Consider the following 113,407-nt stretch of genomic DNA (forward strand, 5'->3'; position numbering starts at 1 on the left):
GTTGCCTATATGGTTGAACCGGTAATGGAAGTACCAGAATTAGGCGGTGGTGATGACGCTGCTTCTGAAGAGGCAGCAACAGACGAGGGAGCTGCAGAAGAGACCGCCGCTGCTGAAGGTGATGCTGCGGCTGAAGAAGAAATGGCTGCTAACGACGACGCGGCGAGTGAAGAAGACGCTGCCGCATCCGAAGAAGCCAGTGGCGGTAGTGACTTAGACGGTGAAGCCCTCTACGCAAGCTCTGGCTGTGTGGCGTGCCACGATAATGGCGTTGCGGGTGCTCCCACCAAAGGCGACTCCGAAGCTTGGGCGGCGCGTTTAGAGAAAGGGGCTGATGAGCTTTATGCCAGCGCCATTAACGGCATTGGCGCTATGCCAGCCAAAGGCGGCAATCCCAACCTATCTGATGAAGAAGTGATGGCCGTTGTCGATTACTTAATGGCGGAAGCCCAGTAACGTTAAGCAGTAACGACAAACAGTAGCTTTATTCAGCTTGGTAAATTTATCCACAGGGCGTTTTAGTCACCGCCCTGTGGATTATTTTTATCTGCCTATCTTATCAATCACCCCAGTAGCGAGCGCAGCCCGGCAATGGCATCTTTACCCCGGGCCTGTTTTTTCTCTGGGTCTTCTTTATCTGCTCGGCCTTCCCACTCCAGGTCCTCGGCGGGCAGCTCTTCTAAAAAGCGGCTCGGCTGGCAGTCCATGAGTTCACCGTAGGCTTTACGCTGGCGGGCAAGCGTCAACGTTAGCGTACGTCGCGCCCGGGTAATACCCACATAGGCCAAGCGCCGCTCCTCTTCCACGGTGCCTACTTCAATGGCGTTGCGGTGGGGCAGCAGGTCTTCCTCTAACCCCATCAAATAAACATGCGGGAACTCCAGCCCTTTGGAGGCGTGCATGGTGAGCAACTGCACTCTATCCGAGTCATCCTCTTCTGCCTGCTGCTCCAGAATATCCCGCAGTACCAAGCGTGAAATAGCCGCTTGAACGCCGTCGGTTTCGGTATCGGTAGAGTCGGTATTCTCTTCCGGGTCCCGGTTAAGCGACTTCTCTAGCTGGTCGATCAAAATCCACACGTTGGCCATGCGTCGCTCGGCCACGGTGGGCGCGCTGGCGTTTTGATACAGCCACGCTTCGTAATCCATATCCCGCAGCATGTCTCGGATGGCGGCAATGGCGTCGCCTTGATCCATGCGCTTACGCACGCCATCAATAAAGTGGGTAAAGCGGCTTAAGCGCTCTGTCGCTCGGGTCGGCAGTACTTGCTCCAGCCCAAGCTCATGGCAGGCGGCAAACAACGATATCGAGCGTTCGGTGGCGTAGTTGGCGAGTTTCTCTACCGTTCCAGGGCCCACTTCACGGCGCGGTACGTTCACAATGCGCAAAAAGGCGTTGTCGTCCGCGGGGTTAATTAGCAGGCGCAGGTAAGCCATGGTGTCTTTGATCTCATTACGCGAGAAGAACGACGTACCACCGGAGAGCTTGTAAGGAATTTGGTAGTGCTGCAGCTTAAGCTCTAATAATCGTGCCTGGAAATTACCGCGATAAAGCACCGCAAAGTCCCGCCACTCGGCTTTTTCTTTAATGCGCCGGGTGAGCATTTCGCTGGCGACCCGCTCAGACTCCGCCTCCTCATGACGATTCACGATCACCCGAATGGGCGCGCCGTCGCCCATATCCGACCACAGCGTCTTCTCATAAACGTGGGGGTTATTGGCGATCAGCGTATTGGCGGCCCGCAATATCGTGGCGGTAGAGCGGTAGTTCTGCTCCAGCTTGATCACTTTCAGGCGCGGGAAATCCTCTCCTAGGGTAATCAGGTTTTCAGGCCGTGCACCGCGCCAGGCGTAAATCGACTGATCATCGTCACCCACCACGGTAAAGGTGGAGCGCTCCGCCATGAGCAGTTTCACCAGCAGATACTGGGAGACGTTGGTGTCCTGATATTCATCCACCAGCATGTAGTGGATTTTGCGCCGCCAGCGCTCCAGCGCTTCAGGGTCACGTTGCAGTAGTACCACCGGTAGCAGAATAAGGTCGTCAAAATCCACCGCGTTATAAGCTTTCAGGTGTCGCACATAGGCTTCATACACCCGGGCGGCAAAGTGCTCATCGTCGTCGGCGGCAAACGAGAGGGCATCGCTGGGCAGTACCAAGTCATTCTTCCAGGTGGAAATTTTGCTCTGCACGGCGTTGATCTGCTCGGCGTCCACCTGGGCATCTTTGTTCATCAAATCGCGTAGCAGTGCCTTGGCATCTTCCGGGTCAAACAGCGAAAAGCCCGGCTTATAGCCCAGGGTTTTCAGCTCGCCGCGGATAATATTCAGCCCCAGGGTGTGGAAGGTGGAGACCGTGAGCCCATGACCCTCTTTGCCATGAAGCATCTGGCCCACGCGCTCTTTCATCTCCCGAGCGGCTTTATTGGTGAAGGTCACCGCCGCGATTTTGCGTGCGCTCATCCCGCACTCTTGCACCAAATAGGCAATTTTAGTGGTGATCACACTGGTTTTGCCGGAACCTGCGCCCGCCAACACCAAGCAGGGGCCATCGATGTAGCGCACGGCTTCCTGCTGGCGCGGGTTGAGCCCTTTAATGCGACTTAGAATGCTCTTGGGCGTGGCAGGCGTCATGGCGTCGGTCATCCTCTACGAGAGTTGCTAAACGGTTTCAAGTACAATCAGCCGCTTGGCGAAGGCACAATAAACAGGCAGGTGGAGATGTTTGAAGTAGCGCTTTTTGAACCGCGTATGGCACCCAATACGGGCAATATCATGCGCTTGGTGGCCAACAATGGCTGCCGGTTACACTTGATTGAGCCACTTGGCTTCGACCTGGAAGAGAAAAAGCTGCGTCGCGCCGGGCTGGATTACCGTGATCTCGACAACGTCACTCGCCATGCGGATTTTAACGCCTTTCAGCAGGCCATGCAGGGGCGGCGTATCTGGGCGATCACCACCAAAGGCACGCGCACCTACAGCGATGCCGACTTTGCCCCGGGCGATGTGCTGCTATTTGGTTCTGAAACCGCAGGGCTCTCGGCCCAGGTACACGAAGCGCTAACCGCTGAGCACAAACTGCGCCTGCCTATGCAGCCCAACAACCGTAGCCTGAACCTCTCCAACGCCGTGGCTATTGTGAGCTACGAAGCGTGGCGCCAGCAAGGTTTCACTGGCGCGCTACCGGTTTAATCAGCTCGTAATCCCATAGCGGTCACGATAGGCCCTGATCGCTTCGGCGTAGGCGAGCATTTCGCCACCAGCGTGCTCTTCCAAGTAAGTGAGCACTTGCTCAAGGGTGACGATGCTGACCACCGGCATGGCGTACTGAGCCTGCACTTCCTGAATGGCGCTCTGTTCGCCCTGGCCGCGCTCCTGGCGATCAAGGGCGATAATCACGCCCGCCGCACGGGCGCCGCTCTGCTCAATCAGTGTCATGACTTCGCGAATCGCGGTGCCTGCGGTAATTACATCATCAATGATTAAAATATCGCCTGTTAAGGGCGCACCAACGATACTGCCGCCTTCGCCGTGGGTTTTGGCTTCTTTGCGATTGAAAGAGTAGGGCATATCCAGGTCGTGATGGTCGGCCAGGGCTGCCGCCGTGACTGCCGCCAGTGGGATGCCTTTATATGCTGGGCCAAACAGCACATCGGCATTCAAGTCGCTATCGACAATCGCCTGAGCGTAAAAACGCCCCAGCTTGGCCAGCGCGCGCCCGGTTTGAAACAGCCCGGCGTTGAAAAAATAGGGGCTAACGCGGCCAGATTTAAGCGTAAACTCGCCAAACTTAAGCACGCCTTGCTCAATGGCAAAGGCAATGAAATCGCGCTGGTAGGGTTGTAGAGTGGTGGCCACGGCATTCCTCACTAGGCGGTAGGTTTAAATCGGCACGATAGCAACAATAAAAGTGGGGTAAATGGCAAGTTTTAGTAGGTGCCTTTACCCAAACGTCTAAACGTCGGGTATCATACAGCAGCGACGCAAAAGGGACGATTTATGAAAATTGCCAGCATCAATGTCAATGGTATTCGTGATGCCGTCGATCGTGGCTTCCTGGACTGGCTGGCTCAGCAGGATGTCGACGTGGTCTGCGTGCAGAACATCAAGGCAAAAAGTTTTGAACTGGGTGACCACATTCTGTATCCGGAAGGCTATGAAGGCTACTTCCTGGATGCCGAAGAGGATGGCTTCTCCGGTGTGGCGCTCTATTGCCGCAAAATCCCCAAGGCGATTATGTATGGTCTTGGGTTTCCTCAGTGTGATCATGAAGGACGTTTTCTGCAGGCGGATTATGAACGCTTCAGTATCGTCTCTTTCCTGATGCCTGATGGAAGTGACCAAAAAGCCAAACAGGCGTTTATGGAGCAGTACCAGGAGTACCTGACGAAGATGTCGCGCAAACGGCGCGAATACATCCTCTGCGGTACCTGGCATGTTGCCCATAAAACCGTCGATTTGGCTAACTGGTCGGATAATCAACTGACCTCAGGTTTCCGCCCGGAAGAGCGCGCCTGGATGGATCAAGTGCTTGGCCCCACCGGATTTATCGACACCTTCCGCGAAATTAACCGCGATGCAGGTGAATATACCTGGTGGCCGAAGCTTGACCAAGACGTGCCCCGTGAGCGCCAGGAAGGCTGGCGGATCGACTATCAGTTAGTCGGCCCCAACTTCCGCCGCCACGTGGTCGACGCGTGGATTGATTACGATGCGACCTTCTCCGAGTTCGCACCGCTGATCATTGAGTACGATCTGGCGCTCTAAGCGCTAGGCAACGAACTTTTCCCGCGTCGCAGTCAGTAGGTAATAAGTGGTAATAAGCAACAAGCCGACCTTTGGGTCGGCTTGTTGCGTTGTGCTTAGGAAAGAAGATAAATAACCATTAGGTTACTGATCTTTAAAGTAATCGTTATAAATGTTGTCGAATGTTCCATCTTCTTTAATTTCTTGCATCGCCTTATCAAAAGCTACTATTAGTGCTTCATCTCGTGGGCGGAAAGCAGCACCAATACCGGGGCCATAAATCGACTCAGGGCCGGTAATTAAGTCCCCGGTTTGTATAAAACGCTCGTCCTGGAGCATCGTCTCTTGAGCAAGAGAATAGGCGGTGAAAACCAGATCAAGGCGCTCAGCATGCATGTCGGTAACTACAGAGCCTGAATCACCATATCGATGAATATCCGCATCAGGATAGTAGGTAGTAACATATTCATCTTGAATAGTGGCCTGCTGCACGCCGATTGCAACATCTGCCAAGTCACCTTCTAGATCGTATTCATTATTTATTTTTTTAACCCAAACGGATGGTACTTGGTAGTAGGGAGCCGAGAAGCTAACTTGCCGCGAACGCTCTTCAGTGATGTTCATTGCTGACGCTATAAGGTCGTATTTACGCGCCATTAACCCAGGAATAATTCCATCCCAGCCTTGTTCTACCCATTCGCAATCGCGCTGCATGCGTTCACAAGCAGCATTGACTAATTCAACTTCAAACCCTGTGATGGTGCCATCAGGCTCTTTATATTGATAAGGCGCATAGGGCACATCGACCCCAATACGTAGTGGCTTGCTATCGGCCTGGGCTATACCGCCGATTAATACTGTCGTGAAAAGTAAGCAGCAGGTAACTTGACGCATTTCGCATTCCTCTTGGTTTTATCAATGGTTTTTGTGAGGCGTCGTACTCTCGATATAAAGTTTTTGTTAGTTAATCTTGCTAAAACGGGCACTGGAAAATTCGCTAAATTCATGGCTCAGTCGGTCATTCAACAAGGCTTGAGCCAGCTCCTCAGCGTGGAAAGCAGCTAAACTAATTCCGCTATGACAATTTATGTTATAGGCACCTGGGTAGATTTTGGACGATTCATAAAGAGGGAACCCATCAGGTGTCATTACTCTTAACGCACCCCAAGCACGCACTATTTTGGCGTTATTCAGATGCGGATAAATACGCACCCCTCGGGCAGCTAATTGCGCCATGATGCTGGTAGTCGCATCCCGGTTTAGACCTGCATGCTCATGGGTGTCACCGATCAAGTAGCTACCGTTATCGGTTTGCCTTATCTGAGGTGTAGGAAGTTGCGGTATCAGAGGCATTTTTTCCGTTACGAGGATCTGCCCTCGCACTGGGAATACATCTCCGCTTAGACCCAGCATAGGGGAGAGGTGTTTCGCTCCTAGGCCTGCAGCTACGATAATACGCTCGGCTGAAAAGTTACCGCCTAGAGTATTGGCAGTGAAACCCACTCTATTTGATTCGAGGTGCTGAACCGAGCAACCTGGATGATAGCTAAGACCCATCTTAAGGCTAGCTGTTAATAGTGCGCGCAGAAGCAGCAGCGGATTACAATGACCATCATGGGGAGACCAAGTGCCCCCGTGAATGCTTTCACCTAAGCCAGGAAGATGGGTTAACAGAGCCTGCCTATCTAAGTATTCCCATTGAAAATAGCGCGCGAGATAGGGTGATGAAGCTTGAAGTGTACGATAGCTGTCCATACGTGCTTCGGCTTCCTGAACGTCAAAGCAAATATCAATGCCGCCCCGGCGAGAGTACTCAAGTGGTACACCACTGCGCTCGCCAAGCTCACTAGCAAAGAAAGGCCATGCATCGCTTGACTGTAGACTCAGCTCTGCATAGCGAGGCATTCCCACACCTTTTCCTTGCACCCACGTTAGTCCTGCATTACCTCGCGATGCGCGTAAAACATCATCTCCTTCGTCCAGCATGATAACTTTTTGACCTCTGCGCAGTAGGCCATAGGCAACAGCCATGCCTACTACGCCACCACCAATAATCAAGAAGTCAAATTGCATGCCGCTTGCTCAATCAAGTTTAAAGTAAGCTCGACTATAGGTAGGTATAGGCTATACGATCCAATACCAATAATTGTCCACCTTATGTGTAAAAGTTATGACTACTCCCTCTCTTCATCTGCGCGACCGTCAAGTCCTTGCATTTAAGCATGTCATGGAAATTGGCACTGTATCTGGTGCTGCACGACGTATGTTGATCGCCCAACCAGGTGTTACGCGTTTGTTAAAGCAGCTGGAGCATGATGTGGGTTTTACGTTATTCGAACGTGTACGGGGGCGCTTGGTGCCGACACCTGAAGCACGCTTATTTCACCGTGAGGTGCAGCGAATGTGGAGTGGAATGGAGCATCTCCGCGAGACTGCACGCCGTATTAGTGGAAGAGAAGTGGGTGGATTGCGTATTAGTGCTATGCCTTTGTTGGGGATTACTTTTTTACCTGATGTGTTGGCGGCTTTTGTCCCTTATCACCCTGATGCACGACTTGAACTGGCTACTTTTCGTTCGGAGCAAGTTATTGAGGATGTGATTACACAGCGTTGTGATATGGGCTTTGCTATTGTTGCTGAAGCCGATGATCGAGTGGATAGCGAGGTATTCAGCCTTGGTAGCCTATGCGCTTTACCTCGTTACCACCCTTTGGCAGCCCATGAAATAATAGAAGTAGATGATTTAGATAACCAGACGCTAATCAGTTTTGAACCTCAGGATCCTTTGCGACTTGATCTTGAAAAACTCATGGAAACTCGCGGCATTAAACCCAAAAATTACTTGGAGGTTTCTCTCGCTCTTCAAGCTGTTCGATTGGTTCGACAAGGTGTTGGAATTGCGATTATTGATCCAATCAGCGCAAAAGTTTTCGAAGGAGAAGAACTAATTTTACGTCCCTTCAAACCCCCACTTAGTGAAAATTTTGCGCTGTTAACAACACGAGACCAGCCAATATCTAAGCTTGCGAAGGATTTTATTATTCTGTTTAGAGAGCATTTTAAACAAGCCTCCGTATTTTCAAATTGGACTGATAACGCATGATTAATCTTAGGCAGATAGAAGCCTTTCGTGCGGTGATGATACATAAAACCGTTACTAGGGCGGCACAGACTCTGCATGTTTCACAACCTGCAGTAAGCCGTTTGATAAATGACTTGGAGTATTACGTAGGGTTTTCATTATTTCAGCGGAGCAAGGGGCGCTTAATTCCAACACCTGAAGCCTTAGCGCTATATGAGGATGTTGATAGAGCATTTGTAGGGCTTGATAAAATTACCGATACTGCTAAAGAAATTAGAGAATTTCGGACGGGTAGACTTTTCTTAAGTTGCATGCCAGCTCTCGCGCTTAGCACATTACCTCCTATTATTCACTCCTTCTCATCACGTCATCCGGGAATAACGGTCTCATTACAAGCACATAGCTCGCAACGAGTATTAGAGTGGGTGGCAACTCAGCAGTGTGATGCAGGCTTAATAGGCATGCATTTGGAGGATCCCTCTGTCACCGTACTCCCTATTGCTAGCGGTGAGTTGTGCTTAGTAATGTTGCCTGAGCATAGATTGGCCCAGCAGGCAGCTATTATTGCAGAAGATTTAGAAGGCGAGCCGTTTGTTTCACTAGGTCAGACACAGGATGTCAGACCTCTTATTGACCATGTTTTCCAGCAAGCCGGTGTTGCGCGGCGTATGCGCATCGAAACTCAATTATCGAGTGTTGCTTGTGAGCTCGTTTTGTCGGGTGCAGGCGTTTCATTAATAGATCCTATTACAGCAGGTAGCTATGCCGCGCGTGGTCTAGTTATACGTCCTTTTTCACCCAAAATACCTTTTCATTACAGTGCCGTTCTTCCTGCATTTCGACCTCCATCACGTCTAGTTTTGGAATTTCTGGATGAAGTAAAAGTTTATCTGGCTAATCAGCTTGATAATACTTTTTTGGCTAGCCCATAACATTAGCGAATAAGGTGTCTAACAAAAGGCATTAGTCCTGATGCCTGAAGCAGTGCTAGCTTCATTGAAGGTCGCACTGCCCACGCCTTCTGACCGTTTTCTAGCAATACCAGAAGCGGTGGCGGCCATTGATAACAACAAGCAAAACACCAACATCAATGACGACAGGACACTGCAAATATGAAAAGACTGAATAAGCAAACGACCGCAATGGCAGGACTCGTATTTCTTGGCATGAATACCGCTCTTGCTGAACCGCTATACGTAGGTTCCTATGGTGGTTCTACCGAACAAGCTATGCGTGATGAAATCATTCCAGCGTTCCTTGAGGAGCATGAGGCGGAAATCATCTATGTAGCAGGAAATTCCACCGATACCTTGGCTAAGCTGCAAGCCCAGCGTGGAAACCAAGAGCTTGATGTAGTGCTGATGGATGATGGCCCGATGTACCAAGCTATTAATCTAGGCTTCTGCTCACCGATGCAAAATACCGCTATGTTGGACGATGTCTACGACATCGCTCGCTTCCCTGACGACAAGGCTGTTGGTGTTGGTTTAGTCGCTTCTGGTTTTGCATACAATGCCGAAATGTTTGAGCGCAATGGATGGGAGCCACCTTCATCTTGGAATGATCTGGCCGATGAAAAATTTGCCGACAAGTTGGTCGTTCCTTCCATTAGCAATACGTATGGCGTACATGCCTTGGTGATGGCGGCACGACTCAACGGTGGGGGGGAAAGCGATATCGATCCTGGCTTCATCTTTATGCAAGAAGAGGCCGCGCCCAATATTCTCTCTTTTGAGCCTTCTGCAGGCAAAATGTCAGAACTTTTCCAAAATGAGGAAATTGCTTTATCAGTTTGGGGTAGCGGACGTTTACGGGCGCTTGCTAATACCGGTTTCCCTGGCGCCTTTGCATATCCTGAAGAAGGCGCCGTTGCTTTGATGGTTGCTGCCTGCGTAATAGAAGGTAGCGAAGAGCGCGAGTTAGCCGAAGCATTTGTTGAACATTTGCTGACCCCTGAGTCTCAAGAACTGTTGGCTGATACGCAAGGTTGGGGGCCTGCGCAGCGGAATGCAGAACTATCCGATGATTTAGCCGAAATCCTTCCTTATGGGGAAAAGGTCGACCAGCTAGTGACAGTGGATTGGGATGTTATTAATCCCAATCGTCTTGAGTGGACTAATCGATGGAACCGTCAGGTTGAGCGCTAATCCAGCGCTTAATCTCTTTCTTTATTGATAACACTTAAGACAACACACCCTTGCCTTCAACATGATAGGTAAGGGTGTGTGGGAGTCCTAAACCATGAGTTTTCTGCATTTAGAGTCATTGACTAAGCGTTATGGCAATAACGTAGCTGTGCAAGATATGTCGCTTGATATTGCCCAAGGTGAGTTTGTCTCCCTGCTTGGCCCATCGGGGTGTGGGAAGACAACTACATTGCAAATGATTGCTGGTTTTGTTGAGCCTTCTCGCGGGCGCATCTGGATGAACGGCGATGATATTACGTCCTGTAAACCCAATCAGCGGGGAATAGGAATTGTGTTTCAAAGCTACGCCCTTTTTCCCCATATGACCGTCGCAGAAAATGTTCGATTTGGTCTGGAAATGCGCAAAGTTCCGATCAGTGAAAGTCGCCAACAAGTACGGGAAGCGTTGGAACTGGTTCGTCTTGACCATCTGGAAGATCGGTATCCTCGCGAACTATCTGGCGGGCAACGCCAACGTGTAGCCCTGGCTCGTGCCCTCGTAATTCGTCCGCCGTTGTTGCTACTTGATGAGCCTCTTTCAAACCTTGATGCACAATTAAGAGAAAACATGCAGATTGAGCTGCGGAATATTCAGCAGCAGGTTGGCACTACAACCCTGATGGTTACACATGATCAATCGGAAGCACTTTCACTTAGTGATCGTGTTGTGGTTATGAATGAGGGCAAGGTGGTACAAGTTGATGAGCCATTTTCAGCCTATGAAAATCCTAAAAATAACTTTGTTTCCTCTTTTGTTGGAAAGACCAATTTATTTGCTTGCCAAATAGATCAGCAAGTCGGTAGCCAAGCTCAGGTCAAACTAGGTGATTATCAGCTTGAAATCTCTGTGCCTAGCGATATGCAAGGTAATCAGGTTCAACTATCAATCCGCCCAGAAAAATTAGAGCTAACACAAGAAGGTACTGGCCAACTAAACGGACGTGTTCGTACACGGCTATTTCTAGGGAATCACTGGTTATACCAAGTGGATAGTAGTGTCGGCGAGCTATTAATTACTCAACCTAATTTAGGCGTGCAGGGGGCCGCAGTTGGCGATGATGTAGGAATTAGCTGGCAGGAAGGAGCTGTACGTATTCTGGGGGAGCAAGCGCATGACTGAGCTCACCTCTAGCCTATCTCCTTCTGTGTCGCGTACTCGCTCAATTAATCCAGTGCCGTGGTTACTGAGTGCGCCAGGTGCTATTTTTTTCTTGCCCTATTGGGCATGCCACTAATAATGACGCTAATACTTAGTTTTAATAGCTTTGATTATTCGGTTGGTATTGTTTCTTCATTTGGCCTTGAAAACTATTATGAAGTTCTTCGAGATAGTTACTTCCACGAAATATTTCTGCGTACCTATGGTATTAGTATAGCAGTAGTAATTCTCTGTATTCTTATAGGCGTACCAGAAGCTTATATTCTTTCAAGAATGCGTAATCCATGGCGTTCGTTATTTCTAGTCGTTACTTTGGCACCATTATTAATCTCAGTAGTAGTGCGAACACTTGGTTGGGTATTGCTGATTGGTGGTAATGGCTTACTTGGTAAATTTTTGGAAGGAATTGGTATTGCTGAGTCTAGTGCAGGTAACTTGATGTACACCCACACCGGCGTAATTATTGCGCTGGTACATGTTTTAGTTCCGTTGATGGTGATCTCGGTTTGGGCCGCTCTTCAGAAGCTTGATCCTGCGGTAGAACATGCTGGTTTGTCGTTAGGTGCTAGCCACGGGACTGTTTTTCGACGCGTAGTAATTCCTCAAATATTGCCCGGTATCCTTTCCGGCAGCTTGATTGTATTTGCCTTGTCAGCCAGTGCTTTTGCCACTCCGGCCATTATTGGTGGGCGCCGTCTAAAGGTAGCGGCTACTGCTGCTTACGATGAGTATCTCAACACGATGAATTGGCCTATGGGGGCTGCAATAGCCATTGTGCTGCTGGTGGCCAATGTTGTCGTAGTGATGAGTTACAACCGCATGATGGAGCGGCGTTTTCGTCGCACCTTGGGCTAGGAGATTCCCGAATGCTACATAACAGTAAACTCGCCCTTACGTTTCACTCGTTATTTGTTGTTTTTCTACTTGCACCCTTAGTAGTGGTAATGCTGGTAGCTTTTACACCGAATGGCTATATCTCTTACCCGACGAATGGATTCTCTCTTCGCTGGTTCGCGGCAATATTTGAGCACCATGCTTTTATCCGTGCTTTCTGGAATAGCCTTTATCTTGGTGTTGCTGCTGCCAGTATTTCGGCACTGTTGGCGGTGCCGGCAGCACTAGCTATTGTCCGCTATAGTTTCCGTGGTCGTGATGCATTAGTGGGTTTATTTTTATCCCCATTAATGATCCCTCATGTTGTGCTCGGGGTAGCATTCCTTAGTTTCTTCTCCCAAATAGGCATTTACGGTAGCTTTTGGGCGCTCATTGCAGCTCATGTGATTATCGTTATGCCCTATACCATGCGTTTGGTGATGGCATCTGTATTTGGCATGGATCGTAGTGCGGAAAAGGCTGCTTTATCACTAGGCGCTTCCCAGTGGACGATGTTTCGGCGCATCACCATGCCGATGATTCTCCCAGGAGTCGCCGGTGGCTGGATCTTAGCGTTTACTACCAGCTTTGATGAGTTGTCGATGACCATTTTCGTGGCCTCACCCAGCACAACCACGCTGCCTGTTCAGATGTACAACCATATTGCTCATACCGTCGACCCATTAATTGCCTCTGTTTCTACGGTGTTAATCGTCCTGACGGTGCTATTTATGGTGCTGCTCGACCGGCTCTATGGAATTGACAAAGTTCTTATCGGTAAAGGTTAAGGAGCCAACTATGCAGCAGTGTGATTTCGCCGTCATTGGTGGGGGTTTAGTAGGTAGTGCAATTGCTTATGGACTGGCCAGCCAAGGTCACCAAGTTAGCGTGCTAGATGAAGGTGATGTGGCCTATCGTGCATCGCGAGGTAATTTTGGATTGGTTTGGGTTCAAGGAAAAGGGCAAGAAATACCGCGTTATTCCCAATGGAGTATGTGTTCTGCATCCAAGTGGTCGGCACTTTCTCAAGAGCTCTTTGAGTTGACTGGGGTCGCAACTCAGCACCACAACCCGGGGGGAGTTCATCTTTGCTATAGCGAAGCGGAATTGGCGAGTCGCGAAGTAGATCTTGATGCACTGTCTCAAGCAACGGATCGCCAGTTTTCGTTCAAAATGCTGAACCATAGCCAGTTACGTGACCTGATTCCTGAAATTGGCGAAAGCGTAACGGGCGCTTCATGGTCAAGCTGGGATGGGCACGCTAATCCTCTTTATCTGCTTCGAGCGCTACATGCTGGCATTCGTTGCCATGGAGGCCGCTTCCTTGCTGTTGGCAAGGTAAAGAGGATTCGGCGTAATGGGGAGAGTTATGTGATTGAGAGCAATCATCAAACCATTACGGCGGGCCGTGTCATTTTAGCTGCAGGGCTTGGCAACCGAGAACTAGCTCCGCAGGTAGGGCTAGATGCGCCGTTAAACCCTAATCGGGGTGAAATCCTGGTTACTGAACGAATGCGACCACTGCTTAACTTACCAACGACCTATCTACGTCAGACCGGAGAGGGCTCAATTCTAATGGGCGACTCTCATGAAGACGTCGGTTTCAATGATGGTACTGAAACCCCCGTGCTTGCTCAAATTGCTAAGCGCGCCGTAAGAGCGCTACCGGCACTTGCAAATACTCGAGTGGTTCGCAGTTGGGGGGCCTTGAGAGTTATGACACCTGATGGCTACCCGCTTTATCAAGCATCTGAAAGTCATCCTGGGGCTTTTATCGCTTGTTGCCATAGCGGTGTGACCTTAGCCGCAGCTCATGCAAAGTGTTTGGCGCCCTGGTTTGCGGGCGCTGAAGCACCTTCTGAAATTACCCCTTTTACTGCGGAGAGATTCCATGTTCAAACGTCTATCCCCGCCTGAAGCCACTAACGAAGCGGTAGTAACTTTCCGCTTTGATGAGCAGACCGTGACGGCTCGCCCTGGCGATACTGTCGCTGCGGCATTACTCACTTCGGGTATTAGTATCTGCCGGAGTACGCCGGTCAGTAATGCCCCTCGTGCCCCTTACTGCATGATGGGTGTGTGCTTTGAATGTTTGGTGGAAGTTGATGGCAATCCCAATGTTCAGGCTTGCCAAGTGGAGGTTCGCGATGGGATGCATGTCCATACACAGCAGGGTGCCAGGAGATTAATTTCATGATTACGCATGACCTAGTCATTCTCGGTACAGGCCCAGCAGGTATGGCCGCAGCAACTATGGCCCTCGAGCATGGCATTACGCCGGTGGTAATAGATGAGCAGCCTGCCGCGGGCGGTCAAATTTATCGTGCATTGGAACGTACCCCTGTGCGTGATCGGCAGATTCTTGGCGAGGATTACTGGTCTGGCGAGTCTCTAATCAAGGGGCTTAAAGACCCTCAAATTGACTATCGTCCTGCAACCACCGTGTGGCAATTGACCCGACAGCGCGAAATTGGGCTATTGCATGATGACAAGGCAGAAATGATTTGTGCGCGACATATTATCCTTGCCACAGGAGCTATGGAGCGGCCTATGCCAATACCTGGTTGGACGTTGCCAGGGGTCATGACAGCAGGAAGTGGTCAAATATTGCTCAAGAGTGCCGGGGCCGTGCCCCAGGCACCAGTCGTACTAGCCGGCTGTGGCCCCTTATTATTGCTGCTGGCGACTCAGTATCTTCGCGCAGGTGTCGAGATAGCGGCCATTCTTGATACTACGCCACGGGATCGCTATCGCGCCGCTCTCAAGCACGTTCCTGGGGCGTTACGTAATGCCAGTACCCTATTAAAGGGGGTGGGACTATTACGTGAACTACGTCGTGCAGGTGTTCGCCACATTAAAGGCGTAAGCGCTCTGCGCGCCGAAGGTAGTGGTCAGTTAGAGCGCGTCTTATGGAAGCAACAGGGCGATGATAATTGGCAGACTCTTGAAACGCCTACCTTGCTGCTTCATCAAGGCGTTATCCCCAATACCCAAATTACTCGGGCGGTGGATTGCCACCATGAGTGGGATGAGCAGCAATTAGCTTGGAAACCACGTCTGGATGAGTGGCTGGGCACCGATATCCCAGGTATTGCCGTAGCGGGTGATGGCGGCGGTATCGTAGGAGCCAAGGCCGCGGGCATGCAAGGTCAATTAGCGGGGCTGGGGGCTGCCCTGGCGCTAGGTAAATTAACCTTGGAGAACAGTACTCAACGCGCTCAACCAATTCGTAAAGCACTAGCGCGTGACACCGCGATTAGGCCTTTTCTCGATGTGTTGTATAGACCTGCAAAACAATGGCGTTTACCCGATGACGATACGCTAGCCTGCCGATGCGAAGAGGTAACCGGCGGAGAAGTCCGGCGTATGGCCGAAATGGGCTGCCGAGGGCCCAACCAAACTAAGTCGTTCACTCGTTGTGGCATGGGGCCGTGTCAAGGCCGTATGTGCGGTATTACCGTGAGCGAACTGCTGGCAGACGCCAATCAGCAAAGTGTTGAAGAGACCGGCTATTACAGGCTGCGACCACCTTTCAAACCGATCACCCTCGGACAGCTTGCAAAGGCGGCGGAGGAAGGCTGATGTCTCGTCGTGTAGTGGTTGTGGGTGCGGGATTTCATGGTTGTAGTGCTGCATTGCGATTAAGCAATCAAGGGTATGAGGTCACTGTCATTGATAAGGCCTATGCCGGTCGCCATGCCTCGGGCGTCAATGCCGGTGGTGTACGTCGGCTCGGCCGGCACCCGGCTGAGATACCGTTAGCGATAGCTGCTTGGGAACGCTGGCAGAACATGACGAGTATTGTCGGTGACGATTGTGGGTTTCGTCCTGTTGGGCAAATCAAGGTGGCTGAAAGCGATAATGATATGGCCATCCTCACCGAACGTGAGCGCCAAGTGCATAACCTGGGGTTCCACCATGAAAAGCTTATCAACCGTGATGAGCTACGCAAGCGGCTACCAGCGTTGGCTGGCCATTGTCCAGGTGGGCTTGCGTGTGATGGCGATGGCTTTGCCAACCCTTATCGCACTGTTACTGCCTGGCGTCGCGAAGCTGAACGCCAGGGCGCCTGCTTCCGTGAAGGTATCGAGATAACGGGGATAGAGCCTAAGGGAAATGGCTGGCGTCTGAGTGGAGGCGAAGAGCATTTTGATGCCGATTTGCTTGTCAATTGTGCTGGCGCTTGGGCAGGAGAGCTTTGTAAATGGCTTGGAGAACCTGTTCCCCTCACTGCTGAGGCTCCCATGTTAATGATCACTGAGCGACTATCGCCATTTTTAGGGACAGTAGTGGGCGCGACGTCACGGCCATTATCTTTTAAGCAGTTTGAGAACGGTACTGTTTTGATTGGAGGAGGGGTGCGAGGTGTCGTGGATACTGTTCGCCATGTGGCCGAAACCCGCTTAGATGGGTTGTCGGAGAATGCCGATACCGTCGTCAGCCTGTTTCCGTTCATGAAAGAGGCACGCATCATGCGAACCTGGGCAGGCGTCGAAGCAGTTATGCAGGATCACATTCCTGTAATAGGACTCAGCAGTCAACACGACAATGTTATTCACGCTTTTGGGTTCTCAGCTCACGGCTATCAGTTAGGCCCCATTACTGGAGAAATAGTCGCCGACCTTGCCATGGAGCGAGAGCCCAAGCTCCCCATCACTCCTTTTTCTATTCAAAGGTTTCAAACACCTTGTCCTGAATAGGACGAGTTAACGTACGCCAATTAAGGCAAACTGGAGATTATTATGATTAAACGACATATCCAAACACCTATTATGCACCGCGCTGTAGAAGCGAATGGCTTTGTTTTCTTTGGTGGAATAATTGCTGATGATCTTACGCTTGATATGGCAGGTCAAACCAAACAAGTGCTTGATAAGTTAGAGCAGTATTTAGCAGAGGCAGGCACAGACAATAAGCGAATTGTTACCGCAACTGCTTATGTTTCTGATTTAAAACTTAAGAAAGGGATGAACGAGGTGTGGACTAAATGGTTTGATGCTGACCATCTTCCAGCCCGAGCTACGTTAGGTGTTGCCGACCTTGGTGAGAATGTTCTTTTGGAATTAGTAGTGACTGCTGTTAAGTAAAGGCATATAGCTATTGCTGGCGAAAGAGTTCGCCAGCAATAGTGTTTGCTAAACTATCCTATCCACGAATGCCCAGGGCTTCGCGCTGCTTCTCACGCAGCTCACCACCGGCTGTTTCGGCTAAATCAAGCATTGCGTTCAGCTCGGCGCGAGTAAAGGCACCTGCTTCGGCGGTGCCCTGCACTTCGATTAACTCGCCGCTTTCGGTCATCACCACGTTCAGGTCGGTATCGGCTTTGCTGTCTTCCGGGTAATCCAGATCCAGCACCGGCACGCCTTTGTAAATGCCCACGGAAATAGCACTGACCAACTGCTTGAAAGGGTCGGCTTTGATCTTCTTCTCGCGCTGTAGGTAACGGATCGCATCGATCAGCGCCACACAGCCACCGGTAATCGCCGCGGTGCGGGTACCGCCATCCGCTTGGATCACATCGCAATCCACGGTAATGGTGAACTCACCCAGCTTCTTCAAATTCACTGCGGCGCGCAGGCTGCGGCCAATCAAGCGCTGGATTTCCAGCGTGCGGCCGCCTTGCTTGCCGCGGGTCGCTTCACGGCCACTACGGGTGTGAGTGGCGCGGGGCAGCATGCCGTATTCAGCGGTGACCCAACCCTGATTCTTACCGCGCAGCCAGCGCGGCACACCGGCTTCTACGCTGGCATTACACAGCACTTTGGTATCGCCAAACTCCACCAGCACGGAGCCTTCCGCATGGCGGGTGAAGTCGCGGGTCAGGCGAATCTCACGGAGCTGGTCGGCTTCGCGACCACTGGGGCGCACAACATCAGGACGCTTAGCACTGCTCACAAATAATACCTCTCAATAAACGCGTAACTGGGAAAAGCCCTCCATTGTACACGTCTGGGCTCGTGCTGATGGGCCTAACGTCCAGCTAGCGTTTTGAAAAAGGTGGTTTGTGTCAGTCGAGGCGCCCTTCGTACAGTTTCTTGAAAGCGGCATAACGCACAGTGTGCAGCGCTTGCATTGCCTGGTCGGGCTCTACTGTTTGTTCGCCTGGGGAGAGGCCATTGGCAACGCTGAGCACCTCACCATTGCCCTGGGCAGCCAGGGCCGCTACGGCTACCCCAAGCAGTACGGGTTCCGGGGCATCCGCCAGCACAACCCGACAACCGGTACCGTCGGCATAGAGCTTGCGTAATAGTGCTGAACGTCCATGCCCTCCGCTGAGGTGTAGGGTATCGATGGCATAACCATGGGCATTCATGCGCTCTATGATGGCGCGGGTGCCGTAAACCAGCGAGGTGGCTGCCGCCCAATAGACCTTGATGAAACTCTCGCGAGGCGTATCAAGGGTCAATCCGGTGATGGTGCCGCGAATTTCCGGATCGGCCAAGGGCGAGCGGTTGCCAATGAAATCAGGGCAAACATGGGTATCAGGGGCAGGGTCCCCGGCTGCCAAGCGTTCGAGTAGCAGGTCTGATAATGCGCCGTGAAGATCGTCGCCGAATTCACTGCTGGCGGAAAATAGCGCCGCCAAGTGATCTAGAAGGGCGCCGGTGATGCTTTGCCCCCCTTCGTTGGCCACAAAACCATCGCATAGTGCCCCCGGATAGGGGCCCCACACACCGGGTACCTCGCGCCGTTCGGGCTGGGCGCCAATATGGCAGGTTGAGGTGCCGCCAATCACCGCAAGCCGGCGCTCGGGAGCATCAGCGAGGCTTCTGCCTAGCGTGCCAAGGGCACCGGCATAGGCATCAATCATGCCCACTGCGAAGGTACACCGAGTCGTCAGTCCTAAGTCATTGGCGGCTTCTTCAGTTAACTGCCCAAGTGCTACGCCCACGGGAAGGGCTTGTTCGGGCAGGCGGGCGCACTCGAGTACATCCTGCATATCGATCTGGTTTAGAAAGTCGTGATCCCAGCCATGTCCAGGGCGCGGGTCAAACGTCCACTTGCAGGAGAGCATGCAGACCGAGCGTTCAAGCGAGCCGGTGCATTTAAAACCTAGCCAGTCGCCTAGATCACCTGCGTAGCCGATCTGGGCGTAAAGCTCGGGCCGGTGGTGCTTCAACCACATGAGCTTAGGCATCTGCATCTCGGGAGACATGACGCCCCCCAGGTTGCGCAGCGGCGCTGCCTGGGTAGCCGTGCACTCAGCGGCTTCTGCGGTTGCCCGGTGATCCATCCACACAATGATATTCCACGCCTCATCGCCCGGTGAGAGCGCTAGCGGCTTATCCTGCTTATCAAGGAGCACCAACGAGCAGGTGGCGCTCACCGACATACTGGTGATGGAATCTGCCGTTACACCGGCAGCCTCGCGGGCGCGCTGTGTCGCGCTGCATACCGCGCGCCAGATATCCGTTGAGCTCTGCTCCACGTGATGCTCGGCAGGGCGATGCATTGCAATGGGTGTTTTCGCTTCGGCCAGCATCACGCCGTCCGGCGTGAAAATGCCCGCCCGGGCGCTGCCAGTACCAATATCGATGCCTAGAACATGCACTTGACGACTCATGGAAAACCTTACTCAAGACTGTTTAATAAATGGCATACGCAGTGCCATGACAATAATTAGAAAAGCCCCCCATACCGCGGTGGCAAGATGCTGGCTGGCGCCCATCAGGTTCATGCCGGAAGCGATGACCTGCAGGCTCATCAAGCCCAGCACCAGTGGCAGTACGCGGCCAAAGCCACCAAAGGGGTTTGCCCCGGCCAGAAAACAGGCCAACACCGTAATCAGTAGGTAGCTCTCGCCATGGCCTACACGTACAGAGTTAAAGCGGGCGAGCATTACCATGCCCGCTAACCCTGCCAAAATGCCGGAAATCGTGTAGACGGTGATCAGCACGCGTTTGACGTTAACGCCCGAGTACTCCGTCGCGCGTGGGTTGGAGCCCAGCATATAAATCGAGAAGCCGGTGCGGGTGAAATGCATGATGTACATCAGCCCGGCGGCAGCGGCGAGAAAGATCAGCATGGGGATGGGGATGCCCAAAAAGCTGCCGCTACCGATGGTCTGAAATACCTCCGGCATGCCGGAAATACCACCGCCGCGGGTTAAAAACTCACCTACCCCTTGGAGAAAAATCATCGCGCCCAGCGATACTAAAATGGGGTGGGCGCCCACATAGGCAACGATAACGCCAATCAAAAAGCCTGCGGCAGCGCCAACGGCAAGCCCGGCGATAATCGCCATGGGAACACTTAGTATGCCCATGCCCGCCAGTAACCCCTGAACCAGCCAGGCGGTCATCAAGCCTGTGATATTGGCGGTAAAGGTCACTGAGAGGTTCAGGCCACCGGAAATAATGGGCAGCAGCATCGCTAGTGAAAGCAGCCCCAGTTCCGGCAACTGCATCGACATCGAGCCAAAATTAGTGGCGGTCAGAAAGCCCGGTGCCAGTAGCGAGAAGAGGCCAATGCTGCCGATGAGCAGAGCCGTCATGGCGATGACCTCAATGGTATCGCCACCCAGGCGGAGCCTGGCCGTGGAGGGCTGTTTATTCAGGCGCTTATTCATACGTTCCTCGCCTTGGAAGTGCGGGGCAACAGGTTGCCGAGGTTGCTGGTGGTGATCGCAATCAAGATGATCAGCCCGACAATCATGCGGAAGGCGTAAGGAGTGACGCCCAGCAGGTTCAGGCCGTTTTGGACAACGGCGAGAAGCAGTACACCCAGTACGGCGCCGAGCACTGAGCCGCGCCCGCCACCCAGGGTCGCGCCGCCTAGCACGACAGCTGCCAGAATCGGCAACTCCTGGCCTATCAGGGCGTTGGGCACGACCTCTTGCACGATATGCGCCTGCATCAGGCCCGCTACCCCTGCGCATAGCCCCAGCCAGCCGTAGGCAAAGGCATAGATCTTCCAGGCGCTAACGCCAGAGCGGCGAGCGGACTCGGGGCTTGATCCGAAACCGTAGATCGCGCGACCAAAACCGGTACGGGCCAGAATGAACCAGGTGAGTATGACCATCACCACCATGACGGCAGCGGGTAAGTAGAGCGTGGCTGATCCGCGTTCGGCGGGTAGGTCAAGCAGTGGAACGGAGTAGTAGAGCCAATCGGGAATATCGTAGATGGACACTCCGCTGGTGAAGTACATCAAGAGGCCGAAAAACAGGTTAAATGTGCCGATGGTGACGATGATCGAAACGATTCGGAAGCGATGGATCAGCAGCGCATTGAAGAGCCCCAGTAGCATGCCAACCAGCATCGAAAGCAGGATGCCAAGTAACCAACTGCCTCCGCCCAGGTAATTCATCAGCAGTGTCAGCACCACGTACTGCACCACGGATGCCGCCACTGCGAAGGAAATATCTATCCCTCCCGCAATCAGCACGACGACCAGGCCCACGGCAAAAATGATATTGACCGACTGATTGTTAAGCAGGTCGAACAGGTTCTGAAGGGTAAGAAAGCTATCGGTCGCTAGTGCCAACACCACGTACAGCAGCATGAGGATACCTAATAGAGTACCTTCAGTGCCGATCCTTCTGTTTAGCAGTCGCTTATGCATTGATGATCGCCTCCAGCGCTTCTTCCGTGGTCTCCGCAGGTGTGACCTCGGAGTAGATGCGCCCCTCGCGCAATACGAGCGCACGATCTGCATTCATCCAGATTTCCCCCGCCTCATCCGAAATCAGAATGATGGCCATGCCCTGGTCGGCAAGATTCCTGATGATGTCGAAAATACCGGCTTTGGCGCCTACATCGACGCCAATCGTCGGGCAGTCAAGAATGAGCACCTCGGGTTCGGTGGCCAGCCATTTAGCAAGTGCAATGCGTTGCTGGTTACCGCCGGATAACGAGGAGACGGCAAGCTCGGCATCACTCACCTTGGTTTTAAGCTGCTCAATCCAGTGGGCGGTCAGTGCCTTGATGCGCTGAGGGGAGAGAAAAAAGCGCGGTTTTTCCAGTTTTGGTAGGACGGTCACTGCGGTATTCATATTGATGGACTGGTTTTGCACCAGGCCAAGATTGAGTCGGTCTTCAGAGAGGTAGGCAATGCGATGGCGCACGGCATCGCGATTGGAGCGAAGCGTCAGCGGCTGCCCCTCTTTTAGCAGCTGCCCCGAAGTGGGCTGGGTCATCCCAAAAATCGTGTGGGCTATTTCGGTACGCCCTGCGCCCAGCAAACCCGTCAGGCCGAGAATTTCACCCCGATGCAGGGTGAAAGAGATGTTTTCAAATTCACCCTCGCGGCTTAAGTTTTTAAGCTCCAGTACCGGGGCGCCTTTGTGCGTTTCAGCACGGGGGGTAAACTCAAGTTCCAGCCCGGTCATCAGGGTTGAAAGTCGTGCCTGGGTCATTCCCTCGGTGGGGTAAGTGCCGACCAACTTGCCGTTGCGGAGCACGGTGACGCGTTGGCAGACCTCCAGCACTTCCACCAGCCGGTGGCTGACCAAGACAATGGAAATGCCTTTCGCCGCCAGTGAGCGGGTAATGCCCAGCAGCGTCTGCACCTCTTTATAGGTAAGCGAGGCGGTGGGTTCATCCATAAAAATGATACTGGCCCCTGCACGCAGCACCCGGCAAATCGCAACGAGTTGACGGTGAGCAATCGAGAGGTCTTCAACACGGGCCATCGGATCCAGGTCGAGGCCAAACTGCTGAATGATCTCGAGGGATTGCGTCAGCGCCTCTTTAGAGGAAATAGGCCGCCAAGGTTTGGCAACGTAGTCATCAAAGACGATATTTTCCGCGACGGTCAGGTGCGGGAACAGCGCGAGGTCTTGCCAGATAACGTGGATACCCCGGCTGCGCGCCTCTATCGGGCTAATGGCAGAGAGGGTTTCATCGCCAAACGAAAACTCTACCCCCGCTTCAGGCGTGTATACCCCGTTGATAATTTTAATCAGCGTGCTTTTGCCACAGCCATTTTCACCTGCAAGGCAAAGCACCTCACCCCGGCGAAGTTCGAATTCGACATCATCGAGCACCCGGCTTTGACCGAAAATCTTGCTAACGTGACGCGCTCGAATCGCGATATCGCCCATTGGAGGCTCCTCTCTTAACATCACTGCCGCGCTCTTCAGGAGCGCGGCAGCCTTTACACGATCAATAAGCGCAGTCTTACAGGCCGAGCTCTGCCAGCTCATCCACGGTATCTTTGCTCAGCTTGAGTGGCTGTGAGGCAAAGATCGTTTTGCCATCCAGGGTAATTTCACCCAGTACCGGCAAGTCGGCGCCATCGGCAATCTCTTCGCCGTTATAGAGCATCTCACCCAGGGCAACGAACGCTTTGCCTGCCTCCAGTGGGCTCCACTGGAAACCACCGGTAATCACACCTTCGTGCACCAGGCGTCGCCCCTGGCCCGGAGAGAACAGGCCCATAACGGCGACATCCCCTTCCAGCCCCCGCTCTTTCACGGCCCGAGCAGCGCCGATGGTTCCCTGGCTACCAAATGACATGATGCCGGCCAAATCTTCGTGGGCACGCAGCAAGTCCAGGGTGGTGTTGCGGCTGTCATCGACGCTTTCGGCCACGCCGAAACGATCAGCGGCTTGGGTCAAGCCCGAGCAGTTCTCATCGAGCCAGTTCACGGCTGCATCGGCCCAGGCGTTGTGAGCGGGCACGCTGAGGCCGCCAACGTAAACGGCATAGGAGCCTTCGCAGCCGGTGCTGTCAGCCAATAGCTTGGCGTGCTCTTCACCTAACTGCTGCGCGGAAATCATTTCAAAGTCGTAGTCGATGTTGACCGATTCGGGGCTTTCATGTGTCAGTACGATAATTCCCTGAGCACGTGCCCGTTCCAATACCGGCTCAAGAACCTCGCGATCATTCGGGACAACCCCAATGACATCAACGCCACGGCTTATCAGATCCTCTATCGCACGCACCTGCAGGGCGGGGTCAGCGCTGGTAGGGCCTACCATATAGGCCTCGACGCCCAGCTCTTCACCCATCTGCTCAATGCCCATCTCCATAGCATTGAACCAGGGGATGCCACCCACCTTGGCGACCACGGCGATAGTGGGGGATTCTTGAGCCATTGCGCCGGTGCTGCCGATAATGCCTGTTAGCGTAGCTGCGGTAAGAAATGCTTTGTATTTCAATGTGATTTCCTGCTTGCTGTTGGCTGACCCAGTCAGTGGAATAGCGTGCATTGAAGCGCTTTAATAGTGCTGCTGTACGTTGCGCCATGGTCAAATGAAATGGCGCAGACGCTTCCGAGCCTCACAATGCATAGGAATTTAATGCACAGAAACTTTACACAGTGCTGGATACGTTGAGTGGTACCTAAGCGATGCGTCATCGCTATCGTTATTGTTTTAAATCGAGCATGCACAATCGGTTGTGCATGGCATAGGATTGATCTAATGCATCATCACGTCAATGCTACTTTTATCTAATCGCAAGGAGCTGCCACGTGGTTAGCGACTCTTCATCCAAGCGGCTGACTATTTACGACCTGGCGAGGTTGGCAGAAACATCGCCCAGTACCGTCAGTGCCGTGCTCAACGGCACTTGGCAGCGCCGTCGTATTAGCAAGAAACTGGCCAGCAAAATTCTTTCGCTCGCCCAGTCGGAGGGCTACTCGGCCAACATGCAGGCCCGTGCCTTGCGGCGCGAGCGCTCAGGTATCATCGGCATGATCCTGCCGCTTTACGACAACCGCTACTTCAGTTCGATAGCCCAGCACTTCGAATCCGAAGCACGGCGTCGGGGGCTGTTTGCGATTGTTTCGTGTACGAATCGAGATCCCAAGCAAGAGTGTGAAGCCGCCCGAATGATGCTGGCTTACCGTGTCGAGTGCCTGGTATGCACCGGCGCAACGGATCCAGATACGATTGCGCAGATGTGTGCAGAGAGCGGCGTGCAAAGCCTTAATCTCGACCTTCCTGGCAGTAAGGCGCCGTCGGTGATTTCCAATAACCGTGAGGGCGCGCGACAGCTTACCCATGCCATTCTCAACCGCCTGGCTGAAGAGAAGCGCAGTGATGATCCGGTGCTATTTATTGGCGGCCGTGATGGAGATCACAATACTCGCGAGCGTATTGCCGGCTTCAAGCAAGCCAGAGAAGAGGTGGGATTGGCGACGGCGGAAGAGAATATTCTCCCCTGCGATTATGCTGCCGATAAGGCCCAGGCTGCGTTGGAAACATACATGTGTAAGCGGTCTACTCTGCCCAGCGCTATGTTCGTCAACTCCACGATTTCTCTTGAGGGCATCGTTCGCGGGTTACAGCTAAATGGCTATTATCTAGATGACATTATTTTTGGTTGTTTTGACTGGGATCCCCTGGCCGCTGCCTTTCATCCGCGTTTGATGATGGTGCGGCAAAATGTGATCGAGATGATCGACCGCGTCTTCGAACTGATTGATACGCCACCGCAGGATCCGCATCTGCTCATAGAGGTTCAGCCAGACATAATGGGTGTTTGATGCGCTCTTTCGCACAGCGCTTATTGAATCGAATGAATAGGCTAGCCATTTAGGCTTTGTACGAAAAGTCGGCGAGCGAAGGTCAGGCAAGGCAAAAAACGGCGAAAAAGCGGAGTTTACGGAGTGTAAATGAGCATTTTGATCGGACTCGCGCACGAGCCGTTTTTTAACACCGCATGGCCGAGCGCAGTCAGTTTTGGTACAAAGCCTAGGGCAATGCTTTATACACCGTTATTAACTACCAGGATAAACCATGGCCACTTCCAGCCGCGTACACAGCATGACCGCCTTTGCCCGTACTGAGCAGGCTGCCCCGTTTGGCACCCTGCAGGTGGAAATCCGCTCGGTGAACCAGCGCTATTTAGAGCCTCACTTCCGCCTGCACGAAAGTCTGCGTGACCTAGAACCAGTGCTCCGTGAAGCGCTGCGCACCGGCTTGGCACGTGGCAAAGTCGAGTGCAGCGTAAGGTTTGAGAGCGCCGAAACTGCCCAAGCCCCCGCCGTTAACAGCGTCCGCCTAGCCGCCATTGCGGATGCGCTAACCGCCATTCAGCAGCAGGTGCCCAGCGCCGTGCCGCCCACCACACTTGCGCTACTCAACCAGCCCGGCGTAATGGAAACCCAGCATCTGGATCAAGAGGCCATCAAAGCCGCCGCCAAAACCCTGTTTGATCAGGCACTGAATGAGCTGATTGACGCCCGTGCCCGTGAAGGCGAAAAGCTCGCCGAGATGATCACCACCCGCCTGACGGCGGTGAGCGAGCAAGTGACCACCGTGCGCAGCCTGCTACCGCAGATTCTAGAGCGCCAACGCGCCCAACTGCTGGAGCGCCTGGAAGTCGCCAAAACTGAACTCGACCCACAACGCCTGGAGGCCGAGCTGGTGCTGGTGGCCCAAAAAGCCGATGTGGATGAAGAGTTAGACCGCTTAACGGCGCATATCGAAGAAGTGAGTCACCAGCTCGCTCAGAAAGGCCCCAAAGGCCGCCGTTTGGACTTCCTGATGCAGGAACTCAACCGTGAAGCCAACACGCTCTCATCGAAATCCGTGGTGGCCGAAACCACCCGCTGTGCGGTGGAGCTGAAGGTATTGATCGAGCAGATGCGGGAGCAAATCCAAAATATTGAGTAATGATAGTTGATACTATAGTTTCTAAATATTTTATTTTTTTAAGTTATAGTTTCATATAATGGCGGATGCGATTAACTGCTGCTCTTGCCGGTGAATACCTATTTCATTGGCATATTGCTGCCACTGGCGCGTTATCTTTTGGAGCTGATCAATAATTAGCCGTGCCTCACTTGGTGACAGCTGAAAATAGGGTGAAACTTCCAGCGCTAACTCTAAATCCAGCGCATTGGAGTGCTCGTCGATATTTAAATGCAGCCCTACAGCCCCTAGCGAGATATTGATATCGTAGGCGGGCGATAGTCGCCAGCCGCTATTATTTTCCGCTAGCAAGAAGCCATGGTTGCGCAGATGATCATCAGCGTTTGAGACAAGTATGTTGAACACCATTCTGCGCCAAAGCTGGTGCAGATCCTGCTCAGTATTGGCTCCTTGCTCAATAAGAAACTGGGCTAGCTCAAGATAGCTCGCGCCTGCATCGCCATCGTAATAACCCAACTGGGTCATCGCTGAACTAAAGTGCTGACGTAAGCTGCCAACACGGTCAAAGCGCTGGGTTAGAAAGGTGTGGTGGGAACTATTGAACCGCTCAAGTCGGCAAGGCGCCATTTCGATGCCTGCATCCACCGCCATGCGATAAAGCAAATATTCCCATGCGCCTATATCGTAATCGTCATACCGGCTGGGGAATTTTGCTAGCCAGAGTTCATCGCCATCCATGACACAGGCTTTTGGCCTCGCCCCGCCCAACGACGAGCCGGGTGAAATCAGCATATTCAGCCACTTTAGGTAATCGGGGCTATCCAAATCAGGCTGTAGCTCTATTTGGCTGACTGCAAACTCCAATTCTCTCAGGCTGGATAATGGCGGCGCAGCCAACTGCTGATTGTTATCGAGAAAAGGGCCATCTTCTTGCAACTTAAAGCGCAACCCGCCCATGCGAAACGTATCGTGCACACCCAGGAGATAGTTGGATTCGTTGAGTTTTACTAAACGCCTACCCTCTTGCCTAGCCACAACGGCTTCACGCCGCTGCATGAGCAGGCGCCCCCATCTATCGGGGCAAGAATCAAGGAACACACGGAAGTTGCGCGCGTCATTATTGAACTGATCACCCGAAAACAGCTGCAACTCAGGGTCAATCTGCACAGCAAACGGAGAGTCGAGCCATGTCTTTGCGTACGCGAAGCGGTAGACTTCGCTGCCCCGAACCAGGTCGACTTCCAGCCTCCCAACTAGCTCAGTCGGTTGCATAGCAAGCCAATCAGCGTAGACCCATATCGATTTGCTCACGATCACCGCCTGCCTTCAGTGGAAGGGCGGTAAACCACAGTGCTAGCGTTTTTCGATTTGATAGAGGCTCTGTTGGTCGTTCTTAGTAGCTCGATATCTTGCAGTTTACGTCCAAACTCATCATCTAATGCTACCTTCGCTAAATCGCTAGCAAATCCAAGCGACGATAACACCACTAGGTAATGGCCCATTGAGACGCTGGGCTCACCACGCAAAATATTGCGCAGTGTGGGCATAGAAAGCCCCGTGCGCTCTGAGAGCTGGGTTTGGGTGATTTTACGGCGCTTCATGGCAAGCATGACGTTCTCGCCCAGCACTTTTAATACCTTGAGATCCTTGGGGAACACAACCGCTGAACGAGATGGCATAGAGCTATACCTTCATTAATACGTAAATTTTGAAAGTATAGTTTCAAAATTTTTGAGTGTCACGGTTATTTATGGCGCAATGGTGCAACGAACGTTGTTGTAACTGACAATGTTTTTCGGTTATGGCTCTACCCAATGCTTATGGTTACATGGATAACAGGAAAATATAGTCCTATAATCCGCTTTGCCGGATCGTTGTTCTGCCCAGGAGCCGCTCGTGAATCAAGCAGAACTGAACAAAGAAGAGCTGTGCCGCTTTATTTGTCAGGAGCTACCTAGCTATCGCTTACAGCAAATGCTCGAAAGCATAGAGGCGGCTTTTCAGAAGAGCGAAAGCCACCTCAAAGAGACTTATAGGCATGTGCCCCTAGCAGGACCCGGGCCGCAGTCCCATCATTTTACGGTGCAGGAGGCACTGCTGAGCCTGCCAAAAGATGAGAACTTTGAAGTAAGTAACCAAGTCACTAAACCTGCTGGTGGCCACTATGCACTGGTTTGTGCTGGGAGCATGCAAATCACCACGAGCGTTATCACCATGGGAAGGACGCCACCCATACGTGATGCCCGTTTTAGGCGGCTGCTTGGGCTCATCAATAAAAGGCTGGAGAAACAACATCCTGATCTTTTTAAGGCATCCGCCTCACCTTTGGGGCCCAGCCAAGAGGCACTTCATGCGTTATTGCTCCCCCACACAACGAAATGGACAGACAGCAGCGACCATAGCAGTCCAATCGGTGTGGCCATCGCGGTGCCTTACAGTGATCCTCGGGCAGGGTTTCATTTGTTTATTGATGTAGGCCAGTTGTGGCAGTACTACAGCGAAGCGGGCGATGAGGTGGAAGATATTGCCTATCCGACCCTGCGTGATAGGATGCGTCGCGCAGAGAACCGAGATCAAAGTGAAGGTGGAAACGAGTGACATGAGAACAGGGGTTGATGGCTTTCAAGGCCAGCGGTTGAACCAACTGCGCATGGCTCAAAATCTGACCCTCGCGGAGCTGGGAGAGCAAGTAGGGTGCTCTTCCAGTACGGTTTCGGCCTGGGAAAAAGGTACCCAGCTACCTGAGGCCGAGTCATTTGATCGCCTTTGCCACGTGTTTCACGTTTCGCGTATGTGGTTTTTAAAGCCAGTTCCTCCTGTTATTCAGGAAAGCCAGCGACCTTATTTTTTCCGTTCTCAAGCCTCTGTTCACAAGCAGGCACGTGAAAGATCACAGCTCTATTTAGCGTGGCTCCAAGAAATCTCTGACTTCTTTCAAGATGCGATGGATTGGCCAGAAGTAAATGTGCCGATGTTGGACGCGGACGATTGCCGATTGATCTGCGACGAGGAAATCGAAGACATCGCCAGAGAGTGCCGTGAGGCTTGGAAGCTGGGCTCTGCCCCTATCCCAAACGTTATCCAAGTAATGGAAAATGCGGGGATTATTTGCACTCGCGCCACACTGGGGCACGTCAAAATGGACGGTGTTTCCCATGTCTCCGTTTTAGATGGCCGACCCTATGTGCTGATCGCTGAGGACAAAGCAAATGCCATTCGTAACCGCTTTGATGCCGCGCATGAACTTGGGCATGTCGTGCTGCACTCCAAAATACCGGCTGCGCAATACGCTAAAAAAGAGCTGTATGATCTACTAGAAGGGCAAGCGCACCGCTTTGCCAGCGCATTCTTAATGCCGCCCGAGAGTTTTGCGCAAGAGGTGGTATGGCCAACGCTCGATAACCTGCTTTCGCTTAAGTCGCGCTGGAAAGTCTCGGTGGCATCAATGATCGTGCGCTGCCGTGATTTATTGCTGCTGACAGAACAGTTAGAGCTAAGGCTGTGGAAAGGGCGTTCGGCTCGTAAATGGACGAAAGGCGAGCCAGGCGATGATACCCTGGCTTTCGAGCAACCCAAGTTGATGATGCGCGGCGCCCACCTTTTGGTAGATAGCGGCATCTTTGAGCGCACTGAGTTAGTCCACCAGATTGGTTTACCGCCAGCAACTATCGAGATGCTATGTAATTTACGCCCAGGTTACCTAAGTGTTCAGTTTGATGCTGGGGATAACGTGGTGCCTATCAAGCTTAAGCGTAATACCAGGAGGGCTGGCCGGTCGAAGCAAGCGGATGTGTTGCCGTTTCAAAAATAGAGTGATTGCTTATACTTGGCGGCTCAAACTCGACGCTATAAGGCTCTCAAATATGCGGCAGTAAGCTTGCCCTTTTAAGCAGCTCTTGTACTGCTAATCATTGGCCGAGAACAAACCGAGCTTCTAATTCCCGCAGAAACCGGAAGGTGTTGAGGCAGGGTACTTCAAACTGTTGGCAGATATTAGGGACTTTGACTTTACGCGTATTAACGGCCGCGACAGCTTCATGCGTTACCACGCTTGCGCCAATGGCTTTAGCTTTGGCGATAATCCACGGATCGGCTTTTGCCAGGAAGTTATCGCGATTGCCGGGGTTATAGTCGCCTTCCATAACGAACTGAACGATATCTGCAAACAGTGTTTGGGTAAGCTCATCATCGTTGCTGATAAAGTGGTCTGGCCGCTCGTGAACCCAGTTTGCCAGCTCGTCGTTGCCTTCTTTTAGCTCTCGGCCAATCATATCGACACTGGCTATGGTACCTCGCGCAAACTGCTTATCCAGCCAGTCCCAGTAAGCGGGGCAAATATCCATTCCGTAGTACTGGTTTTTTGCTTCGATATAGGTATTTGCGTCTAGTAAATATCTCAAATGCCCAGCTCCTTAGCGAAGCGCTCTATTTTATTCGGTTTTACTCCGCCTAGCAGGGCACTAGCTTCGCGTAACATCAACTGACCGCTAAGCGCTTCACTGACAACCGCCCTAGAAAATGATTGGCTGATTTGGGCTTTTTTAGTCTGGTAGTAGGTTGGCCCACCACTGCTCTCATTTGCTTTGTGCTGCGCCTGCTGTTCAGCAATATAACGACCGTATTGCGCTTGAGAGATAAAATTGAGCGTTAGAGCTCGGCGCGCCAATGCCCAGGTGCTGACGTGAAAGTGGGCTTCCAACGCAGGTAAGTTATCTTGCCAGTGCGCTAAATCGTGTTGCCAAAGAGAGCTGAATTCTTGTTCTGGTACTAAAAACTCTGCCGCGACGGCATTACAAAGCACTTCTTGTTGGCGGTGCGTATTAGCGTTTCCATCGGAAATGCCAGACTGCCCAATCCAAATATGACAAAGCTCATGGATCAGAGTAAATAAGCGCGCACCTAGCGCATCGCCATGATTGACGAAAATGATAGGTGCATAGTCATCTACAATGGCAAACCCGCGGAACTCTTCGACTCGCAAAGGGCGTGTGTGATGTCCAAGATTGCCTTGGCGCATAACCAGAATTCCCAACGCTTCGATTCGCTGGGTCAAATCGCGATAATATTCATCCCATTTGCCGCGCTTAGGGTGATCCCCAACGCCTAACTGGGTGCGCATGTCGGCGACGATTTCATCGACAGAGTGATTGGCAGAAAAGCGGCCAACATTTGGGTTGGGCTCGGCAAAGTGCTGCTTTAAATAGTCCCGGTACCACTCCTGGCGCTGAAGCATTAGCTTGATCAGATCTAAAAGCTCAGCACTCGGGCGAGTGACACCTTGGCCTTCCAGCGTTCTAAGGTCAGGAATGGGCAACACTTCTTCGGGTGGCTCTGTAAGAAACAGGTATCCAAAAGGGACGTAAGCTTTTTCGGCAAACTGCATCGCCTGGTGGAAGGTGATGGGCTTTTTACCCGCTTCCCATGCCAGCAGTTTTTCTTCATTCACCCCACACTTATGTGCAAATTCAGGCACCGGGATGCCGGAGCGCTCGCGCGCCCAGGTCAGCATCTGGGCGTTGATATTTGCCTTGGTCATACGGGGGCTTTCCTGTGTCTCTATCTTCAACGTGGATAGTACAATTATTAAATTGAGTCTAGCAGTACCGTGCATCGAGCCCAATAGAGTAAAGAAGAGTATTTTTTCTATTTTGAATAAAGAGAGGCCAAATGAAACTACTAAGAATGACTAGCATATTCATGCGCTGGTTATGCCACTGATAAATTCAGGTTTGTCCTCTTACTTCGCTCAGTAAGTTTTCTGTTGGGTTGTGGAAATATTAACTGATTGAATTGTATCTTTTTGAAACAGTGGTAGAGCATTAAATATGCCTAGCTACTATTTGTATAGTTAATCAATTACACAAATAAACTCGCCGACCACCCGATACCGTACGGCTTCATCTTCGGTCAGTTCAAGTGGTTTGAAGCTATCGTCATAAGAGTTCGGTTTAAGCTGGATGTGGGTGTGTTGCCAGCCGTGCTCGTCTGCAACTTTGAAGCTTTTATACACTTTTACGGTGTAACGTGAATTGGTGTCAGCATCAATATTATCGATGCATTCAATGAGAACTGTCTTCCCATTTCGAGAACCACCATTATCTGGCCGGAACAGGCACAGGGTATCATTGGGAATAACTCGGTTCATTGATTCACCTATCACCCTGCAAGCAAACATCCCCTCTCGCGGTCTAACACCGTAGGGCAAAGCGACCCATTCATCGTGTTCGGCGGTCTGAGGTTCGCTGAAGTCGCCCGCAGCCACCTGTAGGTCGAATAAAGGCACAGCATTAACGTAGGGGACGAGTTCTTCCACTGTAGGTTCATGTGTTGCATTTGCTGAGGTATGAAGAGGAATATGCTGTTTCAAATATTCCCGCAAATCATTGTCACATGCATAAACGAAGGTGCCGCGGATGCCGCGAAGCATGATAGTTTTATAGATATTGATGATGTACTGCTTTAGCTCAGCCGGATCTTGGATACCTTGCCCACCAGTTCGGTCAAAATAGTTTTTCCTGTCTATCACGATTGACTGGTTCTTCTTGTCATATCGGATCTCTTTGCCAAAGATGATACCGGTATAGTTGAGATCGTAGCCCTGCGTAGTATGAATACAGCCAACCTCCTTGTGTGAGTGCTTTGTGTTGATCCAGTCTGTATTGGTGCTGTTCCAGCGGAGTCGTACATCACCGATGACGATGTCGTGAGCCTTTGGGTCTTTCTTGGAAATCCATGGCCAAGCGTAACCTGCAATCAGCCGAGATAGTCCAACCTGCCTTTCTTTTTCAGAAATGGTATTCACCATGTCGCTGAGTGAGTCGAACATCACGAATTCGTAGTTCCTCTCAGTAAGCATCGCTCTATTTTTCAAACGACCATTGAGCAAGTTATCGACAAACTCCACATAAGGTTGCCCTCCTTTTACACGGAACTGGGAAAGCAGTTTATGTGTTACTGAGTCCTGTGCAGACTTAAGGTTCTTAAAAACATCGGTATCCGCGTCGGACGGCTTGATGGACTGATCTTGGTCATAGAAAAATATTGCTTTGTCAGATTGCTTGCAGACCCAGTCCACTTCGCTACAGCTATACTTGTCCATACACAGAACGTTACAGGTCTTATCGAAGGCACCAAAGTAGGCACCGAGGTTTTTCCGTTTTCGTAAGCGATGGGACTCGTCCACTAAAACTATATCGTAGTGTTGACGAGACAGTTCAGACGGGCTGATTACCATACTTGGGCTCAGCCCTGATACGTGTTTGAAGGCTTTTTTTAACGTGGTTCTGAAGGAAGTCATCGGCACCACCAGCGCCATTTTAGGCTTTGGTAGGGCCTGCTTCAGCTTTGTTAAAAGAGCCTGGATCTCAGCTTCCTCGTCTGAGAACTCTCGTAAATCAAACCGGTGTTCTTCTGAGTTGAGCAGTTTGAACAGGAATATCGCCAGTACGGATTTACCCGTACCTGCCCCCCCTTCCAGCACGATATTTTTTATTCTGGGATTTAATATTTCGTGCATTATGGTGAGTAGACCCTGGCGCTGATCCAAGGACAGGGACTTATAGGGGGAGTACTTGAATACATCGGAGTTATCGAGGTGCTCGAGTGTGCGTGAAACGACGCCATGGGCAATCAATCGGTTCCATACTTCCCGAAAAACCTCATCGTAGAGTGCGTTCTGTTGGTAGTAGTTATGATTTGCCAGCCCAAGATTGCCATTGAGTAGAGAGTATTTGCCATCAGCAGCCATGTACTTGATCAGCATCGATTCGATATCCAGTGTGGCGGACTTGTTAAAATATTCACTGGTGATCAAATGAACAGCTGTAAGAAGCTGCTTCTCGTTGTGCTTGAGGTGCGTGCTCATACGGGCAAGGGTATTAGTGGTTTCTCCAATGTAGGCCCGCAGATGCTGCTCGTCACTAAGGATGTACACCAAAGGCCAATTGCCAGCTGCGAAAGCGTTAGCGCGCAAATCGATCAGGGCAACCTGGCTGAAGGGGTGGCGCTGGACGTCAACCAAAGGTTCGTAATTCATAGTTCGGTGTACTTCTTAGCTGAACCTTTTGCCTTGTTGACGGGATATTTAATTTCGTTCAGCTCGATCTTATCGAGCATGATTTTCCTAACATCTAGTCCATAGCTATCCGCCAAAAGAAAAGCGTAGGCGAATACATCTGCTAGCTCTTCTTTTACCTTATCAACATTGGCTTTTTCGGGGTTTTTCCAGAGAAATACCTCTAACAGTTCTGCTGCCTCTATGCTGAGGGCTAAGGATAAATCTTTTGGGTTATGAAATTGTTTCCAATCCCGGTCATCCCGAAACTGACGGAGCCTGGCAATTACATCATCCATCTAAGCACCTTTTCTATTTACTGGGGCGTGAGTGTTCTCTTTTTGCCTTGATCACCCGCAATAGGGTTTTTCCAACATTATGTCCGACTATCCACCAAGTACTTCATCAAACTGCTTAGCACCGCTTTGGAAAGCGGGAAGTGAGTTAACAGTGTCTCGATTGAGAATCAATTCTTTGGTGAACTGTTTGGCTAAGCGTGTTAGCTACTCGCGCTGGCTGGGGTTCATGTCGTGTTGAGTGTAGAGGCGTTGTCATTACATTTACACTCCACATCTATGTAATCTGGCTTTGTCGCTGCTTCGGCATAAAAGCTCATCTAATAAAATAGAGAGTGCGTGGTTAAGCCTAGGTGGGCTGCAAAGGCTTCCTGTACGTCGGTATCGTCTAGCAGTAGAAAACGGAGCTTAGGTTGTTATTCTTAGGCTGGATATTATTATGTCCATTATGGCTGTTTTAGGCTGATTTTAGATACTATAGTGTCTTTTTTCCGTTGCCGATCACTCATCGCCCAGCCCCTGCTGCTGAAGCTGTTCCACTGCCTGAGCCCGTTCGCGCTCTAGCTCGCGTTTGAGCTCATCCTCTGAGGGCAAATACGGTAAGTATTTCGCCGCAAACAGCTGTTTTTGCTCGGCTAGCACCGAATACTTCACCACTGCTTCGCTTTTTTCGCTGCACAGCACTAGGCCGATGGTGGGGTTATCATCGCTGTCTTTGCGCTGCTCATCGTATAGGCGCACGTAGGTATCCATTTGGCCGATATCCTGATGCTTGAGCTTGCCGAGCTTTAGATCCACGAGCAAAAAGCACTTCAGCTTGAAGTTGTAAAACACCAAATCGATGTAGAAGTCTTCATCATCAAAGCGGATGCGCTGCTGGCGCTCCACAAAAGCAAAACCTTTACCCAGTTCCAGTAAAAACTGCTGCAGGTTGCTGATAATGGCCTGTTCTAGCTGGCTTTCCTGATAGGTTTTATCCTGCAGATTAAGAAAATCCAGAATGTAAGGGTCACGCAGATAGTCTTTGGCGGTTTCTGCCAGTGGCTGAGTGTTATGTTGGGCTTCTGCTTCCACCAGGGATTTGTCTTGGCTGGCCAGCAAGCGCTCGTAATAGAGAGTGCTTATCTGGCGTTCTAGAGATCTGGCGCTCCAGCTTTGGTTGATAGCTTCGTGTAAATACCAGTCGCGGGCTTGGGTATTCTCCACCCGCAGTAAGGTGCGGTAGTGCGTCCAACTCAATTCGAGACGCACTGCGTCGCGAATTGGAAAGCTCTGGTAAAACTGGCGCATATTGCGCAAGTTGGTGACATCGAAGCCTTTGCCTAGTCGCTCGGTAAGCTGTTGTGAGAGCTGTTGTAGCTGCTGCTTACCATACTCGGCACGGCTATTGCCTTGCTGTTCGTGCTCGACAATTAAACGGCCTATTTCCCAGTAACTTTGTACCATGGCCGTATTCACGGCTTGGCGAACCTGCCCGCGTGCTTGCTCTATCTGTTGGGTAATCGCGCTAACAAGGCTGCTAAAAGCGATTGGGCTCTGCTCGGTCATAGGCTTAACCCTTTGCATCATAGACTAATGTCAGCTTGCTTAGGTTTAACAATATCAAACTTTGCCGATTTAAGGACGCCTCTTCATGGACACTCTACGCCACCTCACCTTAACCCTACTGCTCGCTGTGCTGAGCATACTGTCCATCAGCGCCGAGGCAAACGACGCCACCTGGCAAGCACTCCAAGAAGGCGGCTTGGTAATCCTAATGCGCCACTCCCTGGCCCCAGGCATTGGCGACCCGCCGGGCTTTGAGCTTTCCCAGTGCGATACCCAGCGCAATCTCTCAAAGGCTGGTCGCACTCAGGCGCAAGCCGCGGGTCGTGCGTCTCGCGAGCGAGATATCCCTATTGCTGCGGTGTATTCATCACGCTGGTGTCGGGCGCTGGATACCGCTGAGTTGATGGCGCTAGGCAGTGTAGAACCTACGCCTTGGCTAGACTCTTTCTTTCGCGGACGCGGTGATCGAGCGTCAATCACCCAAACCGCCCAAGAGCAGATTGCCGCATGGCAAGGGCCGGGGAATTTGCTGCTGATCACCCATCAGGTAAATATCACCGCGTTGACAGGTAGCGGCGTTGGCTCGGGTGAGATGATCGTGGTGCGCCCAGCGGATGAGTCGTTTCAGGTAGTGGGGCGATTAAGCGTTAGCGGCCAATAATTTGCTCCTTATCTGGGGGGGCGGTTATAAAGTAAAAAGCGATATAGTTTAGGGATTCTTTATGAAAGCCGTTGTTTTTGAGCAATTTTCCGCTCCTCCCCGCATCCAGCAATTACCTGATCCTACGCCGGAGGCGCATGGGGTCGTTGTGAAGGTGATGGCAAACGGGGTTTGCCGAAGCGATTGGCATGGCTGGATGGGTCATGATACCGATATCCAGCTTCCCCATGTGCCGGGGCATGAGCTTGCTGGCATTGTGGAAGCCGTGGGTAAAGACGTAAAAAAATGGCGTATTGGCGACCGGGTGACGGTGCCATTTGTGGGCGGCTGCGGTACTTGTGCTGAGTGTCACTCCGGCAACCATCAGGTGTGCGATAGCCAGTTCCAGCCCGGCTTTACGCACTGGGGGTCGTTTGCCGAGTATGTAGGCATTCACTACGCCGATGTGAATTTAGTCGCCTTGCCGGGAACACTCGATTTTGCCACCGCGGCTAGCTTGGGGTGTCGGTTCGTTACCTCATTTCGAGCAGTGGTGGATCAGGGTAAAACAGCGGCAGGCCAGTGGGTGGCGGTTCATGGCTGCGGTGGGGTTGGTTTATCCGCCGTGATGATTGCCAACGCTATCGGCGCGAATGTTGTCGCCATCGATATTTCGGAAGAGGCGCTTAATCTGGCCCGTCAATTGGGAGCCGCTGCTACCGTGAATGCCGCCAAGGTACCCAATGTGGTGGAAGCGGTTGCGGAGATAACCCGGGGAGGCGCCCACGTATCCCTGGATGCGTTAGGCCACCCGACGACCTGCTTTAACTCCATCAGCAACCTGCGTAAACGTGGCAAGCATATTCAGGTTGGTCTGATGCTGGCCGAGAACAGCACGCCGGCCATTCCCATGAGTAAGGTTATTGCCCACGAGCTTGAAATACTCGGCAGTCACGGTATGCAGGCCCACCGTTACGACGCCATGCTGGCGATGGTCCAGTCTGGCAAGCTGGCACCTGAAAAGCTTATCGTCAAACGAATTACCCTTGAGCAGTCGATTGATGCGTTGATGAACATGGATAAGTTTGAAGGGGCGGGGGTGACGGTGGTGACCGAGTTTTGAGGAAACCGCTGAGGCGTCTCAGAACAATTTCCTGCAATGAATCTAGGCAAATTATTCGCTCCTAATTCACCGCTGGAGGTTTTACGCTAGGCGTATTGATAAGGAGTAAGCTATGCCATCAGACACTATTCAATCAGCACGTCGCGTGATCGCCCAGCACCCGGCCAAGCGCGATGATATCGGCGATTTAACCACCCGGCGGCCGCTGCCGGGGCCAGGGCTGGATCAGCTCGATCCGTTTCTGTTTCTTAACCACCATGGCCCGCAGAGCTATCCGGCCAATAATCGTGGGTTGCCGTTTGGTCCGCATCCGCACCGGGGCTTTGAAACGGTCACCTTTATTCTGGAAGGCTCTCTTGCCCATGCGGACAGCGCCAAACATCAAAGCGTGATCAATGCGGGCGGCGTGCAGTGGATGACCGCGGGCAGCGGCATCGTGCATGCGGAAATTTCGCCAGAGGAGTTTCTGCGCGAGGGCGGCCCACTGGAAATTCTGCAGCTTTGGGTCAACCTGCCATCGCATTTGAAAATGAGCGAGCCACGCTATGTGGGGCTGCAACAGGCAGACATACCTGCCATTGCTTTACCCGGCGGCGGTGAGCTGAACCTGATTGCCGGTGAGTGGCAGGATCGTACTGGCCCTATCGAGACGCTCACCGGTGTGTTTATGTCGACGCTGAGGTTGCCTACCGGTAGCCGGGAACAGTTACCCGTAGCACCTGGGCGGCAGGTGTTTCTCTACGTGGTAGATGGAGACGTTGAGGTGGGCGGCGAGCCGGTTCAGCCGCATCATCTGATTGAAGTGGATCGCGACGGCGATCGCCTAGACATCGAAGCCAGCAGCGATGCGCGCTTGCTATTTGGCCACGGTGAGGTGATTGATGAGCCCATCTACTCCCACGGCCCCTTCGTCATGAATACCCGCGAAGAGATTGTTCAGGCGGTGGAGGACTATCAGAACGGCAAATTTGGTGGGCTAGACGCCTAAACTCATTTAACCAGGGTTGCTTAAAAAGTGCCCCTATACCGGCTCGCCGCGATAGTAGTGCCACAGAAACAGCGAACCCACGCTGCGCCAGGGTGCCCAGTGCTCCACCATTTGGCGGGCCTGCTTAGGCGTGGGTTTGTCTTCCATACCTTTTAAGCGACCCAGCGCTACCCGCAGGGCAAGATCATCGGCGGGGAAAATATCGGGCCGCTTGAGTGAGAACATCAGGTAGATCTCTGCGCTCCAACGGCCAAAGCCGCGTAGCTTGGTAATTGCAGCGATAGCTTCGTCATCGCTTAAATGCGCTAATCCATCGGCGCTAAAAGTGCCTGCTAACTCCGCTTCTGCTAGCCCCTTGGCGTATTCGATCTTGCGCCAGGAGAGCCCTGCATCACGCAGCGCTTGGCCTTCCATCTCCATGACCGCTTTGGCGTGTAGTTCGGGCAGCAGTGTATTCACACGGCCCATAATCGCACGGGCCGCTTCGGTGGAGATCTGCTGGCTAACGATAGTGGAGAAGAACGTCGCAAAGCCTTTATCGCGTTCGCGAGGTGACGGCGCACCTACTAGTGGCAGGGCGCGAGCGATATCTGGATCGGCCTTGGCTAACGCTTGCATAGCCTGTTCTATGGTCTCGGGCGTCATTGTTGACTAGCTCGTCTAAGTAAAAGCTCCACACTAGCAAAGCACGAGCTTGAAGGTGAAACCGAGGCGAATTATTTTCTTTGCCCGCTAACTTTTAAACGCAGCGTGTTTCTACTTTCGTCTAATCCTGCGATCATTTGCGCCATCGTGATACCAACAGGGCGGTATCCCAAGGAGATAAACATGCAGGATTCGACAGCATCGTCGTCTCAGGGGCTGGCGCGTAACCCGCGTCTGGCCGAATTTGTGTTGGCGCTGGGTGGCTTTGGTATCGGCACCAGCGAGTTTGTCATTATGGGCTTGATGAACCGCGTGGCGGGGGATTTAGCCGTCACGGTGCCGCAAGTGGGTTATTCAATCAGTAGCTACGCCCTGGGCGTGGTGGTCGGCGCGCCGCTGATTTCCGCGCTGGCCGCGCGGGCACCCAGGCGATTACTGTTGATTATACTGATGCTGGTGTTTGCGGTGGGCAATATTGCCAGCGCTATGGCACCGGGGTTCTGGTCGTTTGTGGGCCTGCGTTTTCTCGCGGGTTTACCCCATGGCGCTTATTTTGGTATCGCCGCGCTTGTGGCGGCGGGGGCAGTGCCGGTTGACCAACGAGCGCGAGCGATTTCTCGCGTCATGCTGGGCTTAACCGTGGCGATCTTGATCGGTGCGCCGCTGGGTACCTGGGCGGGCAACCAGTTTGGTTGGCAGATCGCGTTTGTGGGTGTTGGGGGCATTGCGCTTCTTACCGCGCTGTTGATACGCCTCTATGTGCCGATTCAACCCGTTGATACCTTTGCGAGCCCCGTGCGCGAGCTCTCAGCGCTGTTAAAGCAGCGGGTTTTAGTGGCGTTAGCACTCGCCTGTATTGGCTGCGGTGGCATGTTCGCTATTTTTAGCTATGTGATGCCGACATTGACCCAGCAGGCGGGCATGAGCGAAGCGTTGGGGCCGCTAGTGCTGGTCATTTTCGGCCTGGGCTCCATTGCCGGTAATTTAATCGGCGGGCGTATGGCAGATAAAAACCTGATGCGCGCCATTCCGGCCATTCTGCTCTGGTGTGGCGTGATTCAGGGGCTGTTTTACTTTGCCGCTAATAATGTCTGGACCGGGCTACTCTTCGTTGGCCTGGTAGGCACCAGTATGGCGCTGGCGCCTTCGCTACAAACCCGTTTAATGGATGTAGCAGAGGATGCCCAAACCATGGCTGCTTCCCTCAACCACGCGGCCTTCAATGGCGCTAACGCGTTAGGGGCGTGGCTGGCGGGGCTGGCGATCAGCGCAGGGTTTAGCTGGTCTAGCACGGGGTTGGTCGGTGCTAGTTTGGCCTTCTGTGGGTTGGTGATTTTTGCTGGTGGACGATGGTTGGAAAAGCGCACGTACGGCGCCTGTGTGCAACGCGCTTAGCGTTGCCTGTCTTTGCATAGTTATCGAACAGTGATAATTAAATGGCTATTACGTCGAAATTTTTCTAGTGTGTAAGGGTAGCAACCCATAAGGAGATGACCATCATGCACACTCAGGTATTGAAAACGACACGTATAATGACTTTAGGCGCTGTGGCTGCGTTAACCATTGGTTTAGCGGGCTGCGGTACTTCTACTGGCGAGCGTGCAACAAGTGGCGCAGGTATTGGCGCTGCGGTAGGTGCAGGCGCTGCAGCAGCGACAGGTGGCAGCGTTACTCAGGGCGCGGTTATTGGTGGTGGTGTGGGTGCTGCCACGGGCGCCGCGACTGATTCAGACGATATTAACCTCGACTAAGATTTGATCGATTCGTTAGCGACAGAATCTCTTAACGACATAGCCGAAACCCGCGCATGCCCATATGAAAGTGATCGGCATGCGCGGCGTTGTAGTCAGGCCCTAAAACGTTCCCAAAGGTGTCGCAGGCACCGTCCCGTGCGGCGCGTAAGAACTCTCCCACCTCGCCTTCATCATCCCAGTTATTGATCAGCGAAATTCGCTGTCCGTTCTCAAACTGAAACCCCACTACATCCAGCGCTTCGGCGGTGGCGTGCTCGCTGCGTCTGCCGGTTTCGCGACCATACACATTACGACAGGCAAAGCTGCCAACGTGATTAACCTGACTCACCCGGCTGCCCATTATCTCCTCGGCGGCGGGCTGCAGCGCGTGGCGTTCGTACATGACCCAGGCCAATGCCATAGGGCAGGACGCCACGAAGCTCTGATTAAACGCGACGTCGCTTGACTGCATGCGCACGATATTGGTGAGAGGGCAGCTCGCCGTAGGGGAGTAATCTGCCAGCGGTGTGTAACGCAGCTCACCCGCCGGAACGGTATCTAGCGCGGCTAAACAGCCCTCGCGGTCATCCGCCAAACGGCTTAGCTTGAGTTGCGTGATAGGCGTAATGGGGTCACCAACATGCAGCGGTGCCCAGGGCGCCCATTGGCGGGGTATCTCAATAATGCCTTTTTGCAGGGCTACGCCCAGGGCAATAAGACCTAAAATAAATAGCGTACTGCGCATGCCTACCTCCCTGTATGTCACCGCCAACGCTACAGTCGCAGCGATGGGTGTGCGATACTGCGCAGCCTTGCTGCTCTGCTGCAGTCGCTCTACTTATTTTCGCTAACTGAAACTGAAGGGAACGCGCTTCATGTCCCAAGGCACGCTTTTTATCGTTTCTGCCCCGTCAGGTGCTGGCAAGACTAGCTTGGTACGTGAGCTAATTGAAAGCCTGGATGGGATTCAAGTCTCTGTGTCGCACACCACGCGCGCCAAGCGCGAGGGAGAAGTGAATGGTGTGAACTATCATTTCACTGACGTGGCCGAGTTTGAAGCGATGATCGCGCGCGGTGAGTTTTTTGAGTATGCCAAAGTATTTGATAATTACTACGGTACGTCGCGCCGAGCGGTAGAGGTTCTAATCAAAGCCGGGCAGGACGTCATCCTTGAGATCGATTGGCAAGGCGCCCAGCAAGTGCGCAGCCAAATGCCTGAATCAGTGTCGATTTTTATTCTACCCCCTTCACGCAATGAGCTGGAGCGACGCCTGGCTAGCCGCGGCACCGACGAGCATGCTGTGATTGCCCGGCGCATGCGCGATGCGGTAAGCGAAATGTCTCATTACCACGAATATGATTATCTCGTCGTGAATGATGACTTCACCACCGCGCTGCAAGAGCTGCAGTCTTTGGTGATCAGCCGACGTCTAAGCCGCCCGGTAATGAGCGAGCGCCATGCACCGCTATTAGCTGCGCTCTTGTCACAGGCGCCTGCGGTCGAGTAATCTATCTGGTTCTACCGTTTTTTAAATACGGTTTTAAATGCGTTTTTTTGCTGGGTCGACCCCGTTTGCTACTTTTAAACGGCGTCGGCCCGGTTCCGTCATAACAGGAAGGCTCCCATGGCTCGCGTAACCGTTGAAGATTGTCTTGAAAATGTTGAAAACCGTTTCAAGCTGGTGATGATTTCTACCCAGCGCGCTCGTCAGCTAGCGCGCGGCTCCCGCGATGCGCTGCTGCCGTGGGAAAACGATAAGCCCACGGTGATGGCGCTGCGTGAAATTGCCGCAGGCTTGGTTGATCACACGGTTCTGGACGAGCCCGTTGAAGCCGCTGTCCGTCCGCGCCCCGCTATGGCGCCTACTCATATCGACGACTAACGTTTTTAACGAAACCGATAGAGGCGCGGTAGATGTTCACCATTGATGACCTGGCCGATCGACTCGGCGGCTATTTACCCCCGGATGAAATCCAGCAGGTCAAACGCGCCTTTTATTACGCTGAGCAGGCCCATGATGGCCAGCGCCGGCGTTCAGGTGAGCCTTACGTCACCCACCCCCTCGCGGTGGCGAACATTCTTGCCAATATGCACATGGACCATCAAAGCCTGATGGCTGCCATGCTGCACGACGTTATCGAAGATACCGGCGTTTCTAAAAAGGCCCTGGTGACCCAGTTTGGTAAACCGGTAGCAGAACTGGTCGATGGGGTATCCAAACTTACTCAGATTACCTTTGAAGACAAAGCCGTCGCCCAGGCGGAAAATTTCCAGAAGATGGTGCTGGCGATGTCGCGGGATATCCGCGTCATCATCGTTAAGCTGGCCGACCGGCTGCACAATATGCGTACCCTGGGCGCCCTACGCCCGGATAAGAAGCGCCGCATTGCCCGTGAAACGCTGGAAATTTATGCCCGCATTGCCGGGCGGCTGGGCATCAACACTATTCGTGTTGAGCTTGAGGATCTCTCTTTTCAAGCGATTCACCCGATGCGCGCCGAACGCATCAAGCGTGCGGTGGCCAAAGCGCGCGGGCATCGGCGCAGCGCGATGCGTGAAATCCAGTCCTCGCTGCAAAAAAGCCTGGATGAAGATGGCCTGAACGGCACAGTGATTGGGCGGCAAAAACATCTACTGTCGATCTACAAAAAGATGCGCGACCAGCGTAAGCCCTTTGCAGAGATCATGGATGTCTTCGGTTTTCGCATCATTACTGAAGACGTTGCCAGCTGTTACCGAATTTTAGGCGTGGTACATAATCTCTATAAGCCGGTGCCCGGGCGCTTTAAAGACTATATTGCGATTCCTAAGGCCAATGGCTACCAGAGTCTGCACACCACCCTGTTTGGTTCCCGCGGTATGCCCATTGAGGTGCAGATTCGTACCCGTGAAATGGAAGCCATGGCCAATAACGGTATTGCCGCTCACTGGCTTTATAAAGCGGGGCAGACGTCGCACCCGATTGCTGAAGGCAGCCACGCTCGCGCGCGCGCCTGGGTTAAAGGGTTGCTCGAGATGCAGCGCCACGCAGGTGACTCGCTAGAGTTTATCGAACACGTTAAAAACGACTTGTTCCCCGACGATATCTACGTGTTTACGCCTAAAGGCGACATCATGGAGTTGCCACAAGGCGCGACCGTGATCGACTTCGCTTACACCGTGCATACCGATATTGGTAATAACTGCATTGCTTGCCGCATCGATCGCCACTTAGCGCCGCTTTCCACGCGCTTAGAGAGCGGGCAGACGCTGGAAATAATCACCGCCCCCGGTGCGCGCCCCAACCTTGCCTGGCTCAATTTTGTCACCACCGCCAAGGCGCGCTCGGCGATCCGCCATGCGCTGAAATACCAGCAGCAGACCGAAGCGGTCATGCTGGGTCGGCGACTGCTCAATAAAGCCCTGGCGCCGTTCGATACTAGTCTCGAAGAGCTGGATGAGAGCACTCTTAAGCGCGCCTTTAAAGAGTTGGATGTCTCTTCTGAGGAGTCGCTGTTAGAGTCGCTTGGGCTAGGCAATCGGATGACTCAAGTGGTCGCGCGCCGATTAGTCGATGCCGCGCACGGTGATGATAGCTATAAGCATCCCGCAGGCGTTGAGGGTAGCAAAGCCGTCATGATCAGCGGCAGTGAAGGCATGGTGGTGAACTTTGCGCGCTGCTGCCATCCGTTGCCAGGCGACCCGGTGGTGGGCCATCTTTCTACTGGCAAAGGCTTAGTGGTGCATCGCGCTGAGTGTAAAAACGTTATTGATAAGAACTTTGCCGATAAAAACGACCCCGACAAGCTGTTTGCGCTTGAGTGGTCGGATACCATTGACGAAGACTTCCCGGTTGCACTGCGTATTGAGATTGAGAGCCGCCGGGGGCTGGTCGCAGAACTGGCCGGTTTAGTGACCGATGCCGATGCCAATATCGAGCGTATTGGTATTGAAGAGCGTGATGCCCGCCTTTCCACCGTCAATCTGACACTGTCGGTTAAAGGGCGCGTGCACTTGGCTCGCATCATTAAACGCATCCGTAACCTTCCCAACGTTGGCAAAATTACCCGACTCGCCAACTAACACCCCATAAAACGACATGCTGATGCACTATCGGTAGTGTCAGCTATTGGTTGAGTCGGCTTGGCGCTAATTCGAACGACTTATTACCCACTGAAGGAGCGAGACATCGCATGAGCAATAAGGCTGTTATTAACACCAGCAAAGCCCCCGCTGCTATTGGCCCCTACTCCCAGGCTATTAAAGCGGGTAATACGGTGTATCTGTCTGGCCAAATCCCGCTAGACCCCGCGACCATGGCGATTGTGTCTGAGGATTTTGAAGCCCAGGCACGCCAAGTCTTCACCAACCTGCAAGCGGTGTGTGAAGAAGCTGCGGGCTCGTTAAGCGATATCGTTAAGCTGAACCTATATTTGGTCGACTTGGATAACTTTGCGATTGTTAACCAAGTCATGGAAGAGTTCTTCACCGCTCCTTTCCCTGCCCGCGCCGCTGTTGGCGTGAAAGCGCTGCCCAAAGGCAGCCAAGTGGAAGCTGAAGCGGTTATGGTAATTGGCGATTAACCAAGACGGTTAAACGCTGTTGACCTCTAGAAAGCCTCCCTCTTTGAGCACCTGCGCATAGCCTTCACGGTAGCTGGGGAAGCGGAACTGATAGCCAGTGTCGATAATGCGCTGGTTATCGCAACGTTTGCTGGTCCGGCGGCGTAAAGGCGACTGCATGGTCTCAGAGGCTTCGACTTTTAACTGAGTAGCCAACCACATCATCACGTTATGCATGGTAACCGGCTCACAGTCGCTGCCCAGGTAGATATTGGCCAGCGTCTCGCCGCTCTCTTGATAGCGAATCAGGTGGGCGATAATGCCGGTGCAGTCATCACGGTGAATGCGATTTGAGTAGATCACTGGAGTGATCGCCGCTACGCGGCCTTCAGCCACCTGATGGATCAGCCGGTCACGACCTGGGCCGTAAATGCCTGAGAAGCGAATGACCGTGCCGGGCAGTGAATGATTGATCAGCGCCTGTTCGGCTTCGCACATCAGTGTGCCAGAGAAGCTGGTCGAGTCGGCGGGGCTCTCTTCGTTAACGACTTCGCCCTCCTGCTGACCATGCACACTGGTCGATGAGACGAAAAATACCCGACGCGGCGGCGTTTTGTGCTGCTCCATGACGCTTAGCACGCGTTTTAAACCTTCCGGGTAGGCGCTTTGATAAGCACTCTCTTCGAAACGGTCGGCGCTGACGGTATAGACCACGTAGTCGGCTTGAGGAAGACGTTTGGCATCGGCCTCTTCAAGATCGTTTAAATCCAGCTTAAGCGGTTTAATGCCCGTGCCTTTTAGGGCCTCGACATTGCGACGTACGCCAATGACCTGGTGTCCTTCCTCGAGTAACTCGCGCCCAAGGTTGATCCCTATATCGCCACAGCCGATAATCAGTACGGTTAGCTTCACCGTGCTCACTCCTCTTGATTAATATTCCCTATTAGATGCAAAGTCTCTACCAACGATTACATGGAACCGTGACACTGTCGGTTTAGAACACGTCAGTTGAGAAAAACATTGGCAGAGTTTGCTTGTCCTTTTCCATCCCGCTGACTGTCACTATGTTAGTCACACGCTGCTACGAGAGGATGCCACTGGCACCGCTATGACTTTAACAGAACTTCGCTACATCGTAACCCTCGCCCAGGAGCGCCACTTTGGTCGCGCGGCTGAACGCTGTCATGTTTCGCAGCCGACACTCTCGGTGGCGGTGAAAAAGCTGGAGGAGGAGCTTGAGACAGCGCTGTTTGAGCGCTCCAAGTCCACCGTACAGGTGACCCCGCTGGGTGAAAAAATCGTTGCTCAGGCTCAGCGAGTGCTGGAACAGAGCACACTGATTTTTGAGCTGGCCAGCACTGGTAAAGATCAGTTGGCCAACCCGCTGCGTATTGGCGCTATTTATACTATTGGACCGTACCTATTTCCCCATCTAGTGCCCGCGCTTGCTAACGCGGCCCCGCAAATGCCGCTGTATATTGAAGAGGGCATGACCGGCACGCTGCGCGCCAAGCTACGCAGCGGCGAGCTGGATGTGATTATTGTGGCGTTGCCGTTTACCGAAACCGATGTGGTCACCAAGGCGATCTACGACGAAGACTTTGAAGTATTAATGCCCGCCGATCACCGCTGGGTAGAGCGAGAGGCAATCAATAAAGAGGACTTGCTGGAAGAGCGCCTGCTGTTGCTGGGGGAAGGCCACTGCTTCCGCGACCAGATTCTGGAAGCCTGCCCGGCGATTACCCAAAAACTCAATAGCCCCAACAATACGCTGATTGCGGAAGGCGGCTCGCTGGAAACCATTCGTCATATGGTTGCGTCGCGGTTGGGCATTACCGTACTGCCCCAGTCGGCGCTAGGCACCAATCAGTATGAGAATGCCATGTTAGTGAGTCGGCCATTTGTGGAGCCCGCGCCTTCCCGCACCGTGGCGATTGCCTGGAGGGCGAGTTTTCCACGCCCTAAAGCCATTGAGGCACTGATTCAGGCGATCAGCCACTGTCAGCAGCCTGCTCAGGCCGTGAAAAGCGCCCCATGAGCGATCTCTCCGCGCCCATTACGGCGTTGAAAGGTGTCGGCGAAGCGCTGGCGCTAAAGCTTGGTCGGTTGGGCATTGAGCGGGTGAGCGACCTGCTGTTTCACCTGCCGTTGCGCTACCAGGACCGTACCCGGCTAACGCCCATCGGCCAACTGCGCGCCGGGCAAGAGGCGGTCATCGAGGGGGAAGTGACCGCCTGCGATGTCGTCAAGGGGCGCCGCCGTAGCCTGCTGGTGCGGCTCCGCGATGGCAGCGGTATTTTGAGCCTGCGCTTTTTTCACTTCTCTCCTGCTCAACAGCAACAGCTGCGCCCTGGCGCCACGGTGAGAGCTTTCGGTGAAGCGCGGGCTGGGGCAACCGGTTTAGAGATCTATCACCCTGAATATCGTCAGAGTGGCGGCAGTGAGACCCCCGTAGAGGAGTATTTCACGCCGATTTATCCCACCACCGAAGGCTTGAACCAACTGCGGCTGCGAGCCTTGGCTCAGCAGGCGCTCGGGCTGCTGGATAACGCTCCCGAAGCGCTGCCCGATGTCATTCCCGATACGTTGCTCCAACGCTTTCAGCTACCGGGCCTCCACGCCAGCCTGCACTTACTGCACCAGCCGCCGCCCGATGTGAATATTGAACAGTTGACCAGTGGCCAACACCCGGCCACGCGCCGCCTAGCGCTGGAAGAGCTGCTCGCCCATCAACTAAGCCTGCGCGAGGTACGCCTGCGTATTCAGGCCGACGGCGCGCCTTCGCTTCCCTCTGGGCGCAGCCTGCAGGCGCGTTTTTTGGCCCAGTTACCGTTTGCGCTAACCGGTGCCCAGCGCCGCGTACTCGAAGAGATTGGCCACGACCTAAGCCGCCCAGCGCCGATGCTGCGCTTGATTCAGGGTGATGTGGGATCGGGTAAAACCGTGGTGGCCGCCATGGCCGCTCTCTGTGCCCTGGCAGGCAACTGCCAAGCGGCGATCATGGCGCCAACGGAAATCCTCGCCGAGCAGCACTACCGCTCGTTTAAAGCCTGGTTTGAGCCGCTGGGTATCGAAGTGGCGTGGCTGGCGGGCAAGCTTAAAGGCAAAGCGCGGCTAGATGCCAAGGCGGCGATTGCCGATGGCCGTGCGCGCATGGTGGTGGGTACCCATGCGCTATTTCAGGACGATGTGCATTTTGAATGCTTGGGGCTGGCGATTATTGATGAACAGCACCGCTTTGGTGTGCACCAACGCCTGGCGCTGCGTGAGAAAGGCGAGGCGGGCGGGCTCACCCCACATCAGTTGATCATGACCGCCACGCCAATTCCCCGGACTCTGGCCATGAGCGCCTATGCAGACCTGGATGTCTCGGTGATCGACGAGCTTCCCCCCGGCAGAACGCCGGTGAAAACCGTGGTGGTGCCCGATGAGCGTCGCCCCGAAGTAGTCGAGCGCATTCGGCTAGCCTGTAGTGAAGGCCGCCAGGCTTACTGGGTATGCACGCTGATCGACGAGTCCGAGGTGCTGCAGTGCCAGGCCGCCGAAGTTACCCGGGATGAGCTCACCGTCGCCTTACCTGAGTTGGCAGTGGGGTTGGTTCATGGGCGGATGAAATCCAGCGAGAAAGCCGAAGTAATGACCGCCTTTAAAGAAGGAGAGCTGGATCTACTGGTCGCGACCACGGTAATCGAAGTGGGGGTGGATGTTCCCAACGCCAGCCTGATGATTATCGAAAACCCTGAGCGGCTGGGGCTTTCCCAGCTTCATCAGCTACGTGGCCGGGTTGGGCGTGGCAGCACTGAAAGCTTCTGTGTGCTGCTTTATCATCCGCCGCTGTCGAAAAGCTCCCGCCAGCGCTTGGCAGTGATGCGCGAAACCACCGACGGCTTCCGCATCGCCGAGAAAGACCTGGAAATCCGCGGCCCTGGCGAAGTGCTAGGTACCCGCCAAACCGGCTTGGCGCAGATGAAAATTGCCGACTTGGAGCGCGATGCCGACCTTCTGGAGCGAGTGAGCGCTATGGCTCAAACGCTGCAGGGCAATTCTGAGGTTACCGCCGTGCTGGTACGCCGATGGTTAGGCGAGGCCGCGGGGCGTTATGGTCAAGTATGAATGCTAGTGCTACTCGAGATGGGCGCTTCGCTTCCCACCAACCGATTCGCCGCCTCGCCCAGCGGGGCCAGTTGCTCGGTAATAAGGCGTAGCTGGCTCTGAATAGGGCGGTAGAGGTTGATCGCCTGTTCGTCCGCTACTGCTCCACTCTGCCCTTCTAACTGGGTTAGCAGTTCAGCGGCTTGATCCGTTAGTGCCTCAACCGGCTGGCGCTGGCGTAACCGTTCCGCAATCTGACCCAACAGCTCACCAATGCGCTTTGCTACCGGCACCAACGTGGCGTCGTCTTCATCATCTGCCAACTGATGGCGATGGGCGCCTAACGCTGAAAGGTGGCTCAGCAGAGTGTTGGAGAGCACTAGAAAGCGCAGGCCATTGTCTGCGTCCAGTTTCCGGTAGTGACCCGGCTCATGAAGCATATTGGTGAGTAGCGTGGAGAGCGCAGCATCCGCGTTATGGGCATTGCGCCGCGCTAGGCGATAGGCCAAGTCATCCTGTTTGCCTTCCTCGTACTGATGGATGATTTCTTCCAAGTAGCGGCGGTGGTTATTCAGCGCATTGGCGGCCTCGCGGTAAAGCCTGCGTCCCTGCCAATCGGGCAGAATGAAAAACACCGCTAAGCCTGCAATCAGCGAGCCGATCAAGGTATCGAAAAGGCGCGGTAATATCAGGTTAAAGCCATCGCCGACTTGGTTGAAGCTGCACAACACCAGCAAGGTGATAGAAGCGGTGGCGATCACATAGTGTTTCTCGCGGTTGGCGAAGAACGACACCCCCGCGGCCACGGCGATCATGCTTTGTACCAGCGGATGCGGGAAGAGGCTGATTGAGGCCCATCCCACCACCAAGCCGAGTACCGTGCCCAACATCCGCTGAGATAAGAAGCGTCGCGTGGTGGCGAAGTTGGGGCGGCAGACAAATAGGGTGGTAAGCAGAATCCAAAAACCCTGTTCGGGGTCGATCCATTGCAGAATCCCGTAGCCTGTCATTAACGCAATCGAGAGTCGCACCGCGTGGCGAAAGGTGGGGGAACCAAGGGTAAAATTCAGGCGCACCCGCTTCCAGGCTTCCTGCATGCTTGAGGGCGAGCGGTCATAAAGCGAGCTGTCGCGTCGCTCTTCGCTGGCATCAGGGTTGTGGGCACTGGCGAGCTGGTTTTCCAACGTGGCCAGGTTCTCTGCTAGGGCACTCAAGGGGTAAAGCAGCGGACGCCATTCGGGTTTTCCCCGGTCGCGCAGGTTCTCAATTGAGGCGTGTAGATCGGCCAGCGCTTCTTCGCTCTGCTGGTGGTCAAACGGTCGGTTGAGCAGCAGCGATTTGGCCAGTTGACGGCAGGAGCGCCCTTGCTGATCCAGCAGCCGCTGACAGCGAAACAGTACATCGTGGTGGAAAAATGCTTTGCTGAGCGCGCTGTACGGGTAGTGAGTGGAACTGGCGCGCTCGTGAATATCCTGGGCAATAAAGTAAATCCGCAGGTAGCGGTTGAGCTTGCGGTCACCGCGCTGACCTTCAAGCCGCCTAAAAATCATCTCTTTGGCTTGATTCAGGGCATCGACGACTTTACCGTTTTGCCGCGCTAGCGCCACCCGGCGCGCTTCTACATCGACACCACGTACCGGCTCAAACAGCGCCGATTTCAGAATCAAAAACTCACCCAGCGCCTTGTACACGCGCGCCATGCTCTGTTTCACCGGCTGGCGCGAAAATAGCGCGCACCACACGATTGAAATTAGCCCGTACCAGACGGCCCCCGCCAACAGCAGCAGTTGGCGTGCGGCCACGTCTTCATCTACCCCGCCGTGCTGCTCAATATTGATCATCGAGTAAATCGACAGGATTAGCGTGCCGGAGGCAATCGTGGCATAGCGCTGCCCAATGGCGCCGAGCATAATCAGGGTAAAGGTGGAAATACCTAGCCCAATAACAAACAGCCACGGCCAGGGAAACAGCCACTGGACAATAAAGGACGCCGAGGTAAAACATACCAGCGTTACCACCAGGGCTTGAAAGCGGCCTTGCCAGCTGTCGTCGGTTTCTGACAGGGCGCAGGCGATGATACCCAGGAAAAGCGGAATGACCAGCGCGACATCACCCATTAGACCGCTAAACAGCAATGCACCGCTAAACGCTATAAAAACACGCAGACTGTAGGCGAATTTATCCAGCGTCCAAAGGCGCCGTAGCGGCAATGAAATGGGCATAGACTCTCTTATAAGTGTTTATTAGACTTTAGTATAAACGTGTGAAGGCTAGATGTCGCTACCTCGGCTCTCAACGTTTGAGTGTACTAAAAAATAGCGCACTAAAGCCCTATGATTGGAACGCTAACTTTTTCGATACTCGGAGTGACACTAAAAAAAACAGGAACACTCCAATGGATCTCAAGCTACTGCTGGACTGGCGTCTGCACCTAATGGTGATCGTGACGTCAATGTTTGCCGAGTGGATAGGCATTGTGCGCATTCCTCTCGGACCGGGAACACTGCTGTTATTACCTCTACTCTACGCCTTTATCATTGGCGTACTCTTCAACCCCCACCTTTTCTCGGTAATGGGCAAGGTCATTCCCAAGCCGGTCAGCAATGCGGCTGGCCCAATCATTCTAATCGCTATTTTGCCCTTTATTGCCAAGTTCGGTTCTACCATTGGCCCCGCCATTGAGCAGATCATCGCCGCAGGCCCTGCGCTGATACTCCAAGAGCTGGGCAATCTCGGCACCATGCTGATCGCGCTGCCCTTTGCCGTATTGGTCCTCAAAATGGGCCGGGAAGCGATTGGCGCGACCTATTCCATTGCTCGCGAACCTAATATTGCCATTATCTCAGACCGTTACGGGCTCCGAAGCCCTGAAGGCATCGGCATTATGGGCGTCTACGTGGTAGGCACCATGTTCGGTACGCTCTATTTTGCCTTGATGGCGGGCTATATCGCTTCACTGGATATTCTCGACATTCGTGCTCTGGCCATGGCCTGCGGGGTGGGCAGTGGAAGCATGGTAGCGGCATGTTCGGCGGCGTTAGCAGAAGCAGTCCCGGGTTCCCGTGATGAACTGCTGGCCTTTGCAGGGGCAAGTAATCTGCTCACCTATGCCACAGGACTATATATCTCACTATTTATCGCGCTACCGGTTACCGAGTGGATGTACAAGCGCTTAAAAGGCTCGCGTCAGGAGGTTCGTCATGAAAACCCATGAAAGCGGCGTTGATCAGTTTGATGCTGAAGCCTTAAAAGAGCTGCGCCCAGAAAACCAACTCGGCAAAACGGCCTTGGTGCTGGCGGCGGTGTGCGTGTCGGCGTGGTTCAGTAACGTAGTCAACGGTTCGCCCTTGTTAGAGGCACTGCCCGGCATGCTGATTCTGTATGTCATGGTCATCATCGGTTTGGTGATTGGGCGGGTATGCCCGTTTTACCTGCCCAGCGTGGCCTGGGTGTCGCTGATTAGCATTATCGCGACGCTGCCGTTCTTCCCCGGTAACGGCTGGATAATCGCAAGGCTGGCTGAGGTAGATTTTCTGGCGGTGGTAACGCCGGTATTGGCCTATGCCGGGCTGGCACTTACAGGCCGTGAGTTTTCCATGTTCAAGCAAACCGGTTGGAAGCTGGTGATCGTGGCCTTGCTGGTATTCACCGGTACCTTTATCGGCTCTGCCGTTGTCGCTCACGTAATGCTTTAAGGATAGGACGATGACTGCTTCAGTTAAGTTACCGGACAACGCTGAGCTCGCCGCCTGGCGCCACGATTTCCACCAGCATCCTGAAACGGCCTTTGAGGAGCACCGCACCAGCGCGCGCATTGCAGCGTTACTGACAGAGTGGGGCTTTGAGGTGACCACGGGCATCGCGGGCACAGCGGTGGTTGCCGCCTTGGATGGCCAGCACGGTGAAGGCAAGACTATCGGCCTGCGGGCCGATATCGACGCTCTGGATATTCGCGAAGAGACGGCGCTTGCCTACGCTTCGCAAACGCCCGGAAAAATGCACGCCTGTGGCCATGATGGCCATACCACGATGTTGTTAGGCGCTGCCTGGGCGCTAAAGCAGCAGCCGGATTTCAAAGGCCGGGTGGTGTTTATCTTCCAGCCCGCCGAAGAGAATGCGGGCGGCGGCCGGGTGATGGTTGAAGAGGGGCTGTTTGAATACTTCCCGATGGATGCCGTGTACGGGTTGCATAACTGGCCTGGGCTGCCGGTGGGTGTCGCGGCGGTACACGATACCGACGTGATGGCCGCGTTTGATATTTTCAGCCTGACGTTAACCGGTAAAGGCTGCCACGCGGCGATGCCGCACTTAGGCATTGATACGGTGCTGGCAAGCTGCCAATTGATCAGCCAACTGCAAGGGTTAGTGAGCCGCGAAACGCCCCCCGATAAATCGGCGGTGCTGAGTTTCACCAGTATTAACGCAGGGGATACATTTAATGTGATTCCCGAGCAGGTAGCGCTGCGTGGCACGCTGCGCTGTTTTGATATGGCGCTTAAGGAGCATTTAGAGGCGCGCTTTAAACAGGCGATTGCCAGCTTAGCAGAGTTCCACGGTTTAACCGTTGAGCTGGATTACCAGCGCTGCTACCCCGCTACCATTAATACGCCGGAACACGCCCAGCACTGCGCCACGGTTCTGGAAAGTTTGTTAGGCCCAGGCAATGTGATCCGTAACTCACCACCGAGCATGGCTTCTGAGGATTTCTCGTTTTTACTCGCCGAGCGCCCCGGGGCTTATATCTGGATGGGCAACGGCGAGGACTCCGCCTCATTGCATAACCCGCACTATGACTTTAACGACGCGCTGTTACCGCTAGGGGCGCGCTACTGGGTAGAGCTGGTAAGAGCGCTACTCGTCTAACTTATTATCGTCATTTAACGATTCTTCTTAACTAACTGCGTTCTTCGCTCCCTGATGCCCAATGGGTAGGGGAGCGTCTACGCCCAATATCGACACCGAACATAGCGTTTCGCCATCAACAAACGCTTAGGGAGTTTTAAGATGTCTTTAACCATTACCGTTATCGGGCTGGGTCAGATGGGCGGCAATATGGCGCTTACCCTTAAAGCAGCAGGGTTTGCAGTCACGGGCAGCGATCTGTTTGAAGCTGCACGCTCAAAGCTCGAAGGCCTCGGCCTGGCCGTCGTTGCTCCTGATGCCCTGCCCGTAAGCGATGTTTATCTGCTGTCGCTGCCCACCTCAGCCCATGTGCGTGAAGTGATTGAGCAATCACCGGGCCTGCTCACGCTGGCGCCGAAAGGCAGCGTGATTGTCGATACGTCAACCAGCGACCCCGCCGTGAGTCGTGAATTAGCCGAAAAAGTCACCGCCGCAGGCCTTCTTTGGTTGGATGCCCCGGTAAGCGGTGGGCCCAAGGGTGCTGCCAGCGGCAAGCTGGGGATGCTGTTGGGCGGCGATGAAGCCACCATTGAGCGGGTAACGCCGATGCTGGAGGCGATGTCGGCCAAGCGTACCCATGTGGGCGGACCCGGCAGCGGTCATGTGGTGAAACTTGCCAATAATTACCTGTGTGCGGCGCACTTGATAACTACCGCTGAAGCCGTGGCAATGGCAGCCAAAGCGGGCGTCGGCCCCGCTGCCTGCTTGGCGGGCATTAATAGTGGCTCCGGGCGCAGCGCGATTAGCGAGGTGAACTTCCCCGAGTGGGTGCTGAGCGAGCGTTTTGACTCTGGCTTTACCACTGGCTTGATGCGCAAGGATCTGCGCTTGGCCCGGGACGCCGCTGAACAATTGGGCATTCCGCTACCTCTGCTACAAGCCGTTGTTGATGCTTGGCACGCCAACCCCGAACAGCCCACCGACAGCGATGACTTCAACCATATCACTACGTCGATTTTAGCCCGTGCCAGCCAAGCGGAGAGCAACCAATGAGCTCACTTAGCCAACACGCCTGCGACCATCTTGCAGCACTACTGAAAGGCTTCGGTTTAGCCGCGAGTACACCTTTAAGCAACTGGATTGATGGCCGTTTAGTCGCCGGAGAAGGTGAAGAGATCACCCTGATTAATCCTGCCACTGGCGAAGCGCTGGTGAGCTACCGCGACGCGGGCGCTGGGCTAATTGAACGCGCCACTCAGGCTGCTGTGCGGGGCCAGCGCGAGTGGGTGACGCTAACCGCCAGCGAGCGTGGGCGGCGTATGAATGCCGCTTTGCGCGGTTTGGAGGGCCATGAAGAGGCGCTGGCGCAGCTGGAAAGCGTCGTCGCAGGTAAGCCGATTCGTGACTGCCGGGCTGAAGTGGGCAAAGTGCGAGAGATGTTTGAGTACTATGCGGGCTGGTGCGATAAGCAGCACGGCGAAGTGATTCCGGTGCCTACCTCGCATCTTAACTACGTGCACCACGTGCCCTATGGCGTAGTGGGGCAGATTACACCGTGGAACGCGCCGATGTTTACCTGTGCCTGGCAGCTGGCGCCCGCCATTGCTGCAGGCAACGCTGCCGTATTGAAACCCTCTGAGTTAACGCCGTTCACCTCGGTGGTGATTGCCAAGCTGTTGGAAGAGGGGGGCAAAGGAGTGTCTCAAGGTCTGCCTAAAGGGCTGATCAATATCGTCAACGGGCTGGGAAAAACGACCGGCGCGGCACTGACTGACCACCCCACTATCAGCAAACTGGTATTTGTCGGCTCGCCCCAAAGTGGCCGGATGATTGCCGAAGCGGGCGCGCGGCGGTTGGTACCCAGCGTGCTAGAACTGGGCGGCAAATCGGCCAATATTGTATTTGCCGATGCCAAGCTGGATGAAGCGGTAGCGGGCGCCCAAGCCGCCATTTTTGCCGCCGCTGGCCAAAGCTGTGTGGCAGGCTCGCGCTTATTGATTGAGCGCTCAGTGTTTGAGCAGGTCACTACCCGCTTGGCGCGTGCTGCGGAGCAGATTGCGGTGGGTCTACCCAGCGATGAGGCAACCCGTATGGGGCCGCTACAGAATCGCCGCCAATTTGAGCAGGTCACTCGCATGATTGAGGCCGCTGAAGCGGCAGGCGCGAGAGTGTTAACGGGTGGCAAGCGTCCCGAAGGCTTGCCTGACGAAGCCCACGGCTATTTTATTGCCCCGACTGTGCTGGTCGATGTTACGCCGGAGATGGAGATCGCTCAGCAAGAAGTGTTTGGACCGGTATTGGTGGCCATGGCCTTTGATGATGAAGCCCAGGCCATTCAACTCGCCAACGAAACCCGCTTTGGTTTGGCCGGAGCCGTTTGGAGCCAGGACGTGGCGCGGGCGCATCGTGTCGCCGGGCAGTTACGGGCAGGAACGGTGTGGATCAATAGCTACAAAGCGATCAGCGTGATGTCACCGTTCGGTGGTTTTGGCGACAGCGGTTTTGGCCGTTCCAGTGGCTTGGACGGCCTACGTGAATACACCGTGCCGCAAAGCGTCTGGGTGGAAACCGCGCCAGAAGCAAGCGTTGCGTTTGGTTACGGCAGTGGTGTCGGTTGATTGTTCGGCGGCACCTGAAGGTATTGGGCTAACCTGCTGGGGCGATTCGCCCCAGCATCGTGAGGAGTTACTGCAATGAGCTTTGGCATTGATCACCCCTTAGTCGCGGTAGCCGATTTAGATGTGGCAGCCGAGCGCGCGGAAGCATTGGGTTTTACCCTCAATCCACGCCACAGCCACCCTTGGGGTACCGATAACCACCTGCTGTTTTTACACAATAATTTCATTGAGTTAATCGGCATTGCCCATCCAGAGCTGACGGATTACCGTGATAGTAACGGCTTTCAATTTGCCAAAGTGGTTGAGGCTCGCTTAGCCATTGGCGAGGGGATTGCCATGCTGGCCTTAGAAAGTGAAGCAATGTCGACGGATCATGCGCTGTTGACTGCGCGTGGTTTTGAAGGGCACTCGCCTATTGAATTTCGCCGACTGGCGCATCTCGCCAGTGGTGATGTGGAAGTGGGCGTCGCATTAAATATCCTCCATGACCCTCAGCAGCCTTTCCTTACCCAGTTTTTATGCCAGCAATTGCGTCCCGAGCTGTTTCGCACAGACCCTTCTCTTGAGCGGCACGCTAATACGGCGAAGTCTATTACCGATATTTGGTATGTGTCAGATAACCCTGCTCGAGATGCGGAGCATTTTCGTCGTATCCATGGCGATGCAGCGATTCAAGCGCAAGCGGGGGGCTTTAAAATCCACACCGATAAAGGGGTTTGCCATTTATTAAGTGATTGGGCAATAGGTGAGCACTTTGAGGTGTTGGAAGGGCTCTCGTCAGTGCCCGCCAGGGCGGTGGCGTTAACACTGGCCTGTGAGGATATTGCCGCGGCGATGAATCATTGGCAGCAGCGCTCACTACCTTTTGTACCAGTGAACGCCCATGAGGCCGACATACCGCCTGAGGTGTTAGGCGGAACAGTGATACGCTTTTGTCAAACCACTGGGTGAGAGCACCAATAATGACCGAGACCTCAGATTTAGGCGCCCACGTCTTTAATGACCATGGCGCGCTAATTCAAAGGTGAGCGCCTCCTCAAAATTCAGCAGAATGCTTTTTGGGGGCAAACGCCGTTGTACTCGGCAATATTGAAATTGGTGAGGGCGCGCGAATCGGTGCTGGCGCCATTGTCACAAAAAGCGTAACCGCTGGAGCGACTGTGGTGGGACTGCCTGCGACTGCGCGCTAATTAATATCGCGAAACGCCTGCATCCAGCGCTGCAAATGGCGCAGTAACAGAATACTGGCCTTGGGTTGCTGGCGGCCAACGCGTGTAACCATGTGGGCGTGGGAGCGCTGAAACAGCGGGTTGTCTACCGGGCGAGCTACTAGCGTTCCAGCTTCTAAATCATGGGCGACGGCAAAAGCAGGCAATAGGGTAATGCCCATGCCGCTGCGCACGTACTGAGCCAACACCACCATTGAATTAGTGTTCATGGCTAGGCGTGGAGCAATCCGCGCCTGCTGAAAGGCTTGATCAACCATTTGGCGAACCCCGTGGCTGGGATCCCACATGGCCATGGGCTGAGCACTAAGCTGGGTCAGCGTTAGCGGTGCTGGGTGATTGGCTAAAGGGTGATCGGGAGACAGAATTGCCATTAGCGGTTGGGGGCTGGATGCCCAAAAGCGTAGCTGAGGGTGGGTGCGTTCGTGGAACATTAAGCCGATATGGCTATGATCCTCTACGACGGCTTCAATGATGCCCGAGGTGCCAGCGATATGAATATCGAGCTGGATACCTGCATACAGCTGAGTAAATTCATGTAGCGGGGAAGCCACCAAGTCACTGACAAACCCTTCACCAACAGTCAGGGATATCTTGCCGGTTTCCATGCGCTGGTAGGATTCAAGTGACGCAATAAAGCCTTCGTCTAATGCACCGCGCCGCTCGCAGTACTCGAGCAGCATTTCACCTACCGGGGTAGGTGAAATGCCGTCGCGCTGACGCTCCATGAGCGTTGCTCCCAAGGCTTCTTCCAGCAATGCAATTTGCCGACTGACGGCCGAAGGAGCAATGTCTAAGCGCGCCGCTGCGCGGCGCACGGAGCCCGACTCCAGAGTAACGCGGAAGTACACTAAGCGTTGATGAGGTATATCCATCGTTAGCTGTTATACCTCTGCTCTTTCTTTGGCTAAATTTATTTAGCCTAGATAATTACCCTGTGCCAATCATGAAGTACTACAAATATTTGAGCAGTCTTTGCAGCTTATTCATATCGGCGGAGTCGCCTACTAAGCGCACGTTGCCGCTCATCATGCCGTCAAGAAAGGCTTGCTGAGTTGGCTTTTTAAGTACTTTTAACGCCGTGGCTTGATCTCGGAAACGCAGTTCAAGATCTAAGTCAACGGGAAGCCCTTTACCGGTGCTGATGCCTTTTGGCGTCATCCGGTAGTGGCGGGCAATGCTTAGATCTTCCGTGGCAATTCCCCAGTCCAAGCCGCGCATACGCTCTAGCTGTTCACGAAAGCGCGGCTTGCGGCGCAGGGCGCGTTTGAGCAGTACGCCCAGCAGCCACAGCGTCAGCTTGAGCTTCATTAGGAAACGGCGTCCTTAAGTGCTTTACCCGGCTTAAAGGCGACGTTTTTGCTGGCTGGAATTTGTAGCGGTGCACCGGTTTGCGGATTTTTACCGGTACGCGCTGCGCGCTCACGTACGGTGAAAGTGCCAAAACCAATCAAAGCAACATCTTCACCCTTGGCACAACTGTTGGTGATCTCATCCAGAATAACGTTGAGCACTTGGCCTGCCTTATCTTTGGACAGGTCAGCACTTTCAGCGATGGCAGCAGCGAGTTCAGGTTTGCGCATAAGGAATCTCCCTTTAGTAAACAATCGAACTTTGTTAAAGAATCGAGCGTAAAGCAAATGCATGTTGTTGGGTGCGTCACCAACACTAGGTGAGCTTCTCTAGCCTAGTCGTGAACGCGGCGAAAATCAGCCTAGCAGCGAAGGTGCTGCTCTGGAAAGCTCCACTTTCCTTCTCACGCAGCCACCTGTCAACGCAAAACCAATCAAACGTCCGTCTTTATTTTCGGCCAAGGCACTGATATCTCCGCCTTCACCTTCTATTCGCCAGCGTTCAGGCACGGTGGTTGGTGGGTAGGCGACCACTGGCAGTAGAGGTGTTTTAACCACTATCGGCCATGTGCCGAAACTGACTGGTGTTGGGGAACCCGTGAGGGTTGCTGCCAATGCCTTGGCGCTCGCTTGCAGCGGTTGTACGTACATGGCATTAACGCCATCGACGCAGGCCACATCGCCCAGGGCATAGATGTTCGGGTTCGATGTACGCAGTAGGCGGTCAACTTCGATACCACTAGGCGAGACGCTAAGACCCGCGGCTTCGGCAAGCACCGAACGGGGTGTAAGCCCGGTTGCCATCAGGATGAGGTCGGCGCTGACAGCATCTCCGTTATCCAACCGTAATTCGATGCCATCAATGCTGCTCGGGGCTAATGAATCAATTGAGCGGCCTAGACAGAGACGGATGCCAGCTTCATTGAAGGCATCGCCTAAGGCGTTGCCCAACGGTGCTGGTAGCAGGCGCGGAAGCAGTGTGGCTTCAGGAGCAATGACGCTGACTTGATGCCCGCCTGCGTGCAGGTCGTTGGCAAATTCACAGCCGACTAACCCTGCGCCAATAATGGCTACTCGTGTAGGGCCGTGACCTAATGCCTTATGAAAACGGCGGTAGTCGTCTAAATCATTGATGGTAAAGCAGCGTGGGGCCACATTAGGAGCGATGCTGAAGGGCACTCGTGGCGCAGCGCCGGTGGCTAATACTAGCGTGTCGTAGCTGAGCACTTGGTCTTGTTCAAGAAGGATTGATCGGTTATCCACATCCAGTGCGCGCACGGGGGTGTGGATAATTACCCGGGCCTGCAATTCATTACCAAGCTCAGCGGCACTCCGCTGGGCTAATTTATCGGGTATGAGACCTTTGGCAAACCCAGTCGATAACAGAGGCTTGCTGTAGTCTTCGCCGCTGTCTGCACTCACTAGGGTGATTGAGCGTTGGTCGCCCAGGCGGCGCAAGGCGCGGGCAAGGCCAACGCCTGCCATGCCAGTGCCAATAATTACCAGTGCAGCGTGAGATGGCGTATTTTGTGTTTGGGTTGCGGGCATGCAGACACCAAAAGAGTCGTTAAAAAGATTGCTGAAACAAAAGCCTACTAATACCCCATGTTACACTAGCCAGCCCGTTTATTGCCTTGGAGAACTTGGTGACGCCTGCTGCTTTTCGGCAAACTCCTCCCTTTTCGCGCTGGCGTCCCCTTGCTGCTGCGCGCCCTGCCATGAGTGCTTCCTGGTGGCAGTGGGTTGCTTCTACTGACTCGTTAACCGCCCGCTTAATAGCTGCCGGTGGTGACAAGCCATTTCGAGTGCGGCTGCTACGCCAGGGCGTAGGCTGGCCGCAGCAGGATGAGGCCCAGGCGATTGGCATCGGCGCCAAACGTTACGCATGGCTGCGTGAAGTAGCGCTGTGTTTAGATAACACGCCATGGGTCGTGGCGCGCTCGGTTGCCCCGCTTACGCAGTTAAAGGGTCAGCGTTTGAAAGGATTAGGCGAGCGTTCGCTGGGTAGCTGGCTATTTCGGCAGCCTGGTTTAGTGCGTGGGCCGCTGGAGGCCACCTCTCGCCCCCCTCAATTTGCTAGAGCGAATGGAATAGAGAGTTACTGTGCTTGGGGCAGGCGCTCGGTGTTTTATCACGGCTGTCAGGAAGGCGGGTTATCGTTACTGGTTCAAGAGTACTTTTTGCATGCGATGGCGGATGAACTTGATCTGCCTTCGCGCTAGGCTAGCAGCTGTGTTTTATTTTTCGTGAGGTAAGCATGGATCGTTCACTGTTGCGGCCGCAGGGATGGGCTCGCGTGGCAGATTTTTTTCAGCTGATGCGCTTGAATCGACCTATTGGCACGTGGCTGTTGATGTGGCCGACGCTTTGGGCGCTCTGGTTTGCCGCTGAAGGCGTACCCGGCCGAAACACCCTGCTGATTTTTATCGCGGGGGTTTACGTCATGCGTGCAGCTGGCTGTGTGGTGAATGATTATGCCGATCGTCATTTTGACGGCCATGTGAAACGTACTAAAACTCGTCCGCTCGCGACGGGTCGCATCAGCGAAACCGAAGCTCAACTGCTGTTTATTGGCTTGGTCACCGCGGCGTTTATTCTGGTGATACTGACCAATTGGTTTACGGTTCTGCTCTCGCTGGGCGGTGTGCTGCTGGCCATCATTTATCCGTTTATGAAGCGCTATACCCACTTTCCACAGGTGGTGTTGGGGGCGGCATTTTCATGGGCGATCCCGATGGCCTTTGGCGCCATGCTGGGCTATGTCCCGCTGGAAGCGTGGCTGCTTTTCTGCGCAAACGTACTATGGACAGTGGCTTACGATACCCAGTACGCCATGGTTGATCGCGACGATGATATAAAAATTGGTATTAAATCCACGGCCGTGCTGTTTGGTAGTGCGGATCGCTTAATGATTGGCTTGTTGCAGGCGGCCACGTTGTTGCTGTTGGCATGGGTGGGTTGGCGAGTCGATTTAGGTGGATTTTTCTGGTTGGGGCTGGTCGCTATGGCAGCGACTTTTCTGCACCAACAGCGCTTGATTCGCCACCGTGAGCGGGATGCGTGTTTTCAGGCATTTCTCAATAATCACTGGTCGGGCCTGCTGATATTTGCCGGTATCGCGCTAAGTTGGTGGCCTGTGGTGGGTCAATAGCTGCTATTGTCATGTAACTGTCATCAAGTCATGGTGTTATCGTCACTGACATGTCATTGAACTCGTTTCTTTGAACAATTTTCTTTGAGCTGTATTTCATTGAACACCGTGAGGCATTGGTATGACCGCCAAGACCGTTCTGATTGTCGATGACGAAGCGTCCATTCGCGAGATGATCGCAGTAGCGCTGGAAATGGCTGACTATCGCGTGCTTGAAGCGGATAACGCCCAGGATGCCCATGCTATATTGGTCGACCATCAGCCTGATTTAGTACTGCTCGACTGGATGATGCCTGGCACCAGCGGTATTGAGCTAGCCAGGCGTTTAAAGCGCGAGGAAGCCACCGCCGAGATTCCCATTATTATGCTTACCGCTAAGGGCGAAGAGGATAATAAGATTCAAGGGCTTGAAGCTGGCGCAGATGACTACATCACCAAACCTTTTTCGCCCCGCGAATTGGTGGCACGGCTGAAAGCGGTGCTGCGCCGTGCGACCCCGCGTGGTGTTGAGGATCCGATTGAAATCAATGGCCTGCTGCTTGATCCGGTAAGCCACCGGGTTAGCGCCCATGGTAAAGCGTTGGAAATGGGGCCAACAGAGTATCGTCTGCTGCAGTTTTTTATGACCCATCAAGAGCGCGCTTACACACGTAGCCAACTGCTTGACCAAGTGTGGGGAGGCAATGTGTATGTCGAAGAGCGTACCGTTGATGTGCATATTCGCCGCCTGCGCAAAGCGTTAGGCGACGTGCATCAAAACCTGATTCAAACGGTTCGGGGTACCGGATACCGTTTCTCTGCACGGGTGTAAATGTGCGCCTATGGAGCCGTGAACTGTGGCGAATAGCGTGGCTGGCCACGCTAGGAACTTGCTTAGGCTGGTTGCTGGGCTCAGCAGGACTAGGGCTTGCGGCAGGGCTTGCGGTTTGTCTGTTCTATCACTTGCGGCAGCTGCGCGAACTCTACTTATGGCTCACCCTTCATCCTCATGACGAACCGCCTGCCGCTCGTGGTATGTGGGGAGAGCTGTTCGATCGATTATACCGCTATCAGAAAAGCCAACGTATAACGCAAAGTAGGCTGCGCTCTACTTTAGCGCGTATTCAAGAGTCATCCGAAGCGATGCGCGATAGTGTTGTCATGCTGGATCGCCACGGTGATTTAGAGTGGTGGAACAGCGCTGCCACCGCCATGCTCGGGCTACAAACCGCCCATGATAGAGGGCAGCACATCACCAACCTGCTGCGCGAACCCAGTTTTATCAGTTACTTTAATGCCCGAGATTATAGTGAACCGCTAACGCTAACCTCGCCCATTGATGAGCGCCGCATTCTGCAGTATCAAATTACCTTATATGGAGACGATGAGAGGCTAGTGATGGCACGGGATATCACTCGCTTGCACCGCCTTGAGCAGATGCGGCGTGATTTTGTCGCCAACGTTTCCCACGAGCTGCGCACCCCTCTAACCGTTCTTTCCGGCTATCTCGAAACCTATAGCGATATCGCTGATCAGCTTCCTCCGCGACTCGGTAAGAGTATTCACCAAATGCAGGAACAGACGCAGCGAATGCAGAATTTGGTCAATGATCTACTACTGCTCTCGCGTTTGGAAATCGACCAGGGCGGTAAAGATCATCACCCACTGAATCTTGGGCCTTTACTGCAAAGTATTTGTGCTGATGCGCTGGCGTTGTCGAATCAGCGTCATACAATCACTGTTGCCCTTGAAAGCGATGCACGCCTGCTGTGTAGCGAGCAGGAGATTCGCAGCGCCATCTCTAACCTGGTCTTTAACGCGGTTCGTTACACCCCGGCAGGCAGCCAAATTACATTACGCTGGCAAGGTAATGCCGCTGGTGGTGGTTCAATTGACGTTGAAGACAACGGGGAAGGGATCGATCCGGTACATATCCCCCGATTAACCGAACGTTTCTACCGAGTTGATAAGGGCCGCAGCACTGCGACCGGTGGTACAGGTTTAGGATTAGCCATCGTTAAGCACGTATTGTTACGCCATGATGCGCAATTACAGATTGAATCCCACCCCGGTAAAGGCGCGTTATTCCGTTGTTCATTTCCCCCTTCTCGTCTTTTAGCGCCTAGTAAGTAGTCCCGCCGCACAATACTTGTAGAGGTGTGCAATATTGGCATGTAAGATTGGTAAAACTTTACTCATGTGCCATTTTTACACAGCATTCCCGCCTGTATTTCGCTTTTCAAACGCCTATTTTCTTTCATTTTATCCTTATTAAGATGCTGTTTTTATTGAATTTAATATTTTATTACGGTTTTTTGGCATATCCGATGCAATACATTAAGTAAGGAAGACGACAGCAGGAAATGCTGGCTTTTAGATAGGCCCTTCTTTCTTAACTAAGCGGTACCAAACAGCGATCGGAGGTGGAATATGATGTCCAAGGATTTTCTCAAGAAAGCTGGCATTTTAGGTGTTTCTTTTGGTCTGATGGCAAGCCCATTGGCCTTTGCACAAACAGATGAAAACTCTGCAATTGATGAGAATCAGGGTATCACGGCAGATGAACAGCCGATGGATAGCCATTCTCAAGACGCAGCATCTGGCGATTATGAAAAAGAAGATTTGACTACCGATCACGGTACTCAGGGACCAGATACAGTTGATGATCCAGAATCGACAGGTATGGGCAGTGACGAAGAGGCCACCCCAGAAGGTGTCGTTGAAGAAAATAGCGCAAGCTAATCATTTTTAATTTTAAGATATCTAGGAATGCTTCTTCAATGGATGAAGCGGCACTCAACAGGATGTTGTATAAGCAAGGATGCTTTTTGATTCAAGGATGAATCAGTAGGAAATCAAAACGTTAGTCAGGGTCAATTCCAAGGTTGGAGTCCCGCACATGGAGTGGAAGCTAACGTTAGCTATTACCTATAAGCCTATTCAGATATCGGGCCCCGCCATGGCGGGGCCTAATTTTTGCTGCCTGCTTTACGTAGATACCAATCACTTACTCTGCACCTACCTACCTACCTACCTACCTACCTACCTTGTTTATTAATGCAGCGTTTACATCTCTTCTTTTGCCTATCTTATTCATCGCTCAACTAAGCATTGGGTCCTCATGGTGCAGGTTTAGGTAGTTTTTCAATATCGCTCGCAAGCGACCTATTAGTTGAGTGTGTCAAAAAGGCACAGACAATATTGCGCATGTGTCATTTGTGTACATGCATTTAGCGTGATTTTATTTTTTGTGCATTAATATTGCGCGCAATAGTTAATACTTAAAATATTGATTTTATTGTATTAATTTAAATTATAGTCAGATTGGCATCGTATATGCTTTATCTGGACAGTGAAGCATCCGCGGTAAGAAACAGACCTGAAGGCTTTCCTTACTTCACTTCAGCGGAATTAATCAGTCATTTGGAGTAACTATTATGTTTAACGCATTCGTTAAAAAAACAGCCATCTTAGGTTTATCATTAGGTTTACTGGCTAGCCCATTGGCATTCGCCAACATTTCCATCGAAGCTAATCAAGATTTGACCGTAGACGATGAGCCGATTCAGGCCCAGTCACATCGCACAAATGATCAAGCTGACTTAAGCCCATCCGATCTTATGTACGACGAAGGTGACCGTCCTAATGTTATCAAGTCAGAATCTAGCCGTACTAGCGTTCAAGCGGAATACACCGCGAAAGATTTAACGCATGACGTAGGCGATGGAAACGTTTGGTAACAAAAGATTGCAATTATGTAGAAATACATTACGATTAGCGTGTGAGCTAAACATGCAAATGCATGTCACACCGATAGGGATGCAGATCGATTCAAGGAACGAATCAATCGACAATCAGAGCGCTGGTCAGGGTTAAATTCCAAGGTTGGAGTCCCGCAAACGGATAGGAAGCTAGCGTTAGTCATTGTCCCGATATTGTGTCCTTAGACCCTGCTGATGCGGGGTCTGATTTTTTTATCCTAGTGAAATTTATTTTCGGGTATCCTCTTCAAGATTCTATTGAGTGGCATAAGAGAATTTTCTCGTCGACCAAGTGCTGCTGACCTCCCTGCATGACCATTTCTTTACGCTAAGTTTCCTATGTATGTTTTAAAGTGCTGTAAAAAAATCAAAATGCTACATGTGTAATTATTGCACAATTATTTTTGACAAAAATATATTGTGTTGAATATAGTTGTGCGCATAGTTTTATTCATAAGTTTTTGATTTTTAATTATTTATTGTTTTTTTAGCCAGATTCGGCGCGATTAGTGCAAGAATATAAGTATGGTTATCCGTGCGATAGCATCACTTAAGATGCATAAGTATCACTAAAGACATAATTGCCGCTTAATGATCAGCTGGCGGTACATGATAATTAATCAGGAGAACGTCATGTTATTGAATGAAATGGGTAAAAAACTCGCTATTGTCGGTATTTCTTTTGGGTTGATCGCAAGTCCATTAGCAATGGCGCACTCTTCTATTGAGCTGAACAAAGATCGTTCGGCCGGTCAGGGCGTCATCGATAAACCACATTCGTCGTCCGAGCGTACGCAGCAGCCTGCTACTCGCGACTTAACGCGTGATGACGGCGATAGCCTCGATTTTTCTCCCTCTAGCAGTGCTTCCGATACAGGGGAAAGGACGAACCGTGGTGCCAATATCAGTCCCGAAGACTTAACCCGTGATGAAGGTGATAGCACCGACTGGTGATTAATCGCTTTACTGTCACTTGTTAATACGCAAAACCCCGCCTAAGCGGGGTTTTTGCGTTCTGTGTTAAGCAAAATAGCCGTCAGTGGTGGTGGTGCCCATCTGCGGCTTCGCTGCCTTCCTGGGCGCTTTGTACCCAGACTTCAATCTCCACATCACCTTTTTCAGCAAAGGTGAGCGTCATAGGAAACCGATCACCTTCTATTAACGGGTCGTTTAAGCCGATGAGCATTAAGTGAAAGCCGCCACCTGGCCGCATGGTGTAGGTATCTTCAGCTTCAATATGGATCTCGTTCACATGACGCATCTGCATCATATCGCCATCCATTTGCATATCGTGAAGCTCCACGTTGCTACTCGCGGGGCTGCTTGCGCTAATCAAAGTAACAGGCTCTGAAAAGGCGGTGATATCGAGGTAGGCGGCGCCATTGGTCGCACCAGGAGGGGTAGGTGTTGCGAAGGGGTGCGCGATGCGTAGAGCGTCGGTTTGAACGTCGTGGGCTAGCGCTACAGTGCTGACTAATAAAAAACCAAGCCAAACTATCGGTTTTAACATGCCGTAATTCCTTTGTTATTGATAGACGATAATGACAGAGCCGCTAAACGTAAAGGTAGCAAAGTAGCGTAGCCTGGGTAATAAACTCTCCGCGCGTTTACTGCGGCGTGATGCCGCGTGGATCAGCGTTTGTGTCGCGGTAGTGATCATCCCAAAGCAGCACGGCTCCCGCTACGGCGCCGGGAATCAGAAACAGATTGGCCAGCGGAATCCAGGTGATTAACGTGACTAGCCCGCCAAAGCTAAGGCTTTGCCACCAACGTTTAGCGAGCCGTTGGCGCATATCGGCAAACGTCACCTTGTTGTTATCCATTGGGTAGTCTAGATAAGTGATGGCCATGATCCAGGCCGAGAAGAGCGCCCACAGCAGTGGCGCAAATAAATTCAGTCCTGGAATCCAGCTAATCACAAACAGCCCAGCCGCGCGAGGCAGGATATAGGCGAGCTTAACAAACTCGCGACCAAGAGCATCAATGGCTGTTTTAGTAAGGTTGCGGTCATCAATCGGTTCATGGCCAGTCACTTGTGTTTCGACTTTAGCGGCCAAAAAGCCGTAAAACGGGGCAGCGATGAGGCTGGTCACCAGCGTGAAGGTAAAAAACACCACCACTAACAGGCTGATCACAAAAACCGGCCAGATAAGCCACGATAACCAATCAAGCCAGGTCGGCACCATGTTCATCCAGTGAGCCAACCAGCCATCGAAGCGGTTAATCACAAAGCTGAACATGCTGACGTAGACAATCAAGTTGACCAAAATGGGCAGAAATACATAGCGGCGCATACCCGGTCGATACACACAACGTGTACCTCGGCTAAGCGCAGTAACAGCATCCAGCATGTTGGGGGGACTCCTTGTGATTCAAACGTCCAGGCAGCTAGGCGGCCTGGACGTATTGCAGGAGGAAACCCCTATCAGGTCAAGACTTTTTTAGTACTTCCGGATCTAGGGTTTCAGTGTCGCTATGGCGAATATCCAGACCTTTGACGAGATAGACCACGTACTCAGCAAGGTTGTCGGCGTGGTCGCCAACCCTTTCCAGTGCGCGCAGTACCCACATGATACTGAGCACGGAGGTAATGCAGCGCGAGTCTTCCATCATAAACGTCATTAATGAGCGCATGGCACTGCTGTACTCGTCGTCTACCAGCGCATCTTCGCGCACCACCGCCATGGCAAGGTCGGTATCAAAGCGAGCAAAAGCCGTCAGCGCATCGCGAAGCATTTTACGCACATGCTCACTGATATGACGCACCTCAACTAAACCACGCACATTGCTGGAATTTTCGCTTAGTAGCAGAGCGTTACGGGCGATTTTGCTGGCCTCATCACCAATGCGCTCAAGATCTGAGGTGGCGCGAATGACGGCGAGCACTAAGCGTAGATCAGATGCGGCAGGCTGGCGTCGTGCCAGTACCCGGGTGCATTCGTCGTCAATTTGCAGCTGCAGATCGTTGACCTGACGGTCATTGTCACGCACTTGTTCGGCCAGGCGGGTGTCGCCTTCCAGAAGTGCAAAGACGGCATCCTGCACTTGCTTCTCTACCAGACCGCCCATGGCCATCAGGTGGGTTTTTAGCTCTTCCAGCTCCTGGTTGAACTGGCGAGAGATATGCTGGCTGTGAGAGTCGCTAGTAATATCCATGGAGCACTCCTGACGTTTCAGTCGATAAGGCCTAGGTAATGCGGCCGGTGATGTAGTTTTCGGTGTGTTGCAAACGGGGGTTGGTGAAGACCTGATCAGTAGGCCCGTACTCAACCAGCTCACCTTGATGCAAAAAGGCGGTGTAGTCCGATACGCGCGCCGCTTGTTGCATATTGTGAGTAACCAGTACCAGTGTCAGCTCCGACTTTAGATTGCGTATCAACTCCTCAATTTTGAGCGTTGATATGGGGTCTAGCGCTGATGCCGGTTCATCAAGCAGCAGTACGTCGGGCTGTACTGCTAAGGTGCGGGCGATGACTAGGCGCTGCTGCTGACCACCGGAAAGCTGCCAAGCGGAGCGGTGCAGGCGGTCTTTAACTTCATCCCATAGGGCGGCGGAAGTTAACGCCCACTCAATAATGTCGTCTCGTTTTCGTTTGGGAAGGCGCTGCTGCAGACGCAGACCGAAGGCAACGTTTTCATAGATCGACATTGGGAAGGGGTTGGGGGTTTGAAACACCATCCCGACTCGCCGCCGCAGTTCGGTCACGTTCGTTTGCGGGTCGTGAATATCTTGCCCTTCCAGCATGATGTTGCCGCTATGGGTGACTGACTCATTAAGGTCATGCAGTCGGTTAATCGCCCGTAACAGCGTCGACTTACCGCATCCCGACGGGCCAATGAAGGCCGTCACGCGGTGACGCGGGACACTAAGGGTTAAGTCGCGCAACGCCTCTTTCCCCGCATAGGCGAGGCTCAGGTGATCTATGCTCAGGCAGCTGTGCTCTGACGAGAAGTGCGTCACTGGTGCCTGAGAGGTATTGACTGAATGTGATGACGCTAGCATTCGTTTCCCCGTTGACGCCTTAGATAATGACGCAGAAATATGGCAGTTAGATTAAGCACCACCACAATTAACACTAAAAGTAGTGCCGTGGCGTAAACCAGCGGTATGGCAGCCTGCACATCTTCACCGTGAAAGGCGGTATCAAATAAATGATAGCCAAGGTGCATGAACTTGCGCTCTAAATGTAGGTAAGGGAACTCACCATCGATGGGCATTTGGGGCGCCAGTTTGGCAACGCCTACGAGCATCAAAGGCGCCACTTCGCCGGCCGCGCGAGCGACTGCTAAAATAACCCCTGTCAGCATGGCAGGGGCCGCCATGGGCAGTACGATGCGGGTGAGCATCTCCAAGCGGGTAGCACCCAGCGCCACGGCACCTTCGCGCTGCGCCTCAGGAATGCGTGCCAAGCCCTCTTCGGTGGCGACAATGACTACCGGCAAGGTGAGCAGCGCGAGGGTGAGTGATGCCCATAAAAGCCCGCCGGTGCCAAAGGTAGGCGAGGGCAGTGTGTCGCTAAAGAACCACTCATCCAGCGAGCCGCCGACACCATAAACAAACACCCCCAAACCAAATACGCCATACACAATAGATGGCACGCCCGCCAGGTTGCGCACGCCAATGCGTACTAGCCGTGTTAACCGCCCCTGGTGAGCGATCTCATTGAGGTAAATGGCGGCCAGAACGCCAAAAGGGGTCACGATCACCGACATTAGAATCACCATCAGCACCGTGCCAAAAATCGCTGGCCAAACGCCACCGTGCGTATTAGCGGCGCGTGGCCCTTCGCTGAGAAACCGCCAAACCGAATCCCCCCAGGCGTGGGTTTTCTGCCACCATGCCATGGCATTGGGCGTTTGAGCGCTAGCCACATTGGCAAGCGGTTGGCGCAAGGCTTGACCATTCGCGGTAGTGAGCAGCAGTTGGCTCTCTTGGCGTTGGCTGGCGGGCAGCGCCAGGAGGGTAGTGAGCCGTTGCCAAGCTGCTTCTCCTTCCCAACGCTGGCCGGCCTGCTCAACGGCCACCAAGCGGCCAATAAAGTCACCCCAGGGGCTGCGCTCTAAGCGAATCAAATCGTTGGGTTGGGAGCGTTCGACAATGTCGTCAATGGCTACCCAGCGCCAGCGCACGCCATCAATATCTTGGTTGCCGGTAAAGTAGAGACGTTCATCCCCCTCTTGCTGGGGCAGTGCAACCTCCCGTATGGCTTCGCCTGCAAAGGTTTCGCCCGAGCTAAGCGTGACCTCCTCTAGCGTGGCGGGCCAGAAGTGTCCTAGGCCGCGCACTAGCAGTAACACCAGCAGAGCACTCAGCATCAGCAGAGAAAGCGCTACGCTAGCCGCGCATAGCCATGGCCATAAGTTGTTCAGCCAGTGAAAACGAGGGCTACGAGAGACGGTATTGGCTGCGCCTGAGTTCATGACGTGCCCCCCATCTGGCGGTAACGGCGGCGCAAGCGATGGCGAACCACCTCCGCGAGGGTGTTGACCAGGAAGGTGAAAATAAACAGTACTAGCGCGGCTAAAATCAGCAGATGGTAAGTCTGCCCACCGGGCGACGCTTCAGGCAGCTCAATGGCGATAGCCGCAGCCATGGAGCGCATGCCCTCAAAGGGGCTGGCGCTAAACAGAGCAGTGTTACCACTGGCCATCAGCACAATCATGGTTTCGCCCACCGCCCGGCCAGCCCCAATCATGACCGCTGAGAAAATACCTGGGCCCGCTGCCGTTAGGGCGACTTTCCACAGCGCCTGCCAGCGGCTGGCGCCCAGCGCTTGAGCGCCCTCAATTAAGGTGGAAGGCACGTCGGCCAGCGCATCTTCTGCCAGCGAGTAAATGCTAGGGATAACGGCAAATCCCATGGCAATACCAACAATCAACGCGTTACGGGTGGCATAATCCATACCAAAGCGCTGGTCGAGCAATTGGCGTAGATCGCCGCCAAACCACTGTTGCTCGATCCACGGGGCTAGCCAAAGCACTAACGCCACCATTAAAGCGAGCCAGGGCACTAACCAGAGACCGGCCCACGAGAGCGGTAAGCGACGGCGCAGCCGTGATTGAGCCAACTGCCAGAGTAAACCTGCCAGCCCAGCGCTGAGCGGTAGCCAGAGGATCACGGCCAGCGCGCTGGCTAGGTGGTGCTCTATCCATGGCGCCAGAATGAGCCCGGCGATAAAACCCACTACAACGCCAGGGATGGCTTCCATCATTTCTAATGCGGGTTTGATGCGCGTGCGTAGGTTTGCTGACATGAACAGAGCGGAGTAGATGGCCGCCCCTAAGGCAACGGGAATCGCGAAAAGTAGTGCGGCCAGAGCGGCTTTAAGGGTGCCCCAGGCCAGTGGAGAGAGCTTGGCCAGCGCTAAGGTATCGCCAATTGCCAGCAGTGGGAGAGTTTCCCACACCAAAAAAATGCCGATAGCCAGAATCGCCAACAGCACGCCAATGCCCCCCGCGGTGATTAACCCGGTGGCCACGCGATCTTGCAACAGCCGTAGCGGCTGTCGAGAAGAGGTTAACCGAGTTGGGGTCATGTCGCTATCATGGCAAAACCGGCGTGATCACAGTACTGACCAGTATGTATTGAAAAGGTGTGTAGTGAAGTAATTCGATATTGAAAAAAGTGCATAGAATGACTCCTTACCCTAAGGCACTAATGTGACATTTAGATGACAATGATTTACCACCTTTGCTGTGCGGTAAGGTCACTGGTGGTTAAAGGCACAAAGCCAGACGCGCGAGCAATTTGTTGCCCTTCCTCGGACACAATCAGCGTGAGCAGCGCTTGTTCAGCGGGCGGTAACGATTCATCTGGGGGTAGGTTTACATAGAGGTAAAGGTAGCGCGACAGCGGATAATCGCCGCTCTGTATCGCCGCTTCATTCGGCGGTATGGCAACGCCGTCATCGTTGTATAGGCTCAGCGCGTGCACTGCGGGGTTAAGATGGTTAAACCCCGCGTAACCCATCGCATTGGCAGACTCCCCGACAGCGGCGACCACCGCCGATGAGCCAGGGTGTTCGCTGATATCGTTACGAAAATATCCGTCGCATAACGCCCGCTCTTGAAATAGCCCGTGGGTACCCGAGGCAAGGTTACGCCCATGCAGCGCAATACTGCCAAATGACCAGTCACGCGTCGCAGGGAGTTGCTCCCAGCGTCGAATCGGGGTTTCTGCCCCGCAAGCCAGCGAGGTGGAGAAGATGGCATCGACCTGCTGACGGCTAAGTGCGCGCAAGGGGTTATGTCGATGCACGACAACGATAAGCGCATCACGGGCGACCTTTAATTCCAACGGCGGGTAGCCGTAGCGCTCAATAAAGTTATCGCGCTCGTCAATGGTCATCGGGCGAGACATAGGACCAAGCCGGGTAGTGCCTGCCATTAGCGCCGTGGGAGCGCTGGCGGAGCCACCTGCTTGAAACTGCAGCTTTACGTCAGGGTAGCGGGTGGTCAATGTTTCACCCCAGCGCAACATCAAGCCTGCCATGGTGTCAGACCCCACGGCGCCCAGGGTGCCACTTATCGGCGGCGTTTGTCCCCAGGCAAGCGGCGTTACCAGCAGTAGGGCCATCAACAGCCAGTGCATTAACGTGTGCCTTAACGGTATAGGCGCGCCCCGTTGCGTTGAAAGAGTATGCACAGGAGTATTCAAACAAGCGTCCTCTTATGGTTAACTAAATCCATTCTATTGTGTTGCGATGCAGCAACGCGCATTGATAACGTTCCTCTCTGCAACGTTTACAACAATAAACTGACTAAGCGACTAACTCATGACTCTTCTGGAAACCGATTTGGATGACGTACCCGCCCCTCAAGGGCAACTGACGTTAAAATTACTGGCTTCCCGTCAAGATACCAATCTTTACGGCGATATTCCTGGTGGCTGGTTGGTCAACCAAATGGATCAAGCGGCAGAACTAGCAGCAGGACGCGAAGCGGGTGGGCGAACGGCCACCGTGGCGATTGAAGCCATGGACTTTCTAAGCCCGGTGCGTGTTGGCTCAATGGTCAGTGTTTACACCCAGGTACAAGAGATTGGCCATAGCTCAATCAAAATTGATGTGGAAGTTTGGGTGCGGCCGCCCCACGGGCAGCGAATAGAAGAGCGTCAAAAAGTGACAGAGGCGCGTTTCGTGATGGTGGCGCTAGACGAGAACGGGCGTATTCGGGCGGTACATAGCGAGTAGCTCACTACTCGAGATGAATGCTGCCAATAGCAAAAGGGCGCCGAGTGCGCCCTTTTGCTGTATTTGCCGCTTACCGGGTTGGCGAGCGATTAACCACCCACGTTATCTCGGCTCTTCAAGTAGGCATATTCGCCCACATCGCTGAACGGACGCAGCAGTTTCTGGAACGCAGAGTAAGATTCGTACACACGACGAGACTCTTCGTCGTTGTCTACCTGGCGCTGGATGGCTTCCTGTGAAGAGGTGTAAAGCGCCGCCATAACGTCTTCAGGGAAGGTGCGCAGTTGAACGCCGTGCTCATCGACCAATGATTCCAGTGCCTGGGCATTGCGGAAGGCAAATTCACTGATCATCGCCATGTTAGAGGCGCGAGCAGCTTCACGAATCACGTCTTGCAGATCTTCCGGAAGCGCATTCCAGGCATCAAGGTTAACCGTGCCCTCCAGCACCGCCGTGGGCTCGTTCCACACCGAGGTATAGTAGTAGTCAGCCACTTGGTGCAGACCAAAGGCCAGGTCGTTATACGGGCCTACCCAGTCGGCGGCATCCAACACGCCTGTTTGCAGCGAGGTAAATATCTCTGAACCGGCCATGTTCACGGTGCTGACGCCGATGCCGTTCATCGCTTCACCCGCTAAGCCGGGTAGACGCAGCTTCAGCCCCTGCATATCGTCCAGCGAGTTGATCTCTTTCTTGAACCAGCCCGCCATCTGCGTGCCGGTATTACCGACAGCGAAGGGCTTCAGGTTGTGGTTGGCGTAGATCTCATCCCACAGCTCCTGACCGCCACCATGATACAGCCAGGCGTTCATTTCGGTGGTGTTCATGCCGAACGGTACAGCGGTAAAGAACTGCGAGGCAGCGACCTTGCCGCGCCAGTAGTACGATGCCGAGTGCCCCATTTCAGCGGTTCCCGCCGCCACGGCGTCGAATACTTCAAGCGCAGGTACAAGTTCGCCCGCACCGTGTACACGAATCTGCATACGGCCGTTGGAAAGCTGCTCTACGCGGCGGGCAAAATCATTCGCACCCGTGCCCAGGGCTGGAAAGTTTTTGGGCCACGAGGTGACCATGTCCCAGGTATAAGTCTCTTGAGCGCGTGCGCTTGAGGTGGTTACAAAAGGGGCAGCAGCGACACCGGCGGCACCTAGGCCAACGGTTTTGAGAAAGTTACGGCGTTGCATGTGAGCAAAACTCCAAAAGTAATCATGCTGTTGTTATAGGGCGCTGAGTGCGCCGTGTCCGCTTGTTAGTATGCTTTATAGCGAATTTAGCTCGCAAGCCTTCTGATCAATCATCCGCCGCGTCTTTCATACTGTTGCCATGACGTACCAGCCAATAGCAGCCGCCTAATGCCAAGACCGCGGCCGACAGTGCACCAATTTGCCAAGGATCGATAACTTCCATATCCAGCACCATAAACTTGCGTACCAGCGCCATAATGGCAATCAACACCACTATTTCGACGTGGATAAAACCTTTGCCACTGGTCATCGTGCGAACGATAGAGTTATTAAACTCCATGGCAATCAAGACGGTAAGAATCATATCGAAGAGAGCTTGAAATACGCGGTAGTCGAAGGGATCGCGGCTTTGAATAAATAACAATTGGATCACATGTATGACCAGATAATACATGGCGACCAACACGGCGCCGCCGATGGCGAGGGTCAGTACCAGTGATACTAAGCGTTCAAAGCGCTGGTAGCCGCTCAGCGCATCCCACCCGTTGCACACTTCTGGAAATAGGCGTTTTAAGCGTTGCTTCATGATGATCTACCTGCGGGGTTAAGGTGTGGGCTTATAGAGGCGTCAGCTTGGCAAAGCCAAGCACTAGCCATTTGACCCCTTCGCCTTCAAAGCTGACTTGCACCCGTGCGCGGGCGCCTTCGCCCTCTGCGTTAAGAATAATCCCTTCGCCGAATACCGGGTGCTCAACGCCTTGCCCTACATGGAGGCTGGGTAGGTCGCCGCTGCTCTCGACGCTTTGCTGGGCAAAGGAAGTGCGCGAGGCGGTGACCGGGCGTGAAATATGCCCCCGCAGGCGGACTTCTTCCAGCAGGTGCGGGGGCAGCTCGCGAAGAAAGCGCGAGGGGCGTGGAAACACCTCTTTACCGTGCAGGCGGCGGGTTTCGGCGTGTGTGAGGTAGAGCTTCTGCATGGCGCGTGTGACACCCACGTAACAGAGTCTGCGCTCCTCTTCGAGCCTGCCCGGTTCCTCAATGGACATCTTATGGGGAAACAGCCCCTCTTCAACACCGGCAATAAACACCACGGGGAACTCCAGGCCTTTGGCGGAGTGCAATGTCATCAGCTGCACGCTATCCTCAAACTCTTCGGCCTCGTGGTCGCCAGCGTTAAGGGCGGCTTCTGAGAGAAACGCTTCCAGTGCCGCCATGCCTTCGCCCGCCTCAGGTGCTTCAAACACATCGCCTTGAGTAAAGGCGCGGGCGGCGGTGACCAGCTCTTCCAGGTTTTCGACCCGTGCCTGACCTTTCTCGCCGCGCTCGCTTTTGTGGTGCTCTATCAAGCCGGTATGTACGGTAACGTGATCGATAATCTCGTGCAGCGCCATGCCGGAAGCATCGTTATCGAGCTGCTCGATCAGGTTGGCGAAGGTTTGCACCGCATTGGCCGCGCGGCCCTTCAATGTGCCGTCGTTAATCGCATCGTGGAGCGCCTGCCACAAGGGAACGCCTTGTTCACGGGCGCGCAGGCGGACAATCTCTACCGTGCGTGTGCCGATACCGCGGGTGGGCACATTGATCACCCGCTCCAGCGAAGCGTCGTCATCGCGGTTGAGCATCAGCCGCAGGTAGGCCAGGGCATTTTTGATTTCCAGGCGCTCGTAGAAGCGGTGGCCTCCATAAATACGGTAGGGCATGCCTTGGCGAATCAGCGTCTCTTCCAACAACCGCGACTGGGCGTTGGAGCGGTAGAGAATCGCGATATCGCGGCGGTTAAACCCTTCGTCGACCTTCTCCTTGATGGTATCGACGATATAGCGGGCTTCCTCCAGGTCGTTAAACCCGGCGTAAATCGAGATCGGCTCGCCTTCGATGCCGTCGGTCCACAGGTTTTTACCCATCCGCTCGCTGTTGTGGCTGATCAGCGTATTGGCGGCTTCAAGAATCGCGCTGGTGGAGCGATAGTTCTGCTCTAGACGCACGGTATGGGTTTGCGGAAACTCCTGCTCAAAGCGGCTGATATTCTCCACCTTGGCACCGCGCCAGCCGTAGATCGACTGGTCGTCATCACCGACGGCGGTCATTGGCGTTTTCATGCCGGTGAGCAGCTTTAGCCAGGCGTATTGCAGGGTATTGGTATCCTGAAACTCATCCACCAGGACGTGACCAAAGCGCTCTTGATAGTGTTTCAGCAGCGCGGGGTTATCGCGCAGTAGCTCCAGGCTGCGTAGCAGCAGTTCACCGAAATCGACTAGGCCGCCGCGCTCACAGGTGAGCTGGTAGCGCTCGTAGAGCTCGACCATCTGACCCATGTAGGCATCGCCATCCACATTGACTTGATGCGGGCGCAGACCCTCCTCTTTGCAACCGGAAATAAAATGCTGCACTTGGCGGGGCGGGTAGCGTTCGTCGTCGATGGAGTAATCTTTCAGCAGCCGTTTGACCAGACGTAGCTGGTCATCAGAGTCGATGATTTGGAAGTGTTGCGGCAGCTTGGCATCCTGCCAGTGGGTGCGCAGCAGGCGGTGGGCTATGGAGTGAAAGGTGCCGACCCAAACATGCCGCATCGAGAGGCTGAGTAGCGCCTCGAGGCGTGTACGCATCTCTTTGGAGGCTTTGTTGGTAAAGGTAACCGCTAGCAGCGCGTAGGGAGACAGCCCTTCCGCCTGCATTAGCCAGGCGATGCGATGAACCAGCACGCGGGTCTTGCCGGAACCTGCGCCTGCAAGCACCAACAGGTTACCTTGGGGGGCGCTCACTGCTTCGCGCTGGGCGGAGTTGAGCTGATCGAGAATCGCCGTGACGTCGTCCATAGTAGCCGCTGCCGGATCAAAAAAATAGGCGGCTAGTCTAGCACAGCCAGCGAACTGGCTGTGTATACAGGTTTAGTGATTGCAGTTATTCGCAACTGCTACCTTTAAAAAACTTTCTAACAGGGGACGAGGGCAGGCTGAAGCGAGGGTCTTTTGCCATGGATGGCAAAAGTAGCGCCCAAGGACGGGTTTACAGCGCCCTCGCGTAAGCCTGTCCTCGGAACCGAGGCTTATAGCTATGGCAGCGCTAAGACGCTAATTATTCTTCTGGGAAGCGTAGCGTATTAAGGCTCTTTTTAACCGCTTTAAGCTGTTCGGCGAGTTTCGGGCCGCGGGTTTTGGCGACACCCACGGCAAGTACGTCAATCAGCACCAAATGGGCAATCCGCGAGCTAAGCGGGGTGTAAATCTCGGTGTCTTCATGGACATCGATATACAGCGGCAGGCTGACTTCCTCGGCGAGTGGCGAGCCGCTGGGGCAGAGGCCAATCACCGTTGCACCCGCTTCACGGGCCAAGCGCACGCTGGCGACCAACGCTTTGGTGCGGCCGGTTTGGGAAATCGCGACGACGACGTCGCCCTCTTTTAAAGTCACTGCCGACATGTTCTGCATATGCGGGTCGGCGTAGGCAGATGTGGAAATTTGCAGGCGGAAAAACTTGTGCTGGGCATCAAATGCCACCGCACCAGACGCACCGAAGCCGTAGAACTCAACCCGGTTGGCCATTGCCAGCGCGTTCACTGCACGACCCAGTGATTCGTTATCCAGCCGGTCACGAACAGATAGCAGAGTGCCCACGGTGGAATCGAAAATGCTATGGGAAAACTCAGCAACCGAGTCGCTGTCGTTCATTGAGAATTGTGCGAACTGACTGCCGCTGGCCAGCATTTGTGCCAGCTGTAGCTTGAAGTCTTGAAAGCCATTGCACCCCAGCGCACGGCAAAAGCGCACCACGGTAGGTTCGCTAACGGTGGCTTCGGTGGCCAGATCCACAATGCGCATGTGGATGACCTCTTCGGGGTTGCGCAGTACAAACCGCGCCACTTTTTGCTCGGAGCGTCGAAAGTGCTCCATGCGGCGTCTCATTTCATCGAACAGGGCGCGACTCACGTTCAGCTCCTTGGGTGCTCAACCAACAGGTATTCAACAGTACGCCAATATACGGCCGTTTGAAACGATCGTTTCTGTTTGTCTGCTCATGGTCATGCTTTGTATGCAATCAATGCTGATAATCACAGTATGCCTTAATGAGTGGGGAGGGCCACTAACTATCGGGCGGTGTTTTGTCAGCGTTTAAAGGTCGTTAGTCAGTTTTTTTAAGATTGGTCATCATTTTGTCAAGTAGGTTATAGTAATAATTGAAGTGCCGCACTGCATCATAACAGTCGTCACAGATGCAGGTGGACGAAGGCATATTCACCTGGAGGAACGTCGATTATGAGAAACGTCGAACGAATCACCTCGGTTAAAAGCGAATTACTCGACATCTTTATGAGTTTGCAAGTGGATGAGCATGCTCAACGCCAACGTAGCGCTGCCCAGCGTAGCTTAAGAGCGAGACGTGGTATTGAACTGCACCGAGAGTTTCAGAAGTTATCGCGGGATATCGCCCCCTTGCCCGATGAAGAACGGCAAGAGAGCGAATTGCACTGATTTAAAAGTGCTAAGAGTTTAAGCGAGAAATCACATTGCCCTGCCGATGAGCAGGGCAGAAACGGCTTCGCTCAAAGAGAGCCAAGCATACAAGTGAGTTAGGCTTAAATTAGGCCTGTAATAAACACAGCAATAACCCCAGCGGGCGCTAAATAGCGCGCGATGATGTTCCATATGCTCTTGCCGGTCGCGGAAAGGCCTAGTTCGGCTTCGACACTGTCTCGCTCTAAACACCAAGCGGTGAAGAGAATCGCGCCTAGCCCGGTTAGCGGCAGCATTATTTTGCTGGTCAACGTATCAAGCAGATCAAACACCCCCAGCCCAAACATGAGCGGCTCGCTCCACACGTTGAACGATAGCAGGGCCGCCACCCCAAGTAACCAAGCCCCTACGCCTGCCACAATGGTGGCCATGACACGACTGAGCGGCGAGCGCTCTTCAATGAATTCCACCACGGGTTCAAGCAGTGAAATGGCCGAAGTCAGCGCTGCAAATGTTAATAGTAAAAAGAACATCAAGCCCAGGATCATGCCACCATCCATATTGCCAAACGCTAGCGGCAGAGTGACGAAGATCAACCCAGGGCCCGAAGCAACATCCAGGTTGTTGGCAAACACAATCGGGAAAATGGCTAACCCAGCGCCTAGGGCGATGACGGTATCCATAATGATGACCGTGCGGGCGGTTTGCAGGAGGTTGATCTCTTTGCCCAGGTAAGAGCCGTAAGCCATCATGATGCCCATGCCCAGTGAAAGGGTAAAGAAGGCGTGGCCGAGCGCGGCTAGCACGGTTTCTGCGGTGAGCTTGCTCCAGTCCGGGTTGAACATATACGTCAGTGCTTCGCCAAAGTGGCCGGTCGACATGCCGTAACCGATCAGTACAACGAGTAGCAGGGCAAGAACCGGCATCAAGATGCGCACTGCTCCTTCAAGCCCCTTCGTAACACCGCGGGCGACAATGCCAATCACCAGCAGCATAAAGACTGAGTGGCCTAGCAGCAGTAAACCTGGGTTGCTTAGCATGCCATTAAACAGTGCGCCAATGCCGTCGGCATCTTGGCCGCTAAACGTCCCGCTCACCGAGTTTAAGGTGTAATAAAGCGACCAGCCGCCAATCACGCTATAAAACGACAAAATCAAAAACGCCCCGATAATGCCGCTAATCCCCACAATAGCCCATGCTTTAGGCTTATTCGCCGTGCGGGCCAGCTCAGACATCGTGCTGGCAGGGTTCTTTTGACCACGCCGCCCAAGTAGCCACTCAGAGACGAGAATAGGCAAGCCAATCAGCGCGATACAAAGTAAATAAACAAACACGAAAGCAGCGCCGCCGCTTTCACCCACCATGTAGGGAAATTTCCAGATATTACCTAGACCCACCGCTGAACCAGCGGCGGCCAGCACAAAGGTCATTCGCGATGACCACTGCGCATGCGCAAGCTTCGCCATATATCACCCATTAAGTCGTTTATTGTGTAAGTCACTGCGTGCTGGGCACGTGAGTTTTCGAAAAATAGCGTTATTGCCAGCGTCTTTTCCGAAAGTAAGCGCAATTTATCTGATCAACTCCAAGCATGCCAGTTAGCTGACCTAAATTAATGGGCTAAAACAGCTGGCTTTGCTTTTCACCCGCAAAAGGCGCCAGCGGGGGTAACGGGGTAATTTTTCCAAGTGCATTGTAGAGTAAGCGGGCCATATGGGGAGACTCACGATTATCTGCAGTATGCACAAATAAGAAAGGGGTTTTCCCCTGATTTATCCACAGCTTTAGTTGAGCCTTCCAGGCGGTGAAGTAGTCACTGTTTATTGTTTTGTCAATATGGCCAATGAAACGAATCACCGGATAATTTGCCGTGGAAAGCACGTGTAGTGGGAGTTTCGGCTTTTCTTGCTGTGCATGTGCCAGCCCGATATGGTCATTTGCGGGCGTTGAGAAGACAGGGCGCACATCAAGCATCACTCGGTTGGCCGAATAAGTTATCAACAGGCGGTTGAGGGCGATTTCAGCAGTCCCTTTGTGGAAAAACTCAGGGTGGCGTACTTCCACTGCGCAAGGAAGATGTGAAGGCCAAGCCGCGAGCAACGCTTCAAGCTGCGGCAGCTCCTGGGGGCCAAAATCGCGCGGTAACTGAACCATGGTCGGTCCAAGCTGAGAGTGCAGCGGTTCAAGCGCCGCTAAAAACGCCCAGGCATCTTCCAGCCGCGTAAGCCGTTGATCGTGGGTCACGCTGGCCGGTAGTTTAAAGCAGAAACGAAAGTGCGGCGGCGCTTGGCGCGCCCAGGCGGCAACCGTTTCGGGCTTTGGAATGCCACTATAAAACGTGGTATTTCCCTCTACGCTGGAAAATACCGCTGCATAATCGCTCAATAGTTCTGATTTGGCATGGCGCGGATAAAGGCTGCCGAGCCAGTCTTGATTGGCCCACATGGGCAAGCCTAAATAAAGCGGAAGCGTCATGGGTGCCATACCTGAGTCAACAAGATAAAGCGCTAATATAACAGGTTAGAGTGTTTGCCCGTTAAGCAGTGTGAGCGGCTTTTATAGGGTTCATGTATGGCTTTTATGTATAGCAAGGCGCGGAAAATGTGAAATTGTTAAGACGCTGATAGCGCTACTATGCAGGTATGGCCCCTTTATCAACAGGACAGCCCCATGAACGCAGCTTTCGTAAGCAGTGATAAGATCCGCGACCAGTTTTCCAGCGCGATGTCAGCGATGTATCAGCAGGAGGTACCACAATACGGCACCTTGCTATCGCTGGTCGAGGCCGTTAATCAAGAGGTGTTAACCGCTAACCCTGCGCTTAACAGTGCCCTGCAGGGTAGTGATGAGTTAGCGCGTATCAACGTTGAACGCCATGGTGCGATTCGGGTGGGCAGCGCGGATGAGCTCGCCATGTTGCGACGCATGTTCGCGGTCATGGGAATGCAGCCGGTGGGTTATTACGACCTGGCGGCGGCAGGCGTGCCGGTGCACTCCACGGCGTTTCGGCCAGTTTCGGACAGTTCGCTCAAGCGTAACCCCTTTCGCGTCTTTACCTCGCTACTGCGCCTTGAGCTGATCGAAAAAACCGAACTAAGGGAGCAGGCGAGTGACGTTTTACGCAACCGAGACATCTTTACGGCAGAAGTAAAAACGCTCATTGAGCGCTTTGAGCAGCAGGGTGGGCTCAACACCACCGATGCCGAGCAGTTCGTACAAGAGGCGCTGGAAACGTTCCGCTGGCATGACGAAGCAACCGTCGACTTAGCCACCTACGAACGTTTGCATAATGAGCATCGCCTGATTGCCGACGTGGTTTGCTTCCGCGGCCCGCATATTAATCACCTAACGCCACGAACGTTAGATATTGATGAAGTACAGCGGCGTATGTCCGGCGTGGGCATTGACCCCAAAGCGACGATTGAAGGGCCCCCGCGTCGCGACTGCCCGATCCTGTTACGCCAAACCAGCTTTAAAGCGCTGGAGGAGACCATCGCCTTCGCGGATGCAGCCGAAGGCAAACACACCGCCCGCTTCGGTGAAATCGAGCAGCGTGGTATCGCTTTAACGCATAAGGGGCGAGCGCTCTATGATCGCCTGCTGGCGGCTGCCCGGGAAAATGCTCCCGCCGCGGCGAATAACGATGCCCATCAGGCGCATTTATCCGAGGTGTTTAAGGATTTCCCGGATGATGACACAACGCTACGGCGTGAAGGGTTAGCGTTTTTCCATTATCAGGCGGTTCAGGGCGCCTCTGTGCAAGGATCCGTTTCGATAGAGCAGGTGGATAGCCTAGTCGAACAGGGGGTTCTCATGATAACGCCCATGATTTATGAGGACTTCTTACCCGTTAGCGCGGCCGGTATTTTTCAGTCCAACCTGGGTGGAAACAGCCATGAAAATTACACCAGCAGCGCAAGCCAGCAGCAGTTTGAGCAGGCCTTGGGGGTTGAAGTGATCAATGAGATTGAGCTGTATGCCCAGCGCCAGCAAGCATCGCTTGAACAGGCGCTGGCGCAATTGGCAGGTTAGCAGCTTATGGTGGTGCGAATGAGGCGAGCTTTTGACTGAAGCAGCGGTAAATACTCTTTAAGTAGCGTATCTAAATCGATACGTGCAGCGTTGGTGCTAATGTTAATAGCACCTAATAGTTTGCCATTTGCATCAAATGCAGGGACCGCCAGCGAGCGTAAGCCAGAGTCGAGCTCTTGATCAGCAATGGCATAACCTTGCTGGCGCGCTTTATCGATACACTTTTTAAGCTCGCCTTTTGTTGCAAAGGTTTTATCGGTATAGCGCTGCAGCGTTATCCGCGCTAAATAGGCATCCAGTTCAGCTTCCGGCAGTTGAGCAAGAAGGACCCGCCCCATGGAGGTATAAGCGGCCGGTAACCGAGTGCCGATAGACAACGTGATAGCCATTAAGCGGTGACGCGCCGCTGAGCGCGCGACATAAATGACTTCATCGCCATCGAGTACGCCTAAAGAGGAAGACTCTCCACACTCGTTAGTGATCTCCTCTAAATACTGTTGAATAGCGCTGCGATAATTATTGGCAGACAAAAACGAGTAACCCAACTGCAGCACCCGCGGCGCTAACTCAAAGTAGCGCTGCTGTTTGCGCACATAGCCGAGCGCATGCAGGGTAAGTAGGAAGCGCCGCGCTTTCGCTCGGTTCATACCAGTGCGCGTGGCCACTTCGCTAAGGGTCATCCTGGGGTGGCTTTCATCAAACGCTAAAATAACTTCCAGGCCACTCGCCAACGCAGTCACGAAGTCACGGTCTTCGGGGGTTAACATTTCATCCTGGAGCTGTTCTTCCATCGGTGTCCACTCATCGAAAGAGACGTAAATTTAGGAGGCCAATATAGCATATTGTTCGAATAGCGAACATATATGCGCTAATGCGCTTGATAAGTACATCAGCAGCTTAGGCTGTCATAAAAGAGTGAGTGCGTGCGTTAATGCGTGTAAATCTTTAATCGTAATGACATCGTTGGGAAAAGGAGATTCGGCGGGGTTTGCGGTCACGCCCACGAACAGAGTTCCGTTAGAACGAGCGGCGCGATAATCGTTGTACGAATCGCCAATCATAACGGTGGCTTTCGGAGCCAATTGGTGGCGGGTTAGCAAGTTGCGTAAGCCTGTGGCTTTATCGGGAGGTGCACCTACTACCTCTTTAAAATAGGGCGTCAATTGACGCTGTTCTACAATAGCCGTTAGTTCTTGTTCGGGTGTGGCAGACAAAAGGTATAGCAATCGTTGATGTTGCCAATCGCTTAGGAATTCCAGTGCTCCAGGGATATGGGGTGCGTCCAGTAAGCGTTCTTCCACGCTGGCCTTAAATTGACGACAAAGTTCTTGAATGCGTGCCTCATTGGTCTGCTTGCCCAATATATGCTCTTCGATATGACGAAACTTAACTTCTCTGGGCTGGCCCCCGCGTCGGCTAAGATAGGCAACAACGGCGCGGTACTGGCTTTCAGGCGTTTGACGATAAACATCGGCAAATGCCTGACGCTTTAGTGTTGCAGAGTCGAGAACTACACCATCGAAGTCAAAGACCAGTGCATAAAAAGGGATCGTTTCGTCATCACTCACCGAACTACTCCGCTGGCTAAGTTGACATGACCAAGCAAAAATAACGGCACCTTCTTAATCAAAGTGTGCCGTTGTACGAGCGTTAGCGACGTTTAAAGCGTGAATATAACCACCCTTTTAGTGGGGTGTTGCCTAGAAGAACCAGTACAATGACGGAAGTTAGTACTAACGAAAGCGGATTGACCACCAACCCAAGTAGAAAATCTACACTGCTATCGCCTACCGATGACATCGCTTGACGATAAGATTCGTCCAATAGGGGGCCCAAAATGACACCTAGAATAATTGGGCCCATCTGAAAGCCAAACATTTTCAGCCAGTAGCCTAAAATGCCAAAGCCCAGCATCCAATAGACTTCCGTCATGCTGCTATTGAGCGAGTAAGTACCTACCACACAGAGCACTAAAATTAGCGGAATCATGATGGCTTTAGGCACTTCAACAATTTTGGTAAAGAGCTTGATGCCGGTAAGCCCAAAGAACAGCAGAAAAATGTTTGCTAATGCTAAGTTGCCAACGGTAAACCAAAACATATACGGCGTTTCAATCATCAGCATAGGGCCTGGATTCAAGCCATGAATGACCAGTGCACCAATCATCACCGCAGTGACCGCATCCCCTGGCATGCCCAGTGTTAGCATGGGTACGTAAGCACCCCCTACGGCCGCATTATTCGCTGACTCTGGCGCGACAAGCCCTTCATATGCACCTTCACCAAACGGGACTTCGGGGTTTTTTACCGAGCGTTTAGCATGGTCGTAGGCAAATAACGAAGCAATATCCCCACCCGTACCAGGCAACGCGCCCACTACGACACCGATAATTGAAGTACGTATTGAGAGCGGTAAAAACTTAAGCACCATGTTGAGAGGAGGAACGATCTTATCGACATTCTGCTTCACCGGCACTTTGGCCATGTTGTGCAGTTGATAAAATGCTTCTGCTACACCAAATAGGCCGATCATGACCACCACATAGTGAATCCCGCCCAGCAGCTCCATGCTACCCATCGTCAGGCGTGGCTGAGCAGTCACCATGTCCATGCCCACCAGCCCGATGGTGGCACCCAAGGCAACTGAGAAAATGCCACGTGCAAGTGACTTGCCTGACAGCGAACTGACCAATAACAAACCCATGACAGCAATTAAAAAGTAGTCGCGGGGTGCAAACTGTAGTGCTAAATCAGCAAGGTGTGGCGCAGTGAGAGCCAGCACAAGAACACCAATTAAGCCGCCGATCACGGACATGACGGTGCTTAGTCCAATCGCCTTGCCTGCTTCACCTTTTAGGGCCAGCGGATAGCCGTCGAACGCGGTGGTAACTGCTGAGGGAGCACCAGGAATGTTGAGCAAAATGGCAGTGCGCGAACCGCCGTAAACGCCGCCAACATAGATACCTACCATTAGCGCTAGTGCGTTATTGATCTCCCAAGAAAAAGTAAAGGAGATCAAAATAGAGACGGCCATCGTGACGGATAAGCCGGGAATCGCACCGACATAAATACCGGCGAGTACACCTAGGGCGGTTAAGCCTAGAAGGCCTGGATCAAGCCAAGCCATGAGCAGGTAAGAGAAGGTATCACTCATTGGATGCCTCGGGGGTCATAATCAAGGAAGGTAAACACGAAAGACGATCGTGAAAAGAACGTAAATTACCGCAATAGCCAGCGTGGCAATCATTAAAGAACTAATGATTTTTCCTTGACGATAATAAATGAACATAGCGGCTAAAAAGATAAACGTACTGACGTAAAAGCTTGTCCACATAATTGCCGCTAAATAAAGCATCGACACTATCGAGAACACTACAATATGTGGTTTAAAGTGCTCATGTAGAAACACTTTGAACTCTTGCGTGGCCGTGAGAATGTGCGGGTCCCGTTGCTTGCGGCGGTGGCTGAAAAGAATGGCCAGCGAGGAGCCAAGCATGATGAGTGCTAACCCGATGGGAAACGAGCCAGCTGAATTCAAACGTATGCCGTCATCAATGCGATAAGCTTCATACAATACGACGATACTAAAAAGCAGTAATAGCCAATCGAATACTTTCTCTCCGGCTTGAACACGCTCTATTTTTTTAGTCATAAATAGACTCCAAGGGGACAGGTTGTTTCCCTGCCCCCTAAGTCATAGGAAGAGAAGGCGTTAAGGGCGTGGAATGCCTAGCTCTTCAGGGGATTTTTCGACTGCATCCGCCTCAAACATGGACCATGCGGTTACGGACTGCCAGTTATCCAAGTACTGCTGTGCTTCTTCACCATTAAGGTTGAGTGATTCGCCGCCAAAGTTGGTTAAGAACTCCTGGAATCCATCACTGGCAACGGCCTGCTCATAGGCATCTTCCAAGGTAGCTTTCACATCATCGGGCGTATCTTCATGGACAAACACACCCCAAAATGGACCCCAGGGTAAGAACGACTCCAGTTCTGGAATAGCATCAGTGATTGGTGGAACGCCTGGCAGGTCTGCAAGCTCTTCGCTACCCAGCACGGCCAGACCCTTTAGACGGCCAGCACGAATCTGCTCAGCGACAGCAGAAAGGCTAAGGGGCATAAAATCGATATGTTCACCCAGCAGCGCGGTTACGCCTGGGCCATCGCCACCGAAGGTCACGGTTCGCACATCAAGATCATCGACTGAGTTAATCATGGCGTGGATAGTGCTTGGTAGGCCACCCGCGCCGGTGCCACCCATTTTGAGTTCACCTGGGTTTTCGTGGGCGTATTCAAGCAACTCAGCGAAAGTATCAAACTCGCTTTCAGGATGAGTGGCGATGACGACTAGCCCTTGCCCGATAATATTGATGGGATGCATATCATCGTAAGTGAATTCTGCTAAACCCATTAGCGGATATAGCTGCGGGTTTTCGGCACCAAAAAGCAGATTGTAGCCGTCAGGGCGCTGACGCATGACATGGTTCATGCCGATAACGCCAGTACCACCTGCCCGGTTGGTAAGCACAATGGTGGTATCCAGTACTTCTTCTACATGAGGTGTCAGGCTGCGTACGACGTTGTCGGTTGCCCCACCGGCACCCCACTGTATGGTGCCTTGAATGTTACGCTCGGGATAATCGGCGAAAGCGCCGCCCGCAACTGCTATAGAGCCGATAGCGATGGCCAACTGGGTGAAAAGTGGCTTAGTCATGCTTTATCCTCCAACGAGTTATTATATTAGGTACTGCCAATGGCGTTATTAGTTCGCTTTACGAACTTAAGTACTTAAAGCGAACACTAGTGGTCGCTTTGATTGCTGTCAATCAACAATCGTTCTTATAAGACCAAGGTGTAATGCATCATCAAGGCCTATTCGACGCTATTGTAAGCTGCGCTTAATAAGAAGAAGTAATTGAGCAAAGCATGCATTAGTTCCTCTTTCTACTCATTATAAAGGGCGTAGTATCGCCATGTCCTTAGACGTAGTGCTAGCGGCGAGATGAATTGGTTGCCATTACCCCCACTTCATCATGCATAATGCGAACTAAAGAACGCTATGCGAACAATGGTTGTCTATACTGCAATCTATTGGCTCAGCTATAACTAAACATAATAGTCGTGGTGCCCAAGCAACCCAGCTAGGAAGCACTACCTTGGAGGACGCTATGCGCGCAATTGCAACTGTTTGCCTTAGTGGTGATCTACGAACCAAGCTAGAAGCCATTGCCCGCGCGGGCTTTGATGGCGTCGAAATATTTGAGAATGATCTACTCTCCTTTGATGGTTCCCCGGAAGAAGTTCGCAAGCTGTGCGAAAGCCTGGGGCTTACTATCGTTGCTTTCCAACCGTTTCGCGACTTTGAGGCGATGCCGGAGCCACAGCGCAGTCGCAATCTTAAGCGTGCAGAGCGAAAGTTCGAGCTGATGGAGCAGTTAGGGACAGATTTTCTGCTCGTTTGTAGCAACGTATCCCCCCAAGCCGTAGACGATATGGATCGTGTAGTGGCGGATTTGCGTGAGCTTGCTGAAATGGCCGCTAAGCGTAATATCCGAGTGGGGTTTGAAGCGTTGGCCTGGGGGCGCCATATCTCCGACTACCGGGATACATGGGAAGCGGTGCGCCGCGTCGATCATCCTAATTTAGGTATCGTGCTGGATAGCTTTCATATTCTTTCCCGTGGTCACGACCTTTCTACTATCGGTAAAATTCCTAAAGAAAAAATATTCTTTGTCCAAGTGGCAGATGCGCCGCTCATGGATATGGACGTACTTCAGTGGAGCCGACACTTCCGGTGTTTCCCGGGCCAAGGTCGTCTGCCGCTGAAAGCCTTTATGACTGAGCTCGCCAAAACCGGTTATGACGGTCCGCTGTCGCTTGAAATCTTTAGTGATGCCTTCCGTGCGGCGCCAACAGAAATCACAGCGTTGGATGGCCTTCGCTCGCTCATTCTGCTGGAAAATCTGGTCGAAGAGGGGCCTTGGGCAAGCCCTATTCCCCCAGCGCCGCGCTACAACGGCATTCACTTTATTGAGTTCACCCTTGATGAAGAGAGCGCAGCCCCGTTGGGTGAGTTTATCGATGCCCTAGGCTTTCGACATGTGGGCCGCCACCGCTCCAAAAATGTTGAGCTTTGGAAGCAGGGTGATATTCATTTAGTGCTCAACTTTGAAACCGACAGTTTTGCTCACACTTTCCGTCTCCTACACGGTACCTCAGTATGCGCAGTCGGTTTTCGTGTAGATGATGTTGAGCGTGGGCTTGTTCGCGCTAAAGCTTTCAAAGCTCAGGCTTTCCGTGGCCAAGTGGGCGAAGGCGAGATGGAGATATCAGCGCTGCGAGGTATAGAAGGTAGCCTAGTTTATCTGGTGGATGATAAAGCGGCAGATGACTTGCAGTGGCGTACCGATTTTGAACTGTTTGATCAAGAGAGCCGCAATGAAGCTGGGCTGACTCGCGTTGATCATCTCTCTTATGTGCTGCCTGCCACCCAGCTACTTAGCTGGCAGCTCTTCCACCGTACGGTCTTTGGATTTGACGCCGCAGCGGAGAACGAGATCATCGACCCGAGGGGAATGATGATCAGCCAAGCCGTCATCAGCCCAGAGCAGAGTATTCGCATTCCGTTGACCGTTTCACAAGCGCAGGATACCCAGCCAGGGCGGTTCCTGAGTGAATTTCGCGGCGGTGTACAGCAGATTGCCTTCGAGAGTCATGACATCTTCGCCACAGTGGATGAGCTTCAAGCCCGCGGCTTGCCGCTGCTTAGAATCCCTCAGAATTATTACGACGACCTAGATGCGCGTTATGGGCTCGAGGAAGAGCTGCTGGAAGCAATGCGTCAGCGCAACATTCTGTTTGATCGCAATGACGAAGGCGATTTTTTACATGCCTATACCGAAACGTTTTCAGGCCGTTTTTTCTTCGAAATTGTAGAACGCCGTGGTGCTTATCAACAGTTTGGTGCCGCTAATGCGGGCATTCGCTTAGCCGCGCAGGCGGCACAGCGCTAATTATACAAAACGATAAATACGCTTCAGTGTGAAACAGCACTGCGCGGGAGGATACTCATGAAACTCGGCCTGATCGGTAAAGCGATTATGAATTCCAGCTCGCCGGATCTCCATACTCGGCTAGGGGAACTCACCGGCATCCCAACGACTTACGACCTGTTTGATGCCAATGAGCAGCCGATTGAGTCGTTGGAAAGCCAGGTTAAAAAGGTTATTGCTGCGGGCTATCGCGGGGTCAATGTGACGTTTCCCTGGAAAGAAACCGCCGTTAAGTTGGCAACCCGCCCCTCCATTGGGGCCAAAATGGTCGGGGCTGCCAATACACTGGTGTTTGAAAAAGGTGAAATTATTGCCGAGAACACCGATTTTACCGGTTTTATGAGTGGCTTTCGCGCCACGCTAGGTGAGCGAAAACCAGGACGAGTACTGTTAATGGGCACCGGGGGTGTCGGCAAAGCCGTCGCCTTTGGCCTGGGGCAACTTGGGGCAAGTGAAGTGATCCTGATGGATTTGGATAGCGCCAAGTCACATCAGTTGGCCAATGAGCTACAACAGCAAGGCTTCGTCGCCTCAACGATTACCGCCGAACAGTTAGCGGAAACCGTGCCGCACTGCGATGGACTCGTAAACTGTACCCCGATTGGTCACGAAAAAAGCCCTGGCTGCCCAATCCCTGCAAAGCTGGTTCAGGCGCACCACTGGATTTTTGATGCGGTGTACGTACCGGCGGTCACCGAATTTATTACCGCGGCAAAGCAAGCGGGCGCAGCGGTGGTTAGCGGCGTCAGCCTCTTTGTGTTTCAAGGCGTCGACGCCTTTAAGCTGTTCTGTGAAGATGAAGCTAAGCGCGAGGCGGCTGAACAGCAGTCAGCCACGCTGTTTGCCCACTATCGTCGCGAGCTGATTAAGGAGAATGACGCATGAGCCAAGGTAAAGTGCTGGTAATGCACGGCCCCAATCTAAATTTACTCGGTACTCGTCAGCCGGAAATATACGGCTATGAGACGCTGGAAGACGTTAATAACGCGCTACGAGAAAAAGCCGTGATGGCGGACTGGGAAGTGAATTGCTTGCAGAGCAACCATGAGGGAGCGCTGATTGACGCCATTCATGCCGCTAGGCTGGATGGCACACAGGCAATTATTATCAACCCCGCTGCCTATACCCACACGTCGGTTGCCATTCTGGATGCGCTCAATGCGTTTGAGGGCAAGGTGATCGAAGTGCACATCTCTAACGTGCACAAGCGCGAAAGCTTCCGCCACCACTCCTACGTCTCCCTACGCGCTGACGGCGTTATTGCAGGGCTAGGAACGCAAGGTTATCAAGCGGCGCTGGATGCCATTATGAAGGCTGCCAGTGCATGAGTGCTATGTTCGCCGCGTGGCAAGATAAATACCCGCAGCGATAATGAGTACCGCGCCCAAATACGTTTCAAGCAGCGGGATATCGCCAAATACTAGGTATCCCGAAGCGGATGCCCACACAATCTGCACATAAAGAAATGGTGAGACCAGTGAGGCGGGGGCACAGCGCATGGCCATAATCATGGTCAGTTGGCTACCCGCACCAAGTATACCCACCAGCAAAAAAAGCGGCATATCGACAAGCGCGATGGGCGTCCAGAAGAACGGCACGACCAAGCTGCTTATCACTGCGCCCGCTAGCCCTGCATAGAACAGCGAGGTTAGCGGGTGATCACGACGTCCAAAGCGACGGGTCGTGAGTTGATAGAGCGCAAAGCACAACGCCATGCCAAACGGGAGTAGTGCTGCAGGTTGCCCACGCCAATCGACCGGCCCAATGGCAATGAGAACCCCTATAAAGCCCACCAGTACGGCCAGCCCTCGGCCTAGCGTCACACGCTCTTTAAGTAGCGGAATAGCCAGTAAGGTGACCAGTAGCGGTGCGCTAAAGTTGATCACGTAGACCTGTAACATAGGGAGTTCGCGCAGCGCTAGATAGGCGAACGTGCTGGCGCCGAGTAGCAGTAGACCGCGCAACAGTTGTCCCATGAGCGATTCGGTTTTAAGTAACGCTTGCCCGCGAGTGAAGCCCAGCCACAGCAAATAGCCGATAAGCACCAGCATATGCCCTGCATAGCGTGCCCACACGATTTGTACCGGTGAATAGCCTTGCCCTAGCCACTTAACGCCGGTATCGAGCATCACAAACAGCAGCCCCGCCAGCAGCATAAAGCCAATACCGAGCAGAGGACGGTCGGCGGGTAAGGCCTTCACAAAGCAGCCAACAGCTCACGCGCCTTGGTTAATGCTCGTTGTGCACGCTCCAGCGCTGAAATGCCCTGTCGGCGAAGCCCGTCAGTTGGAATTTCTAAACTCATTGATCGTCCTTTTGGCAAAGCGCTTAGCAATCCTGTGAGATCGATATCGCCGTCGCCTGGGAAGCAGCGCTCTTGACGTGCCTGACGCAAAATCTCATCCATATCATCAGGAATGGGGCCCGCCACATCGCATAGTTGCATGTAGCGCAGCCATTCAGGCGGCACACTAGCGAGCGTCTCAAGGCGGCTTGCTGAACGATTGAAATGAAACGCATCGACGAGTAAGCAGGCGTTATCGAACCCATGACCACGCGCAGCACCCACTACGCTGGCGGCTTGCTCCAGGTTTTTCACGCCTGTCCAGGGCATAAACTCAAGATGCGGATAGAGGCCGCGAGACTTAGCTAACTCGCAAAGCTGAGCAAAGTTGTCCTGGGTGCGTATAAGGTCTTCGTCATTGCCCGCCACTAATACTTCGCTGGCGCCCAGCTCAGCACCAATATCCAGGATATGGGCAAACTCCTCAACGATCCGCGTTTCAGGCTTAAGGCGAAAAATCTCGATATCCAGCACTTGAATGCCGCTATCACGCAGCGCTTGCTGAGTGCGGCGCAGTAAGTTCCTATCGTTAGCGAGTGGAAAGTGATGCTCTTCCGGAGTGGCGGGAATCAGCCTAAGCCCCACAGCGTCGTACCCTGCTTCGGCGGCCACCTCAATCATGTCCGGTGGGGACAGCTCAAGCACTGTCAACGCGGCAAGCGAAAAGCGGGGAGAGGGGGTGGCATCAGGCATCGGGTAACTCCTGGGTTGCGGCATGAAGGCCTGCAATATAGCCAAAGGTCATCGCAGGCCCCAGGTTTATACCACCCGCAGGGTAGAAGCCGCCCATGATGCTGGCCATATCACTACCTGCCGCATAAAGGCCATCAATAGGCTGGTTGGCGGTGTTAAGCACTTGTGCATACTCATTGGTTTTAAGCCCGGCAAAGGTGCCAAAACTGCCAGGCTGCACTTTTACGGCGTAAAAAGGCCCCTGATCAAGCGGTGCGACACAGGGGTTTGGCCTGTTCGCCGGGTCGCCGTTTTTACGATTGTAGGGCGTGCTGCCGCGGCCAAAGGCAGGATCTTCGCCTAACTGAGCGTGGTGGTTATACTCATCAACCGTCTGTTTAAGCCCTTGTGGGTCAATCCCGCACTCTACTGCCAACGCTTCCATCGTTTTAGCGCTTTTAAGGTAGCCTTTTTTGATCCAATGCTTAAAAGGTAGTGGTGCCGGGCGGCTAATGCCCAAACCATATCGACGTTGGAAGCGGTGACAACACACAAGCCAGGAGCAGACCTCTTCGCCCTCAGGCACCGCCTTTACCATTGCATCGACGTAATCGTAGTAGCCGCTTGCTTCGTTGACGAAGCGACGGCCATTTTTCAGCACACCAATCACGCCTGGTTTTGCGCGATCAATGATATGGGGAAAGTGGCCCACATGGCCGTCTGGGTAGGGAACCAGCGAAACCGGTGCCCAGGCAACGGGGGAGTAAAGCGAGGTGTCTACCACGCCGCCCACGGTTTCACCTAGGTGTAAACCGTCGCCACTGGCGGACGAGGGTGGCAGTGGCCAATGCTCCTCGCCCGTGGGCGTTTTGGGAAACAGCGCCTTACGCCGTGTGATGTCCCAGGGAAAACCGCCCGCTGCCAAGACCACGCCTTTCGCCGCCCGAATGGAGACGTCGCCTTCGGGCGTTCCAATTACTACACCCGTTACCCGTTCGCCCTCCTTCACGAGTTGCTTAGCGGGGGAAGAGACCCACATCTCTACCCCCAGAGCCGTCGCTGATTTAGCTAACCGCCCGGTGAGCGCCACGCCATTGACCAACTGCATGGCGCGACCATGGCGTGCCAAGTCAAAGAGATGGCGAGAGACGCGTTTTGCAACGTGCAGAAACGCCCTCGGTGAACGCGTAACGTTGAGAAACGCTGCCAAATCGGGCCCGGCTTGAATGGGCATGCCGAGAAACGCTGTTTCGGGCATGGTGGTACGCAGTTTTTTCAGTGTTTGGATGTCTAGCTCGCGGCCATCAAACGGCGCAGCGATCACCGAGCGGCCGCCCGTGCCTGCGCCGGGTGTATCCCCATGGATATCCGCGATAGCGTTGCCAGCGTTAAATTGGAGGGCTGTCTTGTCGTGGAAGAACTCGACCATAGCGGGTGATGCCGCCAGGAAGGCGTCGATTTTACGCGCATCAAATCGCTCACCTAGTTCGTGGCGCAGGTAGGTTCTTACTGTTTCTGTATCTTCAGTAATGCCGGCGGCGCGAGCCAATGGGTTGCAGGGCGCCCACATCCATCCACCCGACCAGGCGGTTGCACCACCGAGGCAGTCGGCTTTTTCGACCACCACGACTTTCAAACCTTGATGTGCCGCCGTAACAGCAGCGGATAACCCTGCCGCCCCTGAACCAACGACTACGAGGTCAACGCTAATGGCGCGAGTGGGCATGAACTCTTCTTCCCAGAGCAGATTATTAAAAACGACATTCAAATAATTTAAGGGAGAGAGCGTGTGTTTGCAATACGTACAAAAGTTCGCGGTTAACTGATGTCTTTCGCGGTCAGTGAATGCTTAATAGAGCGGTAGCGCTTGCTTGGTAAGCCTCATCATACTTTGTTGGATATAGATGCTAATTATTGTGTGAAATCAGTGCTTGCTAATTTTCTTGACGAGTTAAATCCTCTTTAGCTTTTCACTTTTGATACTAAAGTCGTGTTTTTTATAGCTCAGGTAAAAGAGTAACCTCGCTGTATGTAATGCGAATAGATGTGCGAAATGCGAACAAAAATACAATGCAATATAGGAAGTTAAAATGAAAAATATCTTCACCGCAACGTGTATAGCCGCCTGCAGCAGCGCTCTGGCGCTTGGAGTTACGGTTTCCTCAGCCAGTGCCGATGAGTGGCCATCCAACGATGTTCGCTTGGTAGTGCCATATGCACCCGGCGGCACTACCGATGTGCTATCGCGTCGCGTTGCCGATCTCCTCCAACAAGAACTCGACGCCAATGTGATTGTAGAAAATCGTCCGGGCGCGGGTTCCACGGTGGGCACAGGTCGTCTCGCACGAGGCGGACGTGATGCCGATCACACTATTCTAATGGCATCTCCGGGCCATACCATTGGTGCCGCGATCTACCCAGATCTAACCTATGATCCAGTCGATGATTTTGTCTTTCTGCAAAACATGATCGATATTCCTAACGTCATGGTAGTTCCCGCAGACAGCCCTTATGAAAATGTCATCGATTTCGTGGAAGCCGCGAAAGAAGACAACATGACCTTTAGTCATAGCGGCGTGGGTAGCTCTATTCACATGTCGGGCGAGTTATTTAAAACGTTGACTGAAACCAACCTAACCGCAGTGCCTTTTGCCGGTAGCGGCGCGGCGCTTCCTGCGTTACTGGGCGGCGATGTGGATGTGGCGTTCGAGAACATGCCGACGGTGCTTTCGCATATCCGCTCAGGGGATCTGCGTGCTCTTGCCGTTACCTCCGCCGAGCGCTCCGAGTACCTTCCTGATGTTCCGACACTGTCAGAAATCGGTGAATACAACCTTGATCAGTTCATCACGACTGCCTGGTTCGGCCTGATAGCTCACAGCTCCTTCCCTGAAGAAGCGCAGAGCACGATGCGTGAGGCGCTAGCCAACGTTATGGAGCGTGAAGAGTTTCTGGATTTCGCTGAGCAGTTAGGTGCTGAGCCGGGCCAGGTTGCCGGTGAAGAGTTCAAGCAGTTCATCGCCGATGACCTGCAGCGCTGGGAAGAAGTTGCCCAGCAAGCTGGCATCAGTCAATAAGCTCAGTAGTCACCTTTAAGTAAAGGCGAGGACGTAGATCCTCGCCTGTCTTGTTTCTTTGGAGAAGGCAGCGATGACAACATCGGATCCCAAGCGCAGGGTGAAGATAAAGGACATGGGAGATGTGATTACAGGGGTTGTCCTTTTTGGCTTTGCTCTTGTGCTGCTCTTTTACCTTGTACCCAACTACATCAATGAGCCACCGATCCTGCAAAACCCGATGATGTCGCCCCAGTGGCTGCCGCGTATCGTGGGCTGGTTGATATTGCTGTTTTCCATACTGCTCATCTTTCAGGGGTTACTGGTTTCAGGCCCTAGTGAAGAGGATGAGCGGATGATTGAAAAAGGCTCGCCGCGGCGTTTTTTCATGATGGTCGTCGCATTAGTGATCTATGTCGCTCTGTTTGAATCGATGGGGGCGGTGTTCTGCGGCATTCTGGCAACACTGGTTCTGTTCGTGGCTCACCCTGTTCGAACGTGGTGGGTATATAGCATGGCATTTCTATTTCCGATTGTTGTTGCCTTCTTATTTGTGGAAGTCATGAACGTACCGCTTCCGATGATGCCGTTTTGGCTCTGAGTTACTCATTATTGTTTTAGGTGAGCTATGGAAATTTTTTCGGAAGTCATACAGCTATTTTTTAGCGTCGAAAACTTTTTGGCGATCGCCGTGGGGGTCGTCATCGGCGTGGTTGTTGGGTCTATCCCTGGGCTAACGGCTACAATGGCAGTGGCATTAGCGCTGCCCTTTACCTTCTCAATGCAGCCAATTGCAGCGATTCTGTTACTGGTGGGGATCTATAAAGGGGGTATGTACGGCGGGTCGATTACGGCAATCTTAATCCGTACGCCTGGCTCTCCTGCGTCGGCCTGTACGCTGTTGGATGGCTATCCCATGGCCCAGCAAGGGCATGCCAAAAAGGCGCTTAAAGCAGCGCTTTACTCATCTGTTATCGCCGATTTCATTTCCAATATTGCCCTGATCTTCTTTGCTGCTTACTTGGCTAAGATTGCACTTAATTTTGGGGCGCCGGAGTTTTTCTGGCTGATCTGTTTCTCTCTAACCATCATTATTTCCCTTGCCAGTGGCTCCATGATCAAGGGCTTGATGGCCGCATTGCTGGGCATTCTGCTTTCAATGGTAGGGCTGGACGATGTTTTTGGATCCCAGCGGCTTACCTTTGGCAGTTACAATTTAATGGATAGCATCTCCTTTATTCCTTTGCTGATCGGTCTGTTCGCTATACCAGAGATTATCGAGTTTTATCGTAAGAAAGCGGTGCCCCACATCAAAGCTAAGGCAAGTGGTGCTGGCTTGGCATTTTCTGAACTGAAACGCTGTATGAAAAGCATCGTACGTGGCAGCTTAATTGGCGTCGTCATTGGCGCTATTCCCGGAACCGGGGCCACCGCCGCTGCGTTTATTTCTTATAGCGATGCCCGCAGGCGCTCTCCTAATAAGGCTAACTTCGGCAAGGGTGAGGTAGAGGGTGTTGCTGCAGCAGAGGCGGGTAATAACGGCGTGGCGGGCGCGACGATGATTCCGTTGCTCTCTTTAGGTATTCCTGGGGATGTCATCACTGCCATTATCCTCGGTGCCTTTATGGTGCATGGTTTAACGCCCGGTCCGTTAATGTTTCAAGAGAACCTGTCGCTGATCTATGCGCTGTTTATGGGCATTATGCTCAGCTCGGTAATATTACTGGTAGTGGGCAATGTCGCCATTAAGTACTTCTCCTTAATTGCTGATATTCCAAAGCCTGTCCTTTTCCCCATCGTCTTGATGTTTTGTGTTTACGGGGCCTACGCCGTTAATAACGATACGTTCGATGTGGGGTTGATGCTGGCCTTTGGCGTGCTGGGCTATATATTCAACCGGGCGGCCATACCCGCAGCCCCGTTTCTAATCGGTTTCATCCTGGGCCCGATGTTCGAAGATAACCTACGCCGTTCTCTTTTAATCGGTTCCAACGACCTGTCTATCTTTGTGCGTGGCCCGATTACCTGGTTCTTTATCGCGCTGACAGTGGGCTCTATTGCCTTAGCGTTCTATCGCTTTTTGGAAGAGCGCCGAAAGACCCAGGATAAAGCGTCAAAAACATCTTAACCGTAGCCGGTTTACAACAATTCGAATGCCCGACGAGAACGAGTCAATGAGTGACTACTTTTATAGCGCTGATCGAATCCGTGACCGCTTTTCTCAAGCGATGTCCGATATGTATCAGCAAGAAGTGCCCCAGTACGGCACGCTGCTTTCCCTGGTAGCTGAAGTTAACCAAGAGGTGATTGAGCGTGATACCTCGCTAGCAACAGCCCTCTCCTCAACCGGTGAGATGACGCGTTTGCACGTTGAGCGGCATGGCGCCATTCGAGTGGGTAGCCCCGCTGAATTGTCGCTTTTACGCCGCATGTTTGCCGTGATGGGGATGTTCCCTGTTGGTTACTATGACCTTTCAGTGGCTGGCGTGCCTGTTCATGCAACGGCGTTTCGTCCTATCGACGATGAGGCGCTGACATTAAACCCTTTCCGGTTATTTACCTCGTTACTGCGACTTGAACTTATAGCCAACGATGAGCTACGCGAGCAGGCGGCTGCCATTATCGCCTCGCGAGAGATTGTCACCCCTCAGGCGGTCACTCTGATTGAACGCTTTGAGGTGCAGGGCGGGCTAAACGAAGCGGAGGCTAAAGCATTCGTCATAGAAGCACTGGAAACCTTCCGTTGGCACCGTGATGCCACCGTCGATTTAGCGACCTATCAAGCGCTTCATCATGAGCATCGTTTGATTGCAGACGTGGTCTGCTTCCGTGGGCCGCATATCAATCATTTGACCCCGCGTACTCTAGATATCGATGAAGTGCAGCGGCGCATGCCCGCCAGTGGTATTACACCCAAAGCCATCATCGAAGGGCCGCCACGTCGGCACTGCCCGATCTTATTGCGTCAGACCAGTTTTAAAGCGTTAGAAGAATCCATCTATTTTGCGGATGAGGCAGAGGGCCAGCATACGGCTCGCTTCGGCGAAATCGAGCAGCGCGGGGTAGCCCTAACCCGCAAAGGACGAACGCTTTACGACCAACTGCTAGCCGCTTCACGGCAGGGCGAGCCATCAACTTCCAATGCCAACCATCAGGCTCATTTAGCGCAAGCATTTGTTGAATTTCCTGATGATCAAGAAGTGTTGCGCCGTGAGGGGCTGGCATTTTTCCATTACCGCGTAGCGCCGGGGGCTAAAGCAGATATCGGCAGTACCGATAACATTGAGCAACTTTTGGCGGCAGGTGTGTTGGTGGCAATCCCCATGATATATGAGGACTTTCTGCCGGTCAGTGCGGCGGGGATATTCCAATCTAACTTGGGCGATGGAACACAAGACGAGTACAGCAGCCAATCAAGCCAGCAGGCGTTCGAGTTAGCTCTGGGGGCCCCCGTTACGGATGAGATCGCCCTGTATGAGCATCGCCAGGAAAACTCACTGAAGCAGGCGTTGGCAGAACTACGCGGTGTATAAAGCCCATTCTTGCGTTAGTGATGAAGTTCAGTATCGATGTAGGCAGTGCCAATCATAATCCAGGGAGGCAACGTAATGGCAGGACCATTGGCAGGCTTACGTGTACTTGATCTTAGTCGAGTAATGGCGGGCCCCTGGTGTACCCAGATATTGGCTGATATGGGTGCCGAGGTGATCAAAGTTGAACACCCGACCCTCGGTGACGATACTCGGCACTGGGGGCCTCCCTGGCTAAAGGACAACGAGGGCCAGGATACTCGCGAGTCGGCCTACTATCTTTCGGCCAATCGCGGCAAGCATTCAGTCACTGTCGATATAAGCCAGCCAGAAGGGCAGGCGCTGGTGCGTGAATTAGCCGCTGAAAGTGACATTCTGGTCGAGAACTTCAAAAGCGGAGGGCTTGCGCGCAAGGGGCTCGACTACGCCACTCTAGAGGCGATCAATCCTGGTTTGATTTACTGCTCGATTACCGGCTTTGGACAGACGGGCCCCATGGCCGCAATGGCTGGCTATGACTACCTGATTCAAGCCCAGGCAGGCTTAATGAGTATTACCGGTGCAGCAGATGGGGAGCCGGGTGCGGGGCCTCAACGGGTAGGTATGGCGGTTTCCGACCTGACCACCGGTATGAATGCCACCATCGCGATTCTTGGTGCGTTGCATCACCGGCACAGCAGCGGGAAGGGCCAGTATATCGATATGGCGCTGCTGGATGTTCAGGTTAGTTGGCTGGCTAATCAGGCGCTTAATTACTTCTGCAGCGGCACACCGCCAACCCGTACCGGTGAGTATCACCCTAACTTGGTTCCTTATCAGCCGTTCCCTGCCGCCGACGGCGAAAAAGTGATTATCGCCATTGGCAACGACGGTCAGTTCACGCGGTTCTGTGAAGCCGTGGGGCGGCCCGAGCTAGCCGTTGACCCCCGTTTCAGCACCAATCCCGAGCGGGTTAAGCACCGCCTTGAACTGATTCCATTGATGGTAGAAATTACTCTCAGCCGCGCAAGTTACGAATGGATCGAGATGCTGAGCGCTATTAGCGTGCCCTGCGGCCCGATTCAAAATATTGCCCAGGTCTTCGACGACCCGCAGGTTCGGGCGCGCGGCATGAAGGTAGAGCTTACGTCTGAAACAGGTTCGGTGCCTGGCGTGGCTAACCCTATCAAGTACTCCAAGACGCCGCTTGAGTACCGCAAGCCGCCCCCTCGCCTGGGTGAAGATACCGACAGCGTTTTGGAACGCTTACTGCACAAAGGCGCAGCGGAAATTAGCGCCTTGCGTCAAAAAGGCGTAGTGAAATAAACCTTCGGGTTGGCTAACCGACCGTCACACCGCCGCAAACATAGAGCGTCTGACCGGTAATAAAGCCGCTGCGCTCGTCGCAGAAGAAGCTAACTGCCTGGGCGACGTCTTCTGGCTGGCCCATGCGCTGTAGCGGAATATTGTCGATGATCCGGCGAGCACGCTCAGAGTCCGGTGGGTTGTTCTGCCAGAAAGCAGTGGTGGCGATAGGGCCGGGGGCGACGCAGTTGACCGTAATGCCATGCTCAGCAAGCTCCAGCGCCCAGGTGCGGGCCATGGATTGCAGCGCTCCCTTCGTTGCGCTGTAAATAGTGCGAGCTTCCTTGCCGAGTACCACGCGGCTGGCGTTCATGACGATGCGCCCCATCCCCTGTGCCTTCATGGCTGGCAGCAGTGCCTGGGTGCAGATCAGCGCCGAGCGCACGTTCAGGTGCATCAATGTGTCGAAGTCCTCAAGCCTCGCCTCCTCAAGTAGCGCAGGCGCAACAATACCGACGTTGTTGATCAGCCGGCTCACCGTATAACGCTCGGCGATTTCCGTCATTACCCGACGAGTAGCGTCGGCGTCAGCAAGGTCGATCTGGTAGGCGTCGGCTTGTAAAGACGCCACTTCCGGGGCAACGATATCCACCACGATAACGCGATAGCCATCCTGTTGGAGACGCAAAGCAATGGCCTGGCCGATGTTTCTCGCCCCGCCGGTGACAACGGCGCAGTGTTGTTGATCAGAGTGTTGGTTCATTGTTGTTGTCCTTGGCTGCGATAAACCTTGGTTATTTAAAACGCGAGCTATTGAAAACACGAGTTATTTAAAACGCCATTAGCTCCGTTAGTGTCAACAGCCAGATAATCAGGCTAAGCGTGAAGAACGAAGCGATCGTTGCGACCAGCATGGCCGCAGCGCTGACACCGCCCAGACCGTAGCGTTGGCCCAGCAGGGGGTAAATGCTAATCATCGGCGCCGCGGAGAAGAGCACGGCACCCACAATGTAGAGAGGGTCAATGCCTGGAATAAGCAAAAATGCGATTAAGATGGCCAGCGGATGAATGAGCAGTTTGCCAATCACAATTTGCCCAACGTCCCTGGCCATGCCTTTGACCTGCAGACCAAACAGCGCACCGCCGATCACAAAGAGCGCCGCAGGGCCAGCGGCATTGGCCAGCATATCAATGGCTTTAAACAGAGGAACAGGAATCTGTAACCCTGTAACGGCTAAAAAAATACCCACCAGTAAGCCCACCAGAACAGGGTTTTTGGCCAAGCTTAGGGCGGTCTGCTTAACTGTTTTCCAGACGCTGGCCCCTTGCTGGGAGGACATCTCAGCCAAAATCAGTGCGGCAGGGATAATAATCAGCGTTTCGATCACCATATTGAGGGCCAGCAACACAGCCGCTGGTGAGCCGATGACCATCACGGCGACTGGGTAGCCTACAAAGCCACTGTTGGCCGCTGCCATCCCCAATGCCTGCATAGCACTAACGTTGAGAGGCTGGCGCTGGTACCTCATGCTGAGCAGCAGCCCGCCCCCAAAAACCACCAAGGAGCCCAGCCCGTAGGCCACCATATAGTTGAGTTGCAGTATTTCTTCTAACGGGTGCTGGGTTAAAGCCCTGATGACCAGTGCGGGCAGCGCGAAGAACATGACAAAAACGCCCACACCCTGCATCTGTTCACGCTGGATGAGCCCGCTCCACCTAGCAACATAACCTGCGCTGATCAACAAAAAGATAGGGGTGGTAATGGCAAGAATAGCGAGCATAAAGTCTCTGTCTTGTCGGTGATGAGAAAGTAGATATAGCCCCGCTGATCAGACCAATTTAGCATGGCGTTCGAATCACGAACAATTGTACGTTTGTTTAGTGTGGTAAAACCATTGTGCCAATCAATGAGGAGTATCTATGCCCGCCGCGTTTTTAAAACACCCGTTTATGAGTCAACAAGCCTTGGGCGAGTGCGACGATGACGCCATGGTGCAGGCCATGCTGGCCTTTGAATTGGCCCTGGCAGAAGTGCAAGAAGCCAGCGGTGCGGTGCCTAACGGTGTTAGCAAGCGAATGCGTGAGCAATTTAAGCACGCCAGCTTTAATGTCGCCGAGATTGCCGAGGGTATTGCCAGCGGTGGCAATGTGGCGATTCCTTTCGTCAAACAGAGTCGCGCGCTCCTCGACAATGAGATCAAGCGCTATTGGCACCAGGGAGCGACAAGTCAGGACGTGGTCGACTCCGCGCTGATGCTGCTGCTTAAGCCACGCTTAGCAGCACTAGACGATCTTCTATCGCGCTGCCGCTCGGCTGCGACGGCGCTGATGGATACTTATATCGATACGCCCATGGTGGGGCGCACCCTAATGCAGCAGGCGCTGCCGATCACCTTTGGGGTGAAGGTGGCTCACTGGGCGGTTGGGTTAGAGCAGAGTCGTCGCCGATTAAGCGCTGTTGAACTTCCCGTTCAGTTTGGTGGCGCGGTAGGCGTGCACTCGGGTTGGGACTCTCTCGGGCTTGAATGGATGGACGCCTTGGCCACGCGGCTAGGCTTGGCGGTGCCGGTGCTGCCCTGGCATACCGACCGCTATCCCATTCATGCCCTTGGCACGGCGTTAGATGCCGTCGCCGGGGCCGCTGAAAAAATCGCCCTGGATGTATCACTGCTGACACAAACCGAAGTCGGCGAAGTGGCGGAGCCTTCGGCACCCGGGATGGGAGAGTCCTCCTCCATGCCCCATAAGCGTAACCCAGTACGCAGTGCGCTGATTCGCGGTGCAGCGCGGCAGGTGCATGGCCACACCAGCGTGTTGATCAACGCAGCCGCCCAGCCCCTTGAACGCGGCTTGGGGGAGTGGCACGCGGAGTGGGCGCCGCTGATGGAGAGCGCTCTGCTGGTAGAGGGCGCGCTGGAGCAAGTGGCTGTGCTGCTGGAAGGGCTTGAGGTATACCCCGAAAAAATGCAGCGCAACTTAGCCGCTACCGGCGGCGGCATTATGGCCGAGCCGGTCGCGCGATTGCTGGCACCTACGCTAGGGTCGGACAAAGCCAAAGCGGTTAGCGCGCAAGCGGCAGAAATTTCAAGGCGCGAAACGCGTTCCTATTCAGACGTTCTGGCTGACATGCTTTCCGAGCATCTTGGTTTGGAAAGTGGCGTCGATGCCCATGCGCTGCAAAATGCTTGCGATCCAGCTTTATACCTTGGTAGCAGCACAGCTCAGGTGTTACGTGCTAAAAACTGGCTAAAAAATTATTAACCATTTGAAAAGTATAGTTTTTAAATTGGTTTTTAAAGATGATACTAAGTATAAGCAGTTAGTTGGTAGGCGTCATAGAGTTTGACCCTAATAGCGTTCGGCAGTAACTTGTTCGTATAGAGAATCTATGTTCGTTTGACGAACAAGTCCTAATAAATACGCCAACGACCTGCTTAAGAGGCACCCATCATGGCCGAGTTTCTCAGCTTGCATGACGCGGTAGCGCGCTACGTCCAAGACGGCGCCACCGTGGCCATGGAAGGTTTTACCCACCTGATTCCGTTTGCCGCTGGTCACGAAGTGATCCGCCAGAAAAAGCGCGACCTGACGCTGATCCGCATGACCCCCGATATCATCTACGATCAGATGATCGGGGCTGGCTGCGCTAAAAAGGTGATCTTCTCCTGGGGGGGTAATCCCGGCGTTGGCTCGCTGCACCGCCTGCGTGATGCAGTTGAGAAGGGCTGGCCGCGCAAGATCGAGATTCTTGAGCATAGCCACGCCGCCATGGCCTGCGCGTTTGAAGCGGGTGCCGCGGGGTTACCGCTGGCGGTTTTTCGCGGCTACATCGGCAGCGAGCTGCCCAGCGTCAACGACCAAATCAAATTCATCGAGTGCCCCTTTACCGGCGAGCGCTTAGCCGCAGTGCCCTCAGTGCGCCCTGATGTTTCGATCATTCACGCCCAGCGAGCGGATCGCCAAGGCAATGTACTGGTAGAAGGCATTGTTGGCGTACAGAAGGAAGCCGTACTCGCCGCCAAGCACAGCATCGTCACGGTGGAGGAGATCGTCGATGACCTGGGGGCTACCCCCAATGCCTGCGTGATCCCAAGTTGGGCCATCAGCGCCGTTGCGGTAGCGGAGAAAGGCGCGCTGCCTTCCTATACCCACGGCTACTACGGCCGCAGCAACCGCTTCTATAAAGAGTGGGATGCGATTGCTCGCGATCGCGACACCTTCACCCAGTGGCTCGACGAGAACGTTTACAGCAAAGGGGAGAAACGCTAATGAGCCTCGAATATACCTCTTCTGAGATGATGTCGGTCACCGCGGCGCGGGCACTGGAAAACGGTATGACCTGCTTTGTAGGTATCGGTTTACCTTCAGAGGCCGCCAACCTGGCGCGATTGACTCACGCCCCTGACGTCGTGCTGATTTATGAATCCGGCACGCTGCAAACCAAGCCCGATACGCTGCCGCTCTCCATCGGTGATGGCGAACTGTGTGAATCAGCGTTGACCACCGTGGCGGTTCCCGAGATGTTCCGCTACTGGCTGCAAGGCGGCAAAGTGAGCGTGGGCTTTTTAGGCACCGCACAAATCGACCGCTTTGCTAACCTTAACACCACCCTGATCGGCGATTACAAAGCGCCTAAGGTACGCCTACCGGGCGGCGGCGGCGCGCCGGAAATCGCCACCAACGCGGGTGAAGTGTTTATCACCTTGAAGCACTCCAAGCGGGCCTTTGTGAAAGACGTCGATTTCGTCACCACGCTAGGCTTTGGCCGCGACGGCAAAGGCCGCGACAACGTGCCCAATATCGGCAAAGGCCCCACCCGGGTGATTACCGACCTGTGCGTGATGAAGCCTGATCCAGAGACCAAAGAGCTAGTGGTGGTATCGCTGCACCCTGGCGTTACCCGCGAGGACGTGATTGACGCCACCGGCTGGGAAATCCGCTTTGCCGAGCAGCTTGAGAGCACCCCAGAGCCCAACGAAAACGAGCTAACGATTTTGCGTGAGCTGAAAGCCCGCACCGAGCGGGCCCACGCGGGCGAATAAGGAGTTTGCTATGAGTGACGTTTATTTATGCCATCCCCGCCGCACCGCAGTAGGCCGCTTTGGCGGCACCCTGGCCAGCGTGCGCCCGGATGATTTCGCCGCGACAATCTTTAAAGCCGTATTAGCAGAAGCGCCGGAACTTGACCCTGCTGCCATTGAAGAAGTCTTTATGGGCTGCGCCAACCAGGCCGGTGAAGATAACCGCAACGTGGCGCGGATGTCGTCGCTGCTGGCGGGCATTCCTACCTCAGTGCCCGGCACCACCATGAACCGCCTGTGCGGCTCGGGTATGGACGCGGTGGGTACCGCGTTTCGCGCCATTAAAGCCGGTGAAATGGAGCTGGCGCTGGCAGGCGGCGTGGAGTCCATGTCCCGCGCGCCCTATGTGATGGGTAAGGCCGACAGTGCCTTCGCCCGCAATCAAAAGCTCGAAGACACCACCATTGGCTGGCGCTTAATCAACCCGCTGATGAAGAAAGCGTTTGGGGTGGACTCCATGCCGGAAACGGCAGAAAACGTCGCCGAGCAATTCAATATCTCCCGGGAAGACCAGGACGCCTTTGCCCTGCGCTCCCAGCAGAAAGCCGCTGCCGCTCAAAAAGCCGGCCGCTTTGCTCAAGAGATCACTGCCATTGAGATTCCCCGCCGTAAGCAGGAACCGCTGATCTTTGATCAGGATGAGCATCTGCGGGAAACCACGCTGGAGAAGCTCGCTGCTCTGCCCACGCCCTTCCGTGAAGGCGGCAGTGTGACCGCAGGCAACGCCTCGGGTGTTAACGACGGCGCGGCGGCGATGCTGGTGGCCAGCGACGCAGCGGTCAAACAGCATGGTCTTAAACCCATGGCGAAAATTATCGGCATGGCCACCGCAGGCGTAGAGCCGCGCATAATGGGTTACGGCCCGGTGCCTGCGGTGCAGAAACTACTTAAACGCACGGGTATCTCGATGGATGAGATTGATGTGTTTGAGTTTAACGAAGCGTTCGCCGCTCAAGCGCTGGCCTGTACGCGCGACCTCGGCCTTAAAGACGACGACCCTCGCGTGAACCCCAACGGCGGCGCAATAGCCCTTGGCCACCCGCTGGGCATGTCCGGTGCGCGTCTGTTAATGACCGCCGCCCATGAGCTGCAAAACAGCGGCAAGCGCTACGCGCTGTGCACCATGTGTGTAGGTGTTGGCCAAGGTATCGCAACGCTGATTGAGCGGGTTTAACGGAGGCAGTCATGGCTTTTCATACCATCAACGGTCGCAGCGTGGCTTACCGGCTGCTCGGCGCAGAAGTAAATCCGCTGGTCGTGCTGGCCCACCCTTTGGGCATGAGTCAAGCGGTATGGGATGACGTGATCCCTGCGCTGCTTCCCCGCTATCGGGTGCTGACCTGGGATCTGCCCGGTCACGGCGCTAGCCAAGCGGTCAGCGGTGCGAAGATCACCCCCGCTGATCTGGCCGCTGAAGCCTTAGCGCTGGTCGAACTTGCGGGCGTGCAGCGTTTCCACTTTGCCGGGACTTCCATTGGTGGCGTTGTCGGCCAGCAGTTGATAGCCGAGCATAGCGACCGCCTGCTCTCCGCTACGCTGACCAATACCGGTGCGGTGATCGGCAACCCTGATTTATGGAATACCCGCGCAGGACGCGTACGCCAGGAAGGCTTGGCGGCGATGTCTCAAGAGATCGTGCCGCGCTGGTTTGCCCCGGCAGCCTTTGAGGCAAGCCCGGCGCTGAAGGCGGGCTGGTGCACCCAGATGGGACGTGGCGACGATGAGTCCTACGCCCAGCTGTGTGAAATGCTTGGTCGCGATACCTTTACCGGCAAGCTCTCAAATAAGAACGCTAAAGTGCAGCTGTTTGGCGGCAGTGAAGATATGGCCACGCCGCCCGCAACGTTGGAAGCCCTGTCTGCGGAACTCGACGGCGCACCGTTGGAGATATTTGACGGTGTGGGTCATGTGCCTGCGGTAGAAGCCCCAGGGCTATTTGCTGAAAAACTACTCGCCGTATTGGCGGCTGATTTAGGCGATGTGGCGAACCACGGCGTGGCTTACGCCACCGGTCTTGAGACCCGCAAACAAGTATTGGGCGAGGAGCACGTGGCGCGCTCCACCGCTAACGCCAACAGCTTGGATGCGCCCTTCCAGCAGATGATTACCCGCTTAGCCTGGGGCGAGCTGTGGAGTAATGATGATCTCACTCGGCGTGAGCGCAGCATGATCACCACCGGGATTCTCGCCGCGCTTGGCCGTGAAGAGCTAACGCTGCACTTAAAAACCGCCAAGCGTATTGGCCTAACGGAAGCCGAGCTGCGCCAAGTGCTGATGCATGTGGCGATTTACAGCGGCGTTCCGGCTGCCAATCACGCCTTTGCCCTCGCCAAAGAGCTGGGCTGGGGCGAGTAGCGAATCAACATAATTGATAAGAGGTAAGGGCGATGACCCACGATAACAAACGCTTTGTGGCCCGCGACCGCAACTCGCATCCGCCCGCCTATGCGCCGGGCTATAAAACCTCGGTAGCGCGTTCACCCCAGCAGGCGCTGGTAAGTATGCAGCAACCGACAGTGTCTGAACTGACCGGCCCGGATTTTAGCCACATGCGCATGGGCCCCCACGATAATGACCTGCTGCTAAACTTCCGCCAGGATGCGAGCCAGGGCGGGTTACCCCAGGGCGAGAGGATTATGATGTTTGGCCGAGTCGTCGACCAGTTTGGCAAGCCAATACCGCACACCCTGGTAGAAATGTGGCAAGCCAATGCGGGCGGGCGCTACCGGCATAAAAATGACAAATACCTAGCGCCGTTGGATCCTAACTTCGGCGGTGTAGGTCGCTGCTTGACTGATGAGCAGGGCGTTTATCGTTTCCGTACCATCAAGCCCGGCCCCTACCCGTGGCCTAACGACATGAATAGCTGGCGGCCTGCGCATATTCACGTCTCAGTGACTGGTCCTTCGATCTCTACCCGTCTGATCACCCAGATGTATTTTGAGGGCGACCCGCTGATCCCCCTCTGCCCCATCGTGCATACGCTGAAAGACCCTCTAGCGGTTGAGACGATGATTGGGCGGCTGGATATGGCCCACAGCAAGCCGATGGACTGTCTGGCCTATCGCTTTGATGTGGTCGTACGCGGCGAGCTGCAGACCTATTTTGAGAATCAATAAGGGGACACCTCATGAAGCAGCCGAATAGCCAGCCGACCAGCGACCTGATGCTGCGGGAAACCGCCTCGCAAACGGCTGGCCCCTACGTGCATATTGGTCTTGCCCTCGCCGCTGCCGGTAACCCCGTGCGGGATGAAGAGATCTGGAATGAGATGGCTAAACCCGACGCCGAGGGTGAGCATATCGAAGTGGTCGGCATTGTCATCGACGGCAACGGCGACCTGGTGCGCGACGCCTTTATTGAGGCATGGCAGGCCGATGCAAACGGTGACTACCAAGCCGATTACGATCTAAGCAAGCCGTTCAATAGCTTTGGCCGCACCGCCACCACCTTTGATCGCGGCAGCGAGTGGTCGCTGGCGACCATCAAGCCAGGCGCGGTGAAGCATCCCAGCGGCCAGCTAATGGCACCGCATATTAACCTTACGCTGTTCGCCCGCGGGGTGAATATCCAACTGCAAACGCGGCTCTACTTCGATGATGAATCGGAAGCCAACGCCCAGTGCCCGGTGCTTTCGCGTATAGAATCACCGGCGCGCCGCCAAACGCTGATTGCCAAGCGCGAAGAGGTCGATGGCAAAGTGCGTTACCGGCTGGATATCCGCCTACAGGGCGAAGGTGAAACGGTATTTTTTGATTTCTAACCGTTTTAATAAGGTGAATGCAGAATAAAAAAAGCGTTGCTCATTATTGGGTAGCGCTTTTTATATTGAGCCAAGACTATGGTCGGGGGTGGATGTTGGAAAAGTCCAATTTTATGCTGCCAATGTGCCTTACCGAATACACTGAGGAGTCGTAACACTGGGTGCTCAGCGTTGATGTAAGGTATACGTGATCAGAAGGCGTTTCACCATAGACGAATGTCGATTAGCTCTGGGCGCTAGAGTGGACTAATCTGGCCTCTTAGGGCGAACTAGTATTCGCTATGCGAACTTATAATAATCTAACAAAAGTCCTGGAGTACCCCATGAAAATAACCTTATCCCGGTGTTTGTTGGCGACCGCAATTGCAGGTCTTGGCATCAGCTCGGTTCAGGCGGAAACAACCCTACGTATGGCGCACTTTTGGCCTGGCCCTTCAGGCGTTAACCAAGATGTTTTGCAGGCGTGGGCCGATATCATTGAAGAAGAATCCAATGGTGATCTGACTATTCAAATGTTCCCCGCCGGTACCTTAGCCAAACCGGACTCCATCTATGAGGCCGCCGCCAACGGTATTGCCGATATCGGCGCCACCGCCCAGGGTTACACCGCTGGCCGCTTCCCGCTGTCACAAATTGTTGAGCTGCCAGGGGTGGCTTCAACGGCAACGCAAGGCGCGTGTGTGCTGCAAACGCTCTACGACGACGGCCATTTGGATAGCGAATACGAAGATACCCGCCCGCTGTTTATGTTTACCACTGGGCCTGGCGGCATTCATACCATCGATACCGATGTGCAAACGCCTGCTGATCTGGAAGGGCTGCGTATTCGTCGCCCCACTGCGGTGGCAGGTGAAATGCTAGAAAATATGGGCGCAAGCCCGGTGGGCATGCCAGCGCCGGACATTTATACCTCTATGCAGCGCGGCGTTATTGATGGCCTGAGCTTCCCCTGGGAAGGTCTGAAAGGTTTCCGCGTTAATGAGCTAGTCAGTTATCACACCGAAGTGCCGTTCTATACGCTGATCTTTGTCGCCACCATGAACCAGCGTGCCTATGACGGCCTGACCCCAGAGCAGCAAGCGGTGATTGATAATAACTCAGGCATGAAATGGGCTGAAAACGCCGGTGCAGTGTTTGATCGCTTAGATGTTGAAGGCAAGCAAGAAGCGGTTGATGCGGGCCATACCATTCGTGAAATTGAAAACCCGCTTCAACACCCTGACTGGCAAGAGCCGCTCGAAACCGGTATCGAAAACTACCTAACACAGTTGGAAGAGCGTGGTTTGAGCCAAGCCCGCGAGGTGTATGAGGCTGCACTGGCCGCTAGCGAGTCTTGTGGTACCCAAGAGGGGTAAGTTTTCATGCAGTCTACTCTCTCTTTTCAACAACTCCTCTATCGGGCCAGCCATTGGCTGGCCCTTGTTTGTCGCCTGGTGGCGGGTGTCGCACTGATTGGGCTATTGGCGGTGACCATTGCCGATGTCAGTACTCGCTATCTTTCCCGGCTAACGGAAGGCGCCATTGCATTGCGTGTTTCCGGCAGCGTTGAGTTGGTTAGCTATTTGATGCTGTTCGCGCTATTGGCG

The 113,407-nt window shown here is 53.6% G+C and carries 113 protein-coding genes (2 of these 113 only partly in view); 65 read left to right on the forward strand and 48 right to left on the reverse strand.

Features of this window, described 5'->3' with window-relative positions:
- On the forward strand, window positions 1-456 hold the 3' portion of the coding sequence (locus MLE19_RS08215) for a c-type cytochrome (protein ID WP_101145479.1). Its footprint begins 408 nt before the window's first position; 456 of the gene's 864 nt are visible here — the last part of the coding sequence; its start codon lies off the left edge, out of view; its stop codon occupies window positions 454-456.
- 107 nt (window positions 457-563) lie between these two features.
- Here MLE19_RS08215 and rep read toward each other — a convergent pair whose 3' ends face one another.
- On the reverse strand, window positions 564-2,633 hold the full coding sequence (rep, locus tag MLE19_RS08220) for a DNA helicase Rep (protein ID WP_101145478.1): 2,070 nt from the start codon (window positions 2,631-2,633) through the stop codon (window positions 564-566).
- Window positions 2,634-2,720: 87 nt separating this feature from the next.
- On the opposite strand from rep, the gene MLE19_RS08225 reads away from it, so the two are divergent.
- Window positions 2,721-3,191: a tRNA (cytidine(34)-2'-O)-methyltransferase gene (locus tag MLE19_RS08225; protein ID WP_008959051.1), complete on the forward strand. Its 471-nt coding sequence runs from the start codon at window positions 2,721-2,723 to the stop codon at window positions 3,189-3,191.
- Here MLE19_RS08225 and pyrE read toward each other — a convergent pair whose 3' ends face one another.
- A complete protein-coding gene (gene pyrE / locus MLE19_RS08230) occupies window positions 3,192-3,857 on the reverse strand; it encodes an orotate phosphoribosyltransferase (RefSeq protein WP_240717697.1) in 666 nt (221 codons plus the stop codon).
- Between the two features lie 141 nt (window positions 3,858-3,998).
- On the opposite strand from pyrE, the gene MLE19_RS08235 reads away from it, so the two are divergent.
- Complete coding sequence (locus MLE19_RS08235; protein WP_008959049.1) at window positions 3,999-4,766, forward strand: exodeoxyribonuclease III; 768 nt, start codon at window positions 3,999-4,001, stop codon at window positions 4,764-4,766.
- Between the two features lie 123 nt (window positions 4,767-4,889).
- Here MLE19_RS08235 and MLE19_RS08240 read toward each other — a convergent pair whose 3' ends face one another.
- Both MLE19_RS08240 and MLE19_RS08245 read right to left on the reverse strand, forming a co-directional pair.
- Window positions 4,890-5,639 carry a transporter substrate-binding domain-containing protein gene (locus MLE19_RS08240; protein WP_240717698.1) on the reverse strand — a complete coding sequence of 250 codons (750 nt, stop codon included), beginning with the start codon at window positions 5,637-5,639 and terminating at the stop codon, window positions 4,890-4,892.
- Between the two features lie 66 nt (window positions 5,640-5,705).
- Window positions 5,706-6,818: an NAD(P)/FAD-dependent oxidoreductase gene (locus tag MLE19_RS08245; protein WP_240717699.1), complete on the reverse strand. Its 1,113-nt coding sequence runs from the start codon at window positions 6,816-6,818 to the stop codon at window positions 5,706-5,708.
- A 97-nt stretch (window positions 6,819-6,915) separates the two neighbouring features.
- Between MLE19_RS08245 and MLE19_RS08250 the strand changes: the two genes are divergently transcribed.
- From MLE19_RS08250 to MLE19_RS08305, 12 genes are all read left to right on the forward strand, one after another.
- Window positions 6,916-7,848: a LysR family transcriptional regulator gene (locus MLE19_RS08250; RefSeq protein WP_240717700.1), complete on the forward strand. Its 933-nt coding sequence runs from the start codon at window positions 6,916-6,918 to the stop codon at window positions 7,846-7,848.
- Window positions 7,845-8,759 (forward strand): LysR substrate-binding domain-containing protein, encoded by a 915-nt coding sequence (locus tag MLE19_RS08255; protein ID WP_240717701.1) that lies wholly within the window; start codon window positions 7,845-7,847, stop codon window positions 8,757-8,759. The genes MLE19_RS08250 and MLE19_RS08255 overlap by 4 nt, the downstream gene beginning before the upstream one ends.
- 40 nt (window positions 8,760-8,799) lie before the next feature.
- The gene (locus MLE19_RS08260) at window positions 8,800-8,943 is read left to right on the forward strand and encodes a hypothetical protein (RefSeq protein ID WP_240717702.1); all 144 of its coding nucleotides are present in this window, start codon (window positions 8,800-8,802) and stop codon (window positions 8,941-8,943) included.
- A complete protein-coding gene (locus tag MLE19_RS08265) occupies window positions 8,940-9,974 on the forward strand; it encodes an ABC transporter substrate-binding protein (RefSeq protein WP_240717703.1) in 1,035 nt (344 codons plus the stop codon). Before MLE19_RS08260 ends, MLE19_RS08265 begins: the two co-directional genes overlap by 4 nt.
- Window positions 9,975-10,068: 94 nt before the next feature.
- Complete coding sequence (locus tag MLE19_RS08270) at window positions 10,069-11,133, forward strand: ABC transporter ATP-binding protein (RefSeq protein WP_240717704.1); 1,065 nt, start codon at window positions 10,069-10,071, stop codon at window positions 11,131-11,133.
- Between the two features lie 117 nt (window positions 11,134-11,250).
- Window positions 11,251-12,027, forward strand: a complete 777-nt coding sequence (locus MLE19_RS08275) for an ABC transporter permease (RefSeq protein WP_240717705.1) — start codon at window positions 11,251-11,253, stop codon at window positions 12,025-12,027.
- An 11-nt stretch (window positions 12,028-12,038) separates the two neighbouring features.
- Window positions 12,039-12,833, forward strand: a complete 795-nt coding sequence (locus MLE19_RS08280; RefSeq protein WP_035556263.1) for an ABC transporter permease — start codon at window positions 12,039-12,041, stop codon at window positions 12,831-12,833.
- 10 nt (window positions 12,834-12,843) lie between these two features.
- Window positions 12,844-13,962 (forward strand): NAD(P)/FAD-dependent oxidoreductase, encoded by a 1,119-nt coding sequence (locus MLE19_RS08285; RefSeq protein ID WP_240717706.1) that lies wholly within the window; start codon window positions 12,844-12,846, stop codon window positions 13,960-13,962.
- Window positions 13,937-14,242 (forward strand): (2Fe-2S)-binding protein, encoded by a 306-nt coding sequence (locus tag MLE19_RS08290; protein WP_035556259.1) that lies wholly within the window; start codon window positions 13,937-13,939, stop codon window positions 14,240-14,242. Before MLE19_RS08285 ends, MLE19_RS08290 begins: the two co-directional genes overlap by 26 nt.
- On the forward strand, window positions 14,239-15,627 hold the full coding sequence (locus MLE19_RS08295; protein WP_240717707.1) for an NAD(P)/FAD-dependent oxidoreductase: 1,389 nt from the start codon (window positions 14,239-14,241) through the stop codon (window positions 15,625-15,627). Before MLE19_RS08290 ends, MLE19_RS08295 begins: the two co-directional genes overlap by 4 nt.
- A complete protein-coding gene (locus MLE19_RS08300; protein ID WP_240717708.1) occupies window positions 15,627-16,745 on the forward strand; it encodes an NAD(P)/FAD-dependent oxidoreductase in 1,119 nt (372 codons plus the stop codon). Before MLE19_RS08295 ends, MLE19_RS08300 begins: the two co-directional genes overlap by 1 nt.
- A 42-nt stretch (window positions 16,746-16,787) precedes the next feature.
- A complete protein-coding gene (locus tag MLE19_RS08305; protein ID WP_240717709.1) occupies window positions 16,788-17,132 on the forward strand; it encodes a RidA family protein in 345 nt (114 codons plus the stop codon).
- A 58-nt stretch (window positions 17,133-17,190) separates the two neighbouring features.
- Here the strand turns inward: MLE19_RS08305 and rph are convergent, their stop codons facing one another.
- From rph to MLE19_RS08335, 6 genes are all read right to left on the reverse strand, one after another.
- Entirely contained in the window at window positions 17,191-17,913 is a 723-nt protein-coding gene (gene rph, locus MLE19_RS08310; RefSeq protein WP_240717842.1) for a ribonuclease PH, read from the reverse strand.
- A 139-nt stretch (window positions 17,914-18,052) separates the two neighbouring features.
- On the reverse strand, window positions 18,053-19,609 hold the full coding sequence (locus MLE19_RS08315) for an FGGY family pentulose kinase (RefSeq protein ID WP_240717710.1): 1,557 nt from the start codon (window positions 19,607-19,609) through the stop codon (window positions 18,053-18,055).
- Between the two features lie 12 nt (window positions 19,610-19,621).
- Window positions 19,622-20,614, reverse strand: a complete 993-nt coding sequence (locus MLE19_RS08320; RefSeq protein WP_240717711.1) for an ABC transporter permease — start codon at window positions 20,612-20,614, stop codon at window positions 19,622-19,624.
- The gene (locus tag MLE19_RS08325; protein ID WP_240717712.1) at window positions 20,611-21,609 is read right to left on the reverse strand and encodes an ABC transporter permease; all 999 of its coding nucleotides are present in this window, start codon (window positions 21,607-21,609) and stop codon (window positions 20,611-20,613) included. Before MLE19_RS08325 ends, MLE19_RS08320 begins: the two co-directional genes overlap by 4 nt.
- The gene (locus tag MLE19_RS08330; protein ID WP_240717713.1) at window positions 21,602-23,089 is read right to left on the reverse strand and encodes a sugar ABC transporter ATP-binding protein; all 1,488 of its coding nucleotides are present in this window, start codon (window positions 23,087-23,089) and stop codon (window positions 21,602-21,604) included. The genes MLE19_RS08325 and MLE19_RS08330 overlap by 8 nt, the downstream gene beginning before the upstream one ends.
- A 76-nt stretch (window positions 23,090-23,165) precedes the next feature.
- Entirely contained in the window at window positions 23,166-24,200 is a 1,035-nt protein-coding gene (locus MLE19_RS08335; protein WP_240717714.1) for a substrate-binding domain-containing protein, read from the reverse strand.
- Window positions 24,201-24,463: 263 nt separating this feature from the next.
- On the opposite strand from MLE19_RS08335, the gene MLE19_RS08340 reads away from it, so the two are divergent.
- A complete protein-coding gene (locus tag MLE19_RS08340; RefSeq protein ID WP_240717715.1) occupies window positions 24,464-25,480 on the forward strand; it encodes a substrate-binding domain-containing protein in 1,017 nt (338 codons plus the stop codon).
- A 253-nt stretch (window positions 25,481-25,733) separates the two neighbouring features.
- Entirely contained in the window at window positions 25,734-26,612 is an 879-nt protein-coding gene (locus tag MLE19_RS08345; RefSeq protein WP_240717716.1) for a YicC/YloC family endoribonuclease, read from the forward strand.
- Window positions 26,613-26,663: 51 nt separating this feature from the next.
- Here MLE19_RS08345 and MLE19_RS08350 read toward each other — a convergent pair whose 3' ends face one another.
- Both MLE19_RS08350 and MLE19_RS08355 read right to left on the reverse strand, forming a co-directional pair.
- Complete coding sequence (locus tag MLE19_RS08350) at window positions 26,664-27,902, reverse strand: type II toxin-antitoxin system HipA family toxin (RefSeq protein WP_240717717.1); 1,239 nt, start codon at window positions 27,900-27,902, stop codon at window positions 26,664-26,666.
- 2 nt (window positions 27,903-27,904) lie between these two features.
- Window positions 27,905-28,270 carry a helix-turn-helix domain-containing protein gene (locus tag MLE19_RS08355; RefSeq protein ID WP_240717718.1) on the reverse strand — a complete coding sequence of 122 codons (366 nt, stop codon included), beginning with the start codon at window positions 28,268-28,270 and terminating at the stop codon, window positions 27,905-27,907.
- Between the two features lie 217 nt (window positions 28,271-28,487).
- Between MLE19_RS08355 and MLE19_RS08360 the strand changes: the two genes are divergently transcribed.
- Together MLE19_RS08360 and MLE19_RS08365 are read left to right on the forward strand one after the other, a co-directional pair.
- Window positions 28,488-29,189, forward strand: a complete 702-nt coding sequence (locus MLE19_RS08360) for a hypothetical protein (RefSeq protein WP_240717719.1) — start codon at window positions 28,488-28,490, stop codon at window positions 29,187-29,189.
- A gap of 1 nt (window position 29,190) precedes the next feature.
- Complete coding sequence (locus MLE19_RS08365; RefSeq protein WP_240717720.1) at window positions 29,191-30,402, forward strand: helix-turn-helix domain-containing protein; 1,212 nt, start codon at window positions 29,191-29,193, stop codon at window positions 30,400-30,402.
- A gap of 97 nt (window positions 30,403-30,499) precedes the next feature.
- Here the strand turns inward: MLE19_RS08365 and MLE19_RS08370 are convergent, their stop codons facing one another.
- The 5 genes from MLE19_RS08370 to MLE19_RS08390 all read right to left on the reverse strand — a co-directional run bounded on the left by MLE19_RS08370 (window position 30,500) and on the right by MLE19_RS08390 (window position 36,488).
- Window positions 30,500-30,991, reverse strand: coding sequence for a DUF4411 family protein (locus MLE19_RS08370; RefSeq protein ID WP_240717721.1), 492 nt, complete (start codon window positions 30,989-30,991; stop codon window positions 30,500-30,502).
- Complete coding sequence (locus MLE19_RS08375; protein ID WP_240717722.1) at window positions 30,988-32,127, reverse strand: ImmA/IrrE family metallo-endopeptidase; 1,140 nt, start codon at window positions 32,125-32,127, stop codon at window positions 30,988-30,990. Before MLE19_RS08375 ends, MLE19_RS08370 begins: the two co-directional genes overlap by 4 nt.
- A gap of 312 nt (window positions 32,128-32,439) precedes the next feature.
- On the reverse strand, window positions 32,440-34,626 hold the full coding sequence (locus MLE19_RS08380; RefSeq protein ID WP_240717723.1) for a DNA/RNA helicase domain-containing protein: 2,187 nt from the start codon (window positions 34,624-34,626) through the stop codon (window positions 32,440-32,442).
- Window positions 34,623-34,943, reverse strand: coding sequence for a nucleotide pyrophosphohydrolase (locus MLE19_RS08385; RefSeq protein ID WP_240717724.1), 321 nt, complete (start codon window positions 34,941-34,943; stop codon window positions 34,623-34,625). Before MLE19_RS08385 ends, MLE19_RS08380 begins: the two co-directional genes overlap by 4 nt.
- Before the next feature lie 498 nt (window positions 34,944-35,441).
- Window positions 35,442-36,488, reverse strand: coding sequence for a PDDEXK nuclease domain-containing protein (locus MLE19_RS08390; protein WP_240717725.1), 1,047 nt, complete (start codon window positions 36,486-36,488; stop codon window positions 35,442-35,444).
- A gap of 85 nt (window positions 36,489-36,573) precedes the next feature.
- Between MLE19_RS08390 and MLE19_RS08395 the strand changes: the two genes are divergently transcribed.
- From MLE19_RS08395 to MLE19_RS08405, 3 genes are all read left to right on the forward strand, one after another.
- Window positions 36,574-37,149, forward strand: a complete 576-nt coding sequence (locus MLE19_RS08395) for a histidine phosphatase family protein (RefSeq protein ID WP_240717726.1) — start codon at window positions 36,574-36,576, stop codon at window positions 37,147-37,149.
- A gap of 61 nt (window positions 37,150-37,210) precedes the next feature.
- Window positions 37,211-38,251 (forward strand): zinc-dependent alcohol dehydrogenase family protein, encoded by a 1,041-nt coding sequence (locus tag MLE19_RS08400; RefSeq protein ID WP_240717727.1) that lies wholly within the window; start codon window positions 37,211-37,213, stop codon window positions 38,249-38,251.
- Window positions 38,252-38,363: 112 nt separating this feature from the next.
- The gene (locus tag MLE19_RS08405; RefSeq protein ID WP_240717728.1) at window positions 38,364-39,239 is read left to right on the forward strand and encodes a pirin family protein; all 876 of its coding nucleotides are present in this window, start codon (window positions 38,364-38,366) and stop codon (window positions 39,237-39,239) included.
- 33 nt (window positions 39,240-39,272) lie between these two features.
- Here the strand turns inward: MLE19_RS08405 and MLE19_RS08410 are convergent, their stop codons facing one another.
- Window positions 39,273-39,884 carry a DNA-3-methyladenine glycosylase family protein gene (locus tag MLE19_RS08410; protein ID WP_240717729.1) on the reverse strand — a complete coding sequence of 204 codons (612 nt, stop codon included), beginning with the start codon at window positions 39,882-39,884 and terminating at the stop codon, window positions 39,273-39,275.
- Window positions 39,885-40,067: 183 nt separating this feature from the next.
- On the opposite strand from MLE19_RS08410, the gene MLE19_RS08415 reads away from it, so the two are divergent.
- Together MLE19_RS08415 and MLE19_RS08420 are read left to right on the forward strand one after the other, a co-directional pair.
- Entirely contained in the window at window positions 40,068-41,279 is a 1,212-nt protein-coding gene (locus tag MLE19_RS08415; protein ID WP_240717730.1) for an MFS transporter, read from the forward strand.
- Window positions 41,280-41,383: 104 nt separating this feature from the next.
- Window positions 41,384-41,635, forward strand: a complete 252-nt coding sequence (locus MLE19_RS08420) for a hypothetical protein (protein WP_240717731.1) — start codon at window positions 41,384-41,386, stop codon at window positions 41,633-41,635.
- Between the two features lie 31 nt (window positions 41,636-41,666).
- Here MLE19_RS08420 and MLE19_RS08425 read toward each other — a convergent pair whose 3' ends face one another.
- Window positions 41,667-42,362: an extensin family protein gene (locus tag MLE19_RS08425; protein ID WP_240717732.1), complete on the reverse strand. Its 696-nt coding sequence runs from the start codon at window positions 42,360-42,362 to the stop codon at window positions 41,667-41,669.
- 130 nt (window positions 42,363-42,492) lie between these two features.
- On the opposite strand from MLE19_RS08425, the gene gmk reads away from it, so the two are divergent.
- The 4 genes from gmk to MLE19_RS08445 all read left to right on the forward strand — a co-directional run bounded on the left by gmk (window position 42,493) and on the right by MLE19_RS08445 (window position 46,180).
- The gene (gene gmk / locus MLE19_RS08430) at window positions 42,493-43,125 is read left to right on the forward strand and encodes a guanylate kinase (RefSeq protein WP_240717733.1); all 633 of its coding nucleotides are present in this window, start codon (window positions 42,493-42,495) and stop codon (window positions 43,123-43,125) included.
- A gap of 117 nt (window positions 43,126-43,242) precedes the next feature.
- Window positions 43,243-43,500, forward strand: a complete 258-nt coding sequence (rpoZ, locus tag MLE19_RS08435; RefSeq protein ID WP_007112267.1) for a DNA-directed RNA polymerase subunit omega — start codon at window positions 43,243-43,245, stop codon at window positions 43,498-43,500.
- Window positions 43,501-43,532: 32 nt separating this feature from the next.
- Window positions 43,533-45,680, forward strand: a complete 2,148-nt coding sequence (locus MLE19_RS08440) for a RelA/SpoT family protein (protein ID WP_240717734.1) — start codon at window positions 43,533-43,535, stop codon at window positions 45,678-45,680.
- Between the two features lie 110 nt (window positions 45,681-45,790).
- On the forward strand, window positions 45,791-46,180 hold the full coding sequence (locus tag MLE19_RS08445; RefSeq protein WP_022521094.1) for a RidA family protein: 390 nt from the start codon (window positions 45,791-45,793) through the stop codon (window positions 46,178-46,180).
- 9 nt (window positions 46,181-46,189) lie between these two features.
- Here MLE19_RS08445 and MLE19_RS08450 read toward each other — a convergent pair whose 3' ends face one another.
- Complete coding sequence (locus MLE19_RS08450; RefSeq protein WP_240717735.1) at window positions 46,190-47,071, reverse strand: SDR family oxidoreductase; 882 nt, start codon at window positions 47,069-47,071, stop codon at window positions 46,190-46,192.
- A 196-nt stretch (window positions 47,072-47,267) separates the two neighbouring features.
- Between MLE19_RS08450 and MLE19_RS08455 the strand changes: the two genes are divergently transcribed.
- Both MLE19_RS08455 and recG read left to right on the forward strand, forming a co-directional pair.
- The gene (locus MLE19_RS08455) at window positions 47,268-48,197 is read left to right on the forward strand and encodes a hydrogen peroxide-inducible genes activator (protein ID WP_240717736.1); all 930 of its coding nucleotides are present in this window, start codon (window positions 47,268-47,270) and stop codon (window positions 48,195-48,197) included.
- Window positions 48,194-50,272, forward strand: a complete 2,079-nt coding sequence (gene recG, locus MLE19_RS08460) for an ATP-dependent DNA helicase RecG (protein ID WP_240717737.1) — start codon at window positions 48,194-48,196, stop codon at window positions 50,270-50,272. The genes MLE19_RS08455 and recG overlap by 4 nt, the downstream gene beginning before the upstream one ends.
- Here recG and yccS read toward each other — a convergent pair.
- On the reverse strand, window positions 50,263-52,473 hold the full coding sequence (gene yccS / locus MLE19_RS08465) for a YccS family putative transporter (protein WP_240717738.1): 2,211 nt from the start codon (window positions 52,471-52,473) through the stop codon (window positions 50,263-50,265). The genes recG and yccS overlap by 10 nt on opposite strands.
- A 173-nt stretch (window positions 52,474-52,646) precedes the next feature.
- Between yccS and MLE19_RS08470 the strand changes: the two genes are divergently transcribed.
- From MLE19_RS08470 to MLE19_RS08500, 7 genes are all read left to right on the forward strand, one after another.
- Complete coding sequence (locus tag MLE19_RS08470; RefSeq protein WP_240717739.1) at window positions 52,647-53,465, forward strand: DUF3100 domain-containing protein; 819 nt, start codon at window positions 52,647-52,649, stop codon at window positions 53,463-53,465.
- Window positions 53,452-53,946 carry a hypothetical protein gene (locus MLE19_RS08475; RefSeq protein ID WP_240717740.1) on the forward strand — a complete coding sequence of 165 codons (495 nt, stop codon included), beginning with the start codon at window positions 53,452-53,454 and terminating at the stop codon, window positions 53,944-53,946. Before MLE19_RS08470 ends, MLE19_RS08475 begins: the two co-directional genes overlap by 14 nt.
- A gap of 10 nt (window positions 53,947-53,956) precedes the next feature.
- Window positions 53,957-55,114: a M20 aminoacylase family protein gene (locus tag MLE19_RS08480; protein ID WP_240717741.1), complete on the forward strand. Its 1,158-nt coding sequence runs from the start codon at window positions 53,957-53,959 to the stop codon at window positions 55,112-55,114.
- A gap of 141 nt (window positions 55,115-55,255) precedes the next feature.
- Window positions 55,256-56,146, forward strand: coding sequence for an NAD(P)-dependent oxidoreductase (locus MLE19_RS08485; protein WP_240717742.1), 891 nt, complete (start codon window positions 55,256-55,258; stop codon window positions 56,144-56,146).
- A complete protein-coding gene (locus MLE19_RS08490; RefSeq protein WP_240717743.1) occupies window positions 56,143-57,711 on the forward strand; it encodes an aldehyde dehydrogenase family protein in 1,569 nt (522 codons plus the stop codon). Before MLE19_RS08485 ends, MLE19_RS08490 begins: the two co-directional genes overlap by 4 nt.
- 75 nt (window positions 57,712-57,786) lie before the next feature.
- Window positions 57,787-58,662, forward strand: coding sequence for a VOC family protein (locus MLE19_RS08495; protein ID WP_240717744.1), 876 nt, complete (start codon window positions 57,787-57,789; stop codon window positions 58,660-58,662).
- Between the two features lie 107 nt (window positions 58,663-58,769).
- A complete protein-coding gene (locus MLE19_RS08500) occupies window positions 58,770-58,901 on the forward strand; it encodes a hypothetical protein (RefSeq protein ID WP_240717745.1) in 132 nt (43 codons plus the stop codon).
- Here MLE19_RS08500 and MLE19_RS08505 read toward each other — a convergent pair.
- The 4 genes from MLE19_RS08505 to MLE19_RS08520 all read right to left on the reverse strand — a co-directional run bounded on the left by MLE19_RS08505 (window position 58,898) and on the right by MLE19_RS08520 (window position 61,837).
- Window positions 58,898-59,812 carry a LysR family transcriptional regulator gene (locus tag MLE19_RS08505; RefSeq protein ID WP_240717746.1) on the reverse strand — a complete coding sequence of 305 codons (915 nt, stop codon included), beginning with the start codon at window positions 59,810-59,812 and terminating at the stop codon, window positions 58,898-58,900. The genes MLE19_RS08500 and MLE19_RS08505 overlap by 4 nt on opposite strands.
- Before the next feature lie 79 nt (window positions 59,813-59,891).
- Complete coding sequence (locus MLE19_RS08510) at window positions 59,892-60,248, reverse strand: hypothetical protein (RefSeq protein WP_240717747.1); 357 nt, start codon at window positions 60,246-60,248, stop codon at window positions 59,892-59,894.
- Window positions 60,248-60,520, reverse strand: a complete 273-nt coding sequence (locus MLE19_RS08515; RefSeq protein WP_240717748.1) for an HU family DNA-binding protein — start codon at window positions 60,518-60,520, stop codon at window positions 60,248-60,250. Before MLE19_RS08515 ends, MLE19_RS08510 begins: the two co-directional genes overlap by 1 nt.
- Window positions 60,521-60,646: 126 nt before the next feature.
- Window positions 60,647-61,837: an NAD(P)/FAD-dependent oxidoreductase gene (locus tag MLE19_RS08520; protein ID WP_240717749.1), complete on the reverse strand. Its 1,191-nt coding sequence runs from the start codon at window positions 61,835-61,837 to the stop codon at window positions 60,647-60,649.
- A gap of 98 nt (window positions 61,838-61,935) precedes the next feature.
- Here MLE19_RS08520 and MLE19_RS08525 point away from each other — a divergent pair, with 98 nt between their 5' ends.
- The 8 genes from MLE19_RS08525 (at window position 61,936) to MLE19_RS08560 (ending at window position 68,134) form a co-directional block, all read left to right on the forward strand.
- Window positions 61,936-62,511 carry a chorismate--pyruvate lyase family protein gene (locus tag MLE19_RS08525; RefSeq protein ID WP_240717750.1) on the forward strand — a complete coding sequence of 192 codons (576 nt, stop codon included), beginning with the start codon at window positions 61,936-61,938 and terminating at the stop codon, window positions 62,509-62,511.
- Window positions 62,512-62,546: 35 nt separating this feature from the next.
- Window positions 62,547-63,440 (forward strand): 4-hydroxybenzoate octaprenyltransferase, encoded by an 894-nt coding sequence (gene ubiA / locus MLE19_RS08530; protein ID WP_240717751.1) that lies wholly within the window; start codon window positions 62,547-62,549, stop codon window positions 63,438-63,440.
- Between the two features lie 121 nt (window positions 63,441-63,561).
- On the forward strand, window positions 63,562-64,251 hold the full coding sequence (gene phoB / locus MLE19_RS08535) for a phosphate regulon transcriptional regulator PhoB (protein ID WP_240717752.1): 690 nt from the start codon (window positions 63,562-63,564) through the stop codon (window positions 64,249-64,251).
- A 2-nt stretch (window positions 64,252-64,253) separates the two neighbouring features.
- Complete coding sequence (phoR, locus tag MLE19_RS08540; protein ID WP_240717753.1) at window positions 64,254-65,552, forward strand: phosphate regulon sensor histidine kinase PhoR; 1,299 nt, start codon at window positions 64,254-64,256, stop codon at window positions 65,550-65,552.
- A gap of 300 nt (window positions 65,553-65,852) precedes the next feature.
- Window positions 65,853-66,161 (forward strand): hypothetical protein, encoded by a 309-nt coding sequence (locus MLE19_RS08545; RefSeq protein ID WP_425356803.1) that lies wholly within the window; start codon window positions 65,853-65,855, stop codon window positions 66,159-66,161.
- 157 nt (window positions 66,162-66,318) lie between these two features.
- Complete coding sequence (locus tag MLE19_RS08550; protein ID WP_240717755.1) at window positions 66,319-66,477, forward strand: hypothetical protein; 159 nt, start codon at window positions 66,319-66,321, stop codon at window positions 66,475-66,477.
- Window positions 66,478-66,856: 379 nt separating this feature from the next.
- Window positions 66,857-67,159: a hypothetical protein gene (locus tag MLE19_RS08555; RefSeq protein ID WP_240717756.1), complete on the forward strand. Its 303-nt coding sequence runs from the start codon at window positions 66,857-66,859 to the stop codon at window positions 67,157-67,159.
- A 654-nt stretch (window positions 67,160-67,813) separates the two neighbouring features.
- The gene (locus MLE19_RS08560) at window positions 67,814-68,134 is read left to right on the forward strand and encodes a hypothetical protein (RefSeq protein ID WP_240717757.1); all 321 of its coding nucleotides are present in this window, start codon (window positions 67,814-67,816) and stop codon (window positions 68,132-68,134) included.
- Window positions 68,135-68,216: 82 nt separating this feature from the next.
- Here MLE19_RS08560 and MLE19_RS08565 read toward each other — a convergent pair whose 3' ends face one another.
- The 7 genes from MLE19_RS08565 to MLE19_RS08595 all read right to left on the reverse strand — a co-directional run bounded on the left by MLE19_RS08565 (window position 68,217) and on the right by MLE19_RS08595 (window position 74,771).
- Window positions 68,217-68,690: a copper chaperone PCu(A)C gene (locus MLE19_RS08565; protein ID WP_240717758.1), complete on the reverse strand. Its 474-nt coding sequence runs from the start codon at window positions 68,688-68,690 to the stop codon at window positions 68,217-68,219.
- 97 nt (window positions 68,691-68,787) lie between these two features.
- The gene (gene cysZ / locus MLE19_RS08570; protein ID WP_240717759.1) at window positions 68,788-69,531 is read right to left on the reverse strand and encodes a sulfate transporter CysZ; all 744 of its coding nucleotides are present in this window, start codon (window positions 69,529-69,531) and stop codon (window positions 68,788-68,790) included.
- Window positions 69,532-69,610: 79 nt separating this feature from the next.
- Entirely contained in the window at window positions 69,611-70,336 is a 726-nt protein-coding gene (phoU, locus tag MLE19_RS08575; RefSeq protein WP_240717760.1) for a phosphate signaling complex protein PhoU, read from the reverse strand.
- Window positions 70,337-70,367: 31 nt separating this feature from the next.
- Entirely contained in the window at window positions 70,368-71,183 is an 816-nt protein-coding gene (gene pstB / locus MLE19_RS08580; RefSeq protein WP_240717761.1) for a phosphate ABC transporter ATP-binding protein PstB, read from the reverse strand.
- On the reverse strand, window positions 71,177-72,601 hold the full coding sequence (pstA, locus tag MLE19_RS08585) for a phosphate ABC transporter permease PstA (protein WP_240717762.1): 1,425 nt from the start codon (window positions 72,599-72,601) through the stop codon (window positions 71,177-71,179). The genes pstB and pstA overlap by 7 nt, the downstream gene beginning before the upstream one ends.
- Entirely contained in the window at window positions 72,598-73,716 is a 1,119-nt protein-coding gene (locus MLE19_RS08590) for an ABC transporter permease subunit (protein ID WP_240717763.1), read from the reverse strand. The genes pstA and MLE19_RS08590 overlap by 4 nt, the downstream gene beginning before the upstream one ends.
- 146 nt (window positions 73,717-73,862) lie before the next feature.
- Complete coding sequence (locus MLE19_RS08595; RefSeq protein ID WP_240717764.1) at window positions 73,863-74,771, reverse strand: PstS family phosphate ABC transporter substrate-binding protein; 909 nt, start codon at window positions 74,769-74,771, stop codon at window positions 73,863-73,865.
- Window positions 74,772-74,955: 184 nt separating this feature from the next.
- On the opposite strand from MLE19_RS08595, the gene MLE19_RS08600 reads away from it, so the two are divergent.
- The gene (locus MLE19_RS08600) at window positions 74,956-75,372 is read left to right on the forward strand and encodes an acyl-CoA thioesterase (RefSeq protein ID WP_240717765.1); all 417 of its coding nucleotides are present in this window, start codon (window positions 74,956-74,958) and stop codon (window positions 75,370-75,372) included.
- Between the two features lie 89 nt (window positions 75,373-75,461).
- Here MLE19_RS08600 and MLE19_RS08605 read toward each other — a convergent pair whose 3' ends face one another.
- The 4 genes from MLE19_RS08605 to hexR all read right to left on the reverse strand — a co-directional run bounded on the left by MLE19_RS08605 (window position 75,462) and on the right by hexR (window position 80,483).
- Window positions 75,462-76,556 carry a TRAP transporter substrate-binding protein gene (locus tag MLE19_RS08605; RefSeq protein WP_240717766.1) on the reverse strand — a complete coding sequence of 365 codons (1,095 nt, stop codon included), beginning with the start codon at window positions 76,554-76,556 and terminating at the stop codon, window positions 75,462-75,464.
- Between the two features lie 106 nt (window positions 76,557-76,662).
- A complete protein-coding gene (locus MLE19_RS08610) occupies window positions 76,663-77,142 on the reverse strand; it encodes a phosphate-starvation-inducible PsiE family protein (RefSeq protein ID WP_240717767.1) in 480 nt (159 codons plus the stop codon).
- Window positions 77,143-77,173: 31 nt separating this feature from the next.
- Window positions 77,174-79,372, reverse strand: coding sequence for a DNA helicase II (gene uvrD / locus MLE19_RS08615; RefSeq protein WP_240717768.1), 2,199 nt, complete (start codon window positions 79,370-79,372; stop codon window positions 77,174-77,176).
- Between the two features lie 259 nt (window positions 79,373-79,631).
- The gene (gene hexR / locus MLE19_RS08620) at window positions 79,632-80,483 is read right to left on the reverse strand and encodes a transcriptional regulator HexR (protein WP_240717769.1); all 852 of its coding nucleotides are present in this window, start codon (window positions 80,481-80,483) and stop codon (window positions 79,632-79,634) included.
- A 327-nt stretch (window positions 80,484-80,810) separates the two neighbouring features.
- Here hexR and MLE19_RS08625 point away from each other — a divergent pair, with 327 nt between their 5' ends.
- Window positions 80,811-81,026 (forward strand): PA3496 family putative envelope integrity protein, encoded by a 216-nt coding sequence (locus MLE19_RS08625; protein WP_071694782.1) that lies wholly within the window; start codon window positions 80,811-80,813, stop codon window positions 81,024-81,026.
- A gap of 104 nt (window positions 81,027-81,130) precedes the next feature.
- Here MLE19_RS08625 and MLE19_RS08630 read toward each other — a convergent pair whose 3' ends face one another.
- Together MLE19_RS08630 and MLE19_RS08635 are read right to left on the reverse strand one after the other, a co-directional pair.
- Complete coding sequence (locus tag MLE19_RS08630; protein WP_240717770.1) at window positions 81,131-82,474, reverse strand: sodium-dependent transporter; 1,344 nt, start codon at window positions 82,472-82,474, stop codon at window positions 81,131-81,133.
- 154 nt (window positions 82,475-82,628) lie between these two features.
- Window positions 82,629-83,483: a DUF72 domain-containing protein gene (locus MLE19_RS08635; RefSeq protein ID WP_240717771.1), complete on the reverse strand. Its 855-nt coding sequence runs from the start codon at window positions 83,481-83,483 to the stop codon at window positions 82,629-82,631.
- Between the two features lie 195 nt (window positions 83,484-83,678).
- Between MLE19_RS08635 and hglS (MLE19_RS08640) the strand changes: the two genes are divergently transcribed.
- Complete coding sequence (gene hglS, locus MLE19_RS08640; RefSeq protein ID WP_240717772.1) at window positions 83,679-85,040, forward strand: 2-oxoadipate dioxygenase/decarboxylase HglS; 1,362 nt, start codon at window positions 83,679-83,681, stop codon at window positions 85,038-85,040.
- On the opposite strand, the gene MLE19_RS08645 is transcribed toward hglS (MLE19_RS08640), so the two are convergent.
- The 5 genes from MLE19_RS08645 to MLE19_RS08665 all read right to left on the reverse strand — a co-directional run bounded on the left by MLE19_RS08645 (window position 85,037) and on the right by MLE19_RS08665 (window position 89,753).
- Complete coding sequence (locus MLE19_RS08645) at window positions 85,037-85,831, reverse strand: IclR family transcriptional regulator domain-containing protein (protein ID WP_240717773.1); 795 nt, start codon at window positions 85,829-85,831, stop codon at window positions 85,037-85,039. The two genes, hglS (MLE19_RS08640) and MLE19_RS08645, sit on opposite strands and share 4 nt — an antisense overlap.
- 114 nt (window positions 85,832-85,945) lie before the next feature.
- Window positions 85,946-86,608: an HAD family hydrolase gene (locus MLE19_RS08650; RefSeq protein ID WP_240717774.1), complete on the reverse strand. Its 663-nt coding sequence runs from the start codon at window positions 86,606-86,608 to the stop codon at window positions 85,946-85,948.
- 82 nt (window positions 86,609-86,690) lie between these two features.
- A complete protein-coding gene (locus tag MLE19_RS08655) occupies window positions 86,691-88,193 on the reverse strand; it encodes a tripartite tricarboxylate transporter permease (protein WP_240717775.1) in 1,503 nt (500 codons plus the stop codon).
- A 21-nt stretch (window positions 88,194-88,214) separates the two neighbouring features.
- The gene (locus MLE19_RS08660) at window positions 88,215-88,691 is read right to left on the reverse strand and encodes a tripartite tricarboxylate transporter TctB family protein (protein ID WP_240717776.1); all 477 of its coding nucleotides are present in this window, start codon (window positions 88,689-88,691) and stop codon (window positions 88,215-88,217) included.
- 60 nt (window positions 88,692-88,751) lie between these two features.
- Entirely contained in the window at window positions 88,752-89,753 is a 1,002-nt protein-coding gene (locus MLE19_RS08665; protein WP_240717777.1) for a tripartite tricarboxylate transporter substrate binding protein, read from the reverse strand.
- Window positions 89,754-90,207: 454 nt separating this feature from the next.
- Between MLE19_RS08665 and MLE19_RS08670 the strand changes: the two genes are divergently transcribed.
- From MLE19_RS08670 to aroQ, 3 genes are read left to right on the forward strand one after another with little or no spacing between them, the layout of a single operon-like run.
- Entirely contained in the window at window positions 90,208-92,052 is a 1,845-nt protein-coding gene (locus tag MLE19_RS08670) for a bifunctional sugar phosphate isomerase/epimerase/4-hydroxyphenylpyruvate dioxygenase family protein (RefSeq protein ID WP_240717778.1), read from the forward strand.
- Between the two features lie 57 nt (window positions 92,053-92,109).
- Window positions 92,110-92,976 carry a shikimate dehydrogenase family protein gene (locus MLE19_RS08675; protein ID WP_240717779.1) on the forward strand — a complete coding sequence of 289 codons (867 nt, stop codon included), beginning with the start codon at window positions 92,110-92,112 and terminating at the stop codon, window positions 92,974-92,976.
- Complete coding sequence (gene aroQ, locus MLE19_RS08680) at window positions 92,973-93,419, forward strand: type II 3-dehydroquinate dehydratase (protein ID WP_240717780.1); 447 nt, start codon at window positions 92,973-92,975, stop codon at window positions 93,417-93,419. Before MLE19_RS08675 ends, aroQ begins: the two co-directional genes overlap by 4 nt.
- A 3-nt stretch (window positions 93,420-93,422) precedes the next feature.
- On the opposite strand, the gene MLE19_RS08685 is transcribed toward aroQ, so the two are convergent.
- Genes MLE19_RS08685 through MLE19_RS08695 form a run of 3 tightly spaced genes read right to left on the reverse strand, consistent with a single transcriptional unit; the run spans window position 93,423 to window position 96,833 of the window.
- A complete protein-coding gene (locus tag MLE19_RS08685; protein WP_240717781.1) occupies window positions 93,423-94,292 on the reverse strand; it encodes a DMT family transporter in 870 nt (289 codons plus the stop codon).
- Window positions 94,289-95,128 carry a sugar phosphate isomerase/epimerase family protein gene (locus MLE19_RS08690; RefSeq protein WP_240717782.1) on the reverse strand — a complete coding sequence of 280 codons (840 nt, stop codon included), beginning with the start codon at window positions 95,126-95,128 and terminating at the stop codon, window positions 94,289-94,291. Before MLE19_RS08690 ends, MLE19_RS08685 begins: the two co-directional genes overlap by 4 nt.
- A complete protein-coding gene (locus MLE19_RS08695; protein WP_240717783.1) occupies window positions 95,121-96,833 on the reverse strand; it encodes an FAD-dependent oxidoreductase in 1,713 nt (570 codons plus the stop codon). The genes MLE19_RS08690 and MLE19_RS08695 overlap by 8 nt, the downstream gene beginning before the upstream one ends.
- Before the next feature lie 364 nt (window positions 96,834-97,197).
- On the opposite strand from MLE19_RS08695, the gene MLE19_RS08700 reads away from it, so the two are divergent.
- The 5 genes from MLE19_RS08700 (at window position 97,198) to MLE19_RS08720 (ending at window position 102,998) form a co-directional block, all read left to right on the forward strand.
- Window positions 97,198-98,184 (forward strand): Bug family tripartite tricarboxylate transporter substrate binding protein, encoded by a 987-nt coding sequence (locus MLE19_RS08700; RefSeq protein ID WP_240717784.1) that lies wholly within the window; start codon window positions 97,198-97,200, stop codon window positions 98,182-98,184.
- 73 nt (window positions 98,185-98,257) lie between these two features.
- Window positions 98,258-98,764, forward strand: coding sequence for a tripartite tricarboxylate transporter TctB family protein (locus MLE19_RS08705; RefSeq protein WP_240717785.1), 507 nt, complete (start codon window positions 98,258-98,260; stop codon window positions 98,762-98,764).
- Window positions 98,765-98,791: 27 nt separating this feature from the next.
- Window positions 98,792-100,291 (forward strand): tripartite tricarboxylate transporter permease, encoded by a 1,500-nt coding sequence (locus MLE19_RS08710; RefSeq protein ID WP_240717786.1) that lies wholly within the window; start codon window positions 98,792-98,794, stop codon window positions 100,289-100,291.
- Window positions 100,292-100,337: 46 nt separating this feature from the next.
- Window positions 100,338-101,696, forward strand: a complete 1,359-nt coding sequence (gene hglS / locus MLE19_RS08715; protein ID WP_240717787.1) for a 2-oxoadipate dioxygenase/decarboxylase HglS — start codon at window positions 100,338-100,340, stop codon at window positions 101,694-101,696.
- Between the two features lie 75 nt (window positions 101,697-101,771).
- Complete coding sequence (locus MLE19_RS08720; protein WP_240717788.1) at window positions 101,772-102,998, forward strand: CaiB/BaiF CoA transferase family protein; 1,227 nt, start codon at window positions 101,772-101,774, stop codon at window positions 102,996-102,998.
- A 13-nt stretch (window positions 102,999-103,011) separates the two neighbouring features.
- Here the strand turns inward: MLE19_RS08720 and MLE19_RS08725 are convergent, their stop codons facing one another.
- On the reverse strand, window positions 103,012-103,740 hold the full coding sequence (locus MLE19_RS08725; protein WP_240717789.1) for an SDR family NAD(P)-dependent oxidoreductase: 729 nt from the start codon (window positions 103,738-103,740) through the stop codon (window positions 103,012-103,014).
- Between the two features lie 67 nt (window positions 103,741-103,807).
- On the reverse strand, window positions 103,808-104,758 hold the full coding sequence (locus MLE19_RS08730; RefSeq protein ID WP_240717790.1) for an AEC family transporter: 951 nt from the start codon (window positions 104,756-104,758) through the stop codon (window positions 103,808-103,810).
- Between the two features lie 139 nt (window positions 104,759-104,897).
- Here MLE19_RS08730 and MLE19_RS08735 point away from each other — a divergent pair, with 139 nt between their 5' ends.
- The 9 genes from MLE19_RS08735 to MLE19_RS08775 all read left to right on the forward strand — a co-directional run.
- Window positions 104,898-106,238: a class-II fumarase/aspartase family protein gene (locus MLE19_RS08735; RefSeq protein WP_240717791.1), complete on the forward strand. Its 1,341-nt coding sequence runs from the start codon at window positions 104,898-104,900 to the stop codon at window positions 106,236-106,238.
- 189 nt (window positions 106,239-106,427) lie between these two features.
- Entirely contained in the window at window positions 106,428-107,246 is an 819-nt protein-coding gene (locus tag MLE19_RS08740) for a CoA transferase subunit A (protein ID WP_240717792.1), read from the forward strand.
- The gene (locus tag MLE19_RS08745; protein WP_240717793.1) at window positions 107,246-108,019 is read left to right on the forward strand and encodes a CoA-transferase subunit beta; all 774 of its coding nucleotides are present in this window, start codon (window positions 107,246-107,248) and stop codon (window positions 108,017-108,019) included. The genes MLE19_RS08740 and MLE19_RS08745 overlap by 1 nt, the downstream gene beginning before the upstream one ends.
- Before the next feature lie 10 nt (window positions 108,020-108,029).
- On the forward strand, window positions 108,030-109,232 hold the full coding sequence (gene pcaF, locus MLE19_RS08750; RefSeq protein ID WP_240717794.1) for a 3-oxoadipyl-CoA thiolase: 1,203 nt from the start codon (window positions 108,030-108,032) through the stop codon (window positions 109,230-109,232).
- A gap of 11 nt (window positions 109,233-109,243) precedes the next feature.
- Window positions 109,244-110,413 carry an alpha/beta fold hydrolase gene (locus tag MLE19_RS08755; RefSeq protein ID WP_240717795.1) on the forward strand — a complete coding sequence of 390 codons (1,170 nt, stop codon included), beginning with the start codon at window positions 109,244-109,246 and terminating at the stop codon, window positions 110,411-110,413.
- A gap of 32 nt (window positions 110,414-110,445) precedes the next feature.
- Entirely contained in the window at window positions 110,446-111,177 is a 732-nt protein-coding gene (pcaH, locus tag MLE19_RS08760) for a protocatechuate 3,4-dioxygenase subunit beta (protein WP_240717796.1), read from the forward strand.
- A gap of 11 nt (window positions 111,178-111,188) precedes the next feature.
- A complete protein-coding gene (pcaG, locus tag MLE19_RS08765) occupies window positions 111,189-111,821 on the forward strand; it encodes a protocatechuate 3,4-dioxygenase subunit alpha (protein ID WP_240717797.1) in 633 nt (210 codons plus the stop codon).
- Window positions 111,822-112,144: 323 nt separating this feature from the next.
- Window positions 112,145-113,176, forward strand: a complete 1,032-nt coding sequence (locus MLE19_RS08770; RefSeq protein WP_240717798.1) for a TRAP transporter substrate-binding protein — start codon at window positions 112,145-112,147, stop codon at window positions 113,174-113,176.
- Window positions 113,177-113,182: 6 nt separating this feature from the next.
- Window positions 113,183-113,407 carry the start of a TRAP transporter small permease gene (locus MLE19_RS08775; protein WP_240717799.1) on the forward strand. The gene runs 321 nt beyond the window's last position, so only the first 225 of its 546 coding nucleotides appear in the window; its start codon is at window positions 113,183-113,185; its stop codon lies beyond the right edge, outside the window.

This window comes from Vreelandella neptunia (assembly GCF_022489065.1).
Taxonomy (GTDB): Bacteria; Pseudomonadota; Gammaproteobacteria; order Pseudomonadales; family Halomonadaceae; genus Vreelandella; species Vreelandella neptunia_A.

Coding starts and splice junctions, on each gene's coding strand:
- rep (WP_101145478.1), bottom strand. CDS start 2,633: ATGACGCCTGCCACGCCCAAGAGCATTCTAAGTCGCATTAAAGGGCTC.
- MLE19_RS08225 (WP_008959051.1), top strand. CDS start 2,721: ATGTTTGAAGTAGCGCTTTTTGAACCGCGTATGGCACCCAATACGGGC.
- MLE19_RS08235 (WP_008959049.1), top strand. CDS start 3,999: ATGAAAATTGCCAGCATCAATGTCAATGGTATTCGTGATGCCGTCGAT.
- MLE19_RS08240 (WP_240717698.1), bottom strand. CDS start 5,639: ATGCGTCAAGTTACCTGCTGCTTACTTTTCACGACAGTATTAATCGGC.
- MLE19_RS08245 (WP_240717699.1), bottom strand. CDS start 6,818: ATGCAATTTGACTTCTTGATTATTGGTGGTGGCGTAGTAGGCATGGCT.
- MLE19_RS08250 (WP_240717700.1), top strand. CDS start 6,916: ATGACTACTCCCTCTCTTCATCTGCGCGACCGTCAAGTCCTTGCATTT.
- MLE19_RS08255 (WP_240717701.1), top strand. CDS start 7,845: ATGATTAATCTTAGGCAGATAGAAGCCTTTCGTGCGGTGATGATACAT.
- MLE19_RS08260 (WP_240717702.1), top strand. CDS start 8,800: ATGCCTGAAGCAGTGCTAGCTTCATTGAAGGTCGCACTGCCCACGCCT.
- MLE19_RS08265 (WP_240717703.1), top strand. CDS start 8,940: ATGAAAAGACTGAATAAGCAAACGACCGCAATGGCAGGACTCGTATTT.
- MLE19_RS08270 (WP_240717704.1), top strand. CDS start 10,069: ATGAGTTTTCTGCATTTAGAGTCATTGACTAAGCGTTATGGCAATAAC.
- MLE19_RS08275 (WP_240717705.1), top strand. CDS start 11,251: ATGACGCTAATACTTAGTTTTAATAGCTTTGATTATTCGGTTGGTATT.
- MLE19_RS08280 (WP_035556263.1), top strand. CDS start 12,039: ATGCTACATAACAGTAAACTCGCCCTTACGTTTCACTCGTTATTTGTT.
- MLE19_RS08285 (WP_240717706.1), top strand. CDS start 12,844: ATGCAGCAGTGTGATTTCGCCGTCATTGGTGGGGGTTTAGTAGGTAGT.
- MLE19_RS08290 (WP_035556259.1), top strand. CDS start 13,937: ATGTTCAAACGTCTATCCCCGCCTGAAGCCACTAACGAAGCGGTAGTA.
- MLE19_RS08295 (WP_240717707.1), top strand. CDS start 14,239: ATGATTACGCATGACCTAGTCATTCTCGGTACAGGCCCAGCAGGTATG.
- MLE19_RS08300 (WP_240717708.1), top strand. CDS start 15,627: ATGTCTCGTCGTGTAGTGGTTGTGGGTGCGGGATTTCATGGTTGTAGT.
- MLE19_RS08305 (WP_240717709.1), top strand. CDS start 16,788: ATGATTAAACGACATATCCAAACACCTATTATGCACCGCGCTGTAGAA.
- MLE19_RS08315 (WP_240717710.1), bottom strand. CDS start 19,609: ATGAGTCGTCAAGTGCATGTTCTAGGCATCGATATTGGTACTGGCAGC.
- MLE19_RS08320 (WP_240717711.1), bottom strand. CDS start 20,614: ATGAATAAGCGCCTGAATAAACAGCCCTCCACGGCCAGGCTCCGCCTG.
- MLE19_RS08325 (WP_240717712.1), bottom strand. CDS start 21,609: ATGCATAAGCGACTGCTAAACAGAAGGATCGGCACTGAAGGTACTCTA.
- MLE19_RS08330 (WP_240717713.1), bottom strand. CDS start 23,089: ATGGGCGATATCGCGATTCGAGCGCGTCACGTTAGCAAGATTTTCGGT.
- MLE19_RS08335 (WP_240717714.1), bottom strand. CDS start 24,200: ATGCACGCTATTCCACTGACTGGGTCAGCCAACAGCAAGCAGGAAATC.
- MLE19_RS08345 (WP_240717716.1), top strand. CDS start 25,734: ATGGCCACTTCCAGCCGCGTACACAGCATGACCGCCTTTGCCCGTACT.
- MLE19_RS08355 (WP_240717718.1), bottom strand. CDS start 28,270: ATGCCATCTCGTTCAGCGGTTGTGTTCCCCAAGGATCTCAAGGTATTA.
- MLE19_RS08365 (WP_240717720.1), top strand. CDS start 29,191: ATGAGAACAGGGGTTGATGGCTTTCAAGGCCAGCGGTTGAACCAACTG.
- MLE19_RS08375 (WP_240717722.1), bottom strand. CDS start 32,127: ATGACCAAGGCAAATATCAACGCCCAGATGCTGACCTGGGCGCGCGAG.
- MLE19_RS08380 (WP_240717723.1), bottom strand. CDS start 34,626: ATGAATTACGAACCTTTGGTTGACGTCCAGCGCCACCCCTTCAGCCAG.
- MLE19_RS08385 (WP_240717724.1), bottom strand. CDS start 34,943: ATGGATGATGTAATTGCCAGGCTCCGTCAGTTTCGGGATGACCGGGAT.
- MLE19_RS08390 (WP_240717725.1), bottom strand. CDS start 36,488: ATGACCGAGCAGAGCCCAATCGCTTTTAGCAGCCTTGTTAGCGCGATT.
- MLE19_RS08395 (WP_240717726.1), top strand. CDS start 36,574: ATGGACACTCTACGCCACCTCACCTTAACCCTACTGCTCGCTGTGCTG.
- MLE19_RS08400 (WP_240717727.1), top strand. CDS start 37,211: ATGAAAGCCGTTGTTTTTGAGCAATTTTCCGCTCCTCCCCGCATCCAG.
- MLE19_RS08405 (WP_240717728.1), top strand. CDS start 38,364: ATGCCATCAGACACTATTCAATCAGCACGTCGCGTGATCGCCCAGCAC.
- MLE19_RS08410 (WP_240717729.1), bottom strand. CDS start 39,884: ATGACGCCCGAGACCATAGAACAGGCTATGCAAGCGTTAGCCAAGGCC.
- MLE19_RS08415 (WP_240717730.1), top strand. CDS start 40,068: ATGCAGGATTCGACAGCATCGTCGTCTCAGGGGCTGGCGCGTAACCCG.
- MLE19_RS08420 (WP_240717731.1), top strand. CDS start 41,384: ATGCACACTCAGGTATTGAAAACGACACGTATAATGACTTTAGGCGCT.
- MLE19_RS08425 (WP_240717732.1), bottom strand. CDS start 42,362: ATGCGCAGTACGCTATTTATTTTAGGTCTTATTGCCCTGGGCGTAGCC.
- gmk (WP_240717733.1), top strand. CDS start 42,493: ATGTCCCAAGGCACGCTTTTTATCGTTTCTGCCCCGTCAGGTGCTGGC.
- rpoZ (WP_007112267.1), top strand. CDS start 43,243: ATGGCTCGCGTAACCGTTGAAGATTGTCTTGAAAATGTTGAAAACCGT.
- MLE19_RS08440 (WP_240717734.1), top strand. CDS start 43,533: ATGTTCACCATTGATGACCTGGCCGATCGACTCGGCGGCTATTTACCC.
- MLE19_RS08445 (WP_022521094.1), top strand. CDS start 45,791: ATGAGCAATAAGGCTGTTATTAACACCAGCAAAGCCCCCGCTGCTATT.
- MLE19_RS08455 (WP_240717736.1), top strand. CDS start 47,268: ATGACTTTAACAGAACTTCGCTACATCGTAACCCTCGCCCAGGAGCGC.
- recG (WP_240717737.1), top strand. CDS start 48,194: ATGAGCGATCTCTCCGCGCCCATTACGGCGTTGAAAGGTGTCGGCGAA.
- yccS (WP_240717738.1), bottom strand. CDS start 52,473: ATGCCCATTTCATTGCCGCTACGGCGCCTTTGGACGCTGGATAAATTC.
- MLE19_RS08470 (WP_240717739.1), top strand. CDS start 52,647: ATGGATCTCAAGCTACTGCTGGACTGGCGTCTGCACCTAATGGTGATC.
- MLE19_RS08475 (WP_240717740.1), top strand. CDS start 53,452: ATGAAAACCCATGAAAGCGGCGTTGATCAGTTTGATGCTGAAGCCTTA.
- MLE19_RS08480 (WP_240717741.1), top strand. CDS start 53,957: ATGACTGCTTCAGTTAAGTTACCGGACAACGCTGAGCTCGCCGCCTGG.
- MLE19_RS08485 (WP_240717742.1), top strand. CDS start 55,256: ATGTCTTTAACCATTACCGTTATCGGGCTGGGTCAGATGGGCGGCAAT.
- MLE19_RS08490 (WP_240717743.1), top strand. CDS start 56,143: ATGAGCTCACTTAGCCAACACGCCTGCGACCATCTTGCAGCACTACTG.
- MLE19_RS08495 (WP_240717744.1), top strand. CDS start 57,787: ATGAGCTTTGGCATTGATCACCCCTTAGTCGCGGTAGCCGATTTAGAT.
- MLE19_RS08505 (WP_240717746.1), bottom strand. CDS start 59,812: ATGGATATACCTCATCAACGCTTAGTGTACTTCCGCGTTACTCTGGAG.
- MLE19_RS08510 (WP_240717747.1), bottom strand. CDS start 60,248: ATGAAGCTCAAGCTGACGCTGTGGCTGCTGGGCGTACTGCTCAAACGC.
- MLE19_RS08515 (WP_240717748.1), bottom strand. CDS start 60,520: ATGCGCAAACCTGAACTCGCTGCTGCCATCGCTGAAAGTGCTGACCTG.
- MLE19_RS08520 (WP_240717749.1), bottom strand. CDS start 61,837: ATGCCCGCAACCCAAACACAAAATACGCCATCTCACGCTGCACTGGTA.
- ubiA (WP_240717751.1), top strand. CDS start 62,547: ATGGATCGTTCACTGTTGCGGCCGCAGGGATGGGCTCGCGTGGCAGAT.
- phoB (WP_240717752.1), top strand. CDS start 63,562: ATGACCGCCAAGACCGTTCTGATTGTCGATGACGAAGCGTCCATTCGC.
- MLE19_RS08545 (WP_425356803.1), top strand. CDS start 65,853: ATGTCCAAGGATTTTCTCAAGAAAGCTGGCATTTTAGGTGTTTCTTTT.
- MLE19_RS08550 (WP_240717755.1), top strand. CDS start 66,319: ATGGAGTGGAAGCTAACGTTAGCTATTACCTATAAGCCTATTCAGATA.
- MLE19_RS08555 (WP_240717756.1), top strand. CDS start 66,857: ATGTTTAACGCATTCGTTAAAAAAACAGCCATCTTAGGTTTATCATTA.
- MLE19_RS08560 (WP_240717757.1), top strand. CDS start 67,814: ATGTTATTGAATGAAATGGGTAAAAAACTCGCTATTGTCGGTATTTCT.
- MLE19_RS08565 (WP_240717758.1), bottom strand. CDS start 68,690: ATGTTAAAACCGATAGTTTGGCTTGGTTTTTTATTAGTCAGCACTGTA.
- cysZ (WP_240717759.1), bottom strand. CDS start 69,531: ATGCTGGATGCTGTTACTGCGCTTAGCCGAGGTACACGTTGTGTGTAT.
- phoU (WP_240717760.1), bottom strand. CDS start 70,336: ATGGATATTACTAGCGACTCTCACAGCCAGCATATCTCTCGCCAGTTC.
- pstB (WP_240717761.1), bottom strand. CDS start 71,183: ATGCTAGCGTCATCACATTCAGTCAATACCTCTCAGGCACCAGTGACG.
- pstA (WP_240717762.1), bottom strand. CDS start 72,601: ATGAACTCAGGCGCAGCCAATACCGTCTCTCGTAGCCCTCGTTTTCAC.
- MLE19_RS08590 (WP_240717763.1), bottom strand. CDS start 73,716: ATGACCCCAACTCGGTTAACCTCTTCTCGACAGCCGCTACGGCTGTTG.
- MLE19_RS08595 (WP_240717764.1), bottom strand. CDS start 74,771: ATGCACTGGCTGTTGATGGCCCTACTGCTGGTAACGCCGCTTGCCTGG.
- MLE19_RS08600 (WP_240717765.1), top strand. CDS start 74,956: ATGACTCTTCTGGAAACCGATTTGGATGACGTACCCGCCCCTCAAGGG.
- MLE19_RS08605 (WP_240717766.1), bottom strand. CDS start 76,556: ATGCAACGCCGTAACTTTCTCAAAACCGTTGGCCTAGGTGCCGCCGGT.
- MLE19_RS08610 (WP_240717767.1), bottom strand. CDS start 77,142: ATGAAGCAACGCTTAAAACGCCTATTTCCAGAAGTGTGCAACGGGTGG.
- uvrD (WP_240717768.1), bottom strand. CDS start 79,372: ATGGACGACGTCACGGCGATTCTCGATCAGCTCAACTCCGCCCAGCGC.
- MLE19_RS08625 (WP_071694782.1), top strand. CDS start 80,811: ATGAGAAACGTCGAACGAATCACCTCGGTTAAAAGCGAATTACTCGAC.
- MLE19_RS08630 (WP_240717770.1), bottom strand. CDS start 82,474: ATGGCGAAGCTTGCGCATGCGCAGTGGTCATCGCGAATGACCTTTGTG.
- MLE19_RS08635 (WP_240717771.1), bottom strand. CDS start 83,483: ATGACGCTTCCGCTTTATTTAGGCTTGCCCATGTGGGCCAATCAAGAC.
- hglS (WP_240717772.1), top strand. CDS start 83,679: ATGAACGCAGCTTTCGTAAGCAGTGATAAGATCCGCGACCAGTTTTCC.
- MLE19_RS08645 (WP_240717773.1), bottom strand. CDS start 85,831: ATGGAAGAACAGCTCCAGGATGAAATGTTAACCCCCGAAGACCGTGAC.
- MLE19_RS08655 (WP_240717775.1), bottom strand. CDS start 88,193: ATGAGTGATACCTTCTCTTACCTGCTCATGGCTTGGCTTGATCCAGGC.
- MLE19_RS08660 (WP_240717776.1), bottom strand. CDS start 88,691: ATGACTAAAAAAATAGAGCGTGTTCAAGCCGGAGAGAAAGTATTCGAT.
- MLE19_RS08665 (WP_240717777.1), bottom strand. CDS start 89,753: ATGACTAAGCCACTTTTCACCCAGTTGGCCATCGCTATCGGCTCTATA.
- MLE19_RS08670 (WP_240717778.1), top strand. CDS start 90,208: ATGCGCGCAATTGCAACTGTTTGCCTTAGTGGTGATCTACGAACCAAG.
- MLE19_RS08675 (WP_240717779.1), top strand. CDS start 92,110: ATGAAACTCGGCCTGATCGGTAAAGCGATTATGAATTCCAGCTCGCCG.
- aroQ (WP_240717780.1), top strand. CDS start 92,973: ATGAGCCAAGGTAAAGTGCTGGTAATGCACGGCCCCAATCTAAATTTA.
- MLE19_RS08690 (WP_240717782.1), bottom strand. CDS start 95,128: ATGCCTGATGCCACCCCCTCTCCCCGCTTTTCGCTTGCCGCGTTGACA.
- MLE19_RS08695 (WP_240717783.1), bottom strand. CDS start 96,833: ATGCCCACTCGCGCCATTAGCGTTGACCTCGTAGTCGTTGGTTCAGGG.
- MLE19_RS08700 (WP_240717784.1), top strand. CDS start 97,198: ATGAAAAATATCTTCACCGCAACGTGTATAGCCGCCTGCAGCAGCGCT.
- MLE19_RS08705 (WP_240717785.1), top strand. CDS start 98,258: ATGACAACATCGGATCCCAAGCGCAGGGTGAAGATAAAGGACATGGGA.
- MLE19_RS08710 (WP_240717786.1), top strand. CDS start 98,792: ATGGAAATTTTTTCGGAAGTCATACAGCTATTTTTTAGCGTCGAAAAC.
- hglS (WP_240717787.1), top strand. CDS start 100,338: ATGAGTGACTACTTTTATAGCGCTGATCGAATCCGTGACCGCTTTTCT.
- MLE19_RS08720 (WP_240717788.1), top strand. CDS start 101,772: ATGGCAGGACCATTGGCAGGCTTACGTGTACTTGATCTTAGTCGAGTA.
- MLE19_RS08725 (WP_240717789.1), bottom strand. CDS start 103,740: ATGAACCAACACTCTGATCAACAACACTGCGCCGTTGTCACCGGCGGG.
- MLE19_RS08730 (WP_240717790.1), bottom strand. CDS start 104,758: ATGCTCGCTATTCTTGCCATTACCACCCCTATCTTTTTGTTGATCAGC.
- MLE19_RS08735 (WP_240717791.1), top strand. CDS start 104,898: ATGCCCGCCGCGTTTTTAAAACACCCGTTTATGAGTCAACAAGCCTTG.
- MLE19_RS08740 (WP_240717792.1), top strand. CDS start 106,428: ATGGCCGAGTTTCTCAGCTTGCATGACGCGGTAGCGCGCTACGTCCAA.
- MLE19_RS08745 (WP_240717793.1), top strand. CDS start 107,246: ATGAGCCTCGAATATACCTCTTCTGAGATGATGTCGGTCACCGCGGCG.
- pcaF (WP_240717794.1), top strand. CDS start 108,030: ATGAGTGACGTTTATTTATGCCATCCCCGCCGCACCGCAGTAGGCCGC.
- MLE19_RS08755 (WP_240717795.1), top strand. CDS start 109,244: ATGGCTTTTCATACCATCAACGGTCGCAGCGTGGCTTACCGGCTGCTC.
- pcaH (WP_240717796.1), top strand. CDS start 110,446: ATGACCCACGATAACAAACGCTTTGTGGCCCGCGACCGCAACTCGCAT.
- pcaG (WP_240717797.1), top strand. CDS start 111,189: ATGAAGCAGCCGAATAGCCAGCCGACCAGCGACCTGATGCTGCGGGAA.
- MLE19_RS08770 (WP_240717798.1), top strand. CDS start 112,145: ATGAAAATAACCTTATCCCGGTGTTTGTTGGCGACCGCAATTGCAGGT.